Consider the following 115,343-nt stretch of genomic DNA (forward strand, 5'->3'; position numbering starts at 1 on the left):
GCTCGATAGTCATCGGCCTGACCCTGGGCTTCGTCGTCGCCTGGTGGCTGGGCCGTGTCGACATGGCCGCCCTGCCCCAGGTGCCGTTGATCAGCGTGCCGGTGCCGTTCAAATATGGTTTCTCGTTTGACTGGGTGGCGTTTGTGCCGGTGGCGGTGATTTTCCTGATTTCGCCGCTGGAAGCGGCGGGCGATCTGACAGCCAACTCGATGATTTCCCAGCAACCGGTCAAGGGCCCGCTGTACATCAAGCGGATCAAGTCCGGCCTGCTGGCCGACGGGCTCAACTCGGCCATGGCCGCCACGTTCAACAGCCTGCCAATGGTCACGTTCGCGCAGAACAACGGAGTGATTCAGCTGACCGGCGTGGCCAGCCGCTACGTGGCGTACTTTATCGCCGGCTTGCTGGTGCTGCTGGGGCTGTTCCCGATGATCGGCGCGGTGCTGCAATTGATGCCCAAGCCGGTGCTGGGCGGCGCCACCCTGATCATGTTCGGTACCGTGGCGGTGGCCGGCATCAAGATCCTTGCCGAAGCCGGCCTGCATCGGCGCAATGTGCTGATCGTGGCGATTTCCCTTGGCATGGGACTGGGTGTATCCGCCGTGCCCGAAGTGCTGCGCGACCTGCCCAAGGCATTGCACGACATCTTCGAATCACCGATCACCGTGGGCGCGTTTTGTGCAATCCTGCTGAACATCTTCCTGCCCGAAACGTTCATAGCGCTGGAAGATGATGAATTCGATCCGGAGTCTTCCACCCTCAAGGTGATGCAGGACCCGGACGTCACGAAATAGGAGCAGATTCACATGCGCAAGCTCATGGTTCTATCGTTACTGCTGTTGACCTTGAGCGCCTGCGCGCTGTTTCCCCATCGCGATCCGGTCAACATCACCGTGGTGGGCATCGAGCCACTGCAAAGCCAGGACCTGGAAGTGCGCTTCGCGGTGAAACTGCGGGTGCAGAACCCCAACGAAACGGCAATTGACTACAACGGCGTGGCGCTGGACCTGGAGGTCAACGGGCGGCCACTGGCGTCCGGGGTGAGTGATCAGGTCGGCAACATCCCACGTTTTTCCGAGAAGATTGTGACGGTTCCGGTCAGCGTTTCGGCGTTTTCCGTGTTACGTCAGACCCTGGGCCTGAGCCAGACCCAAAGCCTGAACAACCTGCCGTACGTGCTGCGCGGCAAACTGGCGGGGGGGTTGTTCGGCACCCTGCGCTTTGTGGACCGTGGCACGCTGAATCTGCCGAATACAGCGACCTGGTAGACAGGAAAATGATCCTGCCCCTGTGGCAAGCCCGCCCGCTCCTGAAGTAATCGCGCACAAAAAAACCGGCCTGTGTTTCAGCCGGTTTTTTTATTTCAACGGGTTCAGAACGCTGCGTCCTTCAAACCGTCCAGGTAACGCTCGGCATCCAGAGCCGCCATGCAACCGGCGCCGGCCGAGGTGATGGCCTGGCGGTAAACGTGGTCGGCCACGTCACCGGCGGCGAAAATGCCGTCGATGTTGGTGGCGGTGGCGTTGCCTTCGCGGCCGCCCTGCACCACCAGGTAACCGTCCTTGGCTTCCAGCACGCCTTCGAACAACGAGGTGTTCGGGGTGTGGCCAATGGCAATGAACACACCGTCGACGCTCAACTCGTCGAAGCTGCCGTCGTTGTTTTTCAGACGCGCACCGGTCACGCCCATGTTGTCGCCCAGGACTTCGTCCAGAGTGGCGTTGAGCTTGAGGATAATCTTGCCTTCAGCGACACGGGCGTGCAGCTTGTCGATCAGGATCTTCTCGGCGCGGAAGGTCTCGCGGCGGTGCACCAGGGTCACGGTGCTGGCGATATTGGCCAGGTACAGCGCCTCTTCCACGGCGGTGTTGCCACCACCGACCACGGCGACCGGCTTGTTGCGGTAAAAGAAACCGTCGCAGGTGGCGCAAGCGGACACGCCTTTGCCCATGAACGCTTCTTCCGACGGCAGGCCCAGGTAACGGGCACTGGCGCCTGTGGCGATGATCAGTGCGTCACAGGTGTACACGCCGCTGTCGCCGGTCAGGCTGTAAGGCTTTTTGGAGAAGTCGACCTTGTTGATGTGGTCGAAGACGATCTCGGTTTCAAAACGCTCGGCGTGCTCCTTCATGCGCTCCATCAACACCGGGCCGGTCAGGCCGTGCACGTCGCCCGGCCAGTTGTCGACTTCCGTGGTGGTGGTCAACTGACCGCCCGCCTGCATGCCGGTGATCAGCAGCGGCTTGAGGTTGGCCCGTGCAGCGTAGACGGCAGCGCTGTAACCGGCAGGGCCGGAACCGAGAATAATCACTCGTGAATGACGGGTAGCAGACATGACTCACTCCTATCAACCGCCCGGACTACGAGACGGCTGAAATAAAAAACAACCTGAACATAATGGGCGAGACGCACCGAGGAGATGAGACTCAGGAAAACCGGATTAACAATCCAGCTTATAGGGGGTCTCTACGCATCCGACACCCGTTAATCGGAGACCTCACTGCCAACGCGAGCGTTTCATCAATCACAAAATAGAACAAAATACTCTCACAATCTAATTTTATTAGATTGATATCCTATTAAATATCTATTTAACGAAAAAAACGCAAAAAACATGCTCGCCCGCGTCTGTATTATCTATCAACACCCCAAACCAAGACGCCATTACCATGCATGACGCCACCACTCGATACATTCACGCCGGCCGAAATCCTGACGCGTACTGCGGCTTGGTAAATACACCCATCTTTCGCGGTTCAACCGTACTCGCAAAAAGCTTCGAAGCATGGGAAGCGAGTAAAAAGGACGGCAACCCTTACGCCAATTACGGGCGCTTCGGCACACCGACCACGCGCGCTTTCGAGGAGGCTGTTGCAGAACTGGAAGGTGGCCATGCCACGCTGGTTTTTCCTTCGGGTCTGGCTGCCTGCGTTCATGCGCTGCTCGCCTTTGTAAAAGCGGGTGACCATGTTCTGATGACGGATAACATCTATGGCCCAACGCGGGCGTTCGTCAGCAATGTCCTGACGCGGTTCGGTGTCGAGGTGGAGTATTTCGCCCCCACTGTTGGCGCAGCCATTGCCAAACAACTGCGCCCGAATACGCGCGTAGTGTTTACTGAATCGCCCGGCTCACTGACCTTTGAAGTCTGCGACCTTCCGGCTATCAGCGAAGCCGCCCATGCAGTCGGGGCCTTCGTATTAATCGATAATACGTGGGCCTCGCCTTTGTATTTCAAGCCCTTTGATCATGGCGCAGACGTATCCATTCAGGCGGCCACCAAATACATTATCGGGCATTCCGATGCGTTACTTGGGACTGCCACGGCCAACGAGCGCGCATGGCCGCTGCTCAAGGCCGGAGCCCATGACTTCGGCCAGACAGCCAGCCCGGATGATCTATTCCTCGCGCTACGGGGACTGCGCACAATGCCCATACGCCTTGAGCGGCATTGGTCCACGGGGGTCGCGCTGGCGCAGAGCCTGGAGACACATCCCGCCATCGCTCGCGTCTTGCACCCTGCTCTGCCGAATGATCCTGGGCACGAACTGTGGAAACGTGATTTTCTCGGTGCCAGCGGGCTGTTTGGTATCGAGGTCAAGACAACGGACCCGGAGGTACTGGCCCGGCTGTTCGACAACCTGACGCTGTTCGGCATCGGTCTTTCCTGGGGAGGCTTCGAAAGCCTCGTAGTCCCCGTGGGGCATCCCTTGCGCAGTACTCCCACAGACAGCCAGGGCTATCTCATTCGTGTGCATGCTGGCCTTGAACACGTCACCGATTTGCTTGAAGACTTCCATCGTGCCCTGGACATCGCTTTCCCGAGTCCTTGCGTCGCCGTTGCTTGAAACTCTTTCTGCCTGACGACACCCCCCAGGGTGTCGCGGGATTTACTCTGAGGCCTCCAATGAAATTCGCCCTGCTCGAACACTTCGATAGCAACTACCTGCGCGACGCAAAGATGGATTGCATCGTTGTCGGCGTCCATATCCGTAAACTCAACGACGTTGCCTCCCGACTGGACGTTCTGTGTCATGGCCGTTTGCATGAGGCTCTTCACCTCAACGAACTGCCGGAGCCCCTTGGCAGCACCTTGTTGCTGCACAATGCAGACGCGCTGACGGCAAGGCGTATCTTGCTGGTACAACTTGGCGACAATGAAATGCCCGACGCGCGGCGCGTCAAAAAAGTCGTGGAGTCTGCCGCCAAAGCGTTAAAGGCTGCGCGCTGCCGCAAGGTCTTGTGGTGCCTGGCCGAACAGATGGGCACCCTTGATAGCCTGAACCAGTCAGTGCTCTCCCTTTACGAGTCCGAATACCGTTTCGACTGCCTCAAGAGCCAACCAGAACCTCACTGCGCAAAGCTGGAGGAAGTCGCACTGCTCATAGCCCCCACACAGCAGGAAATGGCCGGGCAGACCTTGGAACAGGCTATCGCAATTGGCCACGGCATAACCTTGTGCCGCGACCTCGGCAACCTGCCGCCGAACATTTGTACGCCGGAATATCTGGCACAAACAGCGCGCACATTCTCCACGTCGGCCAACGTCCATGTTGACGTGCTGGAACAGGAGCAAATTCAAGCCTTGGGCATGAATGCGTTTCTCTGCGTCGCGCGAGGATCAACGCAGGCGCCCAAGCTGATTATCGTCAAGTACAACGCCGGCCCCGCCGAACAAGCGCCCATCGTCCTGGTAGGCAAAGGCATCACCTTCGACTCCGGTGGTATCTCGATCAAACCGGGCGAAGCGATGGACGAAATGAAGTACGACATGTGCGGTGCTGCCTCAGTGCTCGGTACACTGAAAGCCATCATCGAAATGGAATTGCCGTTGACCGTCTATGGTGTGATTCCGACCTGCGAAAACATGCCTGCCGGGGACGCGCTCAAACCGGGGGATATCATTACCAGCATGCTCGGCAAGACCATTGAGGTGCTCAACACCGATGCGGAGGGCCGCCTGATTCTCTGCGATGCGCTAACCTACGTCGAACAATTCAAGCCCGCTGCAGTGATCGATATCGCTACCCTGACCGGCGCCTGCGTGGTCGCCCTTGGCCACGTGCACAGCGGGCTCTTTGCCCGGGAAGACGCATTGGCCGAGCAACTGTTGGCTGCCGCCAGCACCTCCTGCGACACCGTCTGGCGTATGCCTCTTGATACCGACTACCACGAGTCACTGAAATCCAACTTCGCCGACTTGCCCAATATCGGTGGGCGCGCAGGTGGCTGCATTACGGCCGCCTGCTTTCTCGAGAACTTCACCCGCAGCTATGCCTGGGCACATCTGGACATTGCCGGTACGGCCTGGAAGAGCGGGTCCGATAAAGGCGCCACAGGCCGCCCGGTCAGGCTATTGACTCAGTACCTGATTGATCGTTGCGCCCTGAACGCCTGACACAGCAGTCGCCGGCCTGGACTCCTCCAGGCCGGTGCAGACGTTAAACCCGGGCCTGATCCAGGCCGCTCAACGCCAGCAACGCACCGATTTCCGGTTCGCGTCCACGGAAGCGCTTGAACAGATCCATCGCAGGCTCTGCGCCACCCTGGGCGAGTACGGTCTCGCGGAACGCCTTACCCACTACCGGGTTAAACAATCCTTCTTCCACAAAGCGCGAAAATGCATCGGCGGCCAACACTTCGGCCCATTTGTAGCTGTAATAACCCGCCGCATAACCGCCCGCAAAAATATGCGAGAACGTATTGGCAAACCGGATATAAGCGGGTGGTGACAACACAGACACTTCCTGACTCACCGCTGCCATGAATACCGTCGGGTCAGGCACCTGCGAGCGGGCATGCAGTTCAAAATCGAAGAGCGCCAATTCAACCTGACGACACATCGCCAAACCGGCCTGGAAACTGCGCGACTCAACCAGCCGATTCAATAGCTCGTCCGGCAGCGGCTGACCATTATCCACATGACGACTTAAGCCACGCAGCACTTGCGGTTGCCAGCACCAATTCTCCATAAACTGGCTAGGCAGTTCGACGGCATCCCATGCCACGCCATTGACACCCGCAACACCCGACTGCTCGACCCGGGTCAACAAATGGTGAAGACCATGCCCGAACTCATGAAACAAGGTCACTACTTCGTTATGGGTCAACAAGGCAGGCTCCCCCTGCATGGCCGGAGCGAAATTGCAGACCAGATAGGCCATCGGCGCGTGCAACACGCCTTGTCTGTCTCGCCGACGGCTGCGACATCCATCCATCCACGCCCCTGCCCGCTTGTTCGGTCGCGCATAAAGGTCCAGGAAGAAACGTCCCACCACCACGTCCTGTTCAACGACTTCAAAAAAACACACTTCGGGGTGCCATGTATCGAAACCCGTCAGTTCGTTGATCTGAATGCCGTAGAGGCGCTCCACAAGTTCAAACATGCCCTTGAGCACGTGATCGACCGGAAAGTAACGTCGCAATGCCTCTTGGGACAGTGCGTAATATTGCTGCTGGTAGAGTTCGGAAAAATATCGGATGTCCCACATTTGCACATTCTCGACACCCCGTTCAACAGCGAAGGCATTGAGCTGTTGCAGCTCTTGCATCGCACCTGCACGACTGTGTTCAGCCAGGTCGCGCAAGAAGTCCACAACCTGGGGCACAAAGTCAGCCATCTTGCTCACCAGGCTGAGTTGCGCATAGTTCTCGTAGCCCAGCAGTTGAGCCAATTCCGCACGGCCCTCAAGGATCTGCTGCATGATCGGGCCATTATCGAACGCTCCGGCATTCGGCCCAACCTCCGAGGCTCGCGTGACGTTGTTGAAATACACCTCTTCTCGCAACGCTCGATCATCGGCATACGTGAGGATTGCCTGCACACAGGGCACCTCCAGCGTCAGCAGCCAGCCTTGCAGTCCCCGCTCTTTTGCGCAGTTGGCCATAAAGGACTTGGCCGCCACGGGTACGCCGGCCAGCGCTTGTTCATCTGTCAGCAAACGGCTCCATGCCTGGGTGGCATCCATGACATTGTTGCCAAACAGGCTGCCCAGTTCACTCAGGTTAAGGTTGAGTTCGAGAAAACGTTGTTGACCGGCCGCTGGCAAATGAACGCCTGACAGTTTGAAATCCCTCAGGGCGTGATCGATCACCGAGCGTTGCGCCACATCGAAATCAACATAATTACGGCTGTTCAACAAGGACTGAAAGCCCTTGTACAACGTCATGTTTTGACCCAGTTCCGTGCCGTACGCGGAAAGTTTTGCGAGCGCGGCCTCATAGGCTTCACGCAGTTGCGGTGTGTTGCATACGGCATTCAGATGACTGACCGGACTCCAGACTTCGTTCAGCGCGGCATGGAGCTCATCGAGCGAGAGTACGAAACCCTCCCAGCTGAGGTCTTTGTTGTTGGCTGCGGTCAACCGTGCAAGTAACTGGCGATTATCGGCCAGCACCTGATCGATTGCCGGGCCGACGTGCTCGGCTTTTATCAGTGAATAAGCCGGCAAGTCACCGGCAGATAGCAGCGGATTGGCAGTGTGCATCCAGTGTTCCTCTTGGGGGTAGAGATCAGGCATCAAGCGCCAAAGACAGGAAGGTGGCGACGCTCATCGTCGAACTGGAGAGTGTCCATTAACAATGAGGGGCTTCGTATTCAGGGGGAATCGCAAGTCCAGCAAGGCCGCAATTTCTTGCGGCGGCTGCCAACTCGCGAGGCGCAGTCAGAAGTTGTAAACGAAGGTCAGACGAGCATTGCGCTCTTCTCGAAGCGGGATAAAAGCCGATGTGCCAGAGCCATAATAAAGCGTGCGGTCGAATACGTTTTTGACACCCAGCGTCAGCGAGTATTCTTTCGCATGGTAGAAGACTGAAAGATCGGTGCTGGCACCCCCCGGTATTTCGTAGGAGTCCGATCCAATCCCTCCTATAGCATTGCTGAAAGCAACCATGCCGAGCCCTGCACCGAAGCCCTTGTAGCGCCCTTCCTGCAGTTCATAGGATGTCCATAGGGTGGCCGTGTCGCCGGGTTGGGAAGAGAACTCCGACGTATCCCCCTTGGCCAACTTCGGCACGACGTACTTCACGTGGGTATAACCCGCTGCGATGTTCCAACCGGGCACCAGTTCACCGGTCAGGGTGAAGTCATACCCTTTGCTTTCCTGTGACTGAATGCCAATATTTCTCCTGGTGATGGGATCAGTGAGCGGGACATTATCCTGCTGCAATTCAAAGTAAGCGGTGGTCAGTGTCAATGCATCGTCCAGGAAACTGAACTTCGCCCCCACTTCCTTCGATTCGCTGGTCAGCGGCGGCAGGAGCTGGAAGGTAGTAGTGTCATAACCACTCGATCCGTTAAATCCGTGAATGACGTTCGCATAGACCGTCATCTGCGGAGAAACATCGTAACTGATGCCAACATTGGGCACCCATTTTTCCGCTACGTCGGGAGGGCTCTGGGAAGCGGTACCGTCGCTCGAATAAACAGTCCCGTCGCTAATCCATTTGGCCTTCTTGGCCGCCAGCAGAACATGGGTGCGATCACCAACATCCATCTGATCCTGCAGGATCAGCCCACGTTGCTGAGTGCGTCTGTCGCTGGAACGATAGGTGGCCCCCCCTACCTTCGGGAGAAGGTCCAGGGAATCCGTATCATATATGTTCACTTGCGGGTAAGACCCGCGCTCTCCAGGAACGTCACGATCGTTCTGAACGGTTAAAATGTGTTGATAGTCGACGCCGACCAATACTTTGTGGGTGATAAAGCCCGTCTTGAACTTGCCTCGGATATCGTTCTGCAGGCTCCAGGATTTTGAGTTGTTGACCGCGGAAAAAGGCGACGCAAAGACCACGGAACCGTCCTGGTTAAATGCATTGAGCTGCCATAACCGTAAGGTGTCGGTGTTATCAACATACGTGGCCTTACTGTTGAAGGTCCAGTCATCAATCAAATCCTGGGAAAACTCGTAATAGCCGGTCTTGTTTTCGCTGCGAAAACCATCGTCTTTACGAAACACGCGGTAAGTGGGCAATTTTTGAATCTTACCGTTAAGCGCCATCGTAGAATACGGTGCCGCTTGTCTTTGTTTACCGTACTCAGCACCGAACGTCAGACGCGTGTGCTCACCCTCCCACGTCAAGGCAGGGGCAACGAAGACATCCCGCTTACCGTCAAAATCAGGAGAAGCATTGTCTGATTTCATATTCGACAGGTTCAAGCGGTAACTCAGCGAACGATCCTCATTCAGTGCCCCCCCCAGGTCCAACCCCTGCTTGAGCTCACCATAATCCGCCACTTCCAGGCTCAGCGTTCGCACATCATACTTAACAGGTGCCTTGCGTATGATGTTAATGGTTCCGCCCGGTGTGGAACTGCCAGACATGATTGAATCCGGCCCCTTGATGACTTCCACACGTTCAATACCTTGAATCGAACTGCCATTTACGCCGGCATTGGGCATGCCATTGGTGGAGGTCTTCTCGACGAGAAATCCACGAATCTTGTACTGAGCACCGCCTCGGTTGCTTACCGTTTGCTGAACACCTGGTGAGCTTTTGAGCGCATCGGACAGATTGGTTGCCTGGCGATCCTTGAGTAATTTTGCGCTCAGCACGTCAACCGACTGGGCGGTCTGTTTCAAAGGTGTATCAGTTCTCGAAACGCTGCTTGAGTTGGAGGGGTTGTAATAGAGCTGATCATCACTCAGCGCCGAGCCATTGACCGCGATTGAAGGCAACTGGGCATCGGTGGCGGTAATATTCGTTGGGGCAACATTCAACACCGCAGGCGCGCTCGTCACCGTCAGCGTACCATTTGCCGTCACGTCCAGAACCAGCTCTGTACCTTGCAGGCAGGCCGCGATGGCTTGCTCCGCTGTCATGTTGCCGCGCACTGCGCGCCCCTGGTAGGGAGCAACGAGCGTTGGCTCGAATGAAATCACGCGACCACTTTGCCGTGCGATATTCAACAGCATTGTATTAAGTGGCGCTGCCGGTATCTCATAGTGCTCGCGCGCCACGGTGGCTGCTGGATTTTCTTGCGCCAGCACCAGGGGGGGGATAGCACCCAGGGCGAATACCATGGCTATGCGTAAAGGCGTCAACGCGTAGCGACTATTGGATTTTTTCATCAGCATCCTCGACGGCAGAGCAGGTTTATGAGTTTTGTTACCTACTTTGTGCAACGAGAGAAAAAAAGTGACAGTGCCATTACTAAAAAGGCCACACCCCTACAATTTCGTGATGCCCTCAGCTAACCCAATCCCTTTCAGAAAGTCTGGAGGCTGACTCACCTGCCCTCCTTGCCTGCGGCATCAGCCCGGCACTGACAAGCCATGAAATACGGGTGTGCACTTGAATTGTGCGGGATGGATTGGCGCGCACTCAATTGAACCAGATATCCCGGAAAGCCCTGGAAAAGCCATTAAAAAATTCGAATTCAACGCGAATTATTAGAATGGCATTCGCCTTGCATTGTTTTCCCCATAGGCGCCGCCACGATCCATGTGCGCGGATTTTAGATAAAGAGTCAGCGTTTTCGAGAAAGACTAATCATGTCCAGTGCACTGATTGGCAAACCCGATTTACTCACCGAAATCTTCCGTCGCGATTATCGCTGGTTAGCTGAACGTCTACGCTATCGCCTGGGCTGCCGATTTAATGCCGAGGATGTCGCTTCAGAATCTTTTTTACAGCTCTCGACCCTCAGCACGCTGGAAGGCGTGCGCGAGCCGCGAGCGATGCTGACGACTATAGCCAATCGCGTCCTCTACGAAGTGTCGCGTCGCAAAGCGCTGGAGAAGGCGTACCTGCAGGCACTCGCGTCAGCTCCCGAACATGTGCATACTTCGCCCGAAGAGCAGCACCTGCTTCTGGAGTCGCTGCTGGCAATCGACAAAGCCTTGGACGGACTGTCGAGCAAGGCGCGACAAGCCTTCCTGTACAGCCAGCTCGATGGCATGACCTACGCACAAATCGCGGTTAAATTGGGTGTGTCGGCCAGTATGGTGCGTCAATACATGACTAAAGCCTTGACTCAATGCTACCTGGTTGCAGCGCAATCCTGAGTGCGGAGCATACGATGTCGAAACCGATTGCACCCGATACTGTCGCGCAGCAGGCAATCGAATGGATGGTGCACCTCCACTCGGGCGAGATGAGCGACGCGCAGCGTTCCGATTTCGAGCGCTGGCGAGCCGAACACCACAGCCACGAACTGGCATGCCGCCGAATCGAAAAGGCCTTGGGCCATGTCCCTCAGGTGGCAGCCGAGCCCTCGTTGCGTAAAACGTTGAACGGTACAGGCGGTCGTCGTCAGTTCCTGACAAATGCTTTGGCCATCGCGACGATCGTCTCTACCGGCGGCTGGTTTTACAACCGACATACCCCGCTGACCGGATTGCTGGCTGATTTGCATACGGCCACTGGAGAACGCACCACCACTCACCTGGCTGATGGCAGCGTGCTGACCCTGAATGCGCGCAGCAGCGTCGACGTCAAATTTGATGCACATCGTCGTCACCTCTATTTGACGAAGGGGCAAATTTACATTGATGCCCAGCCTGCACGCACCCCGCTGGTGATTACTACGGCCGATGGCGAGATCAGCATGCACAGCGGTGCATTCACCGTCTCCGTCAGATCCGACGGCACACGGGTTGCCGCCCTTTCGCAAGCCGCACAAATCAGCGCTCGCAACCTCAGTACCCAACTGCTTACAGGCCAAGGCGTACTGTTTAATAACCAGGGGATTTTTCCTCGTCAGATTGCGGTGAATTCAGAGAGCGCCTGGGTCAACGGATTCATCGAAGTCAATGATCAGCCCCTTGGAACCCTTATTGAGGCCTTCCGCGATTACCGCACAGGCATCGTCCGGGTATCACCGGAAGCTGCCAAGCTGCGGGTCAGCGGCGTTTTCCCGCTCGACAATACCGACTACGCCCTGGAAGCCCTTGCTCAGACGATGCCTGTCGTCATCACCCGAACCAGCGGATATTGGGTCAGCATTTCCAAATCCTGACCCTTCCCGCCTCCCACCTCAAAAAAATCTCGCACACTCGCTGTCACTTTTATCTTCTGGTTGCACAGACCTTATAGAGATAACCAGAGTGTGCCGCCGTGAAACCTGCTCAACGTATTCGCTTCGCCACCACAGCCCCACCTTTACGCTTGGCGCTCGCGCTCTTGTTGCTTTGCATCAGCCGCCAAGCCATGAGTTGCGAATTGGACGCGGCTTATCCCTTTCACATTGAAGCTCAAAGCTTGAGTGAAACCCTTCTGCTGATTGGCCGTGCGAGTGGTTGTACCGTCTCGTTCAAACCCGACAACACACGTGACTACCAAAGCCAACCCATCAACGGCCGCCTTAGCGTGCGCCAGGCCATGGGGCTGGCACTGATCGACAGCGACCTTGAAACGCTGCAAACCCGCAACGGTTCCCTGACCGTCCGTAAGCGCGGCGCCGCACCCCGTTATGTGGGGGAAGAATGAAGAGTAAGCCGACTATGACCAACTTGAACGTCCACCTCAAAGAGGGTGTAGACCCTCTGACCTGGAAGGCGGAACCCACGCTGCCCAAAGAACACAAGGGCTTCCCATATGGTCTGCTATTGGTTGCCGGCGTGGTGGTGATCGCGCATGTGGGCTTATTTGCTCTGATGGTGACCCAGACGAGCAACAAGGAAATCACCCTGACCACTGCACCGGCCGCCAGTGTTCGGGTGTCCATGGTCGCCCCACCTCCCCCTCCTGAAGTGCCGCCAGAGATCATACCCATACCGCCCGCGCCTCCAGTGCTGACCAGCGAGAAAGCCGAGCGCACGGTTGCACTGGAAAAGCCCAAGCCCGTTGATAAGCCCAAGCCAATACCAAAACCGAAGCCCGTGCCTAAAAAAGTCGAGCCTACTCCCGTTGTCGAGGCCAAGCCTGTAGAGCCGGTACCTGCCCCACCACGAGAAGCTCCCGTCAACAGCGAGAAGATGCTCGATCTGCCGGCGTCCGGCCCCAAGGATGTGCAAACCGTCGGCTGTCGCGTACCTGCGCCTGATTACCCACGCCAGGCTCGCCGTCAGAAGATTGAAGGCGATGTCCTGGTGCGTTTGCAAATTGACGCTCAAGGTCAAGTGCAGACGGCCAGTATCGCCCGTAGCAGCGGCAATCAAGATCTCGATGAGGCCGCACGCAAAGCCGTAATGGGCGCCTCATGCACGCCCTACATGGAAAGCGGCCGAGCTATCGCAGTGCGCGCAGTGCAACCCGTGTCATTCCGTTTGAATCAATAAAATCAGCCTGAGAGGTAACATCAAATGCAGGAATTAGGATTGGCTTATGCCTGGCAACAGGCCGACTACGTCTCCAAAACGATTGCGTTCGTCCTGACGATCATGTCCGTATTGTCCTGGAGCGTAATTCTCATCAAAGCAGTCCAATTGCTGCGCTTTGGGCGCATGAAAAAGCGTGCGCTGGGTTTCTGGAACGCCAGCGGATTTGTCGAAGGCGTAAAGAGCCTGGGTCGGAAAAAGCACAACCCCTTCCAGGAACTGGCCATCGCCGGGCACGCTGCCAACTCTCACCAGAACCAGCGAAGCTCCCAGTTGCATCAACGCTTTGATCTCAGTGACTGGCTCGCCCGCTGCCTGAAAGAGGTTCTGGACGACCATGTCACCAAGCTACAGGCAGGCTTGGCGATCCTTGCATCCATTGGTAGCACCGCACCGTTTGTTGGGCTCTTCGGCACGGTCTGGGGTATTTATCACGCGCTGAAAGTCATTGGCATGAGTGGTGATGCCTCGCTGGCCCAGGTAGCGGGGCCCGTGGGTGAGTCGCTGATCATGACGGCCTTCGGCCTGTTCGTCGCGATTCCCGCTGTGCTGGGTTACAACGCCATCGCCCGGCATAACAAAGGCGCGGTGCATCAGCTCAGTCGCTTTGCCCATGACCTGCATGCCTTCTTCCTGACCGGCGCACGGGTGTGCGTGGACGCAGCCGACGAGCAAGCCCAAGCCGATGGCAAGGTCACCGTGATGACGGCCAAACAGGGAGGCAGAGCCTGATGAGCATGTCTCAAGGTTCACAGTTCGACAGCGACGATGCCCTGCTGAACGACATCAACATGACCCCTTTGATTGATGTGATGCTCGTGCTGTTGATCATCTTCATCATCACCCTTCCGGTGATCAACAAGGCCGTCAAGGTCGACCTGCCCAAAGGTGAAGCCCAGACCATTGCGGTGCAAGACAAAAGCGTGGACGTCTCCATCACGGCAGACGGCAGCATCCTGTGGAACAAGGAGCCTGTGGATGACGCCCAGTTGGCGCAGAAAGTTGCGGTAACAGCGGTACAGGAATCGCCGCCTGTACTGCGCGTCTATGCCGACAAAGCGGTTCGCTACGAGCGAGTCGCGCAGTTGCTGTCCACTGCGCAAAAAGGCGGACTGTCGAAAATTGACTTTGTCACCGACGCCACTCCCCGTCACTGACTGCGCTAACGCCGCTAACGAGTAATGATCATGACCTCTTCGACGTCCGCAGTAGACGGACACATACTGCCTTTACCTGAATCAATGTCGGGGCATTCCATCGCTAAGCGGCCAAGCATAAGCCAGGTGCTTTTGCCTTTCTGGTTCTCGAGCGAAAAGTGGCTTGCGTTAGGACTGCTGAGCGTCATCCTCACCATCACATTCGCCGGTACCTTAGGGGCTGTCACCTTAAACGAATACCAGGGCAAGCTGACCGATGCTCTGGTGGCATTGGACTGGGAAGCGCTCAAGCCTCTATTCCTCTTCAGTCTGCTGTTGGGAGTGGTGACCGGAGTGCTGCCTAGCGGTAGCACTATCATTTCGGGATACCTGGAACTTCGCTGGAGGACCTGGATGACCCATGTCCACCTCGACAAATGGACATGTAACGCTCACTACTTCGCCTTGGAGCGTGACGGGCTGATCAGCAATGCTGATCAGCGAATCGCCGAAGATATTCGGCAGGCTGTAGAGATTACTATCAACCTGCTCACTTCAAGTACATACGTGGTTGTCAGTACTATCACCTACAGCATTGTGCTCTGGAACCTCGCCGGAGCACTTGAATTCGAGGTTTTCAATCATCAGTTCAGCATTACCGGCTACATGGTTTATGCCGTCTTCATTTATCAATTTTTACAGTTACTGATATCGCACTGGCTCGGGAAGAATCTGATCGGCCTGAACATGCATAAGCAAACGGTTGAAGCGGACTTCCGTCATCAAGGCATGCAGTTACGTGAGTACGCTGAACAAATTGCATTCTACGGCGGTGAAGAGCGTGAAAAGCGTTCCCTGGTTGAACGATTCGCCCGTATCCGCGCAAATACCATACGCATCCTCACGCGCACGTTTTCCGTGACGCTTGGCCAGACCTTTTATGCTTCTTCACTCACCCTGCTACCCACACTGCTTGCATTGCCGCTGCTGCTGACAAGCAAGATTTCTTATGGGCAAATGGTCTCCATCATTGGTGCATACCACATGCTTTCCAACACCGTTGCCTTTTTCCCTCAGGCTTATATCAATTTTACCCAATGGTTGGGCCTCACCAATCGCTTGCGCGATTTGCAGTGGGCCATCAACAAGGTCGAGCAACAACAGACTGAAATCAGCCACCTGAACAGCCTTGGCCCCTACCTGCATTGCGAAGCGTTGAGTCTGTTCACTCCGAAGGGCAAGGCGCTGGCACGGCTTGATAGCTGGACGGTGGAAAAAGGCGAGCGTTGGTTAATCAAAGGACGCTCCGGTAGTGGCAAGAGCACTCTCTTGCGCGCCTTGGCAGGCTTGTGGCCATACGGCGCAGGGCAGATCTGCCTCCCCCACGGCCGTCAGTCGCTTTTTCTTCCTCAGAAAAGCTACATCCCCACGGGCTTATTGAAGGATGCACTCTGTTATCCCCATACCAGCAGCGACTTTACTGATGATCAATGTCGCAAAGCACTCATCGATTGCTGCCTGCCTGCACTGAGCGACTCCCTTACGGTTCGAGAACGCTGGCAGCAAACCCTGTCCGGTGGCGAGCAACAGCGCCTGGCTATGGCGCGCGTGCTGTTGCAACGCCCGAGCTTCATTTTCCTTGACGAAGCCACCAGCGCGCTTGACCCGGAAACCGAACACAGCATCTACACCACCCTGATCGAGCAACTGCCCGACAGCACTCTGATCAGCGTTGCGCACCGTGAGTCTCTGGCTCGCTTTCACTCTCACACCCTCGATTTAACACTCTCACAATAAGGGCACATCATGTCTGACATCATCACCGTGACTGAAGAGAACCTCGACGCTGAGGTTTACGGCGCCAGCAAGGCAGTACTGCTCGACCTCTGGGCCCCCTGGTGTGCTCCTTGTCGCACGCTGGCACCGATTCTGGAAAAACTGTCTGCACTGGGTGGTGAAAGCCTCACCATTGCGAAAATGGACGTCGAGAAATACCCCGAGGCGATGGCTCGTTTTGGCGTGCGCGGCATTCCAGCATTGCTGCTATTTAAAGACGGCAAGGAGATAAGCCGAGAGGTCGGCACCAAGACGCTTACACAACTTAAAGACTGGATGGCCAACTCCGACATTAAGCTCAGCGAGCCGGCCGCAATCCCGACTGATACGGCAATGTTCGGGGCATTTTATGGTGACCCCCAACTTAAACAGTTTTTCTGCGACCGCTTGTTGGCCCATGCGCAGCAGGGAGAAATCATATCGGACAATAACGCCTATTGGATTGAAGGTTCTGGCACACCAGGCGCCGCATGGGTGCATTCGGCTGACCCGGTGATATTTGAGCGTTTGACCGGCCTTCCTGCTTCTTTCTCCATCGCTATGGACTTCACCAGGCCCATCAAAAGCGCTGAGCTTGAGCCGATCATGCAGGCACTCAAGCCGGGATCGGATCTGAACAATGTGCCGCTTCGTCTGACTCACTCGCTCTTGAGCGAAGCCCTGTTTGACTGGCAGAACCTGCTTTCGCAATCGGCGTTGATCACAAGCTTGCGCAACGAATGGTTGGGGCTCTGTGAGCGTTACCTGGCAGGGAACACCCTCTCAGAGCAAGATTGGAAGGACCTGGCCTTGCGCGCGAAGGCGCTGAACAACCACGCAGATCCAGCAGTTAGAAACACTGCCGAATTGATTTCGACGCTATCGCCGCCGCCAACAGCCAACAATGCCGATGGCTGGACCGTCGTTTTCAGGCTCGCAAGAACGGTGATGTATTCAATCGGCCAACACCTCAGCAACTGGACACTGCAAGACCGTCAAACCGAACAGCGTCGCTGGGATTGGTTTAATGAAAAACAATCACAGAGCGCTTCCGGTGAGCTCAGCCAGGAAGAAATTCATGCCTACCGCGAACAGTGGTTCAGTGAAAACGAAGCCTATCAGCTTAAAGAAGCAGTGTTCTTTGACAACGAGTTGCAAGGCCTGCACCCCGTTCTGGATTGCATGCGCGATCACCTGGCAACACTGATGCGCGGCGCCCCGCCATTCAACCCCAACTGAATTTAACGGAGGTGTCTTGTGACTGCAGCATTTTCTAACAGCCCCACTTACCTGGCGGAACTCGCCGAACAGATCCTCAAATTGGCACGCAGTCAAGGTGCAAGCCATGCACAGGTAAGCCTCTCGCAAAGCCGGGGCCTGTCGCTGTCAATGCGTCAGAGCCGAGTGCAGTCGCGCGTGCGGGAGACCCACAGCGGCTATTCGCTGACCGTGTTCATGGGCAAGCATCAAGGCTCTGTCAACTCCACTGACTTGAACCCGAACACCCTCTCCCAATCCGTTAAAGCGGCCTGTGCGATCGCCCGCTATACAGGCGAGGACGCCGCAGCCGGTCCAGCCCGTTCCGAACAGCTTTGCTCACCCGATAGCGATCTGAACCTGTTCCATCCATGGGACATCGATGAGGATCAGGCCGTAGGCCTGGCCCAACGCCTGGAAAGCGGACTGGAGAGTGCCGGTGGATCGGTACAAAGCGAAGGCGTTTGGGTCAACAGCCACCAGTCCTACTTCTTGCTCGCTACCAGTGAAGGCTTTAATCAAGGTGTTGCAAAATCGCAACATAGCCTGGGGGCCAGCGCACTGGCGCGTAATGACCAATACTCCGAACGCGACCACTGGTCCGAGTCTGCAACTGACGCCCGCAATCTACCCTCGGTGGAACAGATCGGCATGAACGCCGGACGGGGTGCCGCTGCCTACTTGAACCAAGGTGCGTTAAGCAGCCGCCGCTGCGCCGTATTGTTCGACCCACGCACTGCAACCAGCCTTATCGGGCATTTCATCCAGGCTATCAGCAGCCAGGCGTTGTACACCAACGCCACCTTCCTCAAGGACCAACTCGGCCAGCCTGTCATGTCCGACCATCTGCGTCTTTATGAGGATCCCTACCTGGCTGGCGGTAACGCCAGCAAGAACTTCGACAGCGACGGAATTGCTCCGCAACAGCGTTACCTGGTCGAGGACGGAGTGCTCAAGGGATATTTACTGTCCCTCTACGGTGCCAGACGACTGGGTATGGAACCTACCGGTAATGGTTTCGGTCCCGGCAACCTGCTGCTAAGCAGCCACTCGACTGGCGCCGACGACGACTTGCCGGCCATGCTGCGCAAATTGGGCACAGGTCTGCTCGTCACCAGCCTGGCCGGCAACGGTGTGCGCCTGATCTCCGGAGACTACTCCCGTGGTGCCCGAGGTTTCTGGGTCGAAAACGGAGAGATTCAGCATGCGGTCACCGGTATCACCATTGCCGCCAATCTGAAGGAGATGCTCAAAGGCATCGTTGCCGTTGGCAGCGACGTCGTTTGCCAAGGCCCATTCAGTACGGGTTCTATTTTGATCGAACAGATGCAAATTTCTGGTCAGTAGCCCTACAACGGAATACCTACTATGTCGTTAAATCAAGTGAATCATCTGGCACTGGCCAGCGACGTACTGCTGGCGCCCCATGGCCTGGATATCTCAGACCTGCACCGGGTATTCGATTCTGTGCATGAACATAGGGTCGACTATGCCGATCTCTATCTGCAGTCAACCCGCGAAGAGCGCTGGTCGATGGAAGACGGGGTCGTCAAGGCCGGCAGTTTTTCCGTCGACCAGGGTTTCGGCCTGCGTGCATTGAATGTCGATGAAACAGCCTTTGCTTATTCACAGCATATTGATCGTCAGCAACTGATGGAGGCTGCACGATCGGTTCGCACAGTCGCCACGCACGGCGACGGGCGTATTGAGTTGAAAGGCCAAGCAGTGCAGCGCTCTGGCTTTTATGGACACGAAGACCCATTGCAGGCCTGCGAAACAGCGGAAAAAATAGCCCTGCTGCAATCGATTGATCGCAAGGCCCGAGCACTGGACCCTCGCGTTTGCCGGGTAATCGCTCACCTTCAGTTGAGCCATTCGGTGGTCATGGTGATGCGTCACGATGGCCGATTGGCCGCAGATCTACGCCCCATGCTGGTGTTGCAAATGCGGGTTTTCGTCAGCCAGAACGGACGTCTTGAAAGTTCCGGGGGAAATATTGGCGGTCGAAGCGACTTCAGTTTGTACAGCGATGCCCGTGTGGATCAGGAACTTCGTCGGGTCGTCGACTCAGCGCTGATCAACCTGGAAGCAGAAGCCGCACCCGCCGGCAGCATGCCTGTGGTCATCGGGCCCGGCTGGCCCGGCATGTTGTTGCATGAAGCCATGGGGCACGGATTCGAGGGGGACTTCAATCGAATGGGTACCTCAATCTATTCCGGCAAAATCGGTCAGCGTGTTGCCGGCCCCGGGGTGAACATCGTCGATGACGCGACGTTACCCGGCAGACGCGGATCGCTGCATATCGACGATGAGGGCGAACCGGGCCAGTGCACCACACTCATCGAGGGCGGGGTTCTGGCGGGCTACATGCATGACAGCCTCAACGCACGGCTGATGAAGCAGCACAACACGGGTAATGGTCGCCGCGAATCCTATTCGCAGTTGCCCATGCCACGCATGACCAACACGTTCATGCTGGCCGGTGAACACAGCCCCGAAGAGATCATCAGCAGTGTGAAAAACGGGATCTACCTGGCGGACCTCGGCAGTGGTCAAGTGGATATTGTAAATGGCCAATTCACCTTCGAGAGTGAACTGGCTTACTTGATAGAAAATGGCAAAATCACCCGACCCGTCAAAGGCGTCACGCTGACTGGCTCAGGTCCGCAAACCCTGCAGATGATAAGCATGATTGGCAATGACCTGGCGCTGGACAACGGCGGCGCCACGTGCGGAAAGTCTGGCCAAAGCGTTCCGGTTTGCGTAGGTCAGCCGACTATCAAGGTTGATCAACTGGTTGTGGGCGGCACCGCTTGAAAAAAACCTGAAGGTTGGGCGACTCGGGTCGCCCCGCCTTCGGATACAGCGAATCAGGGCGCATAGCGAAGTGGCAAACTGGTCGAGTATTTAATCTGTTCCATCGAGAAACTTGAGCTGATATCCGACAGCCCTGGAACGCATATCAGTTGTTTATAGACTGAATCGTAGGCCGCCACGTCGGGTACCGCCACACGCAACAGGTAATCTGTATCTCCGGCCATACGATAGACTTCCACAACTTCCTCGATCGATGACACCGCACGATGAAAGCCATCGATCCAGTCCGCATTGTGCTGAGTGGTCTTGATGGAGACAAACACGATCACACCCACATTCAGTTTTTTGCCATCCAAAAGCGCCACCCGGGCACGGATAATGCCCGACTCTTCGAGTTTTTGAATGCGCCGCCAACAGGCCGTGTTTCCCAGGCCGATCTGCTCCGCGATATCACCTACCGGCCGCGTGCAGTCTTTCTGCAGAATGTCCAGTATTGCCCTATCAAGTTTATCCATGAGGTGTCATGCCTTGGCCTTAGATAACGGTAAACGTATGGATTCGACGCCCATCATTTTCCAACAAACAAGTGCCGAGCGCCATCAGACTTTACAATCTACGCAATGTGCCTGGCCCTAATAGCCTGTCCGCCTCCAAGCGGTCGCGGCATTGTCAACACCCTCCCCACGCGCCGACTGGACCGGCGAAACGTTGCAGGTTCAAAAACTATAACCAGCGCTATCAGCATTGAACACGCCGACAACTATCCTAATGAGGGTAATGGCTATGAGCCTTCGCCCGACCAGATACCTCCGCGAGCACTTATTAACGCCAAATCATTAACTCATGAACTTAAAGCGTACAACCAAACCATAGCCCTTCAAGACACTCGCTTGATTTGCCGCTATGGAACACTATACTAAATACACAAAAAACAAGGGATTATAAAAATGCCAACGCCCGGGAATTCTTTTAAACGTGGTCGCAAAACACTGGGTCTAACCCAAACGGAAGTGGCGGACGCTCTGGGAGTTTCGATAGATACTATTAAACACTGGGAGGCAGAAAAGGAGCCCATTCCAGAACGGATGTTAAAAAAAATCAATGACCTCATGCCGAGCAATATAAAATCTGCTGATCACGGGCCAATTACTTTAGTCATTGCTCCCCTCGGGTTTTATCGCACTTCAGCCACTGAAAAACATGCCGACATACGCCAAGAGTTTTATCTGAAAACCTCAGACGCTTTTACACAGGCTTCCTGGTATTTCCACGACCATCCATTGATACAAGCTTTCATTATCGACAGTAACCGCACTATTTGCAGCAGCATCGAGGCTATGGATAAAACAATAGGCCGAGCCGTTAGGGAAGTATATTTCGTGCACACAATTTCACCCTCTACCAATACCCCAATTCTCTCAACAGATGGTCCAGATGGGGTTATGCACGCGATGAGCTACCCAGACTTTTCTGAGGCTCTGGAGGAAGCAAAAAAACTAATCAGCGAAGGTTTTTGTATAGCGCTGAGTATTCCGAATGGAACTCGATTGTACAATGAAGGGATTATCAACTCCAAAAATGACCCTCTCCAGGGCGCACCCGCGCGCAGCTGAACCCGATGTTGCTCACGCTGCGCGAGGCAATTGCGGCGTGTTTTATTTAGCCGCAGCCATCAGCTTGTTGACTTCGCTGCGCACCATGCCGGAGAACTCCGGAGGCGACATGCCGTCAAGCTCGGCGCGTACCCATTCGGCCCATTTGCCCTTGCGCTTGGCGCGCTCACCGAACAACCGCGCGGCTTCGCCCTTGGCCTTGCCCAGGTTGCTTTGCCACAGGTCATAGAGACGGGACTTTTCGTCTTCCAGCTCGGCGCGTTCGGCGAGGGTCTTGTTGGCGAGATTGAAGCTCATGTTGAATTACCTGCTGTACAAATAGATGCCATCTTACACCGTAGGTCGAAATATCCTGATTCGGATTTTGCGCCAAACCGGTAGCCGGCAAAAAAACTGCAACTTTTGCCAGCGCCAGACACTCCATTGTTCACTGTCACATTCACCTGCAAGGAGTTACCCAATGGCCCGCAAAACCGCCGCCCAAGCCGTCGAAGAACAAATCAAGGATCAAGCGTTCAGTGAACTGACGGCGCTGATCGAAGAGTCCGACAAGCTGCTTAAAAGCAGCGCTGCCCTGGTGGGCGAAGAAGGCGAAACCCTGCGCGAGCAGGTTGCCATCAAACTCAAGCAGGCGCTGGATTCAGTCTCCAGCGTGCGCGAGCGCAGCAAGCCGGTGGTGGATGCCACCGAGACCTACATCGGTGGTCACCCGTGGCAGACCGTGGCGATTTCCGCAGGCTTCGGCCTGGTGGTCGGCCTGTTGCTGGGTCGTCGCAACTGATTGCCGGGGCTGCGCGCCCTGCGCAGCCCCTTTTACTCTCCCGCCAGTTCCCGCAACTGTTGAAGAGCCTTCGCGTCAATCTCGATGCCCGCCTCCAGCGACTTCGCCCGCGTGCGATGGCGCCGATCCCCCGGTAACCGCCGCAACCCCGCCGCATGCATCTGCCGCACCAGCTCCTGGCTGCGCTCGGCGAAGCTTTGCCCGGCGGTTTTGCTCGGGTCGATCACGATCAGCAATTGCCCGGTCCAGGGCGTGCGCGCGCCCGGGTGATCCGCCCAGTTGAATTCGAAGGAAAAATTGCCGCCCGTCAATGCCGCCGCCAGCAACTCGACCATCATCGACAACGCCGAGCCCTTGTGCCCGCCGAATGGCAATAGTGCGCCGCCTTCCAGCACCGCCCTGGGGTCCTGGGTAGGCTGGCCCAGGCTGTCGACGCCCATGCCCGGCGGCAAACGCTCGCCGTTGCGTGCGGCGATCTGCACATCGCCATGGGCGATGGCGCTGGTGGCAAGGTCAAACACGATCGGCGGCCCGTCGGCACGCGGTGCGGCAAACGCGATGGGGTTGGTACCGAACAACGGCCGGTCGGCGCCATGGGGCACCACGCAGGTCATGCTGTTGACCACACTCAGCGCCACCAGACCTTCCTCGGCGAAGGGCTCCACATCCGGCCACAGTGCGGCGAAGTGATGGGAGTTGTGGATCGCGAGCAAGGCAATTCCGGCGCTGCGGGCCTTGTCCACCAGCAGCGCTCGCGCTGCTTCAAGGGCCGGCTGGGCAAACCCGTTGCAGGCGTCTACCCGTAAAAAACCTGATGCCACATCTGTCACCCGTGGCACCGCGTGGCCATTGACCCAGCCACTGGCCAGGGTGCTCAGGTAACCGGGGATCCGGAAAATGCCATGGCTGTGGGCGCCGTCGCGCTCGGCGCTTGCACAGTTGTGAGCGAGGATGGCAGCCACCTCGGGTGACGTGCCGTGCTTGATGAACAGGGCGTGCAGCAACGCCACCAGGTCGTTGAAACCGATGAGCGCGCAAGGAAGGTCGACGATCGGGGACTGGGCAGACATCTGTAGCTCCGATTTTATAATTGGGAGAGGCAACAAGAATCCAGACCATCGATTAAACAACGCGGCCCGTGGCTGCTGTCAATGTCTGCCGCAGATATGTAACACCCTTGGCGCTGCGCCTGCCATTACGGTGCGGACTGATGACAGCCCAGCAGATGGAACACGCGCCATGGCCCACGTGAACCCGCCTTACTTTTTCGATGAGTTTCAACGACCCGTCAGTCGCAAGGCTCCCTCGGAGCGTGAACGTGCCCTGGGGTTTTCGATCAAGGACCTGGATTGGCTGCTGACCCTCTATTACGCCACGGACGCGGCGCGCCAGAACAAGGAAGCGCGCGGCTATCCGATGAAAGTGGAACGGTTGCTGGTCAATCTCAGCGACAAGCCCGCGATAGTGCTGGCCGGCACCTTCATCATGAGCCCGACACCTGACGACGCTAAAGCCGTGCTCTTTACGCCCTGTGGCGGCCTGGAGTTATTCGACAGCCGTGCCGACCTCCTCGAGGGCGTGGAGGAACGCTTGAAGCAACCCGGCCAGCGTGCAGAGCTGCTGCAGTTTTTGGCCATCGATGAGCGCGACGCCTTGTCGGGCAAGGATCCATTGACGGTGAGCACCGCCGCCATTCCCGGCGCGGTGATGGCGGACCAGCGCCAAGGCATTCTCGACGCGCAGCAAAAAAACGTCGCCGCCATGCTCGACCAGTTGCGCAAGCTCCCCACCCTGCGCTGGATGCTCGACACCCTGCTCAACATCATGGCTCGGCGTTACTTTCCCAGCCTCGACCAGAGCGACACGTGGGTGGATTTTCTCGGCAAGGTCGCCACCGATGAGGAACATCGCCTGGGTGCCTCCATGCCGCTGCGCGAGGCGCTGCTGCAGTTTTACGTCAGGCAGGGCTGGCCAAAGGACCAGACCCGCACGTTTACTAATCTCGGCCACGACGCCAGCCAACGTAGCGCACAGCAACGGGCCAAAGATCAGCAGGACTGGGACAGCCTGGTCGTGCAAACCAGCGGCACCCTGTCGACCTTGCTGCACAGCCTGCTGCAGACCTACTGGCATGAAGACTACCGGGAAGGTCAGTCACGCCTGCAGTTTTTCGCACGGGTGATCAGTGACAAGTTTCGCGTCGACTTGCTGTTCAAGCGCCAGGACCTGATCGTGAGCACTGAAGAAAGCCAGACGCTGCATGCGGTATTCCTCGCGGACCAGGCCGCGCGCAGGGCCTATCCAGGCACCTTGAAAATAGAAAAGGTTCAGGTTCATGCGCCTTACCAACATTACGTCGAACTGGCCAGCACCCTGCTGATCAGCAACTCCCACGCGTACCTCTATACCCAATCGCGGGGCTTGCAGGTGCTCAAGAACGTGGAGGAACTCAAGGACACGCTGCAGGCCATGCTCAAGGCGGCCGGGCATGAAGATGAACTGCTCAACTTCCTGTCGCTGGATGAGCGCAGTGTGTTTATCGACATGGATCAGGTGCAAGTTACCGGCAAGCCCGTCGCCGGCGATGTCTTCCAGGACATGATCAAGGACATTGCCGCCAAACAGTTCAGCAACCTGGAGCATGCGCTGGGCCTGTATCGACGTAGCGCCGGCGGCATCAACCTGGGCGCCCTGCTCGATACCGCTCTGGACATTCGCATCATGCTCGACAGCCGCCTGATGGAGCAGGACGCCGGCGGACACTGGAGCGTGCATCCGGTCACCAGTGGCAACGGACGACCGAGTACGGTACTGGCCGAAAAAGCCAGGCTGCGGCTCAAACGGATGGGTGCGGTACATGATGCGCTGGCCCTGGAGCGCAGCAAACAGGTGACGCTACGCGATCTGGCCGCCCATGCGCTGGATGCGGAACTGGCCAAGGGGCATACGAACCTCAAGGCCAACGACGTCTACCTCAATACCTATCCCACTTTGGCAGAAGAACGCGAGAGACGCGTGCCTGAACTCTCCCTGGGCATGGTGGAGCATTTTATTGCGCGCCTGGCCCGGCAGGCTGACGCGCTGACCGAGTCGGCGATGCGCGGGTTTTACGGCAAGCCTGAAGCACGCGTTGCACTGAAATGGTCCAACCTGACGGTCGCCAGCTTCAATACCGTCATCGACAAGGTGCTGAGCGGCTTCGTCGACAAGGACCTGCGCACGCTCCCCCATCTGCTGATCGACAATAACAAGGCACATCTGGCCCAGGGTCTGTTCGATGGCTTGAGCGGCGAAGCGCACCTCAGACGTCTGTCACGGACCCTGGGGCCCACTCACGTCGCCTTGCTGGACAGTGTGCTCAACAACGAGAGCATGACCCGGCTGACACGGCATGGCCTGAACGGGTTTATTCCGGACGCCTACGGCCTGAGCCTGAGCGACGGAACCCGCACCGATCCACTGGCCAGCTGCTTTGTACTGACCGAACGCGGCGGCATTGACCCCAAGCATTCCGGTGCGGCCATACTATGGACGCCGGGCCGTGGCTATGAAGGGTTCGTCTCGATCAAGACCTTGCGCGACACCCTGGAACAACGCGTGCAGGATGAGCGTGAGCGCTGGGCGCTGGTCGAGCATCTGCCGCCGTCGAGGCGTGTGCCCCACCAGCGGTTCATTCTCGGCCAATGGCAGCGTATCGATGATCATCTGATCAATAATCGCCAGTCCACCTACAGCCGCTTCGTGCTGGATGAGATCGATCACCTGCTGTCGATGGGTCTGGAAGCGCGACGCTTTCAGGACTGCATGGACGCGTTGATCCGCCGCGCACCGCCGTCGAACCTGGACCGAGCCATCAACATCGCCCGCGCCCTGGTCAACCAGCAGGCCTTGCCGGTATGGCTGGGCATGGCGGCGCCGGCAGATCAGCGTCTGCATGCCGAACTGCTCGAACAGTACCGCCTCAGCGCGCCGCACGAACGCGACTATCTGCACGGCATTACGCCCCTGCGCGAAAAGGTCAGGAGCACCCTGACAACCCTGCTTGCGGCGCGCTTTCCCGAGCACGCGACAGACCCGGAGCACGTGCTGATCACGCCACGCATCGAGCTGCAGGGCCACACCCAGACCCTGACGGACTTTGCCATGCGCCACCTGCCGCAGTTGCGCGCCGGCGATATCCGGCTGGCATCGCGCTCTGCCACCGGTCTGCCTGCCACGCTGGACGGGGCCGCTGTGGTGCAACTGGTGCGGCAGATGGATTTGAAGAGCCTCTACCAAACCTTGTTCGCCACCCACCTCAACGGCAAAACCGACGACACCCGCGAACGCCGCCGACGCTTCTGCCGACAGTTGCCCTGGCAACTGCTGCAGTACGCCCACGAACAAAAACTCAACGAACGCCTGTCGAATGCTGCCTGGCGCCTGATCCAGCAAGCCTTCGATATGCCTGATGCCGTGGCCCGTGCCGCCGTCAGCGGTGCGAAGGCCCTGGTTCGGCCGCTGGAGCTGATCGCCACCGAGGGTGCCTCGGTGGTGGCGGCCCTGGGCTGCTACCTGATCGGTGCCGAGGCAGCCGACCCCTTGGTGCTGTACGCGCCCTACAGCCCTCGGCATGTAGTGAAAGAGTACAAGAATGAAAGCGAACTGCTGAATGAGTTCACGTCTCCCGGCGCGCTGCAGGAGTGGGTAATCGGCCAGATGCTACCCGCTCACCAGACGACCTATCGCAATCTGTTACGTCGGCCGAACTCGGAAATTCGTCTGGCCGCGTCGCCTGTCAACGGTAACCTGCTGCATCGATTGTTCGACGACAACCGCGAGATGCTCAACCGGATGCTGAACTGCCAATTTACCGCGTCGGGGCAACGGCAGTGGGATGCTTTCACCAGCCTGCTGACCAAGGATATCCCCAAAAGCCTGGAATTTATGGCAGGCAAGCTCGCCTACCCGCTGGTGGTGTGGCGCAGTTACACGTTGTTTGAGGCTTCAGCCCAGGACCTGCAAGAGCATCGCTGGGCCCGGGCACTCAAGACTTTTATTGCCGGCGTGGCCCAACTGGCCTCGCTGCGCGATGAACTGGACACGCTGTTGCCGGACATGCCTGCGGCCAAACAACCGTCGGCGCTGGAACAATGGCCAGCAGCCTCCCCACCCAAAGCGATGACTCTGGATACTTATAAAGTGACGGCCCCTGCGCGCACGCGTTTGAAGACGTTCGAGTGCCAGGACGTCGCGCTGGACTCCCTGAAAATGAATGCGCAGACCCACACCTACAAAGAGAAGTACGGAGCGCGCGATTTTGTACCCGCCGCTGGCAAGGTGTACGCCGTGAGCAAAGCCGGTGAGCACTGGCGACTGGGTGCTACCGAGGATCGCGGGCCCTGGATACAACGCAATAGCCAGGGCATATGGGTGCTTGATCTGAACCGACACACCCCCCGCTATGGCAAGGTCCTGTCCCGCCTCGCCGATCGCTACTACCCTCCTACTGTCGAGCAGCATGGCATCAATGTGGAGGCCATTGGCATGCGCGCAATCAGCGCCGTGTCGAGTTGGAAGGCGCGCTGTATCAACGAAGCATTGAATGTCGCCACGTACTACGCCGTGACCTGCAAACGCAACATTCTGCACTTCGCCCCCTCACGAGATCCGTTGAGCCGATCCGGCTTGTTTTTTGGCGACATGTTCGGCGTCGGCACCCTCAGCCCCGACCAGCTGGGGCGGATCGAGCGCCGGATTGACGAAGTGCTCAATGAGCTGGTCAACCCCAGCCTGATCACACCCGACTCGATGCGTTTTGTCAGTGGCTCCGACCGTTACAACCCTGCGGATGCTTGCGCGTTCATCCTGCCTGGCGACGCAGAACGCAGGATTTACTTGATGGACCGCTTTTTCGACCCGCTGCTGGACGTCTATCAGAACCGTCTCAACGCGCCGTTCGACATTGCCGCCCATGCACGCGCGGCCACCCTGATCCACGAGATAACCCACATAACCTCCGACACTGAAGACCTGGCCTACCTTGACTCGATGCGACCGTTTCCGGACTTGATCAACGTCAACATCAAAGGCGCCACGCAGCTCAAGACCACGCTGACGGACTTGCGTGAAACCGCGCTGTCGACGCTGACGCCGGCCTCGATGCTGTTCAGGACGTGGGACGAATTCAGCCAGAAGTGGGAAGATTTCGGCAAAAGCAGTTCAAGTACTTCACTCAAGGACAAGGTGCTGAGTACCACCGGTGCCCGGACGTTGCAGGATGCGCGGTCAGTGTTCATGAGTAACGTGGACAAGCGCATCGACACCATCCTGGCCAATGCAGACTCCATTACCTACTTGATCACTCACTTGGGCAGAGAGTTGGATGCGGGAGCCTGAGCAGGCTCCCGGCGGGATTGATCAGTCTTTCTGGTCACGCAGGACGTTACCCGAAGCGCCGTCGATACGGGCTTCATACACGACGCCGTCAGACTTGCGGCCTTTGACTTCCCAGTAGCCGTTGTCGTCGGCTTCGGCTGCATAGACTTCAACATAGCCGGCCTTGGTCTTGGCCACTTCGATGGCTTTTTCAATCGGGATCCAGCCGGCGCCCGGCTTGTCGGCCAGCGCAGCGCCTGCGCTCAGCAGGGCGGAGGTTGCACACAGCGCGATGAGGGTTTTCTTCAGCATATTGGTTACTCCATCGTGGGAAAAACAGACTCAGGTCCTGAGATTTTTAGGTGCGCGCCAACGAGAATAAGTTCCAATTGATGTGCATTCGCCATGATGCTGTTCTCGCTGTCCGCTCGGGGAGGTTAGAATGTGGGAAATCAGGATGAGTCAATGAGCGAAAATTCCGTTTCAGAAGCCGAATATGACGCCATCACCGACGCCGCGGCGCATTGGTGCATGCGCTTGCATGCGGCCGATTGCGCCGACGCCGAGCGCGACGCGTTCCAGCGCTGGCATGACGCTCATCCACTGCATGCCTTTGAATACGCGGCCATGCTGGAGATTTGGGACGTTGCCGAGCACCTGCCCCGCCCTGCCCCCCAGCCTGTCGTAATGCCGTTGAAGCCGCGCAACCGGTTGCGCACCTATGCGATCGCTGCTGCAGTTTGTCTGGTGGCCCTGCCTCTGGCCGCCTTCACTGGCTGGGAAGCCGGCTGGCTGCCCAACGCCTATGAACGCTTCGAAACAACCGATGACGCACGCGTAGTCACTCTGGGCGACGGCAGTCAGGTGGAGATGAACCTGGGCACGCAGCTGGTCTATGCCAATTACAAGCATCAGCGTCGACTGACCCTGTACAGAGGCGAGGCATTTTTCAAGGTCAGCCACGACCGCGATCATCCTTTTATCGTGCGGGCCGGCGACGGTCGGGTGCGCGTAACGGGCACTCAGTTCAACGTGTGGAAGTATGAAGACCAGGTACGGGTGATGCTGCTCGAAGGTTCGGTGCAGATTTCCAGCGATACGGTGCACGGCAGCGTGCCACTGACCCCGGGAATGCAGGCCAGCTACCAGCACGGCGATGCAACCCCCAGGGTCCGCGCGATCAACCCCGATGACTCGGCGCTGGCCTGGCGCCAGGGCAAGCTGGTGCTCGACAATCTGGCTCTGGCCGATGCGCTGCCCCTGATCAACCGCTACCTGAGCAAGCCAGTGATGCTGGCTGACACGCCCACCGGGGCGATTCGCATTGGTGGCATCTACAACATCAATGAGGTCAACAACCTCATCCCCTCCCTGCCCAAGGTGCTGCCGGTCTACCTGACCCAGAACCAGGATGGCAATCCCGTACTCAATTCCATTCCGCGAAAAGCACCCAAGGGCTGAGCCTTTTGCGCCGCCACCGCGGGCCCGCCTGGGCCCGCTGTGTCCATTTTTGAAACACCTCACCGCCTGCAACCGCCCGTCCTCAGCGGATCCACTGTGTCGTCATGCGTGGTGTTTCATTTCTGAGACAGCCCGCAGGCGGGATCGGGTCTGCGTCATCACCTGCGTCCTGTATCAAGCCTGAAACAGCATGGCCATCACTTTGCCCACAAAAAGCGCCAACCGTTTGAATATAAAGATTAAATAAAAAGCGGCACGCCTTCTGCTCTACGTCTGTCAGCGCTGTTTAGGGTCAGCGCCACGACTAAGGACTGCCACCGTGGACACACACAATCCTGGCTCACTGAGCCTCCTGCTGATCGGCTGCGCACTGAGTGCCGTCGTGAGCCTGCCAGTGCTGGCGGCGAATGACGGAGTGATCGTGATCGAGCGTCAGGTGCAACCTTATGCCATTGGCCGTGCACGCGGCATTGACCCCTATCCCATCACCGCCAATGCCAACCCGACCGGGCAACTCCGCGCCGTCTCCCACGAACTCAGCGACCACGACATCGCCGGTATCAGCAGCGGTTCCAGCGTTACCCGCAGCGTGATGCCCAACGGCGACTTGAACGGTTTGAACGCCATCGGTGCCGGCAACAGCCTGGGCGCCGCCAGCGCAGCAGGCCAGGGCGGCGGCAGTGGTGGCATCTCCGGGACGGTCAACGGCGCAGTCTCACGCGGCGTCGCACCGCTGAACAACCTGGGCGGCATGATCGGCGGAGCGATGAAATGAATCATCTCTGGATGCTCCTGGCCGTGATGAGCTGCTCGGCAGCCCTGGCCGACACGACCGGCAACAACGCCAGCATCGATAACTCGGGCAAGCAATACAACGGCGTGGTCGCGATCAACCAGGCCGCCGGCGACCAGCAACAGCTGAGCAATAACCTCGCCATCGCCGTGGGCCATAACGCCCAGGCCACGCTTTCCGTCACGCAAAAAATCAGCGGCGCCGCCGCCGACCGCTCCCTGAGTGCCAGCGCCGCGATTCAGGGCAACGCTTTCAGCCATGGCAACGGTGCACTGAGCGTCAATCAGTCGGCCGGGGCCCAGAACCAGATGATCAATGCCGTGCGCGTCAGCTTTACCAGTGGCCCGCAAAGCATCGACGACAGCGTCATGTCGCAACAGACCGTTGCGCTTGCAACAGACTCGGGTTTGACCTCTACCACTGGCAGCCGCCAGGTCGTTACCAGCGATCAGGCCTTCACCGGCAGCCGTGGAGTGGTACAGGTCAACCAGAGCGCCGGGGTGGGGAACCGAGTGGCTAACACCCTGAACGTGCGACTCAACTGATGGAGCTGAGTCGCCTGCTGGACCGTATCAACACTTAAACCACTAATTAGAAGCAAGGGGATACACCATGAAAACCACCACAGCTCTCAAACCACTGGCTTTCGCTCTCGCTGCGCTCATGGCTGTTGCAGCTCAGGCAGGCGGTTACCACGCGCCTACCACCGCTGCCGCAACCACCGTTGACGGCCAGAACAACAAGGGCAACACCGTACTCAACGACAAAACCGAAAACAACGCGTCGACCACTGACTCGTACAACCACATCAGCGGCGTGGCCAACGGCAACGTGCTGAGCGGTGACAACAACCAGGGCAAGAACGACGTAGCCATCGTTTCCGGCGATGCTGACTTCGTGTTCGCCAGCACCGGCACCGCGCAATCCAACGGCGGCAACCTGGCCATCAACGGCGGCTCGCAAAACAATGCCTCGCTCAACAGCAGCGGCAACAACGCTTCCGGCGTGATTCAGTTGAACGCAGCCACCGGCACCTCCAACCAGGGCAGCAACAGCGTTGCCATCGCCTCCGGCAATGGCGACAGCGGCGCAGCCGTTGTGTCCGGCGTGCAGGATGTGTCGGGCAACCTGACCGTGAACCTGAGCAGCGGCCATGGCTGGGGCGCCAAATCGGTGGTCACCAACAACGCGAGCGTGAACAATTCGCTGAACTACAGCTCCGGCGTATCGAACTCCAACGTGCTGTCGGGCAGCAACAACCAGGGTCAGAACAACGTAGCAATCACTCGCTTCTGATGCAGATCGGGCCTTGGCAACAAGGCCCCTTTTATTCCAGCGTCCAACAGGTCACCTGATCATGCGCCGCGTTGTTTTTTTCCTTCTGCTCACACTCACCGGCCCGACCTGGGCGGGGCAAATGGCAGTCGTCATGCCCAACGGTGCGGTGGTGTACAAAAAGGTCGAGAGCATCCGCGAGCGCAAGTTCGCCAACCTGGTGGAACAGAAAACCGATTTCAGCTGCGGCGCCGCCGCGCTGGCGACCATCCTGCGCCAGGCCTATTGGATGGACGTGGATGAAGACCACATCATCAAGGGCATGCTGGTCAACGCCGATCAGGATCTGGTGCGCACCCAGGGTTTCTCGATGCTCGACATGAAGCGCTACCTGGAAAGCATCAACATGCGCGCCAAGGGCTATCGCATCGCCCCTGACGTGTTGATGACCGTAAAGGTGCCGGTGGTGGTCCTGCTGGAAATTCGCGGCTACAAGCATTTTGTGGTGCTGCAGCGGGCCGACAACGACTGGGTGTACATCGGCGATCCGGTGCTGGGCAACAAACGCTACGCCAGGGAAGATTTCGTCAAGGGCTGGAATGGCATCGTGTTCGCCGTGATCGGTGAAGGCTACGACAAGACCAACGCCCTGCTCACCCCACGCGTGCCGCTGACCGCCAGGAACCAGTTCAACGCGTTCAGCCCGGTACGTGACAGCGAATTGATGGAATTCGGTTTTATCCAGAGCGACTTCTTCTAGAAGCGCAATAAGGGGCAGGACGCTCCAGGAGCACACGATGAACACTTTCCGTTGGTTGACGGTCATCTGCCTGGCCGCCTCTGCACCGGTGCATGCATCCTCGGCGTTCAAGCCGATCGAACTCAAGGATGCCGAAATGGCCGACCTGCGCGGGCGCTATGTGATGCCAGGGCGCATTGTCAGCTTTGGCATCGTCATGAGCAGCACCTGGACCAACGCCGCCGGTGCCACGGTGACCGGCAGCGCGACCATGCAGGTCAATGCGTCCACCGTCACCCCGCAATTTTATGTGCAGATATCCGGCAACGACGGCACGGGCGTGAGCAGGCAACCTGAAGGCACCGGCACAGTCGTCGGTGGCGCGGGCCTGGGCAGCGGCCAGGGCGTGGTGCAAAGCGTGCGCGCGGCCGGGGATGGCAACGCTGCCACCAACGGCGTGGATATCAATGTGAGCAAAAACGGCCTGGCCCCGGCCAACTACGCGCAATCCGGACAGGCGCTGCTGGCAGGCCAGCCGATTACCGGTGGCACGGCGGCAGGCCAGGTCACGGTGAGCGCCAATAATGGCGGGCTGCAAATGGCCCTCCAGGCCAGCAACAACCAGGGCAATGTCGTGCAGCAGATCGGCGCCGGCAATGTGGTGCAAGGCACCGTCATTCAAGGCAACGGCAATGCGGTCAGCAACCTGACCCAACTCAATGTGGTCATGGGCAACAACGGTTTCAACAACGTCACGCAGAACCTCAATCTGGATCAACTCAAGGGCCTTCGCCCCTCCGGTTATTGAACTACGCTGAGCCTTCGACACTTTCGCAGCAAAAATGGGACGGCTTATTTCATGCATCGATCTGTATCGTTACGTGCCGTGGTTTGTTTGAGTACGCTCCTGCCCGCCTCCGTGCTGTATGCCGCACCGGACGCTGATATCGAAACGCTGAAGCAGGAACTGCTGGAACTCAAGCAACGCTATGAGGTGCAGCAAAAAGCACTGGCCGTACTGGAACAACGTGTAAGGCAAGTAGAAGATCAACCCGCCACACCCGCCCCCAAACGCCTGGCCAAATCCCCTGCCGACTTCCAGAAAGGCGGCACCACCGTGGCCGGCCATACGCCAGGCGTGGGTGCAGCAGCGGCCTCCGGCGGCGCGGGCGGCGGCAGTTCCTACGGGCAGAACCTCAAGGACGACTCGGCCCCGGCGCAAAGTGTGAGCAACCTGTACAACGAAGCCAGTGGCTTTTTCGGCAACGGCAGGTTCAGCCTGGAAACCGGCATCACCTACGCGCGCTACGATGCACGCCAATTGTCCCTCAACGGCTTCCTCGCGCTGGACTCGATCTTCCTCGGCAATATCAACCTGGACCGCATCAAGTCCGACAGTTGGACCCTGGACCTGACCGGGCGCTATAACCTGGACAACCGCTGGCAGTTCGACCTGAACGTGCCGGTGGTGTACCGCGAATCCACCTACCAGTCAGGCGGCGCCGGCGGCAGCTCCACCGCCATGTCGGAAGGCTCGGTGACCCGAGACCCGACTATCGGCGACGTCAATGCCGGCGTCTCGTACAAGTTCCTCGACGAAAGCGCGCACCTGCCCGATGCGGTGGTGTCGGTGCGGGTCAAGGCCCCCACCGGGGCAGACCCGTACGGCATCAAGCTGATCCCGAAACCGGGCAACGACAACCTCGCCATCCCGGAAAGCCTGCCCACCGGCAACGGCGTGTGGTCGGTGACGCCGGGCCTCTCGCTGGTCAAGACCTTCGACCCGGCGGTGCTGTTCGGTTCGCTGTCCTACACCCACAACTTCGAGGACTCGTTCAGCGACATCAGCCCCAACGTCAACCAGAAAGTCCCCGGCAAGATCCAGCTGGGCGACAGCTTCCAGTTCGGCGTGGGCGTGGCATTTGCGCTGAACGAGAAGATGAGCATGTCGTTCTCGGTGTCCGACGTGATACAGCGCAAAAGCAAGGTCAAGCAAAGCGGGCAGGATTGGCAGTCGGTGGTGTCCAGCGATGCCAACGCCGGCTATTTCAACGTGGGCATGACCATTGCGGCCTCGGACAACCTGACCATCGTGCCGAACCTCGCAATAGGGATGACGGACGATGCGCCGGACTTTACGTTCAGCCTGAAATTTCCGTATTACTTCTGACTGTACAACGCCTCCTTGGGTGCGGGCTTTTGTGGTGAATGGGTTGTTGTGGCGAGCGGGCTTGCCACAAAAGCCCGCTCGCCACAACAACCCATTCACCAGCGACAAGCCCGCTAGCCTCAGGGTGTCGTGCTAGCGGATCTGGTGCTTGTGCAGCAACCGGTAGAACGTGGGACGGGAAACGCCCAGCACACGGGCCGCGATGCTCAGGTTGTCGCTGTGCCGGTTGAGCACGTCGCACAACGCCTGGCGTTCGGCGCGGTGCTTGTAGTCTTCCAGTGTGGCCATGGGGGGCGACACGGCCCGCTTGCCCAGCAAGCCCAGGTCGGTGGCCTCGATCTGGCGCCCTTCGGCCAGCACCAGACCGCGGCGTACGCGGTTGGCCAGTTCGCGCACGTTTCCCGGCCAGGGATGCTGCCCCATGGCAACCAGTGCGTCTTCGCTGAAGCTGCGCGGACGGCGGCCGGTTTCCTGGCTGTAAAAGCGCGAAAAGTGGTTGGCCAGCATGGCGACGTCACCATGCCGCTCGCGCAGTGGCGCGGTTGCCACTTGCAGCACATTCAGGCGGTAATACAGGTCTTCGCGAAAAGTGCCCTTGGCCACCGCGGCTTCAAGGTCGACGTGGGTCGCCGCCAGCACCCGCACATCCACCGGGATCGGCTGACTGCCCCCGACGCGCTCGACCTGTTTTTCCTGGAGAAAGCGCAGCAGGTTCGCTTGCAGTTCCATCGGCAGGTCGCCGATCTCATCGAGAAACAGGGTGCCGCCATTCGCCGCTTCGATGCGTCCGATCTTGCGCTGATGGGCGCCGGTAAATGCTCCTTTTTCATGGCCGAACAGTTCGGACTGGATCAGGTGTTCGGGGATGGCACCGCAGTTGATCGCCACGAATGGCCTGGCGTGGCGCTGGGATTGGCGGTGCAGGGTCTTGGCGACCAGTTCCTTGCCGGTGCCGCTGTCACCGCGAATCAGCACCGGAGACTCGGTGGGCGCCAACTTCGACAGCAACTTGCGCAGCTCGCGGATTGCTCGACTGTCACCGAGCAATTCGTGCTCGGGTCCATCCACTGGCGTGTAGCCCTTGCCGCGCAGACGCGCCATACCGAACGCACGGCCGAGGATGACCTGCACCCGCGAGACATCGAACGGCAGTGTATGGAAGTCGAAGAACCACTCGCAGACAAAATCGCCGACGTTCTGCAGACGCAGTACGTCCTGGTCGAGCACGGCAATCCATTCGGTGCCGCTGCGACTGATCAGTTCCTTGACGGCCTCGGGGCGCTCCAGGTGATAAGGCTGCAAACGCAGCAAGCCGATATCACAGGAACGGTCGCCCACCGCTTCCAGTGCGCAACTGTCCACGTCCCAGCCGGCGGTGCGCAAGCCGGGCAGCAGGCCGTGACAATCATCACAGGGGTCAACCACAAGCAAGCGTCGCGGGACGGGTGTAACAATCATGACTATTCCTTGGCGTCAAAATTGTTAAAGTTATTTATAAACAAGTATTTGGGACGCCTGGCTCACACACTATCAATTTATTGACGAGCACCATGTAACATTTCGCTATAAGTGCGGGCAAAAAGCCACCCTCTCCATCCGCAGATCAAGCGTTGAAAATTAATTGCGTCAGTATGTGACCCGTACCCGGGCATCGTGCATCAGTACAAGTAACCCACCGCACGGTCAGCCCAACCGCCGGTGCTGACTTGAATGGGCATACAGAGAGAAGACCCACATGAACGCCCCGCTCCGCATCAACGAAGCTCTTTTGATCGCAGACCGTGCCTTCCAGCCCTTTCAGTGCGTGGCCTGGCACGACGGCGTTGGCGCCCTCAGCCTGAGCGTCATCGACCGCACCAACACCCGCATCGGCAGCAAGCAGCTGTCATCGAGCGCTTATACCGATCCTGCGCAACTGGAAAATCTGCTGTTGCAGGCCCGCGCTGAGCTCGACGAACATGGTTACCAGTTGCAATCCTGGGCGATGCCCAAGTAAGGCGATGAACCTGACGGGCGATCACTGTAAACAGTGATCGCCCGTTGCGCTTTTCAGGGCAGTGAGCGCGGCGCGAGAATAAAGCGTTCGAACGCCTCCGCCGCGCCATCATCCAGATTGCTGCCGGTGACGACAGTGGCCTGGTGCTTGACGGTTTCTTCGGCCTGGCCCATGGCAATCGACAACCCCGCCACATGAAACATCGCCGGGTCATTGCCGCCGTCGCCGATGGCAGCGGTCTGCTCAAGCGGCACCCCCAGGTGCGCCGCCAGGGTCTTCAAGGCTTCGCCCTTATTGGCCAGCATCGCCGTCACGTCCAGATAAACCGGTTGCGAACGTGACACCTGGGCCAGGCCTTCTACCTTGGGATGCAACTGCGCTTCCAGCTCCACCAGCAAGCGGGTGTTGTGGCTGGCCGCGACAATCTTGTCGACCCGATCCAGATACGGCTCGAAACTCTCCACCACGATCGGGCCATAGCCCAGCCCCGCAGCCTCGCGCGGCTCCATCGGCCCCGGCGGATCGCGTCGCAACCAGTCACCGTCGGCGAACACCCAGACTTCCACGTCGGGCTCGGCCGAGAACAGCGCCAGGGCGATCAGCGCCGCCTCCGCCGGCAAGTGGTGGGCCACCAGGATGCTGCCATCGGGGTTGATCAGGGTGCCACCGTTGAAGCCTGCCACCGGCACATCGATGCCAAAGGTCTCGATCAGGTGATGCATGGCCTTGGGCGGTCGGCCGCTGGCCAGGCTGAAAAACACCCCGGCCTCGCGCAACGCCCGCACCGCATCGGCAGTGCGCTGGCTGAGGCGGTGGTCCGGATGCAACAAGGTGCCGTCCACGTCACTCAGGATAAAACGGATGGGATGGATCGCCGCGTCACTCATCCGAGGCGGTGCCAGGTGCGACCGTCGCGCGCCAGCAGTGCATCGGAAGCGGCCGGGCCGTCCTCGCCCGCCTTGTAGGCCTGGATCCCGCCGTCCTGCTGCCACGCGTCGAGAAACGGCTGCACCGCACGCCAGCCGTTTTCAATGTTGTCGGCCCGCTGGAACAAGGTCTGGTCGCCGGTCATGCAGTCGTAGATCAGGGTTTCGTAGCCGGTCGACGGCTGCATCTCGAAGAAGTCCTTGTAGGCGAAGCCCAGCTGGATGTTGGCCATGTCCAGGGTCGGCCCGGGCTTTTTCGCCAGCAGGTCGAACCACATGCCCTCGTTGGGCTGGATCTGGATTTTCAGGTAGGTGGGTTTGAGCTCGTCCACGTCGGTGTCGCGAAACTGCGCGTAGGGCGCAGGCTTGAAACAGATCACGATTTCGGTGTCACGCACGCTCATGCGCTTGCCGGTGCGCAGGTAGAACGGCACGCCCACCCAGCGCCAGTTGTCGATCATCACCTTGAGGGCGACAAACGTCTCGGTGCTACTGTCGGGCGCCACGTTGTCTTCTTCGCGATAGCCGGGCAACGACTTTCCGCCGATTTCGCCGGCGGTGTATTGCCCGCGCACCGAATTGGCCCGCGCATCTTCCAGCGACCAGGGCCGCACGGCACCGATCACCTTGGCCTTTTCGCCCCGCACCGCGTCGGCACCGAAGGCCGCCGGCGGTTCCATGGCGACCATCGCCAGCAACTGGAACAGGTGATTGGGCACCATGTCGCGCAGGGTGCCGGTTTTCTCGAAGAAATTACCCCGGGTTTCCACGCCGACGGTCTCGGCGGCGGTGATCTGCACGTGGTCGATGTAATGGTTGTTCCAGAACGCTTCGAACAGCACGTTGGAGAAACGGCTGATCAGAATGTTCTGCACCGTCTCCTTGCCCAGGTAATGGTCGATGCGATAGATCTGCTTCTCGCTCATCACCTTGAGCAGGCACGCGTTCAGCGCTTCGGCGGTGGCCAGGTCGGAGCCGAACGGCTTCTCGATGACCACGCGGCGGAAGCTCTCGTCGGTTTCCGTCAACAAGCCGGCACTGCCCAGGCGCTGCACCACTTCACTGAAAAAGCGCGGTGCAGTGGCCAGGTAGAACACCGCGTTGCCGGTGCCGCTGTCTGCGATCTTCTTGCCGATGTCGGCGTAGGTGCTGTCGTCGAGGAAGTCGCCCTCGACGTAGCTGATGCCTTTGGCCAACTGCGCCCACAGCTCGGGGTCGAGGGCTTGCCCGGCATTGCCCTTGACCTTGCTCGCGGCTTCGGTGCGAATGAAGTCCTCAAGCTTCCTGGCGAAGTCGGCGTCGCTGATGGCGTTGTGATCAACGCCGACAATGCGCAGGCCATCGCCCAGCAAGCCGTCACGGCTGAGGTTGTACAGCGCCGGCATGAGCAGGCGTTTGACCAGGTCGCCATGGGCACCGAACAGGAACAACGTGGTGGGCGGTGCGGGCTCGGCCTCTGGTTTTTTGCCGTTGGCGGTCATTTTTTGGGAGTCTCCACGTGACCGCCAAAGCCGAAGCGCATGGCAGAGAGCATTTTGTCACCGTAGGTGCTCTGCTGACGCGAGCGGAAGCGTGCGAACAGCGAGGTGGACAGCACCGGAACCGGCACGGCCTGCTCCATGGCGGCTTCGATGGTCCAGCGGCCCTCGCCACTGTCGGCGACGGAACCGGAGTAGCCATCGAGTTTCGGGTCGGTGGCCAGCGCGTCGGCGGTCAGGTCCAGCAACCACGACGACACCACGCTACCCCGGCGCCAGACTTCGGCAATGTCAGCCACATTGAGGTCAAAACGCTGGTCCTGGGGCAGGTTGTCCGAGTTTTTGGTCTTGAGGATGTCAAAGCCTTCGGCGAACGCTTGCATCATTCCGTACTCGATGCCGTTGTGGATCATCTTGACGAAATGCCCGGCGCCCGCAGGTCCGGCGTGGATGTAGCCGTGCTCGGCACGCGGATCGGCGCTGGCGGAACGGTCCCTGGTACGCGGGATGCTGCCAACGCCCGGCGCCAGGCTCTTGAAGATCGGGTCGAGGCGCTGCACGGTCTCGACGTCGCCGCCGATCATCATGCAATAGCCGCGCTCCAGGCCCCAGACGCCGCCGGAGGTACCGACGTCCACATAGTGCAGGCCCTTTTCTGCCAGGGCCTTGCCGCGGCGTACGTCGTCCTTGTAGTGGGTGTTGCCGCCGTCGATGATCACGTCACCCTCTTCCAGCAGCTCGCTCAACGCGTTGATGGTGTCTTCGGTCGGGTCGCCTGCCGGCAACATGACCCACACGGCGCGAGGCTTCTGCAGCCCGGCCACCAGGGCTTTCAGGTCGGCGACGCCAGTGGCGCCCTCCTCGCTCAAGCCTTTGACGAATGCTTCGTTACGGTCGTAAACAACGGTGGTATGCCCATTGAGCATCAGGCGCCGCGCAATGTTACCGCCCATGCGGCCTAGTCCAATAATCCCCAGTTGCATGTGCTGATGCTCCTAACTGCTAAAAAATGTGTGACATAGTTTATAGCGCAATGAGGCTAATGAGGGTTAGTCCAGAGCGGATAGCGGGAGTTTCATGCTAAAAAGTTGCCATCGTTTCACCATCACGGCAGCGAAAGTCACACGACCACCAAAAATAAAAAAGTTCCCTTGGTGTGAAAAAGAATTCAGAATTGCTTCCGACTGATGCCGAGAACTCCCATTCTGCGTTCCGGCACCGCGATCTACCGGCTATTTGCGAGGCAAGCAATGAGCACAGCACAGATGTCCCGTCCGCCACAGACTCTTTACGTCAGCATCCGTCGCGATGAATTGCGCCAGTTGAAGGACGAACGCGATCAACTGCAGCAGGAAGTCCTGCGCCTGCGCTCGCACCTGCAAGGCCAGCTCGAACAGACCTCCGGCGCCCGCCCCGCGCTGTGCTGAACCTCGCTGTAAGATAATGCTTACAGATCGCTGACAAAGTTTTCACACTCTTTCCACGATACTCCCCGCCCGAAGGGCTGCCCCATGCAAGGGCGGCCTCTGTTGGCGCGCGTTCCTGTGCGCCGGCTGAAAATAATTGGGTTGGAGTGTTGGATGGCGATGTTCAAGCGCAGCACTGCGTCTGCGAAAGGCTTTGATTGGGCCGGCTTCGGTTGGCTGTTCCTGTTCTTCTGGTACTTCTCGGGTATTACCCAACTGCTGATCCAGCTGACCGGCACTTCCGGTTTCAGCGGGTTTCGCCAAGCCTTCTTCATGAGCGCGCTGTGGCTGGCGCCGATGCTGCTGTTCCCGCGTCGCACGCGCTTGCTGGCAGCCTTGATCGGCGTAGTGCTGTGGGCATGCTCCATGGCCAGCCTGGGCTATTTCTTCATTTACCAGCAGGAATTTTCCCAGAGCGTCATCTTCATCATGTTCGAGTCGAACATCTCTGAAGCCGGCGAATACGCGACCCAATATTTCGCCTGGTGGATCGTGCTGGCGTTTATCGCCCATACCGCCTTCGCCGTGTTTTTGTGGACGCGCCTGCGTCCGGTGTATCTGCCGCGCGGGCAGTCGATGCTGGCAGCCGCCGCGATCGTGCTGGCCGTGGTCGGTTACCCGCTGGTCAAGCAGATCGCCACCAGCGACAACATGGAACAGGCCATTGACCGTTTTGAAACCCGCATCGAGCCGGCCGTGCCTTGGCAGATGATCGTGGCTTACCGTCGCTACACCGAACAGCTGGACAACATGCAGGGCATGCTAACCAGCGCCAGCCAGATCCCGCCTCTGAAGAATCTCAAGGACAACAACGCCGGCCAACCGTCGACCCTGGTGCTGGTCATCGGCGAGTCAACCAACCGCCAGCGCATGAGCCTCTACGGTTATCCGCGCAACACCACGCCGGAACTCGACAAATTGCGCGATCAACTGGCGGTGTTCGACAACGTCATCACCCCGCGCCCCTACACCATCGAGGCGCTGCAACAGGTGCTGACCTTCGCCGACGAAGAAAACCCCGACCTGTACCTCAAGACCCCGTCGATTGTCAGCGTGATGAAACAGGCCGGTTACAAGACTTACTGGATCACCAACCAGCAGACCATGACCAAGCGCAACACCATGCTAACGACCTTTTCCGAACAGGCCGACGAGCAGGTGTACCTCAACAATAATCGCAACCAGAACGCCCGCCAGTACGACGGCGACGTGCTGGCGCCCTTCGCCAAGGCCCTGGCCGACGGCGCCGAGCGCAAGTTTATCGTGGTGCACCTGTTGGGCACGCACATGAGCTACCAGTACCGCTACCCGCCGAGCTTCGACAAGTTCACCGACCGCCAGGGCGTGCCCAAGGGCGTCAGCGATGCGCAGTTGCCCACCTACAACAGCTACGACAACGCGGTGTTGTACAACGATTTCGTGGTGTCGAGCCTGATCAAGGACTACGCCAAGAGCGATCCCAACGGCTTTTTGCTGTACCTCTCGGACCACGGCGAAGACGTGTTCGATTCTGCCGGCCACAGCACCCTGGGCCGCAACGAAGCCAAGCCGACCGCGCCGATGTACACCATCCCCTTCATGGCCTACGCGTCGCCCAAATGGCGCGAAAGCCATGACTGGAATTTTGCCGGCGACCTGCAACGCCCTTACAGCAGCTCGCAGTTAATTCACACCTGGGCCGATCTGGCCGGGCTGAGCTTCGACGAATGGGACCGCAGCCGAAGCCTGGTGAGTGACAGCTTCAAGCCGCGTCCGCTAATGATCGGCAATCCTTACGAGACCAAACAGAAGGGCTTGATCGACTTCAGCCTGATCAAGCCGAAGAAGATCGAACCGAACGAGGTGGTACTTAAGTAGCCCCCCCTGAAACAAGAAGATAACAATCATTCTTGTTTAAGCCTAAAGTTGCGCGACTCCTTTCGTCTTTGAGCCAAGGCCTTTTTTATCGAAAAGGCTACAAAGAAAAAAGGAGTCTGCCGCAATGCTTTCGCCCTTCACCCGTTCCATCACCCTCACCCTCGGCCTCTTCGGCGGCGTGTTCAGCCCTGAGCTTCTGGCTGAAACCGATCCCGAGCACACGTCTTCCACGGCACTTGAACTGGCCGCCACCAGCGTCACCGCCGAAGGCCTGGATACCAACACCGAACACACCGGGGCCTACACCACCGGCGCCATGAGCACCGCCACACGCCTGAACCTGTCCATCAAGGAAACCCCGCAATCGGTCTCGGTGGTCACCCGCCAGCAAATGGACGACTTCAACCTCAACACCCTGACCGAAGCCTTGCGCCAGACCACCGGCGTCGTGGTGCAGCACAACGACTCGGACAGGGCTTCGTACTCGGCCCGCGGCTACGGCATTACCAACTTCCAGGTCGACGGGATGCTCAATACCTTCGGCTTCATGAAGTCCGACGCCGACACCATCATTTACGACCGTATCGAAGTGGTACGCGGTGCCACCGGCCTGACCACCGGCGCGGGCGACCCGTCGGCCACGGTCAATATGGTGCGCAAGCGGCCGACCGGCCAATGGCAGGCTAAAACCGGGCTCAGCGCCGGCAGCTATGACAACTACCACAGCTACGTCGATGTGGGCGGCCCGCTGGCGTTTGATGGCAGGCTGCGCGGGCGTGGCGTGCTGGCCTACCGCGACAGTCAATCGCACCGTGACAACTACAGGCTTCAGCGCGTGGTGGGTTACGGCATTCTCGAAGGTGACCTGAGTGACGACACCGTGCTGGCGGTGGGCTATGACTACCAGGACAAACAGGTGCAAGGCACCTCCTGGGGCACGGTGCCTTATTGGAACAGCCAGGGCGGCAAGGCCGGGCTGTCACGCGCCACCAATATGGCTGCGCACTGGAGTTCCTGGCCGCTGACCGACAAAACCCTGTTCGCCACCCTCGATCACAAACTGGGCGCAGACTGGCGCCTGAAAGCCGCCTACACCCATCGTCAAAGCGATACCGACGGCAAGGTGTATTACGGCGGCACGGGGTTCCCGAATGCGGACCGCAGCGGCATGGGCGCCTGGGCCAGCCGCATGGTCGGCACCTCCAGGATGGACGTGTTCGACTTCAACCTTTCCGGCGCCTATTCATTACTGGGGCGCCAGCATGAACTGATGATGGGCTACGGCCAATCCCAGCAAAGGGACGCTTCTCCGCATCAGCGCAATGTGCTGCCAGATGGCTACCGCACCATCGAGGACTGGAAACACATGGGCGGCATCGGCAAGTTTGCCGATATCACCACCGGGCTCAAGGGTGAACACAGCCGCAAGGAGCAGAAAGCGGGCTACCTGGCCACGCGCCTGAGCCTTACCGACCGCACGCACGCGGTACTGGGCAGCCGCTATGGCAGCTGGGAAATCGAAAGTTCCCAGCCCCAATACGATAATGACAACCAGTGGATCAAGTCCGATAAAAACCATCAGGTCCACAATGATATGTGGACGCCCTACGCCGGGCTGCTCTACGACCTGACCCCGGCGTACACCGTTTACGCAAGCTACACCGACATCTTCAAACCGCAGGACCGACGTGATGCCGGCAGAAAATACCTGGAGCCCGTGGTCGGCAGCAATTATGAGGTGGGCCTCAAGGGCAGCCTGCTCAATGAGCGTCTGAACCTGGCCACCGCCTATTTCTGGAGCACCCAGGACAACGTCGCGGAGCTCGACGACTCGGTGGCGCCGGACCCAAGGACGGGAGAGTCGTTCTACAAATCAGGGGGCAAGGGCAACAAGGTGCGCGGGTTTGAAGTGGAGCTGGCCGGCGAAGTGATGCCCGACTGGAATGTCACTGCAGGCTACACCTACACCCACTCCGTGAACGGCAAGGACCAACGCAACAACGTTGAACAGCCGTTGAACCTGCTGCGGTTGTCGAGTGCCTACCGCCTGCCGGGCGCATGGCGTCAGTTGACGGTGGGCGGCGCGTTCAACTGGCAGAGCGAGACCTGGGCCTGGAGCAACCGGCCGACCGGCGAGCGCGACGCCACGGGCAATGCCGTCACTGCACGAGCGAAGATCACTCAGCAGGCTTACTCGGTGGTGAACCTGATGTCTCGCTACCAGTTCAACGAGCAAGTTTCAGCGTCGCTTAACGTCAATAATCTATTCGATAAAAAGTACTATGAGCGCGTTGGTTTTTATAATGGCGTGTATTGGGGCGACCCACGCTCGATCACGTTGGCGATGGACTGGAAGCTATAAAAGCTTCTCCCCCACAGTTAACAACTTTATTAAGCGCTGAAGGTTTCTCGCGTTAATTTCCACTTAATTGGATCGCGTCACAATCGCCCCATCACTTCGCTCAGGGACCGAACGGACAACGATCACTCTTAATGGGAATACCGCAATGAAACTTTCGACCTTGGTGCTCGCCGGCCTGATGACCCTGACCTCCGCCGCCGCTTTTGCAGAGGGCGGCTCGGAGCGTTCGAAGCAGTTCTATAAGGACTTCACCTTCATGCAGCAAAAGATCCACGGCACTAACGAACAAACCGCTTCCGCTGAAGGCAAGACATTAAAAGCAGAGACCGACGAACAACAGCAGCCAAACAGTTAATTTAACGCTTAGTTAATCTGCACCCCGCTGCCCCTGTGCTTTTTTGACAACCGGCTTATTGGGCGCCATTTAATGGCGCCTTTTTTTGCCGGTTATTTATTAAAGCGGTTTATTCCAGAACAGCATGCGGCCATTGTCCGGATCGAACACCGAATCATTGAACCCGAACTTTCGATAGGCCGACTGCGCCACATCATTGCCTTCCAGCACTTCCAGAGTGATCTTGCAGCAGCCACGCTGGCGAGCGATTTCCTCAACCTTTTGCAGCATCTTCTGGCTCAACCCCAGACCGCGAAACCCTTCCATCACCGCCACATCGTGCACGTTGACCAGCGGGCGGCAGGCAAAGGTGGAAAAACCTTCAAAGCAATTAACCAGACCGGCAGGCTCGCCGCCCACAAACGCCAGCACGCTGAAAGCATGAGGGCGCTTGGCCAGTTCGGCCGGCAGTTGCTGAACAAGGTCGGCGGGCAGGCTGTGCCCTCCGCCCATGGGGTGTTCAGCGTAATGGTTGAGCACCAGGGCAATCGCGTCGGCGTGCACCGGATTGGTGTAACTGGCTTGCAGCACCAGGATGTCAGGGGTGTCCATCAGCGTCCTCAATCACGACAGCAAGGGAATCGGCTCCCTTTGAGGGCACCGATTGTAAGCGCGGAGTCAGCAGCGGATGAAGGAGATTTACTACAAAGGCGTGTACGAAAAAGCGAAGCTTGCGCAGCGAAAAATCTTTCATAGACCAAAACGTTGCCATTGCATCTCCCGCAGTCGACTCAGGGTCCGTCGAAACGAAAACGCCAGATAACCCTGGGTATAGAGACTTTCCAGCGGCACCTTCGCCTCAATGAACAGCGGCACCTTGCGGTCATAGCACTCATCCACCAGCGCGATAAAGCGACGCACGCTATCGTCGTGCACCGACAACTGCGGCAGTTCACGATCCCCCGCTACCACGCGCGTGGCAGCGTCTTCAGTGCCTCGGGCAATGCGCCCCGGACGCTGTTGTGCACTGAGGTTGGGCACCTCACCCAGCAGAATCGCGTTGAAACGATCGCACAAGAGCATGAAGTCCATCGCGGCCAGGGGTTGCTCGCACAAGTCGGTATAGCGGCACCACAGCACCGTGTCACTGGCCCGCACCGTCATGATCGAACGATGCCCCACGCTGATCGCCCCGGCGCCGGGCGTTTGCCCGTCGCTCAATGTCTCGAACACCGCCACCAGCGCATCAGACTGATTGACCCAATAGCGCTGCACATCCACACCCGGGTGCAAACGGTGGTCCTCGCCACCGTCCACGGCCACCCCCTGCATATGCTGCTCAATCGCCGCGATGCCCGGCAGGAAACGCTCACGGTTGAAGCCACCGGCGTACAACTGGTCAGGCGGCTGGTTGGAAGTACACACCACTACCACGCCGTGCTCGAACATCGCCTGAAACAGACGGCCGAGAATGATCGCATCGCCAATGTCATTGACGAACAACTCATCGAAACACAGCACCCGCACGGCCTGGCCGAGTTCACGGGCCAGCGCCTGCAAGGGATCCTGGATGCCGGTGAGCTGGAACGAGCGCTGATGCACCCAGGCCATGAAGTGATGGAAGTGTTGACGCCGCGCAGGCACCCGCAGGCTTTGGTAAAACTGGTCCATCAGCCAGGTCTTGCCACGGCCCACCGGCCCCCAGAGGTAGACGCCGATGATCGGCGCGCGGCCCTGGTGCAAGGCATCATGGCAGGCGTGCAGCGCCTCGACCGCCCGGCGCTGGGCGTCGTCGGGGACGAAGCCCTGCTGGGCAATGGCGTGCTGGTAGGCCGCAAGGGGCGAGTCGAACGTCATGGATACCTGCCCCCTCCCACACTCGGAGTTTGCCTGCGCTATATCGATATTTACGCCAGGCTCTTGCTGACCACCTCAAACACATCACTGGACAGCTCACCGCAACCACGAATGCGCTCCAGCTCGGCCTTCATCAGCGCCTGGCGCGCAGCGTCGTATTTGCGCCAGCGCGTCAACGGCGCCAGCTGGCGCGAGGCGATCTGCGGGTTCAGCGTGTTCAGCTCGATTACCAGGTCCGCCAGGAAGCGGTAGCCCGAGCCATCGGCGGCATGGAAGTTAACGAGGTTCTGCCCGGCAAACGCACCGATCAAGGCGCGTACCTTGTTCGGGTTCCTGATGGTGAACGCCGGGTGCTGCATCAGCGCCTTGACCCGTGCCAGCCCGCCCGGCAGGGTGCTGCCGGCCTGTACGCTGAACCACTGGTCCATGACCAGCGGGTTGTCCTTGAAGTTCTCGGCAAACACCGCCAACGCCTGGGCCTTCTCCGCCTCGAAGGGCGAGTTCACCAGCACCGCCAGCGCGGTCAGGCGCTCGGTCATGTTGTCGCTGGTGTCGAATTGATCCAGGGCGGCCGCCAGCACCTGCGGCTTGCCGCTGAGCATCAGGTACGACAGCGCGATGTTCTGCAACGCGCGACGGGCAAAGTGCTCGGCCGCCGCGACATACGGGGTCTGCCTGGACAACTCGCGATTGGCCTGATAACGCAGCCACAGGCTTTCGAACAGGTTATCCGCCAGTTGCCTGCGCGCGAACTCGCGGGCGGCGTGGATCGCATCCACATCGGCCACGTCGCTGATTTCCGCCAGGTACGCTTCGCCGGGCAGCGAGAGCATTTCGGCGACCATTGCCTGGTCCAGGCTTTCATCACTCAATACCGAGCGCAGCGCGTCGATCAGGCGTTGATCCAGCTTCAGCGGCTGGCCCGCCTGATGCTGGCCGATCAGTTCCTGCAAGACCTGCACCGACAGTTGCTGGCCGGCATCCCAACGGTTGAAGCCGTCGCTGTCGTGCTGCATCAGGAACATCAACTGGTCGCGGCTGTACGGGAAGCTCAGTTTCACCGGTGCCGAGAACCCACGCAGCAGCGAAGGCAGCGGCTGTTCAGGGATATCGACAAAGGTGAAGGTCTGCTCGGCTTCGGTCACCGAAATCACCCGCGACGTGGCGCCGGCAGTTGCTTCGCCCGCCAGGCGCAACGGAATGCCTGCGCCCTTCGCGTCCAGCAGGCCCAGTTCCACCGGGATCACGAACGGCAGTTTTTCGACCTTGTCCGGCGTTGCCGGGCAGCTCTGGCGGAACGTCAGGCTGTAGGTATTGGCCGCCGCATCAAAAGCTTCGCTCACCGCCAGACGGGGCGTACCGGCCTGGCTGTACCAGCGCTTGAACTGGCTGAGATCGGCGCCGTTGGCGTCTTCCATGGCCTTGACGAAATCGTCGCAGGTCACCGCCTGACCATCGTGTCGATCAAAATACAGGTCACTGCCTTTGCGGAAACCTTCGGCGCCGAGCAGGGTGTGAATCATGCCGACCACTTCCGAGCCTTTTTCGTACACGGTGAGGGTGTAGAAGTTGGAGATCTCGATAAAGCTGTCCGGACGCACCGCGTGGGCCATGGGGCCTGCGTCTTCGGCGAACTGGTGAGTTCGCAGGTAGGCCACATCCTGGATGCGCTTGACCGTGGCCGAGTTCATGTCGGCGGAGAAGCCCGAATCACGGAACACGGTGAAACCTTCCTTGAGCGACAGCTGGAACCAGTCGCGGCAGGTGACGCGGTTGCCCGACCAGTTGTGGAAATATTCGTGGGCGACAATCCCCTCGACGCGCTGATGTGCGGCGTCGGTGGCGGTTTCAGCACGGGCCAGCACGGCGCTGGAGTTAAAGATGTTGAGGCCCTTGTTCTCCATGGCGCCCATGTTGAAATCGTTGACCGCGACGATCATGAAGATATCGAGGTCGTACTCGCGGCCGTAGGTTTCTTCGTCCCAGCGCATGGATTTTTTCAGACTGGTCATGGCGTGCTGGCACTTGTCGATATTTTCCGGCTCGACGTAGATGCGCAGCGCCACTTCGCGCCGGGTCATGGTGGTGAAGCTGTCCTCGACGCACCACAGGTCACCGGCCACCAGCGCGAACAGGTAGGCGGGCTTTTTGAACGGGTCTTCCCAAGTCGCCCAGTGCCGGCCGTCTTCGCCAGGGCCACTGGCAATCGGGTTGCCGTTGGACAGCAGCACCGGGTAACGGTGTTGCTCGGCGATCACCGTGGTGGTGAAGGTGCTCATCACGTCCGGGCGGTCGAGGTAATAGGTGATCTTGCGAAAGCCTTCGGCCTCGCACTGGGTGCAGAACATGCTGCCTGACTTGTACAGGCCTTCCAGCGCGGTGTTGGTTTCCGGGTGAATCTTGACCGTGGTGTCGAGGGTGAACGCCTCACCCGTTGGCTGCACGGTCAAGTGGCTGTCAGTCAACTGGTAGTCAGCGGCGGTCAGTTCCTGATCGGCCAGGTTCACGCTCAGCAGTTCCAGCAGTTGCCCGTCCAGCACCAGCGGCGGCAAGCCGGCGCCCCGCTCGGGGTTGCGGCGCATCACCAGTTGCGCGTGGACCAGGCTGTGGTCCTCGAACAACTCGAAGGTCAGGTGCGTCTCGTCGATCAGGTAGTCCGGCGCCTGATAGTCCTTCAGGTAAATCATCTTCGGTTGTTCGGTGCGCATGCTGGCAATCCTTCTACTGATGCACGGCGAGCTGGTAGGCCGTGTATTTACGAATATTGATAACGCCGGTATCGAAGATCAGGTATTGGCCCTTGATCCCCAGCAGCGTACCTTCGGCAATCGGGTTCTTGTCCAGGTTGAAACTGACGATCTTGGTCGGATACTGCTCGACCGGGTAGCGAATAGTGATCGGCTCTACGTCGGCAATGGTTTGGATGGCCTGCAGGCCAAAGCGTTCCTGCAACGTCACCAAGCCTTCGGCGCAGCTGGCGAACAACTCATCGCGCACTTGCTTGAGGTCGACGGTCTGCGCATCGCCCTTGAGCAGCGCACGCCAGTTGGTCTTGTCGGCCACCTGACTGCGGAACAGGTCTTCGACGAAACCCGATTGCTGACGCGTGGCCACGCGCATGATCGGCAGCGCCTGGCTGGCCCCCTGGTCGAGCCAGCGGGTGGGCAACTGGGTCGCGCGGGTGATGCCGACCTTGATCCCCGACGAATTGGCCAGGTACACCACGTGGTCGGTCATGCAGAAGGTTTCGCCCCACAGCGGATCACGGCAGGTGCCGGCGTCGTAATGACAGCGCTCCGGGCTCATGATGCAGAGGTCACACTGGGCCAGCCTGGTCATGCACGGGTAGCAATAGCCCTGGCTGAAACTGGTCTTGGTCTTGCGCCCGCAATGGCTGCAATGGATGGCGCCGAGGAACTCCAGGCGAATGTGGGTGCCGATCAACGGGTTGACCGGCACCTCGGTCTCGCCCAGGCGAAACCTGTACTGAACGGTCGGCTCACCGAGTTGCGCCGACATTTTGCTGACGGCACCGCGACCAATTTCAATCAATGGATCGCATCCGACTTGAACAGAATATTGGGCACCGTCTCGGACTTGGACGCGCATTCCTGAGGGCCCATGTAACCGGTGCGCTGGTCTTCGGGCAGGTTCTGGATCTCCCAGGCGATCATCGCCTGCAGCGACAGTTCGCGCTGCTCGGCGGTGAGCTTGCGCCCATCGGACCATTTGCCGATTTCCACGGCAAGCTTGAGGCTCTCGTAGATATCCGGGGTGATGTTTTCGATCATTTCAGCAAAAGAGGACATGGGACTCTTCCTTATCAAATAGACGCTTTGCGGCGGTTGTAGAGGCCACCCAGCAAACCGGTGAGGCAACCGATGACCAGCCCGCCCACATGGGCCGCGTTGGCGATTTCGCCGAAGCCGATCATCGAGACCAGGCCCGACAGGCACAGCACCAGCCATATCAGCATCATCGCCAGCACGCCACGGGGCAGGCGATACGCCGGGTTGGGCGAGAGCAGTTGAAAGATCCAGCAATGCCCGAGCAGGCCATACAGCACGCCGGACAAGCCACCGAACAGGCCGGGGCCGCCGTACGCGTATTGGGCGTAGTTGGAAACGAAGCTGAACAACAGGGTCAGGCCCAGCAGGTTGATGCTGCCCTGACGCACTTCGATGCGCCGCCCCAGCTCCCAATACCACATGCCGTTCATGGCCAGATGCAGGATGCCGAAGTGAATCAGCATCGGCGTGACCAGCCGCCACCACTGCCCCTCGGCCAGCATCTGGGCGAACGGGGTGAACTGGATGTACTCGCCCATGACCCGAAACGGCAGGAAGGTCAGCCAACCGACAGCTTGCAGATTTTCACCGAGCAAAGTCACCGCGCCAACGATCAGGCTCGCCAGCAGCACCAGCGCGGTGACCGGGCTGTGGCGCACTTGCTGCACAAAGCCTGGACGCGCGGTCGGCGCCTGCTCGGGAATATCCAGTTGCTGGTCCGGGTCACCGGCGGGAAAGCGCTGATACAGCACGCGAACGTCGTCGCTGATGCTCTCGGGCGCCCACAACACCTGCTCGCCAGCCTCTTCACTGACGTGATGGGGCACTTGCATGCGTTGCAGCAGCTTGACGAAACCACCCAGGTCGACGCTCAAGGGCAAGCGCAATACAGCCACGGTACTCATTCAATGACCTCCGGCCGCTCAACATCAACCCATACGAATTTAGCCGGATCCAGTTGGGTTTCCTGGTCCAGACGGTACGCCACTAGCTTGCCGTACAACACCGCGCTGTAGTCCAGGCAGGCCAGGTTCGGGCGGATGGGGGCCGGTTTGCCGCTGCGCCAGTAATGGCCGACGAACAGCAAGGGTTCATCGACGCCATAGCGCAGCAGTGAGTTTTTTTCGCTCGAGGACAGCGGCGTGCGCGCCACCGGCTCGGGCAGTGCGTCCGGCTGGAAGACCACGTCGCCGTAGGTCTTGGGGTCGTCCTCCCAGAACTTGGTGCGAAAGAACGAGCGGGTCAGGCCGTCACCGCCGGTCAGCGTGAGGCCGTGGGGCAGGCGCATGTCGGTGCCGCGCAGCAGGCGGTCGAAGGCGTTGCAGGCAAAACTGCCGGGCACGGCGGCGGCCTGCAGAAATGCCCGGTCGATGCAGCCGTCGGGGAAGCGGGCGCGCAGTGGCTGGATGAAACTTTCATCCCAGCACGCGTGCACCACGCGAAAACGCCCGGCGTCGACGAACAGCGGCATCTCGTAGAACCAGCCCAGAAAATCCTGCCAGTCACCCGGGTGCTGCTCGAACTGCGTCAGGGTTTCGTGGATCAGCCGCGCATGCCGGGGGTTGTGCTCGCGCACGAACTGCTTGCCACTGCCCGGCGGCGCCGGTGTGGTCCAGCCCAGCGCGTTGAACTCATGGTTGCCCATGATGCACAGCGCCTGACCGGTCACCGCCATGTCGTGGACGATATGCAGCGCCTCGCGAATGCGCGGGCCACGGTCGATGATATCGCCGAGGAACACCGCCATGCGCGACGCGTGGCGCCAGGTGCCGCCCTGTTTGTGGTAACCCAGGCGATCGAGCAAGTGCTCAAGGGTATGAGCGCAACCGTGCACGTCACCAATCAGGTCGTAGCTACGCGCGGGATCGAGCATCAGTCGCCTCCACCCCCCAAGCGGCTGCCCCAGCCCAGCTTGGTGCGGCACACTTCATAGTAGTTGTGGTCCAGCGGGTGAATCAGGCGCAGCTTCTGCGCCTTCTTGCTCACGGTGATGGTGTCACCGGGCGCGCAGGTGAAATGGTTCTGCCCGTCGCAGGAGACTTGCGGGTAGATCTGCATGTCTTTGGACACCACGATTTTCAGCTCGCTGTTGCCGTCGACCACAATCGGCCGACTGGACAACATATGGGGGTACATCGGCACGATCACAATGGCATCGAGCTTGGGATGCATGATCGGGCCACCGGCCGACAGTGCGTAGGCGGTGGAGCCGGTCGGCGTGGCGACAATCAGGCCGTCGGCCTTCTGGCTACACACGAACTGGCCGTCGATATACAGCTCGAACTCGATCATCCGCGTGGATTTACCAGGGTGCAGCACCACATCGTTGAGCGCATCGCCCTGGCCAATGGCCTCGCCGTGGCGGCGCACTTCGGCCTGCAGCAGGAAGCGGTTTTCCACCAGATAATGGCCGTCGAGCACCTTGGCCACTTCGACTTCCAGCTCATCGGGACGGATATCGGTGAGAAACCCCAGGCTGCCGCGGTTGATCCCCAGCACTGGCACGTTATGCCGCGCCAGAGCACGTGCGGCGCCCAGCAGGCTGCCATCGCCGCCGACCACAATCACCATGTCACACACTTCACCGAGCATCTTGCGCGAGGACGTCTGCAGGCCGTGGCCGGGGAGAATCTCGGCGATGGTGTCTTCGAGGATCACGTGCAGGTGGCGTTCGAGCAGGAATTTTTTCAGCCGGCGGACGGTGTCCAGCACCTGGGTACTGCCCAGGCGACCGATAATGCCGATATTGCGAAATTGCTCCATGGGGCTCCTGCGGGTTCCGGGTGCGGCGAAAAACCACGATTATGGGTGAAAGGCCGCGTCAGGCAAAACCCTTTGTCAGCGCAAAGCCTTGATGACAATGGTTCTCACGCACCTGCGCCCTTCTTAAAAGGCTATGCTCGGAGCATGACTGTGTTCCCCGACCTGCTCACCTTGCCCCGCCAATTGCGTCACCCTGAGGTGCGTGACCTCGCGTGGGTGATCCTGGCGCCACCAATGCTCGCGCAAACGCCGTGGCCGCAACGCCACCCGCTGGCCGGCAGCGACTGGGTGCAGGCGCCCTGCCGGCTGGAGCACTGGCTGCGCCAGTTGGACGAGGACAGCCGCGCCTTGCAGCACTGGCTCAGCCTGGCACGCACGCGGCGCCTGGGCCTGTATTACGAGCGCCTGTGGCAATTTGCCGTGCAGCACGCACCGGGCGTGCAGTTGCTGGCCGCCAACCTGCCGATTCGCCGGGCCGGGCATACGCTGGGCGAGCTGGACATGCTGCTGCGCGACCGCGATGGCGTGCACCACCTGGAACTGGCGATCAAGCTGTACCTCGGGCCGCAGGCCGGTGATGGCCAGGCCACCGAGCAATGGCTGGGCCCCGGCTGCCATGACCGGCTCGACCGCAAGCTGGCGCACCTGGCCGAGCATCAACTGCCGATCTCCGCCCGCCCGGAAAGCCGCGAGGTGCTGGCCGCGCTGGATGTTCACCAGTTCGACGCGCACCTGTGGCTCGGTGGTTACCTGCTGTATCCGTGGCCGGGTCTGGCCGAATCGCCGCTGGGCGCCCATCCGCAGCATTTGCGCGGCAGTTGGTTGCACCAGCGTGACTGGCAGGACTTTGTCGCCACGCGCCCGCCGGGCCGCTGGCAACCGCTGCCCCGTCACGCCTGGCTGGCGCCGGCGCATTACCCGGCCGATGAGGTGTGGAGCGAGGCGCAAATGCACGCGTGGCTGACGGCGCTGGACCCGATGGCGCCGGCGCAACTGCTGGTGCGGCTGGTGCAGCAGGGTGAAGACTGGGAGGAAGCCGAACGCCTGTTCCTGGTCGCCGACCTGTGGCCGAATGTGCCGGGCAATCCCTAAGCCGGCTGCGGCTTGACCTTCAAATGCCGCGCGTACCAGGGCCGCCGGGGCACCCGCTTGAACAGGCCCTGCAAGCCCTCGTCTTCTGCACTGAAGGTGATGCGCAGCGCCAGCTTCATGGTCTCCGGGTCCATTTCCATCGACTTGCCCCTTTGCAACCCCGGCGTGGTGCTGCAGCCGTGGGTGTCCGGGCCCAGCCACGGATCGCCCACTTCCACCCAGCGCCCCGGAGCAAACCAGGCCACGCCATTGACCTGCATGCGGCTGACTTCGCCCGGATTGAAACGCTCGTGGGCGCGGAACCAGTCTTCAATGCGATCATCGATCCAACCGTGAAAATGCCAGAACACGGGATTTACATGGGATGAAAACGGATCCCCGAGAAAATCGTTTTGCGCCACATACCAGCGCGCGGCGAAGTCCGAAGGGTCGCGGGCGAATGGCACCGGCGCGCCATTGGAGGGGTCGCGCGGCACCGAGGCCCAGCGCATGTGCAGCCAATCGTGCAGACCCAGCTCCATTTCCGAGCCCAACTGACCGAGGGTCAAGCGCGCCAGGTAGCGCGGGTCGCGGTATTGGGATTCCCACACCTGGAAGTTGCTGTGGTAGGTCTCGGCGGCTTTGATATCACTGACCCACTGGGTGTAGTCGCTGTCGTCCGGCGCCGACCAGGTGGGCGGCAGGGAGAAGCCATCGTGGTTGTCGAAGTAACGCAAAAAGCCCAGGCGATCGCGCTCCAGCGCCGGCTGGGGTGCGGGAAAGTGCGGCCATGACGGCAGGTCCTGCATGGAGCGTGCGGTGCCGAGCATGTGGCGGTGCATGAAGAAGAAATCAATGCCCGAGCCGTTGCGGTCCTTGCGCTTGCCCCGGGCATCACGCTCCTGCCCGCGCGGGCCGGGTTGCCAGCCAATGCCGCGCAGGGCGTCGCGTTTTTCTTCGGAGAGCTTGTGCCACTGGTCGCGGGTGGCGTGCCAGAGCTGGTGAAACAGGCGGTGTTCGGGGGCGATCAACCAGGCCAGCAGGGTCGGGTTGAGTCCGATGCGCTGGCGGGCTTCGGGAAACCGCTGTTTATGGGCGATGAAGCGGTTGTCGCGCTCGGTCAGCGCCAGAGGACGGTCGAGGTCGAGGATCTGCCCGCTGAGGGTGCTGCTGCCGGCGTTGGCGAAGTCGGCCCAGACCTCGTCGAGGGTCATTTTGAATTCATAGGCGGGCGCGCCACCGGCCGAGTCACGGTCGATCAGCCGCCAGTAGAGCAACGTGCCTTCACCCGTCAGGTCGCCCAGTACGCGGTAGCGCGGTTCGCCCTCGGCACGCAGGTTGGCGGAGGTGTCCAGGTAGCCGCGCAGGCCACGGCCACGCGGCGCGATATCCAGCAGCAGCTCGAGGCCGTGCAGCGGCAGGCCCTTGAGCCCGGCATCCTGGCCTGCCAGGCGCAGGCTCCACACACCGCGCAACGTATTGGCCAGGTGCTGCCCGGCGGTATCGGCCAACGCCACCGTGGCTTCGCCGGGGGTGATGGGCAATTCTTCTTCCCGCGTCAGCTCGCGATGGGCGTAAAAGGCCGCCGGCACAGCCGCACCGGTCAGCGCCAGGCCTGCGATGAACCCACGTCGAGAGATCGTCATTGTCTACCTTAGGAAACGGCTTAATCAGAGCTAGAACGTTTGCAGCCCGGCGAAATTTACCGCCCCGCCCTGCCCGCCTAAATTTCCGCTGTCATGGCTCGTCCTTCCCAGATAGCAAAGGCCTCAACTGACTGAGATGGCAATGACAAAACCACGTTCGAAAAAGGCGCTGTATCTTGGCTTGCCGCTGGCCCTGGCCATTGGCGCCGGGGCCGGGTTTCTGGTCTGGGATCACTGGTTCAAGGGCAATGCCGGCTACCCGCTGGAGGTGATCAGGCAGGCCAACGACATGCAGGACCGCCTGTTGTCGTTCGACAGCCACATCACCGTGCCCATGGATTTCGGCACCGCCGGCAATGAGGCCGACAAGGATGGCAGCGGCCAGTTCGACCTGGCCAAGGCGGCCCGCGGACGTCTCTCCGGCGCGGCGCTGACGGTTTTCGGCTGGCCGGAAATCTGGAACGGCGACAACGCGCCGCACAGGCCCACCGACGGTTTTGTCGAAGAGGCCCGCCACGAGCAGGAGGTGCGCTACCAAATCATCACCGGCATGGTGCGCGACTTTCCCAATCAGGTCGGCATCGCCTACACCCCGGATGATTTCCGGCGCCTACACGGCGAGGGCAAATTCGCGATCTTCATCAGCATGCTCAACGCCTACCCGCTGGGAGATGACCTGAACCAACTGGACCTGTGGGCCGCGCGCGGCATGCGCATGTTCGGCTTCAGCTATATCGGCAACAACGCGTGGTCGGACTCGTCGCGCCCGCTGCCGTTTTTCAATGACTCCACCGACGCTCTGGGCGGGCTGTCGCCGATCGGCCAGCAAGCGGTGCAGCGCCTGAACGACCTGGGGGTGATCATCGATGTGTCGCAGATGTCGACCCAGGCGCTGGAGCAGGTCGCGCAATTGAGCCGCACGCCGATGGTGGCCTCGCACTCGGCGCCGCGCGCGTCAGTGGACATCCCGCGCAACCTCAGCGACAAAGAGCTGCAACTGATCAAACAAAGCGGCGGCGTGGTGCAGGTGGTGGGTTTCCCCGCCTACCTACGCCCGCTGAGCCAGCCCACCCAGGACAAACTCAACGTCCTGCGCGCGCGCTTCGACCTGCCACCCCTGCCCAACCTGGCCATGGCGCTGATGCCGGGCGACGCCATCATCGCCGCCTGGCCCGAGCAGAAGTTCGGCCAGTACGCCCAGGGGCTGTACGGCATCCTCGAAGAAGAACCCAAGGCCAGCCTCAAGGACTGGGGGGATGCCGTCGACTACACCGTGCGCAAGATCGGCATCGATCACGTGGGGATTGCGTCGGACTTCAACGACGGCGGCGGTATCGAGGGCTGGAACCATGTGGGCGAGGTCCGCAACGTCACCGCCGAGCTGATCCAGCGCGGCTATTCCGAAGCCGATATCGCCAAGCTGTGGGGAGGCAACTTCCTGCGGGTGTGGGACCAGGTGCAAAAAGCCGCCAAGCCGTTGGCCAACCGTTAACCCACCACGAAGCAAGCCCATGACCGACCGCCGCACCTTTCTCAAGCAGGCTGGCCTGCTCGCTGCCAGCCTGCCCCTGGGCGCTTCGCTGATGCCGCCGGCGCTGGCCGCCACGGCAACCGATCCCTGGACGGGGTTGAAGCAGTTGTTCAATCAGGACCCGAGCTACCTGCACTTCTCCAACTTTCTGGTGACCTCGCACCCCAGGCCGGTGCGCGACGCCATCGAGCGCTATCGCCTGCAGATCGACCGCAACCCCGGCCTGGCAATGGACTGGGATCTGCAGGAAACGTGGAAGCGTGAAGGCCAGGTACGCGACTGGGCCGGCCGCTATTTAAAGGCCACGCCGGCGCAGATCGCCCTCACCGGCAGCACCTCCGAAGGCCTGGCGATGATCTATGGCGGCATCAAGGTGCGGCCGGACCAGGAAATCCTCACCACCGTCCATGAGCATTACGCCACCCAGAGCGTGCTGGATTTTCGCACGCTCAAGGAGGGCACGCAGGTGCGCCGCATCGAGCTGTTCAAGCGCGCCAGCCAGGTATCGGTGGATGAAGTGCTTGGCAATATCCACCGGGCCATTCGCCCCAACACCCGCGTGCTCGGCATGACCTGGGTGCAGTCCGGCAGCGGCGTGAAGCTGCCCATCGGTGAAATCGGCACGCTGGTGAACGAGCACAACCGCAACCGCGACGATCAGGACCGGATACTTTACGTGGTCGACGGCGTGCATGGTTTCGGCGTCGAGAACCTCGACTTTCCCGACATGCACTGCGATTTCTTCATCGCCGGCACCCACAAGTGGATGTTCGGCCCGCGCGGCACCGGCCTGGTCTGCGCGCGCGACAGCGAGAACAACTACGTCACGCCCATGGTGGCGACCTTCTCCGAAGACACCAATTTCGCCACCCGCATGACGCCCGGTGGCTATCACGCCTTCGAGCATCGCTGGGCGGCGGATGAAGCCTTCAAGCTGCATCTGCAACTGGGCAAGGCGCAGGTGCAGGCGCGTATTCATGAACTCAACACCGAGCTGAAAACCCGCCTGCTTGCCCATCCGCGGATCGAGCTGGTGACGCCAGGCAGCCCGGCGCTGTCGGCCGGTTTCACCTTCTTCCGGGTCAAGGGCCAGGACAGCGACGCGGTGGCGGCGTACCTGATGAAAAACCGTGTGGTGGTCGATGCGGTGGAGCGGGATGCCGGCCCAGTGGTGCGCACGTCTCCCGGCCTGCTCAACTCCACCGATGAAATCCAGCGTTTCATGCGCCTGCTGAGTCAGCGGGTGTGATGCCCTTTTCCCTTTGAACGAGATGCCCACATGACTCCATTCCGACTCAAACCCCTGACGGCACTGGCGTTGACCGCCGCGTGCGGCGCGCTGTTGCCCAGCCTGGCCTGGGCCGATGCGCCGCAACCGGGCAAAGTGTTCAAGGACTGCAAGGACTGCCCGGAAATGGTGGTACTGCCGGCCGGCACCTTCACCATGGGCACCCCGGACGATGAAGTCGGCCGCGAGCCCGACGAGGGCCCGATGCATGAAGTGACGTTTGCCAAACCCTTCGCCATGAGCCGCTTTCAGGTGACCGCCGGCGAATGGGACAGCTACGTGCGCCAGAGCGGTGTGAAGATCGCCGACGGCGATACCCGCCCCGGCCGCGAATGCATCGCCAGCAAACCGCGCTACCCCCAGGGCCCGCGTCAGCCGGCGGTGTGCATGGACATGGACGACATCAGGCAGTACGTGAGCTGGCTGTCGAAAAAAACCGGCCAGCGTTACCACCTGGTCAGCGAGTCGCAACGCGAATACGCCGCCCGCGCCGGTTCCACCGGCCCCTTCCCCTTCCCGTTCGACGAAGGCAAGGGCTATAGCATCGCCAGGCACGCCAACACCTATGGCCCGGCGGATGGCTACAGCTATTCGTCGCCGGTGGGCAGCTACCCGCCGAACGCGTTTGGCATGTATGACATGCATGGCAATGTGTATGAGCGGGTTGCCGATTGCGAACATCCCAACTATATCGGCGCGCCCACCGATGGCAGCGCGTGGGTAGAGCCGAACTGTGAGGGGTATCAGATCAGGGGCAATGACTGGGGCGAGGCACCGGTATTTTCGCGGTCGGGCAATCGGAACAATATCTACCCGCAGACGCGGGGGGACTGGATTGGGTTCAGGGTTGTGCGGGAGCTTTGATCCATAAAGATCCAACTGTGGGGGCAACTGACTTGATGCCCCTAATCCAGGCATCTTTTTCAAAGGCTGCCCCCTCTCTGTGGCGAGCGGGCTTGCCCCGCGTTGGGCTGCGCAGCAGCCCCAAAACCATGCGCTGTGCAGTGTCAGGTGCACCGCGCCTGCCTTGATTGGGGGCGCTTCGCACCCCAACGCGGGGCAAGCCCGCGCGCCACAGAGCGCTCAGTTTGCTGCGCTCTTGCTTTCAATCCGCCCGCTGAGCGAGCAACGCCAATCCCTCACGCAACGCCGGAAATAAACTGTTATTAAAGTTGTTCCACCGCAACTCAAGAATAGTGTCGTCAGGCGAAATCTGCGTCTTGAGCACGTCATGCAACACTTCTCCCGAATCGATCCCGTTGTCCACGTAATGAAACGACGCCCCGGTGAGATAAAGCGGTTCACACGGCCTGGTTTCCCGGGTAGCCCAATCCACCACTGCCTCCCCACGCGCCCCATACAACGCATTCCACGTCGCATAGGCGCCGCGACGCTCATACGGCGATTCACCACGGGTGATGCCCGGATGAATATTCATGATCCGCCGCGCAAACGGCGCGCCCGGACGCACCAGTTCATCGAGGATCACCAGCAGGCCATCGAGCACCACGATATCGGCCTTCAACTCCACCAGCGTGTCATGCAGGCGGCGCTCGAAGTCCTGCTTGCCGGCGATGTGCTCGGCGCTGCCCCGGGGTAAACGGCGGTAGGTGGATGGCACGCTCAGCAGCAAGTCATTGACCCGCTTGCCCTGCACCCGCAGGTCCGCCGGGTACAACCACTGGCGGCCCGGCTCGCAGGCAAAGCCGTAATCGGCAACCAGTGCCTGATCCCGCTGGTTGTGCTGGTCATCGTCATACACCACGCCCACCAGGTCATAGGCCTGGCCCAGTGGTGTGTCGTTGAGCGCCCCCACCAGAAACTCCAGCACCGACGTCATGTAGCGCTCGTGGTCCTTGTAGGCCACCGGCTGCCCGGCCTTGTCGGCGGCGGCATTGCGCAGGGACCACACATACACCAGGTTTTTCTTTGTCATGTTTTTGCTCTCGCTGAAGGAACCGCGCACGGCGTCGCTACGCGTGCGCCTGCAGAACAAGAACGAACCAGCCTGCGGGCAATTTATCCGCCGTCGCCCAACGCCTGGCACACCGGCCTAAATAGTCGCCCCGGCGCTTCGTTTGTCATGGGTAAGGGTCTGTGTGCCCAGCCCCCTCTTTTTTGACTTTCCGGGAAGTATTTATGACCGATGCCAAACGCGGCGCCTTCAACGGCCTGCTCGCACTGATCAGGCCCTTTCGCACCATCGTGACGGTGTCCGTTGCGCTGGGCATGGTCGGCGGCCTCGCCATCACCCTGTTGCTGGCCACCATCAACAACGCCCTGCATTCGGCGGACGGCATGACCCAGGGCGTGGTCATGACCTTTGCCGCGCTGTGCGTGGTGGCACTGGTCAGCTCGATCATTTCCGACATCGGCACCAACTACGTGGGGCAACGCATCATTGCGGCGCTGCGCAAGGACCTGGGCGAGAAAGTCCTGTCAGCGCCCATCGGCCAGATCGAGCGCTATCGCTCCCATCGCCTGATCCCGGTGCTGACCCATGACGTCGACACCATCAGCGATTTCTCCTTTGCGTTTACCCCGCTGGCCATCGCCGCCACGGTCACGCTCGGCTGCCTGGGCTACCTGGCGTACCTGTCGGTGCCGATGTTCCTGATGATGGTGGTGGCGATCATCATCGGCAGCACCGTGCAATTCATTGCCGGCGGCAAGGGCATCCAGGGCTTCGACCTGGCTCGCGGGCATGAGGATGAGCTGCAGCGTTACTACAACGCCATTGCCTCCGGCGCCAAGGAACTGCGCATGCACCGTCCACGGCGCTTTCGCATGAACACCCACCGCATCCAGGAAACCGCCGACCTGATCAGCGATATCCAGGTGCGGTCGGTGAATATCTACATTCTCGCCAAGACCTTCGGTTCGATGCTGTTCTTTGTGGTCATCGGCCTGGCCCTGGCGATGCAGGCGTACCGGCCCAACCCGGACCCGACCGTGATCACCGGCTTTGTACTCGTGCTGCTGTACATGAAAGGCCCGCTGGAACACCTGTTGGGCTACCTGCCGGTGGTGGGCAAGGCGAAGATTGCCTTCGGCCGTATCAGCGAGCTGTCGGAGCGCTTCTCGTCGCCGGAACCGCACCTGTTGATGGACGACAGCGAAGCACCGAAACCTGTGGTCAACAGCCTCGAACTCAAGGGCGTGAGCTACAGCCCGCCGGCGGTCGAAGGCAGCGAGCCGTTCCACCTGGGCCCGATCAACCTGAGCATCAAGCAAGGCGACATCGTGTTCATCGTCGGCGAAAACGGCAGCGGCAAGACCACCCTGATCAAGCTGCTGCTGGGTCTGTACCCGCCCCAGGCCGGCGAAATCCGCCTCAACGGCGAAGCGGTGACCGCCGCCGAACGCGACGACTATCGCCAGTTGTTCACCACGGTGTTCTCCGACTACTACCTGTTTGACGACCTGGTGCAAGGCAGCGCCGCGCAGTCACTGGACAGCGCCAGCAAGTACCTGGAACGCCTGGAGATCGCACACAAGGTCAGCGTCAAGGACGGCGTGTTCAGCACCACCGACCTCTCCACCGGGCAGCGCAAACGCCTGGCGCTGGTAAACGCCTGGCTCGAAGAACGCCCGGTGCTGGTGTTCGACGAATGGGCCGCCGACCAGGACCCGGCCTTTCGCCGCATCTTCTACACCGAGCTGCTGCCGGACCTCAAACGCCTGGGCAAAACCATCATCGTGATCAGCCACGACGACCGCTATTTCGACATCGCCGACCAGTTGGTGCGCCTGCGCGCCGGCCAGGTGGTGCATGAGATGGCACTGGCGTGAAATTTATTTTCCGGTTTCCCCAAGTAGGAACGTCTCACTAGTGGTAATGAGAATTGACCTCAACAAACACTTAGAATTGCCCACTTAAAAACATAGAAGAGAAAACATCCATGCCAGCACGACTCGGTCTCAGCCCCCTGAGCAAAGCGCTATCCATGCGCCGGGCCCTGAACATCAACCTTCTTCCGAGTGCCCTTGTGCTTGCGGTGTCGCTGCCGATTGCGGGCTATGTACAGGCCCAGGAGATCGAGTTGAATATTCCCGCACAGCCGCTGGGGAGCGCGCTGCAGGAATTCGGCCGGCAGACCAATGTGCAGGTGTTGTATAGCCCGGGGGATGTGCAGGGCAAGAACAGTAATGCGGTCAAAGGCAAGCTGGACCCGCAACTGGCAATCGGCACCCTGCTGGCAGGCACCGCGACCACCCACAGCCTCAGCGGCAACTCGCTGACCGTCACCGCCGCGGGGGCGGCGACCGGTCTGGAGCTGAGCCCCACCCAGGTCACCGGCAACATGCTCGGCAACGTCACCGAAAACACCGGGTCCTACACACCGGGTACTCTCGCGACCTCCACACGCCTGGTCCTGACGCCAAAGGAAACGCCGCAGTCGGTAACCGTCGTCACCCGTCAACACATGGACGATTTCGGCCTGAACAACGTGGATGACGTAATGCGCCACACGCCGGGCATTACGGTTTCCGCCTTCGATACCGAGCGCAGCAACTACTACGCCCGGGGTTTCTCCATCAATAACTTCCAGTACGACGGGATCCCGTCCACCTCGCGCAACGTCGCCTACTCGGCAGGCAACACCCTGAGCGACATGGCGATCTACGACCGGGTCGAAGTGCTCAAGGGCGCCACCGGCCTGCTGACCGGCGCAGGTTCGCTGGGTGCAACCATCAACCTGGTGCGTAAAAAACCCACAGCCCAATTCCAGGGCCATGCCTCCCTGGGCGCCGGATCCTGGGACAACTACCGCAGCGAGCTGGACGTCAGCGGGCCGCTGACCGAAACCGGCAATGTGCGTGGACGCGCCGTCGCCGCCTACCAGGACAAGCACTCGTTCATGGACCGCTATGAGCGCAAGAGCCCGACCTACTACGGCATCATGGAGTTCGATCTGTCGCCCGATACCATGCTGACGGTGGGCGGCGATTATCAGGACAGCCTGCCCAAAGGCTCTTCGTGGTCCGGCAGCTTCCCGCTGATCGACGCCCAGGGCAATCGCAACAACGTGAAGCGCTCGTTCAACAACGCCGCCGACTGGAGCAGTTGGGAGCAGTACACCCGCACCGCCTTCGCCATGGTCGAGCACGACCTCGGTGGCGGCTGGGTCACCAAGCTGCAACTGGACCACAAGATCAACGGTTACCACGCGCTGATGGGTTCGATTCAGGGCGACACTCCGGCTCTGGACGGCACCTCGCAGCTCACCTCGGGCAAATACACCGGTGAAACCGTCAGTGACTCGGGCGACCTGTATGTAAGCGGTCCCTTCAGCCTGGGTGGCCGCGAGCATGAGCTGGTATTCGGTGGCTCCATCAGCGCCTCGGAGTGGAAGGGCAACGGTTACTGGAACCTTGCGCCCAATCTGGTCGACTTCAACAACTGGCACGGTAACGCCCGCGAACCGGACTGGGGTCAGTCGCAATCGAAAATCGACGACACCGTACGCCAGACCGGCATGTACATGACCACCCGCCTGAACCTCGCCGACGACCTCAAACTGTTGCTTGGCGGCCGCGTGGTCAACTACACAGTGACCGGCAATAACCCGACCTACCGGGAGTCGGGACGTTTTGTGCCTTACGTCGGCGCGGTATACGACCTGAACGATACCTACTCGGTCTATGCCAGCTATACCGATATTTTCATGCCGCAGGAAAGCTACAACCGCGACAGGAACGACAAACTGCTTGAGCCGGACGAAGGCCAGAACTGGGAACTGGGCATCAAGGCAGACTTCCTGGATGGCCGTGTGAACGCCAGCGCCGCCTACTTCGAGATCCATGAAGACAACCGTTCCGTGTCGGACGACGACTACAACAACTTGAAGCCTACGCCGTCGAACTATGCGTTCAAGGGCACTCAGGCCGTGACCAAGGGTTACGAGCTGGAAATGTCCGGCGAAATCGCTCCGGGCTGGCAACTCCAGGGCGGTTACACCCACAAGATCGTGCGTGACGACAAGGACGTGAAAATTTCCACGTTCGAACCGGAAGATCAGGTCAGTCTCTACACCACCTACAAGCTCAAGGGCAATCTGGACAAGTTGACCGTCGGCGGTGGCGCCCGCTGGCAGAGCGTTGGCTGGCAGGACATCTACAACAGCCCCCGTGGCGGCTACGAGGAATTCTCTCAGAAGGCCTACTGGCTGGTGGACGCGATGGCGCGTTATCAATTCACCAAAAACGTGTCGGCTACGCTGAACATCAACAACGTCTTCGACAAGTCCTACTACACCAACATCGGCTTCTATAACTCCGCCGCTTATGGCGAACCCCGCAACTTCATGCTCAGCACGCGCTGGGACTTCTAAGGCGTCTGAATCCCCGGACAAGGGGTTGAATTAAAACGCCCCGAGCCTTCAAGGCCCGGGGCGTTTTTGTGTGTGCCGCCACGCCCCATCCACGACCTGGCGCTGTCACGCAGCAAACTGGAGCCTCTGTGGCGAGCGGGCTTGCCCCGCGTTGGGGTGCGAAGCCCAACGCAGGACAAGCCTGCTCACCACAGGGAATCTGCGCTTAACTGGACGGAGTCAGGCCCCCCTGCAACATCAGGCCATCGCGGCGGCGAAGCTGCGAACGAACTCGGCGTTATCGATCAACCGATCATGGCTGGTCTCGATCAGCACCGAGCGTTCTATCGCTGATTGCCCGGTGACGTCCAGCATGCTTGCCTCAATCAACTGGCGATGCACCCCGGTACGGCTCAAGGCCGCCCACCAGCAACTGATCGGTGCCTTGATTGCCTTGAAGTCGGCATCGTGCAGGCGCTGGCCGAGAATGCGGTCAACGTCCCAGGAAATCTGCGCCTCGTGCCCACTGAGCAACTCATCCTTGAGTTCACGGAAGCGCTCACCCAGGGTCTGCTCTGCCCAGCGGCTGAATTCGGCCCACTGCTCGCCTTCCTCGGCGCCTGCCCGTTGCAGTGCTGACCATTGGGCATGAATGTGCCGCGATGACTCGGGAAACATCACCTCCAGCAACTCCACGCGCCGATCATTCGCAGAAAATTCCCGCTCGTCGACCATGACCGCTGTCTCCCAGAACGGCTTGACCCACTGCGGCGGCGAGGCGTCGATCCAACCGACACAGTCCACTTGCCGTCCCGCCTGCTCCAGGCCATAGGCAACCTCCATCGCCAGGTTGCCCCCCAGGGACCAACCGGCCAGGCGGAATGGGCCCTCGGGCTGGGCCTTCAACAATTGCGCCGTGTAATCCTCAACCATCACCGCCCAGGCAGGCACCTCGCTGCCCTCCTCGGCCAAGGCACGACACATCACCCCCATCACCGGCCGTTGCTCACGCAAGGCAAGGGCAATCGCCTTGTAGCAATGCACCGAACCGTAGCTGGGATGGAACAGGTACAGCGGTGTACCCTGAGTCTGGCTGTTGAGCCTCACGATCAACGACCGCCCGGCACTTCCCTCAAGGCATGCCGCCTGCCCTGCGACCGTCGGGTTGAGCATCAACTGACTCACCGACAACTCCACGCCGAGCGCCTTGCGAATGCGCTCCTTGAGCATCAACACCAACAACGAATGACCGCCCGACTCAAAGAAATTGTCTTCGATGCCGACCTGCTCAACCTCCAGAACCTCGCGCCACAGCGCCGCCAGCGTTTGCTCAAGCGGATTGCGCGCCGCCACGAAACGTCGCTCATGCACACTGGCGTCCGGCGCAGGCAAGGCCTTGCGGTCCAGCTTGCCATTGGGGCTCAGCGGCATCCGCTCCAGCAGCACCCATTGCGCAGGCACCATGTAGTCCGGCAGATGCGCCAGCAAGTGAGCGCCCAAGGCATCACGCCACGCTTGGGTCGAGTCCTGCAGCACCAGATAGCCCACCAGGTACTTTCCTTCATGGACCTGCACCGAAGCCTCGCGCACCTGTGGATGCTCGAGCAGGCGTGCTTCAATCTCACCCAGCTCGATGCGCAAACCGCGCAGTTTTACCTGATGGTCAAGACGCCCGATGTACTCGATCACGCCATCCATGCGCTGGCGCACCCGGTCGCCCGTACGGTACAACCGCTCGCCTGGCTGGAACGGGCATGGCACGAAGCGTTCGGCGGTAAGGCCAGGGCGCCGATGATAACTGCGCGCCAGCCCGACCCCGCCCAGGTATAACTCGCCGGCGACACCGGCGGCGACCGGCTGCAACTGCGCATCCAGCACATGCGTGCGCAGATTGGCGATTGGCCGGCCAATCGGCACGCTGTCGCGCTGCTCATCCACGCATGTCCAATGGGTCACATCGATGGCAGCCTCCGTCGGACCATACAGGTTGAACAGGCCGGCGTTCGGCAGTTTGGCGAACACCTGCTGCTGGGCGTCCACAGGCAACGCTTCGCCACTGCAGATGATGCGCTGCAAACCCTGGCAACGGGCGGCCTGCGGATCCTGGAGGAATGCCTGCAGCATCGAAGGCACGAAATGCAGGGTGGTCACCTGTTGCCGATTGATCAGCTCCACCAGGCGTGACGGGTCGCGATGATCGCCAGGGGCGGCGACCACCAGTCGAGCGCCGGTCATCAAGGGCCAGAAAAACTCCCATACCGAAACGTCGAAGCTGAACGGTGTCTTTTGCAGCACCGTATCGTCGGCGTCGAGCGCGTACGCCTGCTGCATCCACAGCAAACGGTTGGTCAGCGCGCAGTGGCGGTTGCCCGCGCCCTTCGGCTGGCCAGTGGAGCCAGAGGTGTAAATGACGTAGGCAAGGTTTTCAGCCTCCACGGCCACGTCAGGATTGGTTTCGGCATAACCGCTCAGCCAGCGATCACCCTGCTCCACCAGCAGGCAGTGCTCGGGATCACTGATCGGCAGGGCCTGCATCAGGTGCGCCTGGGTCAACAGCAGATGCACCTGGCTGTCCTCCAGCATGTAGGCCAGGCGGTCGCGCGGGTAGTCAGGGTCAAGCGGCACATAAGCGCCACCGGCCTTGAGCACGGCCAGAAGCGCCACCACCATTTCGATGGAACGCTCCATCGCCACACCCACCAGCACGTCCGGCCCGACACCCTGCTGTATCAGACGATGCGCCAGACGGTTGGCGCGAGCATTCATCTGCGCATAGCTCAGCGACGCTTCGGCAAACACCAAAGCCTGGGCATCCGGTGTACGGCTGACCTGCGCTTCGATCAACTGCTGCACGCTGTGCTGCAACGGATAATCCTGCGCCGTGTCGTTCCATTGTTCGATCATCACCCGCTCTTCCACGGACTCCAGCAGCGTCAACTGACTGACCCGCTGGTTTGGATCACCCAGCATGGCCTGCAACAGGTTCTGCCAATGACGCGCCATGCGCTTGGGCGTGGCGGCGTCGAACAGGTCGGTGGCGTAGGTCAGGGTCGCGCCCAGCCCATCGCCGGTTTCCTGGGTGTCGAGGCTCAGGTCGAATTGCGCGGTCTGTGTCCCCCAATCCAGCCCTTCAATGGTCAGGTCCGGCAGTTGCTGACCAGTGCTGGCCAGCCGCGCCTGGCTCTGGTGATTGAACATCACCTGGAACAGCGGGTTATGGCTCAGGCTGCGTTCAGGCTGCAGCGCCTCCACCAGTTGTTCGAACGGCAGGTCCTGATGGCTCTGCGCATCCAGCGCCCGGCGCTTGGCCTGCTGCAACAATTGGGTGACCGTCAGTTGGGCATCGATGTCGCCCTTGAGCACCTGCGTATTGACGAAAAAACCCACCAGACGCTCGGTCTCAACTCGATTTCGATTGGCGATCGGCACGCCGACACGAATGTCCTGTTGGCCGCTGTAACGGTGCAGCAAGCTCTGAAACGAGGCGAGCAAGACGATGAACAGCGTGACGTTTTCGCGCTGGGCCAGGGCCTTGAGCCCTGCCACCAACGCCGGGTCAAGGTTGATCTCCAGGCTGGCGCCACGGAAGCTCTGTACCGCGGGGCGCGGCCGATCAATCGGTAGCTCCAGAACTGGCTGTTCGCCACCCAGCAACGCCTGCCAGTAACCCAGTTGGCGATCACGCTCACCGGCGGCCATCCAGTCACGCTGCCACTGCGCATAGTCGGCGTACTGAATCGGCAACGCCGGCAGTTGCAGATCCTCGCCCTGGCAGTAAGCGGCGTATAACTGCACCAGCTCATCCACCATCACTTGCATCGACCAGCCATCGGACACGATGTGATGTTGCACCAGCACCAATACATGGTCGTCTTCGGCCAGGCGCAATAACGTCACGCGCAGCAACGGCCCCTGTTGCAGGTCGAACGGTCGCGCAATCTCGGCCTCGACCAGACGTTGCAAATCAGCTTCAGTGGCCCGCGCCTGCACAATGTCCACTGCGCCCACTTCACGCACCACTTGCACGGCACGGCCTGCGTCCTGATAAACCTGAGTGCGCAGGCTTTCATGCCGGGCCACCAGTGTTGCGAAGCTGCGCTGCAACGCCAGCGGGTCCAGCCAGCCACGCAGGCGCAATGTGCTGGGCAGGTGGTAGGCGGCACTGTGCGGGTCCAATTGCCAGAGGAACCATTGCCGTTCCTGGGCATACGAGAGCGCCAACGGCTGTTGACGGCTGACCGGCAGGATCGGCGGCGCGCTCGCCAACGATGCTTGCGGGTCGCTCAACGCCTCGACAAATCCCTGCAGGCGCGGTTGCTCAAACAGGGTTCTGAGGGGCACCTCTGTACACAGCAAATGACGCAGGCGCGAGATCACCTGCATCGCCAGCAGCGAGTGGCCACCGGACTCGAAGAAATGATCGGCCAGGCCGACTTGCTCCACGCCCAGCACCTCGGCCCAGATGGCCGCCACCTGCCGCTCCAGCTCACTCTGCGGCGCCACATACACCTGCTGCATCAGACTCACATCCGGCACGGGCAGGCCCTTGCGGTCGAGCTTGCCGTTGGGGGTCAGCGGCATGCGCTCGAGGAACATCAGGTGGGTGGGCACCATGTAGTCGGGCAAGCGGGTTTTCAGGGCGCTGCGCAAGGCTTCGCGCGCGCTCGATTGGGCGATGGCGTCCGTGAGCAGCGCCGTGTCCAGCGGTACCACGTACGCCACCAGTTGCTTGCCGGTCGGGCCTTCCTGGGCCACCACCACGGTTTCGCCGACACTGGGCTGCTCACGCAGACGCGCTTCGATTTCGCCCAGTTCGATACGGAAACCACGGATTTTAACCTGATGGTCAACCCGGCCCAGGTAGTCCACCACCCCGTCCGGGCGGCCCCGGGTCAGGTCGCCGCTGCGATAGACGCGACTGCCGGGCTGGCCGAACGGGTCCGGCACAAAGCGTTCGGCGGTGAGGGCCGGGCGCTCCAGGTAACCGCGCGCCACGCCCTCGCCGCCCAGGTACAACTCACCGGCCACGCCGATGGGTTGCAGGTTGAGTTGCGCGTCCAGCACGTAGCCGCTGCGGTTGCCCAGCAGCGTGCCGATGGGTGCGTACACGGCGCCGCACGGATCGCCCCGGCGCGCTTTCCACAGCAAGGGGGTGACCACGGTTTCGGTGGGGCCGTAACCGTTGAACAGGTAGGTGGGTTTCAGCGCGCGCCAGGCCAGGTCGTAACTGGCCTGGGCCACGGCATCGCCGCCGAAGCAGTAGACCCGCACGGCCGGTGGATTGCCGTCGCGTTCGGCATGCTCGGCCAGCTGTTGCAGGTACACCGGCGGGAACACCGCCATGGTCACGTTGTGGCGATGCATTTGCTGATAGGTGTATTCAGGCAACCACAGGCTGTCGTCACGGATCAGCACGCTGGCACCATTGATCAGCGGGTGCATCCAGCCCTCGTGGGAGCCGTCGAAGGCGAACGACATGAAGTGCAGTTCGCAGTCGGCCGGGCCGGTTTCATAGCGCTCGCCGGTGGCGATGATGTGCGCCACCAGCGGGCCGTGCGCCACCGCCACGCCCTTGGGCATGCCGGTGGAGCCGGAGGTGTAGATCACGTAGGCCAGGTTGTCGCCGTGCAGTGCGACATCCGGTGCGGTGAGGTTGTCGTCGGACCAGACGTGCAACTGGTCCACCGCCAGGGCTTGCAGCCCTTCGGGAATCGGCAGGCGCTGCTGCACCGCCGAGTGCGTCAGCAGCAACCGCGAACGGCTGTCCTGCAGCATGTACAGCAGACGATCACGCGGGTATTCGATGTCCAGCGGCACATACGCGCCGCCGGCCTTCATCACCGCGAGGAACGCCACCATGATCTCGGCGCTACGCGGCATGGCAATCGCCACCCGCACTTCCGGGCCGACCCCACGGGCGATCAGCGCCTGGGCCAGGCGATTGGCGCGGCGGTCGAGTTCGCCATAGGTAAGCTGTTCGTCGCCGAACTTCACCGCCACCGCATGGGGTGTTTCCTGCGCACGGTCGGCGACCAGTTGGTGCACCAGACGCCGGGACGAAAAGCCGGCGGCGCTGCGGTCCCACAGTTCAAGGATCTGCCGCTGTTCAGCAGCGTCCAGCAGGTTCAACTGGCCGAGGGCTTGCCGCGGGTTGGCGACCATGCCCCGCAGCACGTTCTGCCAGTGCCGGGCCATGCGGTGCACGGTGCCGGCGTCGAACAGGTCCGTGGCATAGCCGAGGGTGGCCCAGATGCCTTCGGCGGATTCCTGGATATCCAGGTCCAGATCGAAATGCGCGGTCTTGCTTTCCCACGCGAGGCCTTCCACCAACAGCGTCGGCAGTTGCTGCTGGACCTGGGCCTGGCCGACGTCGGTTTGGTGGTTGAACATCACCTGGAACAGCGGGTTATGGCTCAGGCTGCGTTCCGGTTGCAACGCCTCCACCAGTTGTTCGAACGGCAGGTCCTGATGGGCCTGGGCCTCCAGCGCACGCTGGTGGGTCTGCTGCACCAGTTGCTCGACGCTCATCTGCCCGTGAAGGTCAGCCTTGAGCACCTGGGTGTTGACGAAGAAGCCGATCAGGCGCTCGGTCTCGCTGCGGTTGCGGTTGGCAATCGGCACGCCGACGCGGATTTCTTCCTGGCCACTGTAGCGATGCAGCAAGGTCTGGAAGGACGCCAACAGCAGCATGAACAGGGTCACGCCCTGCTGCCGGGCCAGGGCCTTGAGGCCCTCGCTCAGTTCGGGCGCCAGCTCGAACGCCAGCCGCGCGCCTTGATGGCTTTGCACCGCCGGGCGTGGACGGTCGAACGGCAACTCCAGCACGCTGTGCTCGCCGCCGAGCATCTCGCGCCAGTAGGCCAGCTGACGCTCCTTCTCGCCCGCCTCCATCCAGTTGCGCTGCCACAGCGCATAGTCGGCGTACTGGATCGGCAACGCCGGTAACTGCACGTCCTCGCCCTGGCTGTAAGCGGCATAGAGCTGCACCAGTTCCTCGACCATCAGTTGCATCGACCAGCCATCGGAGACGATGTGATGCTGCACCAGCACCAGCACATGCTCATCGGCGGCCAGGCGCAGCAACGCCACACGCAGCAACGGGCCTTGCTGCAGGTCGAAGGGCTCGGCGATCAGCGCTTCGACGCGCGCCTGGAGTCGGGTTTCGTCGACCTCGGCCAGCGTGATCGGCAGCGCCAGGTGAGGCTCGATCACTTGAACCGTGCGGTCCGGGTCCTGGCGCAAGCGCGTGCGCAGGCTTTCGTGGCGGGCCAGCAGGGTGTCGAAACTGCGTTGCAAGGCCGCCGTGTCCAACTGCCCTTTCAGGCGCAAGGCGCTGGGGATATGGTACGCCGCGCTTGACGGCTCCAATTGCCACAGAAACCACTGGCGCTCCTGCGCGTAGGACAGCGGCAAGGGCTGCTCGCGCCCTGCCGGCAGCAACGGCGGCGCCGTGGAGAGCGCAGTGTCCGGGGTGTGCAAGGCGGCGACAAACGCGTCCAGCCGAGGGTGTTCGAACAGCGCCTTGAGCGGCACTTCCAGGCCGAGGGTGTGGCGAATCCGCGACACCACTTGCATCGCAAGCAGCGAATGCCCGCCCAGCTCGAAGAAGTGCTGGTTCAGGCCCACACGCTCGGCGCCGAGAATAGCGGCCCAGATCGCCGCCACCTGCTGCTGCAGCGGCGTGACCGGCTCCAGCCAGTCCGGTTGCACCGCGCTCGCGTCGGGTTTGGGCAACGCCTGGCGGTCCAGCTTGCCGTTGGGGTTGAGCGGCATGCGGTCGAGGAAGATCAGGTGCGCCGGCACCATGTAATCGGGCAGGTGTTCGCGCAACGTTGCCATCAGCGCCGCGCCGGCCTCGCTGCGCGCGGCTTCGTCCAGCGGCTGCGCGGGCACCAGATAGGCCAGCAGTTGATTGTCAGCCGCCAGCAGCAACGCTTCGCGCACGCTCTGTTGGGCCAGCAGCAGGGTTTCGATCTCACCCAGCTCGATGCGAAAACCGCGCACCTTCACCTGATGGTCGACCCGCCCGACATACTCGACAATCCCGTCGGCGCGGTAGCGCGCCAGGTCGCCGGTGCGGTAAAGGCGCGCGCCAGCATCGCTGAACGGGTTGGCGACAAAGCGCTCGGCCGTCAGAGCCGGCCGCTTCAGATAGGCACTGGCCAGGCCCAGGGCGCCGGCAATGTAGAGTTCGCCCACGGCGCCGGGAGGCAGCAGGTTGAGGTCGCGGTCGAGCACGTACAGCCCGCGCCCGGGCAACGCGCGGCCAATGGGGCTGGCGGTCACACCGTTGATGACGCCGGGGTCGGTGCAGTCCAGCACACTCGAGACCACCGTGGCTTCGGTGGGCCCGTAGGTATTGAGCAGGCGCACATGGCCCAGCCCCGCCCGTTGCCACAGCTGCGGGCCATCGAGCGGCATGGCCTCACCGCCGATATGGATCTGGCGCAACGCACCATAAGAGCGGGCGCCCGCTTGCAGGCAATCCTGCAGGAACAGTTTCCAATAGGCCGTGGGCAAGTCGGCCAGGGTGATGCCCTGCTCGATGATCTGCCGGTACAACTGCGCGCCATCCCACAACTGCGGGCCACGCAAGACCACGGTGGCACCGAGGGTCAGCGCCGGGTAAAGCTGTTCGACAAAACCGTCGAAGTTCAGCGTGGCGAACTGCAACACGCGATCCTGCGGCACCAGCCGTGAGTAATCGGCGGCGATGCCGGCGAATTCGCTCAAGGCCCCATGGCTGATGGCAACGCCCTTGGGTTTGCCGGTGGAGCCGGAGGTGTAGATCACATAGGCCAGGCTCTGCGGCTCGACATCGGTGGCCGGGTTGTCAGCGCAATTCAATGCCAACTGCGCCTGGATCAGGTCGATGTCCACGGCAGTTACCCGCTCGGGCAGCGGCAGCCGCTCAAGCAGGCCGGACTGGGTCAGCACGAGGCTCACACCGCTGTCCTCCAGCATGTGCAGCAGGCGTTCACGTGGATACTCGGGGTCCAAAGGCACGTAGGCCGCGCCGGTCTTGAGCACCGCCAGCAGGCTCACCACCATCGCAAAGGAGCGCTCCACGGCAATGCCCACCAGCCCCTGCGGGCCGACGCCCCGGGCCATCAGCACGTGGGCCAGGCGGTTGGCCTGCTGGTTCAATTCTCCGTAACTCAGCGCCTGGTCATCCAGGGCAAGGGCCTGGCGTTCAGGCTGGCGCTCGGCCTGGGCTTCGAACAACCGGTGCACCGCCTGCACGGCAACGCCGCCAGCCGGGGCATTCCAGTCCTCAAGCATCACGCGCTGCTGCGCCTCGCCCAGCATAGGCAATTGGGCAAGCACGCTGCGCGGGGCCTCGACCACCGCCTGCAACAGGTGCTGCCAGTGTTGCGCCAAGCGTTCGATGGTCGTGTCGTCGAACAGATCGGTGGCGTAGGTGAATGCCGCCCACAGCCCGTCGGCCGATTCGTGGGTGTCCAGGCTCAGGTCGAAATGGGTGGTCTGGCTGTCCCAGTCCAACTCCACCACACGCAGGCCCGGCAGCTGCCGGGTTTCCTGCCCGCCCTGAGCGTCGGTCTGGTGGTTGAACATCACCTGAAACAGCGGGTTCTGACTCAGGCTGCGCTCGGGCTGTAACGCCACCACCAGTTGCTCGAACGGCAGGTCCTGATGGGCCTGGGCCTCCAGCGCGCGCGTCTTGGTCTGCTGCAGCAGTTGCGCAAACGTCATCTGGCCGTCGAGGTCGGCCTTGAGCACCTGGGTGTTGACGAAGAACCCAATCAATCGTTCGGTTTCAAGGCGGTTGCGGTTGGCCACCGGCACCCCGACGCGGATATCCGACTGCCCGCTGTAGCGATACAACAGGGTCTGGAAGGAAGCGAGCAACAACATGAATGGCGTAACGCCCTCCTGCTGCGCCAGCCGCTTGAGGCCGGCGACCAGCGTCGTCGGCAAATGCACCTGCAAGCTGGCCCCGCGATGGCTTTGCTGCGCCGGCCGTGGACGGTCCAATGGCAGCTCCAGCACCGGCTGCTCGCCTGCCAGCAGGTTCTGCCAATAGGCCAACTGGCGCGCCTTTTCCCCGGCTTCCATCCAGCGACGCTGCCACAGGGCGTAGTCGGCGTACTGGATCGGCAGCTCGGGCAGTTGCGGCGTGTGCCCCTGACTGTAAGCGGCGTACAGGTGCACGAGTTCTTCCACCATCAGTTGCATCGACCAGCCATCGGACACGATGTGGTGCTGCACCATCACCAGCACATGTTCATCCTCGGCCAGTTGCAGCAGGCTCACGCGCAACAGCGGCGCCTGGTGCAGATCGAACGGCAGGGCCACCTGCGCTTGCACCTGCGCCATCAGTTGCGACTCGTCGACACGCGCCTGGCGGATCTCGACCCGCGCCTCGGGCAGCACGTGTTGCCACAGTTGCTCACCGTCTTCGACCAGTTGCGTGCGCAGGCTGTCGTGACGGGCCAGCAGCGTGTCGAAACTGCGCTGCAACGCCGCCAGGTCCAGTTGCCCGTGCAGGCGCAGGGCGCCGGGAATATGGTAGGCGGCGCTGTGGGGGTCGAGCTGCCAGAGAAACCACTGGCGTTCCTGAGCGAAGGACAACGGCAGGCTGTGGCCGTCCTCGCGGATCGAGGCAATCGGCAATTGCGCGAAGCTCATGCCACGGCTGTGCAGACGTTGGTAGAACTGCTGGCGCTGTTCCAGCGGCAGGCGAAGAAAGCGCGAAACCAGGTCGATATTAGGGTTGGAAAGCATGGGTCAAATCGCCTCTAGTTCGCTCAAAAAGTCACGAAGGTCATCAAAATCTTCCACGCTACCGGCGCGCAAGGTGGCTGCGGCCTGCACGTAGGCCTGCAGCGATTCGGTCTGGAACAGCTCCATCAACGGCACCTCCAGGCCCAGTTCAGCCTGGACCCGCGAGGTGATCTGGATCGCCAGCAGGGAATGCCCACCCACTTCAAAGAAGTTGTCGTTCAGGCCCACCTGCGGCAGGTGCAAAATGTCAGCCCAGATGGCGGCGATCTGCTGTTCCAGTTCGCTGACCGGCGCCACGTAGCGCTGTTGCATCTGGCTGGCGTCCGGCACCGGCAGGGCCTTGCGGTCGAGCTTGCCGTTGGGGGTCAGCGGCATCTGCGCCAGGAACACCAGGTGCGCCGGCACCATGTAATCCGGCAGGCGCATCTTCAGGGCGCGGCGCAGGGTGTCGCGCCACTCGGCCTGGTCGGCCACAGCCTCTGCCGCCACTACGTAGGCCACCAGTTGCTTGCCGGTCGGGCCGTCCTGGGCGACCACCACGGTTTCACCGACGTTGTCCTGCTCGCGCAGGCACGCTTCGATTTCGCCCAGTTCGATACGGAAACCGCGGACTTTCACCTGGTGGTCGACACGACCGAGGTAGTCCACCACGCCATCGGGACGCCCACGGGTCAGGTCGCCGCTGCGATAGACGCGACTGCCCGGCTTGCCGAACGGGTCCGGCACAAAGCGTTCGGCGGTCAATGCCGGGCGCTCCAGGTAACCACGGGCCACGCCCTCCCCGCCCAGGTACAACTCACCGGCCACGCCGATGGGTTGCAGGTTCAACTGCGCATCCAGCACATAGCCGCTGCGGTTGCCGAGCAAGGTGCCGATGGGGGCGTACACGGCGCCGCACGGGTCGCCCTGGCGCGCTTTCCACAGCAGCGGTGTGACCACGGTTTCGGTGGGGCCGTAACCGTTGAACAGATAGGTAGGCTTGAGCGCGCGCCAGGCCAGGTCATAACTGGCCTGCGCCACGGCATCACCGCCAAAGCAATAAACCCGCACCGCCGGTGGGTTGCCGTCGCGTTCGGCGTGTTCGGCCAGTTGTTGCAGGTACACCGGCGGGAACACAGCCATGGTCACGTTGTGGCGATGCATTTGCTGATAGGTGTATTCAGGCAACCACAGGCTGTCGTCGCGGATCAGCACGCTGGCGCCGTTGATCAGCGGGTGCATCCAGCCCTCATGGGAGCCGTCGAAGGCAAACGACATGAAGTGCAGTTCGCAATCGGCCGGGCCGGTTTCGTAGCGCTCGCCAGTGGCGATGATATGCGCCACCAACGGGCCGTGGGACACCGCGACGCCCTTGGGCATGCCGGTGGAACCCGAGGTGTAGATCACGTAGGCGAGGTTGTCGCCATGCAGCGCGACAACCGGTGGCGTGCCGCTGTAACCGGCCCAGTCCTCGGTGCGGTCGATGGCCAGCGTCGCGAGCCCTTGCGGAATCGGCAGTTGCTGCAACGCGCAGGTATGCGTCAGCAGCAGCTGTGCGCGGCTGTCCTGCAGCATGTACAGCAAGCGATCACGCGGGTACTCGATATCCAGCGGCACATACACGCCGCCGGCCTTCATCACCGCGAGGAACGCCACCATGATCTCGGCACTGCGCGGCATGGCAATCGCCACCCGCACTTCCGGGCCGACGCCCTGGGCGATCAAGGCATGGGCCAGGCGATTGGCCTGGCTGTCGAGTTCGCCGTAGGTCAGGGTTTGCGCGGCGAACTTTACCGCCACCGCCTGCGGGGTTTCGCGGGCGCGGTCGGCGAACAGTTCATGCACCAGCCGCTCAGCCGCGAAGCCGGAGTCGGTTCGATCCCATAGCTGAAGAATATGCCGTTGCTCATCCGCATCCAGCAGGTTGAGCGCACCGATATTCTGCTGCCGATCGGCGACCATCGCCCGCAACAGGTTCTGCCAGTGGCCGGCCATGCGCTCGATGGTCGCCGGCGCGAACAGGTCGGTGGCGTAATTCAGGGACGCACGCAACGCGTGGTGGCTTTCCTCCACGTCCAGCGCCAGATCAAACTGGGCAATGTCTTCGTCCCAGCTCAACACCTCGATATTCAACTCGTCCAGGCGTTGCAAATGGCTGTCGACGGAGGTCTGACGATGGTTGAACAACACTTGGAACAGCGGGCTCAGACTCAGGCTGCGCTCGGGCTGCAAAGCCTCCACCAGTTGCTCGAACGGCAGGTCCTGATGAGCCTGGGCCTCCAGCGCGCGCTGGCGGGTTTGCTGCAACAACTGCTCGACGCTCATCTGCCCGTGGATATCGGCCTTGAGTACCTGGGTGTTGACGAAAAAGCCGATCAGCCCTTCGGTTTCCAGGCGATTGCGGTTGGCAATCGGCACGCCGACGCGCACGTCTTCCTGGCCGCTGTAGCGGTGCAGCAAGGCCTGATAAGACGCCAGCAGCAGCATCGGCAAGGTCACTTCACAGCGCTGGGCCAGGCGGCGTAAATCAGCCAACAGCGGCGCCGGCAACTCGATGCCCAGGCGTGCGCCACGGTGGCTTTGCACGGCCGGGCGCAGGTAGTCGAACGGCAACTCCAGCACCGGTTGCGGGCCGCCCAACTGCTCGCGCCAGTACGCCAATTGACGCGCCTTCTCACCGGCCTGCATCCAGTTGCGTTGCCACACGGCGTAGTCGGCGTACTGGATTGGCAGTGCCGGCAACGCCGGCATGCGGCCGTGGCTGAACGCGGCGTACATCTGCACCAGTTCCTCGACCATCAATTGCATCGACCAGCCATCGGAGACGATGTGGTGCTGCACCAGCACCAGCACATGCTCGTGGGCCGCCAGACGCAGCAGACGGACGCGCAGTACGGGCCCGCGCAGCAGATCGAACGGCTGCCCGATGATCTGCGCAATGTCGGCTTTCAAGCGGGCTTCATCGCTGTCGCTCACCTCGACTTCGATCAGCCCCGATGCCTCGATGACCTGCACCGTCGCGCCACCCTCCTGGCGCACGTGCGTGCGCAGGCTTTCATGGCGCGCCAGCAAGGTGTCGACACTGCGTTGCAGCGCGGCCAGGTCCAGCGGGCCACGCAAACGCAGGGCGCTGGGGATGTGGTACGCGGCGCTTTCGGGGTCCAGTTGCCAGAGGAACCACTGGCGTTCCTGGGCGTAGGACAATGGCAACGGCTGGCTGCGGTCAACCGCCACCAGCGGCGGTGCAACCACCGCCTCCTCGCCCAGTGCCCGCACGAAATCACCCAGCAACGGTTGTTCGAACAGGCGCTTGAGCGGCACTTCCAGCGCCAGCGCCTGGCGCACGCGGGACACCACGCGTGTGGCCAGTAACGAATGGCCGCCCAGCTCGAAGAAGTGATCGTCGAGGCCGACCTGCGGCACACCCAATACGTCGGCCCAGATTGCCGCGACTTGCTGCTCGCGCACGCTGACCGGCGGCACGTGGCCTTTGCTCGGCAGCGCGGCGTCAACCTTGGGCAATGCCTTGCGGTCGAGTTTGCCGTTGGGGGTCAGCGGCAGGCTGTCGAGAAACATCACCTGCGCGGGCACCATGTAGTCCGGCAAGTGTTCACGCAGGGCGGCTTTATAGGACGCCTGGGGTTGCGGTTCGGCGGTCACCAGATACGCGATCAGGCGATCATTATCGGCCAGCACCACCGCCTCGCGCACACCGGCAAGCTTGCGCAGGCAGGCTTCGATTTCGCCCAGCTCGATACGGAACCCGCGCACTTTCACCTGGTGGTCGACCCGACCGATATACGCCACCACCCCATCGGCGCGGTAGCGCGCCAGGTCGCCGGTGCGGTACAGGCGCTCGCCCGGCGCACCGTAGGGGTTGGGCACAAAACGCTCGGCCGTGAGTGCCGGCCGCGCGTGGTAACCGCGCGCCAGGCCGACGCCGCCGATCAGCAGTTCGCCTGCCGCACCGACCGGGCTTGGCGTCAGCCCTGCGTTGAGGATGAACAACGTGGTATTGGCCACCGGCCTGCCGACAAAAGGCTGCGCGGTGGTCAGGCGATGGGCCGCCGACCAGATGGTGGTTTCGGTGGGGCCATAGAGGTTCCACACCGGGCCTTGCAGATCGAGCATGCGCTGGGCCAGGTCGGCCGGCAGCGCTTCACCGCCGCACAGGCGCTTGATGCCGCTCAACCATTGGGCGCGCGGGCTTTCCAGCAGCATGCGCCAGCTGGACGGTGTGGCTTGCAGCACGGTGGCGGCCTGATCGCGGGCCAGGTCGATGATCGCTTCGGGGTCAAGCGCCATTTCCTGTCCGCTCAACAGCACCGTCGCACCGACCGTCAACGGCACGTACAGCTCCAGGGCAAAGATGTCGAACGAGAAGGTGGTCAGCGACAGCATCCGTGCCTCGCGTCCGATCTCCAGGGTAGCGGCCATGCCGCTGGCAAAACTGCACAGCGCCTGATGCGGCACCATCACGCCCTTGGGCTTGCCGGTGGAACCGGAGGTGTAGATCACGTAGGCCAGGTGCTGCGGCGCCACCTCGACCTGCGGGTTGTGCTCGGCAGTCTCGGCGGAGTCAATCGTCAGCACCTGCACACCGTCGGGCAGCGTCAGGCGCCCGACCAGCTGCGGCTGGGTCAACAGCACCCGGGCGCGGCTGTCGTCGAGCATGAACGCCAGACGGTCAGCGGGGAATTGCGGGTCCAGCGGCACATAGGCGCCACCGGCCTTGAGCACCGCCAGCAGGCCGACCACCATCGCAAGCGAGCGCTCGACATGCACGGCCACCAGCACGTCAGGGCCCACGCCCGCCGCGACCAGGCGATGGGCCAGGCCGTTGGCGCGGCGATTGAGTTCGCCGTAGCTCAAGGCGTCGCCGTTGAATTGCACGGCGCTCGCCTCCGGCTGCGCCAGCGCGTGCGCCTCGAACAGCTGATGCACGCAGCGCTCGCGCGGGTAGTCGACCTGCGTGCGGTTCCAGTCTTCGAGCATTTGCCGGCACTGCGGCGCGCTGAGCAGGGTCAGCTCATCCAGGGCCTGGGACGCATCGCGCACCACCGCATGCAGCAGGGTGTGCCAGTGCTCGGCCATGCGCTCCACGGTCGCGGGCAGGAACAGGTCGGTGGCGTAGGTCAGCGAAGCCCACAGGCCATCGGCGGACTCTTCGGTTTCAAGGTTCAGGTCAAACTGGGTGGTGTGCGCCGCCCAGTCCACCGGTTGCAGGTCCAGCCCGGCCACTTGCAGCGGGGCGGTGCGCAGGGTGTCCTGATGATTGAACATCACCTGGAACAGCGGGTTATGGCTGAGGCTGCGCGCCGGTTGCAGCGCTTCCACCAACTGCTCGAACGGCAAGTCCTGATGGGCCTGGGCTTGCAGGGCGCGTTGCTTGACCTGAGCGAGCAACTGGTCGAAGGGCATCTGCCCGTGCAGGTTGGCCTGGAGCACCTGGGTGTTGACGAAAAAGCCGACCAGGCGCTCGGTTTCCAGGCGGTTGCGGTTGGCAATCGGCACCCCGACGCGCACCTCGGACTGCCCGCTGTAGCGATGCAGCAAGGTCTGGAACGACGCCAGCAGCAGCATGAAGAGGGTCACGTCCTGGCGCTGGGCGAGTGCCTTGAGTTCGGTCACCAGCGCGGCGTCCAGATGAATCTGCCGCCGCGCACCGCGGTGGCTTTGCACCGCCGGGCGCGGGTGGTCCAGCGGCAGTTCCAGCAGCGAATGCTCGCTGCCCAGCCGGGCGCGCCAGTAATCGAGCTGGCGCTGCTGCTCGCCGGCGGCCATCCAGTCGCGCTGCCACTGCGCATAGTCGGCGTACTGGATCGGCAACGCCGGCAGTGGCGCGTGGCCCTGATACAGCGCCACCAGTTCGTCCACCATCACGTGCATCGACCAGCCGTCGGAGATGATGTGATGCTGGGTGATCACCAGCACCTGGTGCCCGGCGTCGATTTCCAGCAGTTTCACCCGCATCAACGGACCGTTGCGCAGGTCGAAGGGACGCTGGATTTCCTGCGCTACGGCCTGCTCGATGGCCAGGGCGTCGATGGCTTGGCGTTCGATCGGCAGGGCGAGGGACGCGTGAATCATCTGCCAGGTACGCTCGCCCTCCTCCACAAAGGTCGTGCGCAGTGGCTCGTGGCGTTGAACCAGGCACTGCAGGGCGCGCTCCAGGGCCGCCGTGTCCAGTTGGCCGCGCAGGTGCAGCGCGGTGGGCACATGGTAGGCGGCGCTCGTGGGGTCCAGTTGCCAGAGGAACCACTGGCGCTCCTGGGCGAAAGACAGGGCCAGTGGTTGGTCTCGGCCAATGGCCGTCAGCGCCGGCGCCGTATCGGCCTGCACGCCGGCGCAGGCCAGGGCGAAGGCTTCCAGGGTCGGCTGTTCGAACAGCGCCCGCAACGGCACCTCCAGCGCCAGTTCATGGCGCACCCGCGAGACCACCTGGGTGGCGAGCAATGAATGGCCGCCGCGCTCGAAAAAGTGGTCATCAAGGCCCACCTGCTCAACCTGCAACACCCTCTGCCAGATCACCGCCAACTGTTGTTGCAGCGGGCTTTGCGGGGCACGGTAAGCCTGCCGCGTCAGGTTCAGGTCCGGAGCCGGCAGTGCGCGGCGATCCAGCTTGCCGTTGATGTTGAGCGGCAAGGCGTCGAGGACCACCCACTGCGCGGGCACCATGTAGTCCGGCAATGACCGGCGCAGGATCGCCGCCAGCGCCTGGGTGTCCAGGCTGTGGGCCGGGGCCGCCACGACGTAGGCCACCAGTTGCGCACCGGTCGCGCCCGGCAGGGCCAGCACGGCCGCCTCACGCAGCTGCGGCAAGGCTTGCAGGCCGGCCTCGATTTCGCCCATCTCGATACGGAATCCGCGAATCTTCACTTGATGGTCGATGCGCCCCACGTATTCCAGCGCACCGGCCTCGGTGTAACGGGCCAGGTCGCCGCTGCGGTAGAGTCGCGCGCCGGGGACACTGGAAAACGGGTCCGGCAGGAAGCGCTCGGCGGTCAGCGCCGCACGCTCGAAATAGCCCTGGGCCAGGCCGGCGTGTGCGCCGATGCACAACTCGCCGACGCCGTCGGTGGCCAGCAGCTCGAAACCGCTGTCGAGCACATACAGCGCACGGCCCGCAATCGCGCGGCCAATGGGCACGCCAAACGCGTCGCCGGCATCGGCCAACTGGCAGTCATGCACGCTGGACACCACCGTGGCCTCGGTCGGCCCGTAAGTATTGAGCAAGCGCACCGTGCCCAGCCCGGCCGCATGCCAGGCGCGCACGCCTTCCACGGCCATGGCTTCACCGCCCACGTGCACCTGACGCAGGTTGCCCAGGGAGCGCCGATCCACGGCACATTCCGTGGCGAGCAAATACCAGTAGGCGGCCGGCAAGTCGGCCAGGGTCACGCCCTGCTCGACGATTTCCCGGGCCAGTTGCCCGGCATCCCACAGTTCATCGCCGCGCATGATCAGCGCCGCGCCCGCGCACAGCGGCGGGTAGCACTGCTCGACAAAGCCGTCGAAGCTGAACGTGGCAAATTGCAGCACGCGGTCTTCTGCGCTCAGTTGGCTGTAGCTGTGGGCGCTGTCGCAGAACTGACCGAGGGCGGCGTGATCGATGGCCACGCCCTTGGGCTGGCCGGTGGAGCCGGAGGTGTAGATCACGTAGGCGAGGTCTGCGGCCTGCGCGTGGTTGGGCGGATTGCTTGACGGATAATCGGCCAGTTCTTCACCGCCGCCGCTGAATGCCAGGCGCGTCAGTCCTGGGGGCAGCGGCAACTCGGCGAGCAGCCCGGTTTCGCTGAGCAACAGGTCCAGGCGACTGTCCGCCAGCATGTAGGCCAGACGGTCGGCCGGATAGCTCGGGTCCAGCGGTACATAAGCGGCGCCGCTTTTGAGCACCGCCAGCAGGCTGACAATCAGTTGCGGGCCGCGCCGCGACGCCAATCCCACTCGTTGCCCCGGACCCACGCCCAGTGCCAGCAAGCGGTGCGCCAGGCGGTTGGCCCGCGCATTGAGCGCGGCATAGTCCAGGCGCTCGCTGCCCGCCTGCACCGCCAGGGCGGACGGCGTCGCCAGGGCCTGGGCGGCGATGCGCTCATGTACCCGCAGAGGGCGCGGCGCTGCATCGGGCTGCTGGCTGAGGGCGAGCACCTCGCGCTGCGCGCTGGCGTCCAGCAGTTGCAGGTTGCCCAGGCAGCTGTCGGCATTCGCCATCATTTGCGCCAGCAGATGCTGCAGATTGGCGCTCAATCGCGTCACCTGCGCAGCACTGAAGCGCGTGCGGTCATAGCTGAATTCCAGACGCAGGCGCTCGCCCAGTTCGATGCCAAGCGTCAGCGGGTAGCTGGTGCGCTCGTGGTTGTGCAGTGCCCCGAAGGTCAGGCCGGCAGGGGCGCCCTGCTTGAGTGCTTCGGCGACCGGGAAGTTTTCGAACACCAGCAGCGTGTCGAACAGCGCCGCGCCCTGCTGGCCGGCCCAGCCCTGGATGTTGTAGAGCGGCACCTGTTCGTGGTCACGCAGGCTGAGGTTGAGCGCTTGCAACTCGCCCAGCCACGCGCCTGTCGACTGGGCCGGCGAGGCGGCGCTGATGATCGGCAGGGTGTTGATGAACAGGCCCAGTTGCTGCTCGATGCCCGGCAGCGGCGCGGACCGCCCGGCGACCGTGGCGCCAAACACCACGCAGTCCTGGCCGGTGTAGCGTTGCAGCAACAGGCTCCAGGCGCCTTGCAGCACGGTGTTGAGGGTCACTTTATGCTGGCGGGCGAACGTGCCGAGGGCGGCGCTGAACTCGCTGTCCAGCGCCACTGGATGGTCGGCCATGCCCACGCCGTCAACCGGCGCACGCAGCGCATCCGCCAGCAGGGTCGGTGCCTGCACGGGGGCCAGGGCGGTTTTCCAGAACGCTTCGCCGGATGCCTGCTGTTGCAGCCAGCCGAGGTAATCGCGGAACTGCCCCACCGGCGCGGGCACGGCGTGGCCGGCGTAATGGGCGATGACTTCGCCGAGCAACTGCGCGTTGCTCCAGCCGTCCATCAGGATGTGGTGACTGGTAAAAACAAGGTGCCAGGCAGCCCCGGCGCCGCGCACCAGCAGCAGACGGAACAGCGGCGCACAGTCGAGCTGGAAGCCCTGCTCGCGCTCGGCATCGGCCAGCGCATCGACGTCGGCGCCTGGGTCTTCAATCACCTGCAACTGCAGGTCGACCTGGCGCTGGATCAGTTGATGGGCACTGTCCAGGCCCAGCCAGTGGAAGCTGCTGCGCAGGATATCGTGACGGTCCAGCGCGGCCTGCCAGGCACGCCCGAACTTCAGCAGGTCCAGGCCTTCGATATCCACGCGCAGCTGGTTGATGTAGGCCTGCGCCTCGGGTTCGTAGAGGGTGTGGAACAGCATGCCCTGTTGCATCGGCGACAACGGATACAGGTCGGCGATGGCCGGCCCCGGCACCGGCAGCGCATCCAGTTGCTGCTGGGTGAGGCGCGCCAGCGGGAAGTCCGACGGCGTGACTTGCCCGGCAGGCGTGGCACAGCAATGGGCGATCAAAGCCTTGAGTTCGACGGCGTATTCATCCGCCAGGCGCTGGATGGTTGCCGCGTCGAACATCTCGCGACTGAAGCCCCATTGCAACGCCAGTTCACCGCCGTACACCTGTCCTTCCACCGTCAACCAGTTGGCCAGCGGCGCCTCGGGGTCCTGGGCCTGGCCGCTGCCCTGGGTGGCCGGAACGAACAGCGCCGACTCATCGAACTGGCGATCGAACTGACCCAGGTAGTTGAAGGTGATGCGCGGCGCGGCCAGATTCGACAAGGCAGCGCCAGCGTCGGGCGTGCCCAGGTAGCGCAACAGGCCGTAACCGATGCCTTTATCGGGCACGGCACGCAATTGCTCCTTGACCGCCTTGATCGCGCCGGACAACTCACCGCCCGCCTCCAGCCGCAGCGCAAACAGGCTGGTGAACCAGCCGACCGTACGGCTCAGGTCGAGGCTGTCGAACAGGTCTTCGCGGCCATGGCCTTCCAGTTGAATCAACGCGGCCGGTTGCGCGCTCCAGCGGCTGATGACGCGCGCCAGTGCGGTCAGCAACAGGTCGTTGACCTGGGTGCGGTAGGCCGCCGGGGCGTCTTGCAGAAGTTGGCGCGTGTGTTCGGCGTCAAGGCGCACTTCGATCCTGCTGCCCAGACGGTTCTGCAGACCGCCCTCGGGGTGGTCGCAAGGCAGTTCGGTGTCGACGGTTTGCGCCTGCCAGTACGGCAGTTGCGCGTTGAGGGTTTGCGCGTGGTCGTGCAGATGCTGCGCCCAGTGCTGATAGGCGCTGGTCTTCGCCGGCAGCGCGGCATCACGGCAGGCCTGTTGCAGGTCTTCCAGCAGGATGCGCCAGGACACGGCGTCCACCACCAGGTGGTGGATCACCAGCAGCAAACGCTGAGTGCCATCGGCCATGTTCACCAGCGCTGCGCGCAGCAGCGGGCCTTGCGCCAGGTCGAGACTGCGCTGGGCCTCATCGCACAACGCGGCCAGTTCAGCATCGCTGTCGGCACGGGACTGCCACAGCGCCGCTTCGGCCACCGGTGCGGCGTGGCTTTGCGTCCAGCCGTCGGCCTGCGACACAAAGCGCAGGCGCAAGGCGTCGTGATGGTTGATCAACTGCGTCAGCGCGGCTTCAAGGCGAGCAGGCGCGAGGGTTTCACGTGGGGTCAGCAGCAGGGACTGGTTCCAGTGATGACGCGCCGGGATCGCCTGGGCGAAAAAGTGCTGCTGCACCGGGGTCAGGCGCACCTCGCCTTGCACCGGCCCCTGGTCGATCAGGCTGGCCTGCTCGACACTTGCCACCAGCGCCAGGCTGCGCACGTTCTGGTACTGGAACAGGTCGCGCGGGCTGAGACGAATCCCCGCCTGACGTGCGCGACTGACTACCTGGATGGAGATGATCGAGTCGCCGCCCAGTTCGAAGAAGTTGTCGTCCAGGCCGACCTGCTCTACACCGAGCACATCGGCCCAGATCGCCGCCAGGGTCTTTTGCAGGGCATTTTGCGCCGGGACAAAGGCTTGCTGCGGCGCTGCGTCCGGCGCAGGCAACGCCCTGCGGTCGAGCTTGCCATTGGCGGTCACCGGCAGCTTGCTCAGGTGCACGAAGTGGGTGGGCACCATGTACTCGGGCAGGCTGCCGAGCAGCCAGGTGTTGAGAGCGGTCGGCGCTTCGCCTTCCGGCACCAGCCACGCCACCAGTTGTTTGCCGCCATGCACCAGCACCACCGCTTCACGCACCTGCGGATGCTGCATGAGGCGGGTTTCGATTTCGCCCAGCTCGATGCGCAGGCCGCGCAGCTTGACCTGATGGTCGAGGCGACCGAGGTAGTCGATCACGCCATCGACACGCTGGCGCACGCGGTCGCCGGTGCGGTACAGGCGCTCGCCCGTGATGAACGGGCTGGGCACAAAACGCTCGGCCGTCAACGCCGGGCGCCGATGGTAGCTGCGCGCCAGGCCGATACCACCCAGGTACAGCTCACCGGACACGCCGGCAGGCACCGGGTTGAGCTGCGCGTCGAGCACGTAGGTGGCGAGGTTGGCAATCGGGCGGCCGATGGGCACGCTGTCGGCGCCCTCGTCGACGCAGGTCCAGTGGGTCACGTCGATGGCGGCTTCGGTGGGGCCGTACAGGTTGTACAACGCTGTCGCCGGCAGCCTGGCGAACACCTGCTGCTGCGCATCCAGCGCCAGGGCTTCGCCGCTGCACACGATGCGCTTGAGGCTGGCGCAGGCCTGCACGCCGGGCTCATGAATAAACGCCTGCAGCATCGACGGTACGAAATGCAGGGTGGTAATGGCGTGCCGGCCGATGGTCTCGATCAGCCGCGCCGGCTCGCGGTGTTCGCCAGGTGCGGCGACCACCAGGCGTGCGCCGGTCATCAGCGGCCAGAAGAATTCCCACACCGAGACGTCGAAGCTGAATGGGGTTTTCTGCAGGACGGCGTCACTGGCGTCCAGCCGATAGGCCTGTTGCATCCAGCACAAGCGGTTGACCAGTGCACGATGGCTGTTGCCGGCGCCCTTGGGCTTGCCGGTGGAACCGGAGGTGTAGATCACGTAGGCGAGGTTCAGCGCATCGACGTCGACCTGGGGCGCGCGCGGACTGAAGGCGTCGAACCCGCTCAGCGCAGGGTCGAGCACCATGGCCTGCAGGCCGTCCATTGGCAGCAACGTCAGCAGGGCCTCCTGAGTGAGCAGCAGCGCGACGCCGCTGTCTTCGATCATGTAGGCCAGGCGCTCGCGCGGGTACTCCGGGTCCAGCGGCACGTAGGCGCCACCGGCCTTGAGGATCGCCAGCAGGCCCACCACCATTTCGACGGAGCGCTCGACGCAGATGCCCACCAGCACGTCAGGGCCGACACCGCGCTCGCACAGGGCATTGGCCAATTGGTTGGCGCGGGTGTCGAGTTCGCTATAGGTCAAGGTGCTGGCGCCAAACACCAGCGCGGGTGCGTGCGGGGTACGTTGCACCTGTTCGGCGATCAACTGATGCAGGGCGCGTTCGCCGGGGTAATGTTCGGCGGTCTGGTTCCAGGTCTGCACCAGCACCTTTTGCTCGCTTTCGTCGAGCATCCGCAACTCGCCGACACGCTGTTCGCCGTCGCTGCACATGGCCTGCAACAGGCTGATCCAGTGACGCGCCATGCGCTCGATGGTCGACGCGTCGAACAGGTCGTTGGCGTAGGTCAGCGCGGCATGCAGGGTGCCGGACTTTTCCCAGGTATCCAGGCTCAGGTCGAACTGGGTGGTGCGGCCCTGCCACTCCACCTCGGACAGCGCGAGGCCCGAGGCGGTGCTCACCGACGTCATATCGGCCACCACCGGCTGGTGGTTGTACATCACCTGGAACAGCGGCGTGTGGCTGAGGCTGCGCTCCACCTTGAGCGCTTCCACCAGGCGCTCGAACGGCAGTTCCTGATGCGCCTGGGCGCCGAGCGCATGTTCCTTGATGCCTTGCAGCAACTCGCCGATGCGCGTCTGCCCGGTCAGCTCGGTGCGCAGCACCTGGGTGTTGACGAAAAAGCCGATCAGCCCTTCGACCTCGCTGCGATTGCGGTTGGCAATCGGCACGCCGATGCGAATATCGCCCTGGCCCGTGTAGCGATGCAGCAGCACATTGAACGCACCAAGCAGCAGCATGAACAGGGTGACGTTGTGTGTTTGTGCACAGCGACGCAGTTGGGCGGCCAGCGCGGGATCAATCGCGAAGTTGTGGCGCGTGCCCCGGTAACTCGGCATCGCCGGGCGTGGGCGATCGGTGGGCAACTCCAGCACCGGGTGTTCATCGCCCAGGCGCGCCTGCCAGTAATCGAGCTGACGGGCCTGCTCTCCGGCCTCCAGCCAGCGGCGCTGCCACAGGGCGTAGTCGCTGTACTGGATCGGCAGCGCCGGCAGTTGCGGCGTCTCGTTGCGTTCATGGGCGTCGTAGAAACGGATGAACTCGTCGATCAGCACGTTCATCGACCAGCCATCGGAGACGATGTGGTGCAGGGTCAACAGCAGGACATGCTCGCGGTCGTCGAGCTTGAGCAATTGCACGCGCAGCAGCGGGCCGGTTTCCAGATTGAATGGCAGCAGTGCTTGTGCGGTGGCCGCCGCCGCGATTGCCTGTTCGCGCGCGGCGGGCGCCAGGCTGCCGAGGTCCGACTGTTCAATCACCAACGACGGCTCGACGGCGACCTGCAGCAGGCGCTCGTCGGCCTGACGCTGGAACACCGTGCGCAGGGTTTCGTGGCGCGCGATCAGGCTGGCGAAGGCCTGCTCCATGGCGGCCACACTCAGCGCGCCCTTGAGCCGCACCGCACCGGGCAGGTTGTAGGCGCCGCTGGTCGGGTCCAGCTGCCAGAGAAACCACATGCGCTGCTGCGCATGGGACAGCGCCTGGCGGTCCTGCGCCTCCACGCCTGCCGGGATCGGAAACCGGGAAAAATCCACCCCTTCCTTCTGCAATGCCTGCAGGAACAGCTGGCGTTTTTCCAGGGGCAACCCGATAAACCGGCGAGCAAGTTTCAAGGAGTCTTCAGCATTCATTTCAAAGGATCCGGAGCAATAGGCAGGAAGCACAAAGGCACGTCGTCCCTATAAAACGAACCGCGAAGGGAAAAATTAGCGGGGGGAAAGGCGCGAAGCGAGCTGTCACGAGGGGTTACATCAAATCCGGGAACGTGGCAGTAACCCGAGCTAGCATTGACGCACACCACTTTTTGCAACTACATTTAGTTACAGGCAAGGATCGCCGTGTCCAAAAATGAAAAGCTGCTGGCCAAACTGCTCAACGAGCACATGGCCTTTACCTGGCCCGAGCTCGTCACGCTATTGCGTCGTCTCGGTTACACACAACTGGAAGGGGCTGGAAGTCGCGTCAAGTTCGACATCGGCGACCCGACGGCAATGATCACCTTGCACAAGCCTCACCCCGGCAACGAACTGAAGCATTACATTCGGCGCCAGATCATCGAACAATTGAAATCAGGAGACCTGATTCAGTGAACAACCAACTGAAACACAACGGCTACATCGGCTCTATCGAAGCCAGCCTCGAAGACAACTGCCTGTTCGGCAAAGTCCTGTTCATCAAGGCGCTGGTGAGCTACGAAGGCAAGACAGTCGCCGAGCTGGACGCGGCGTTCCAGGAGGCGGTGGACGATTACCTCGCCACCTGCCAGGCGCTTGGGCAAACACCGGAAAAACCCTGCAAGGGGTCGTTCAATGTGCGGGTCGGGCATGACCTGCATCTGGCGGCAGCCCTTGAAGCCACCCGCAAGAACGTCACGCTCAACGACCTGACCCGGCAGGCGTTGAACGAATTTCTGCAACAGCACGGCAAGGCGCCCTGCCCGGCTATTGGTTGACCGGCCTGGCCGCCAGCCGGCGCTGGCGGCCCCCCTGTCAGATCAAACGCTTGATCTGCTTGTGGCGCCACACCAGGCGGTAGTAGGCGATCTGCAGGGCCAGCATCGTCAGGTAGGTCACCGGAAACGCCATCCACACGCCTTCGAGGCCGAAGTGCGCATTGAGCAGGTACGCCACCGGCAGCTCGACAAACAACACACAGACAATCGAGATCACCACCGGCATCAGCACCACGCCGCTGGCGCGCATGATGCCGCCGATCACCGCCTGGAAGCCGAACACGAGGATGCTCCACAGCATGATGTGCAACAGGTGTTCGGCATTGACCCGTGCGGTGTCGTCGGTGATGAACAGCCCCAGCAACCAGTGTGACAGGCCATAACCCAGCACGATCAAGCCGCCGGTCAGGCAGGTGTTGATCAACAGCCCGGCGCGCAGGATCGGGCCGATGCGCTCCACGCGCCCCGCGCCAATCGCCTGAGCGCCAAGGATCGAGGCGGTGATGGCAATCGACAATGCCGGGAATTGCACATAGTTGACGATCTGCGTCACCGCGCCATAGGCCGCCGTGGCCTGGGAACCGTGACCGTTGACCAGGGCCAGAATCACCAGCTCCGACAACGACAGCACCACCATCTGCAGCCCGGTCGGCAGGCCGATGCGCAGCACCTTGCCGAGGATTGCCCGGTCCAGGCGCAACGCCGCGAGCAGTTGGCGATCTGGCGCCATCACGTGCTTTTTATGGCGCAGACGCAGGATCAAAAACAGCATCGCCAGCGTGTTGCCCACCAGCCCCGCATATACCGCGCTCTGGATGCCCATGGGCGGCAGGCCGATCCAGCCGCGAATCAACGCAGGGGTCAGCAGCAGCCCCGTCAGGGTCGAGACCATCAGTGCCAGCAATGGCGACACCGTATCGCTGACTCCGCGCAGCAACTGGGTATAAAGGATGAATACCAGCAGCAGCGGCATGATCAACATCATGACCTGCGCGTAACCCACCGCGTCGTCGAGCACGTCCAGCGGTGTGCCCAGCGCCTGCAGTGCCGGTCGTGCAAACAGGCTGCCCAACACGGCCGCGATGACACCCACCAGCGCGCCGAGAGTCAGCGTGGCACCGGTAATGACCTTGACCATGCCCGTCTCGCCCGCACCCCACGCCTGGCCGATCAATACCGAAGCGCCCGCCCCCAGACCAATCACCAGGGCAATGAAGAAGAACACGATGGGAAACATCCCCGACACCGCCGCCAGCGCCTGGGTGCCGAGCATCTGCCCGACATAAATGCCGTTGAGCGTGCCGGAAAAGCTTTGCAGGAAGTTGGACAGCACCATCGGTGCGAGAAAGAACAGGTAGGTTTGCCACAGCGGGCGTTGCACAAGGTTTTGCATGAAAAAAGGTGCCTCGAAGAACTAACGCATCCGAAGGTTATACCGTATGTGGATCCATTGCTCCCACGCTTGATCGATTTGCTCAATGAGAGGTAAGCGAATTACTGATTGGACGCGCCCGCTGCGGATGAGTAGATTTCACGCCTGGGATAGCTATTAGCCATCACCCCTCTCCCTCTGGAATCGAGCCTCACATGAAAAAACCTGTCTCGCTGGCGATGCGTATCGGCCTGGGCTTTGCTTCCACCCTGTCATTGCTGGTGCTGATCACCGCCGTGGGTATCCAGCGCGTGGGCTTTATCGACAGCACGCTCAAGGACGTCGCCGAAAAAGCCGCCGTGGCCCAACGCTACGCCATCAATTTCCGGGGCAGCGTGCATAACCGCGCGATCGCCATTCGCGATGCGGTGCTGGTCACGGATGAGCGCGCGCTCGCCCGGCACCTGGCCGAGATCGACCAGCTCAAGCACGACTACGAGGACGCCGCCGTGCCGCTTGACCGCCTGTTCGGCAACGGCGGCGCCAGCGCCGAGGAAGCCCGGCTGCTGAGCGATATCAAGGCCATCGAGACACAGACGCTTGCGTCCTCGGAGCGCGTCATCAACCTGCGCCGCAATAACGACATCGCCGGCGCACAGGCATTATTGCTGGCCCAAAGTTCTGACCTTTATTCCGAGTGGCTCAAACGCGTCAACGCGTTGATCGATTTTGAAGAAGCGCGGATCCGGCACCAGCTTGACTCGGTGCAGAGCGCGGCGAGCAACTTCGCGGTATTGATGCTGCTGGCCAGCGCCGTGGCGATTGTCCTGAGCGTGCTGGTGTCGTTGCTGATCATCCGCAAGGTCAAGGCTACCCTGGGCGCGGAGCCGGAAGAAGTGGCCGAGGCAATCCGTCGCCTGGCCCAGGGTGACTTGAACCAGAGCATCGACACCCGTCACCCCGACAGCGTCATGGGCATTCTCAAAAACGCGCTGATTCGCCTGGGCGACACCATCACCGAAGTGCGCGCATCGGCCCAGGCCTTGCGTGACTCATCGGTGACCCTGTTGTCCGCGGCCGGCGAAAACCGCCAGCAGATCAGGCTGCAAACCAGCGAAGCCCAGCATGTGGCCGCCGCCATTACGCAAATGGCCGCATCGGTCAATGAAGTGTCGGGCTACGCCTCGGCAGCCGCCGAGGCCACCCTGCTGGCCGATGCCGAAGTCAACAGCGGCCATCGCCTGGTGGGCGAAGTGAGCGTGGCGATTGAAGAACTGGCGGAAATTCTCGAACAGGCCACCACCCGCGTCACTCAGGTGTCCAGCGACAGCGAAAGCATCGAAACAGTGATTGAGGTGATCAACTCGATTGCCGCGCAGACCAACCTGCTCGCCCTGAACGCCGCGATTGAAGCCGCACGCGCCGGGGAGCATGGCCGAGGCTTTGCGGTGGTCGCCGACGAAGTGCGCTCGCTCGCGACACGCACCCAGGAGTCCACCCAGGAGATCCGCGACATGATCGGTAAACTGCAAAATGGCACCCAGGACGCCGCCGATATCATGCAACGCAGCCGCGCCCTGGCCCAGGCAACCGTCGGCCAGACCCGCGATTCGCAAGTGTCATTGGGCAAGATCAGCCAGGAAGTCGGCGCGATCAACACCATGAATGCGCAGATCGCCAGCGCCTCGGTGCAGCAGAGCGCCGCCGCCGAAGAAGTTGCGCAGAACGTCACGCGTATCCACAGCTCCACCGTGCAATCGGCCGCTGGCTCCGAAGTGGTGGAAAACGCCAATCAGGAACTGGCGGAGCTGGCGGACCGGTTGAGCACCAAGGTAGCGTTCTTCAACGTGGCGGTCCGTTAACCGCCACAGGTCTGCGACGGTCGGCAGGCGACTCGGGCGAGGCAGTCGCGGGCAGGCCGGTCAATTGAGCGACACGCAGGACGGGGGAGCAATGGGAGCTACTGCTGCCTGGCCCTGCGGGTTTTGGCCTTGAGGTTGTCTGAAAACCTTTTGTACATGGCTCTGGCGAGCGCTCGTTGAGCGCGCATTTCGCGGCATGCATGGCGCATCTCTCGATGCCAGTCCGTATTGAGCAGAAGCAATCCCAGCAGTGAAAACACGACACCCGAAGAGAACGCCAGGCGGTGGGTGCAGTCGTCCAGTGTCGGCAGGATCGACATCAGGCAAACAGCAAAATAGCCCGCCAGCCAGCCCGCCGCCCAGTTGTGCCCGCGTGCAATCAAGACATTGAGAAGCACCACGGCAGCCGTCAACAAGAGCAGGGACCACCTGGACACTTCCGCCTTGAGGACCGGATCGAGCTTGCGTAGATAAGCCGCTTCGTTAAGCACGATCGCCGAGGCGCCGGAAAGGACAGCCATGAACAGCGTGCTCACGAACACAGGAAAGTAGCGAATGAGAACGCTGGCCGTCGAATCATTCATGTGCTTGGCAAAGCCGTTGCCACACCGGCCAACATGATTGCAGCACGGCTGTACAGCACGCTCGCGGACGAGCAGTGGCTGCTGGGAAAACCTTCCCTGAATACGCTGAACGTCACTCCTTTACTCCTAGACTAACCAAGAGCACAGAGGGTAAAGAATCAGTTCTACACAAGCATGTAGGAAAAGTTCCTTTTTGCCGGAGGGCACTTCCCGTTATCGTTCTTTTGGCCGCCTGATCAATCGTATAAATCGGAAAGTGCGAGCGTCGCGGTCAGTTCTTCGCGGGTCCGGGTGATGACGGCGCCTGCCGTGAGCAACTGATTGACGGCATCAAGGCCGCCCTCCGGCGTGATGGCGCGACAGGCCGGCAGGTGCAGCACCACCGCCAGACCCGCCTTGAGCAGTTGCAGGGCGGTGGTCTTGACGCAATAGTCCAGGGCCAGGCCGCCGACGATCACTCGCAGCACGCCACGGGTCTTGAGGTACTCGATGACGCCCGTGGAGAGCTTGTCGTGCAGGTCGTGGTAACAGGCGCCATAGGGGTGCAGCTCGGGCTCGACGCCTTTCCAGACGAAGTAATCGTAGTCATAGGGCGCGGGCAATTCATCCAGCAGGGTGAAGCCCTCGGTGCCAGGCACACAGTGGTTGACCCAGGTGACATCGGCGTGCGCCAGGCCAGTGGGCTGCAGCATGTCGCTGTGCCGGGACACCACCCAGGGTGCATGGGGGGTGTGCACGTCCTTGCTGCCAATACGATGACCGGCGAGGCTCGCCATATAGTTAAGCTCGGCGCCGATCTGGTCACCACCGGCCACCGGCAATTCCTCGGGGCACAGCGGCGTGAAGCTTTTCTGGGCATCGACGTCGAATGAGGCGATGGCGATTTTTGCGAGGGGCATGGCGGTTCTCCCGTGGCCAGGCAATAAGATTACAGAGGGTCTGTTTCTTTGATCACAGTTTTGCCGATTGAACGCCTGCCGGTCAGGTAAGATAGCGCCGTTTGGCACAGCCTGCCCGTTGTGCCCGCCAACCCAAGTCGACTGCCCATGCCCTTCGAACTCAGCGTAGACCTCACCACCCTGGCCATCCTCGCCGTGGTTGCCTTTATCGCCGGCTTTATCGACGCCATCGCCGGCGGTGGCGGCTTGCTCACAACCCCTGCCCTGCTCACGGCCGGCATGCCGCCGCACCTGGTGCTGGGCACCAACAAGCTGAGCTCGACCTTCGGCTCGGCCACCGCCAGTTTCACCTTCTACCGGCGCAAGCTGTTCCATCCGCGCCAGTGGGTGCACGCCATTGTCGGCACCTTGATCGGTGCACTGACCGGCGCCGTGGTCGCCCACTACCTGCCTGCCGAAACCCTGAACAAGATGCTCCCGGTAATCGTCTTCGCCTGCGGTGTGTACCTGCTGTTCGGCGGCACGCCCAAGGCGCCGCTGGACGCCGAGGCACCGATCAGGAAGAAATGGCAAGCCACCCAGGGCTTCGGCCTGGGCTTTTACGACGGCGTGGCCGGGCCCGGCACCGGCGCGTTCTGGACCGTGAGCACGATGCTGCTGCATCCCATCGACCTGGTGAAAGCCAGCGGCGTGGCGCGCAGCATGAACTTCGTCAGCAACGCGGCGGCGCTGACGGTGTTCATCATCAATGGGTCGGTGGACTGGATCGTGGGCCTGGCCATGGGCCTGTCGGTGATGTGCGGGGCCTTCTTTGGCGCACGCAGCGCAATCAGCGGCGGCGCCAGGTTCATTCGCCCGGTGTTCATCACCGTGGTGCTCGGCCTGACCGTGCGACTAGCCTGGCAGCACTGGTTCAGCGTGGCCTAGGCGACGGGCCAGGTACAGGTCGATCAGATAGCGCGCGATCGAGCGCGATGCCGGCAACGGTGGCAACGCGTGAATATTGAACCACTGCGCGTCCTCTATCTCGTCGGCCTGGGGCACGATCTCGCCGCCGGCGTATTCGGCATGGAAGCCCAGCATCATCGAGTGCGGAAACGGCCAGCATTGGCTGCCCCTGTACTGAATGTTCTTCACCTCCAACTGTACTTCTTCACGCACCTCGCGAATCAGGCACTCCTCGGCCGACTCCCCCGGCTCGGCAAACCCCGCCAACGTGCTGTACACCCCCGTGACAAAGCGTGGTGAACGCGCCAACAGTATTTCGTCGCCGCGGGTCACCAGCACGATCATGCTCGGCGAAATGCGCGGGTAGCTGCGCAGGTCGCAGGGCTGGCAGAACATTGCGCGCTCGCGCGGCAGCTGGACCATGGCCTGGCCGCAACTGCCGCAGAAACGGTGCTCACGCGCCCAGGTGCCAATTTGGGCCGCATAACCCAGCACCTTGTACAGGGTGTGATCGCCCTGCAGCATGAAGCCGCGCAGGCCCTGCCAACTGCAGCCCGGCACCTGCGCGGCGCTGTCGAGCTCCAGCAGATACACCGGTTCCCCGTCGAGGTGGCCGATACCGTGCTCGGCGAACACCGACAGCGCCTGGCGCTTGAGCCAGTCACGCGGAAACAGCGGGCCATTGGCATCCTGCAAAAAGCCCTCGCGGCTGCGTGCGACGGCCCAGCCGCCGGGGGTGTCGTTGTCCAGCAGCGTGGTGGTAATCCAGCCTGGGGTCATGTCAGTCAATCCACAAAGTCGGGTTTCTGTTTACTCATGTGAGCCGCGATGGCCACGCGCAAATCGTTGGATTGCAACATAGCCGCGTTCCAGGTGGCAACGTATTCCAGACCGTCATTGATGCTGTGATCACGCATGTAGCTGATCATGGCCTTGGTGCCGGTGACGGCAATCGGCGATTTGGCGGCGATTTCGCGGGCAATCTCCAGGACTCCGGCCAGCAGGCTGGCGTGATCGGAATACACACGGTTCACCAGGCCGATGCTGCGCGCTTCTTCGGCGCCGAACTGACGGCCGGTGTAGGCCAGTTCGCGCAGCATGCCGTCACCGACAATGCGCGGCAGGCGTTGCAGGGTGCCGACATCGGCGGCCATGCCAATGTCGACTTCCTTGATGGAGAACTGCGCATCCTCGGCGGCATAACGCATGTCGCAGGCACTGATCAGGTCGATGGCGCCGCCGATGCAGTAGCCCTGGATCGCCGCCAGCACCGGCTTGCGGCAGTTGTCGACCGCGTTGAACGAGGCTTGCAGCTCGAGGATCTTGCGCCGCAGCAGGCGCGCGTTGCGGCCCACATCCTTGCCCAGGTCATTGGCCACCTGGGCCAGCAGCATCAAGTCGATACCCGACGAGAAATGCTTGCCGGCACCGCTGAGCACCACGGCGCGCACGGCGTCGGTGTCTTCAACCCATTGGAATATCTCGACAATTTCACGCCAGAACGCCGCGTTCATCGCGTTGATCTTTTCCGGACGGTTGATCTGCACATGGGCAACGTTGCCGCTGAGCTCGACAACGAAGGCTTGGTATTCGGACATGGCAGTGATCCCTGACTGACGATTGATAAGGGCCAGACTATAACAAGCCTGCGCAAGGGCGCATCGGCCAAAAGGCGGACTCGCACTTATCGGCGCCATGGGCACGGGTGTGCCTGGAAAACGCTGGATAAAACCCCGCGCACCCGCCATCCTTCGCGCTTTAAGCCGCCCGCGCGCGGCGTTTCACGCTCAAAGGACATGCCCATGCACAGCCAACCCCTCGCCCTGATCGATTTCGACTTCATCGACGAAACCCTGCTCAAATACGGCGACGACCATTCGGTACTCAACCTGGCCGAACTCGACGGTTACTTCACCGCGCTGGTGTCGAGCCCGGCCCGGGTTGACGTCGGCGAGTGGTTTCCGGCCATCTGGGGCGGGCACAATCCGGCCTGGGAAAGCGCGGATGAGGCCCAGCGTTTCCTCGAACTGTGCGTACGCCACATGAATACCCTCGCAGGCCAACTGGCTAACAACGCCCAAGGGTTCAAGGCCCGTTTCGATGACACCGAGCATCAGGGCCACACCCTGACCCTTGCCGAAGAGTGGTGCTTTGGCTATATCCGTGGCGCGGCCATCGCCACCTGGCCTGACCTGCCGCCCGAGCAGGCCGCACACCTGGAAAAAATCGCCCTGTGCGCCGAGCAGGACAACTTCGAGCTGCCGGCCGACCTTGATGTACGGGCGCACCAGCAGCGCGTCAGCGAGATCGAACCGGCCGCGCGAGCCCTGCATGATTACTGGCTGGCCTTGCGCTAAGCCTCGACAAGCACCGCTGCTTTGGCCGATTATTCGAGTCCGCCCGTCAGCCACTCCGTGCCACCTTGCCTTGATCAGGAGCCTTGCACCTTGAGTTCGCAGAAAACCGTGACCGTTACCCCACCCAATTCCCCCCTGAACGGCAAGGTAGCGCCCCCCGGCTCCAAATCCATCACCAACCGCGCCCTGTTGCTGGCCGCCCTGGCCAACGGCACCAGTCGCCTGACCGGCGCGCTGAAAAGCGATGACACCCGGCATATGTCGGTGGCCTTGCGCGCGATGGGCGTGACCATCGACGAGCCGGATGACACCACCTTTGTGGTCACCGGGTCCGGCAGGCTGCAACGGTCGGCACACCCCTTATTTCTCGGCAATGCCGGCACGGCGATGCGCTTTCTCACCGCCGCCGTGGCCACCGTGCAAGGCAGCGTCGTGCTGGACGGCGACGCCTACATGCAAAAACGTCCGATCGGCCCGCTGCTGACCGCCCTCGGCCAGAACGGCATCCAGGTCGACAGCCCCACCGGCTGCCCGCCCGTGACCGTACACGGTGCGGGCAAGGTGCGGGCCAAGCGCTTCGAGATCGACGGCGGTTTGTCCAGCCAGTATGTCTCGGCCCTGCTGATGCTGGCGGCGTGCGGCGAAGCACCGATTGAAGTGGCACTGACCGGCAAGGACATCGGCGCCCGTGGTTACGTGGACCTGACCCTGGACTGCATGCGCGCATTCGGCGCGCAGGTGGAGGCGGTCGATGACACCACCTGGCGCGTCGCCGCCACCGGCTATCACGCCCACGACTACCTGATCGAGCCGGATGCGTCCGCCGCCACCTACCTGTGGGCGGCCGAAGTGTTGACCGGCGGCCATATCGATATTGGCGTGGCTCCGCAGGATTTCACCCAGCCGGACGCCAAGGCCCAGGCGGTGATCGCGCAGTTCCCGAACATGCCGGCCACCGTGGTGGGTTCGCAGATGCAGGACGCGATCCCGACCCTCGCGGTATTGGCCGCTTTCAACAACACCCCGGTGCGCTTCACCGAGTTGGCCAACCTGCGCGTGAAGGAATGTGACCGCGTGCAGGCCCTGCACGACGGCCTCAACGAAATCCGCCCGGGCCTGGCGACCATCGAGGGCGACGACTTGCTGGTAGCCGCCGATCCGGCACTGGCCGGTACGTCCTGCAATGCGCTGATCGACACCCACGCCGACCACCGCATCGCCATGTGCTTCGCGCTGGCGGGGCTGAAGGTCGCGGGCATTCGCATCCAGGACCCGGACTGCGTGGCCAAGACCTATCCTGACTACTGGAAGGCCCTGGGCAGCCTCGGCGTTGCGCTGACCTACTGACTCGGCGTCGCCGCAATGGGGAGGGATGCACATGACGATTCGCCAACCCTGCCCGCCCGGCGCCTGTATTTGCGCACGTGAAGAACTGCTGCAGGCACCGGGTGCCGACCTGCGCGTGCTTGGCCTGACGCGCCAGGAAGAAAAAAAGCTCCTTGCCCGGCTGGAAGATCTCAAGAGTTTGCAGGACCTGGAGCACATGCAGCAGCGGATGTATGAGCTGCTCGGGATTCGGGTGCACGTCGCGCCGGGGCATACCGAGGTCAGGAGCATGCGGGGGATTCAGATTGTCATCGATGAGCTGCCGGGGATGTGCCGCAAGACGCGGCAGGCAATTCCGGCGGCGATTCGGCGGGGATTGGAGAAACGGCCGGAAATTGCTTATCGGTTGCTCGATGCTTATGACCTGTTTGGCCAGGGGTAAGGAGGTAGGTGTATATCCATTGCTGCGGTAACGGCCAACTTAGGGTTCCGCCCTTTTGGCGGGTTACTGTAAAAAAGAGCCGAAGCAGATTAAAAGCAGGTTCTCCCCCTGCATCCGCTCGCCACAAGAATGTGGATTCTTGAATTTTTGTCTGCAAAATCAACACGTTATTTTTTGATAAGAGCGGGTCTGCCGGCGATGCGCCGTGACGGGTATGTACCCCATCACTCCTTGGGAAAAGTCACCCCGTCCCACCCCCCACCCAGCGCCGCGATCAACTGAACGCTCGCCACCAACCGTGTTTGCAGCAACGTCAACACCGTCCGCTCATTACTCAGCGCGGTCGCCTGCACCGTCACCACATCCAGATACGCAATCAACCCCGCCTTGTATTGATTCTGCGTCAACCGCAGCGACTCACGCGCGGCGTCCAGCGCTTCGTTGCTGACCACCGCCTCGTCTTCCAGCACCTTGAGCTGCACCATGTAGTTTTCCACTTCACGGAAACCATCCAGCACCGTCTGGCGATACTTGGCCACGGTCTCGTCGTAGGACGCCACGGTGCGATCAACCTCGGCCGAACGCTGCCCGCCGTCGAACAGGGTCATCGCAAGCTTGGGCCCCACCGACCAGAAGCGGTTCGGCAGGCTGATCCAGTCGGCATAGGTACTGCTGGTATACCCGCCCGCCAGACTCAGGCTCAAGTCCGGGTAGTAGGCGGCCTTGGCCACGCCGATATTGGCGTTGGCGGCGATCACCGAGCGTTCGGCCGAGGCGATGTCCGGGCGGCGTTCGAGCAGTTGCGAGGGCAGGCTCACGGGGATTTGCGGCAACGCTGGAATGTCCTTGCTCACTGCCAGGTTGAAGTTGGCCGGGGCCTCGCCGATCAGCACGGCGATGGCGTTTTCCAGTTGCGCGCGCTGCCAGATCAGGTCGATCAAGCTGGCCTGGGTGGTTTTGAGTTGGGTTTGTGCCTGGGCGACCGCGTCCTTGCCGGAAATGCCGGCGCGGTATTGGTTTTCGGTCATCTGCAACGAGCGCTGATAGGTATCCAGCGTGGCTTGCAGCAGGCGCGTCTGTTCATCCATCACGCGCACTTGCAGGTAGCTCTGCACCAGCTCCGATTGTTGGCTCAGGCGCATCGCGGCAAGGTCCGCGGCGCTGGCTTCGGCGCTGGCTTCGTTGGCTTCCAGGCCACGGCGCAGCTTGCCCCACACGTCTGCCTCCCAGCTCACGCCCAACTGCGCGTTCAGGGTGTCGCGGATACCGCTGCTGGAACTGCTCAGACTTGCGCTGCTGCTGCCGGTGCCCTGGCTCGCGCGGGTCTTGCCGACACTCAGGTCGACGCTGGGGTAAAACGCGCCACGGGCGCTGCGCACCAGCGACTGGGCCTGACGGAAACGTGCTTCAGCCTGGGCCACGGTCTGGTTGGAGGTGTTGAGGCGCAGCACCAGGTCATTCAACTGGCGGTCGCCGTACAACTCCCACCAGGCGCCACGGGCCAGGGCGTCGCTTGGCGTGGCCTGGCGCCAGCCCTGGGCTTCCTTGAACTGGGCCGGCTCGATCACCTCCGGGCGTTTGTAATCGGGGCCAATGGCACACGCGCTGAGCAACAGGCCACACAGCAAAAGGCTCGCCACGCGAGCCCCACGGAACATGGCGCATTGGGCAAACGTTGAATCGGTCATAGCGCAGAGTCCAGGGCAGCATCGGTGCGCACGCCACGCCAGGCGTTGAAACGGTGGCGTGCGCGGTCGAGATAGAGGTAGACCACCGGGGTGGTGTAAAGGGTCAGGACCTGGCTGAATACCAGGCCGCCGATGATGGTCAGGCCCAGCGGGTGGCGCATTTCCGCACCGTCGCCAGTGCCCAGCAACAAGGGCAAGGCACCGAGGATGGCCGCCAGGGTGGTCATCAGAATCGGCCGCAGCCGCAGCAGGCAGGCGCTGCGAATCGACTCCAGCGGACCCAGGCCGTCGTTGCGCTCCAGCTGCAACGCCAGGTCGATCATCAAAATCGCGTTCTTCTTCACCACGCCGATCAGCAGGAACAACCCGAGCAGGGAGATCAGGCTGAACTCGCCTCCTGTGAGATAGATGGCAAGCATGGCGCCGACCCCGGCCGATGGCAGCGTCGAGAGAATCGTCAGCGGGTGAATGTAGCTCTCATACAGAATGCCCAGCACCAGGTACACCGCCACCAGCGCGCCGAGGATCATGAACGGCTGCCCCTTCTGCGTGGCGGCAAAGGCATCGGCGGTGCCGGCCATCTTGGCGATCACGTCCTCGGGCAAGCCGACCTTGGCAATCGCCCGCTCAATCGCAGCCGTACCCTGCTCCACCGTGACCCCGGGGGCCATGTCAAAGGCGATGTTTTCCGACGCGAACTGGCCTTCGTGGCTGACCCGATCATTGGCCAGGCTGTTTTCGTAATGGGCAATGGTCGACAACGGCACCCGTGCGCCATCGGCGGTGATCACCTGCATCTGGTTGAGGGTGATCGGGTCCTGGGCATATTTGGGGTTGACCTCCATCACCACCTGATACTGGTTGAGGCTGTCATAGATGGTGGAAATCTGCCGCTGGCTGTAGGCGTTGTTGAGCACCGCCGTGACCATGTCCATGTCGATGCCCAGGCGTTTGGCCTGATCACGGTCGACAATCAGCGTGACCTGCGCAGCCCCCCGGCCCTCACGGGCATCGATGGCGGTCAGCTCGGGCAACGCCCGCATGGCGGCAACCACTTTCGGGTACCACAGGCGCAACGCGGCAAGATCGCCACTTTGCAGGATGTAGGAATATTGCGCGCTGGTCTGGTCGCGACCGCCGCCAAATTGCAGGTCCTGGTCGGCCATCAGGAACAGGCGTCCGCCCGGCACCAGCGGCACGTCCTTGCGCAGGCGCTCGATCACCGCCTGGGCGGACACCTTGCGCTCGGCAATCGGCTTGAGGCGCACCAGCATCACCGCGTTGTTGGTGCCGTTGTTGCCGCCGATAAAGCCGGCCACGCTGAGCACCGCCGGGTCGTTGAGCACCGCCTTGCGGAAGGTCTCCATCTTCGGCTGCATCACGCTGAACGACAGGCCGTCATCACCGCGCACGAAGCCGATCAACTGGCCGGTGTCCTGCTGGGGCATGAAGGTCTTGGGCACCACCACGTACAGCGCGACGTTTACGCCGATGGTCAGCAGCAGGCTGAGCAGGGTAAGACGCCGATGGCGCAGCACCCAGTCCAGGCTGCTGGCGTAACCGGCCACCATGCGGTCGTTGACCTTCTGGCTCCAGCGCTGCAGCCCGGTCATGCGGCCCTTGACCTGGGGTTTGAGCCAGCGTGCGCAGAGCATCGGGGTCAGGGTCAGCGAGACGATCAGCGACACAATGATCGCCGCCGACAGGGTGATCGAAAACTCACGAAACAGGCTGGTGACGATGCCGCCCATGAACAGGATGGAAAGGAACACCGCCACCAGCGACACGTTCATCGACAGCAGGGTAAAGCCCACTTCCTCGGCGCCCAGGTACGCCGCCTTCATCGGCGGTACCCCTTCGTCGATATGCCGGGAGATGTTCTCCAGCACCACGATGGCATCGTCCACCACCAGGCCGGTGGCGAGGATCAACGCCATCAGCGAAAAATTGTTCAGCGAGAACCCGTACAGGTACATCACTGCAAAGGTGCCCACCAGCGACACCGGCACCGCCAGGGTCGGGATCAGCGACGCGCGGAAATTGCCGAGAAACAGGTACACCACCAGAATCACCAGGCCTACCGCGATCAGCAGGGTCATCTCGGCTTCATGCAGGGTGGCGGTAATCACCGGCGAGCGATCCATGGCCAGGCTGAGCTTGACGCTGGACGGCAACACCGCCTGCAACGCCGGCAACTGCGCCTTGATCTGCCTGACCGTCTCGATGATGTTGGCGCCGGACTGGCGGTTGATCACCAGCAGCACCGCCGAATCGTTGTTGAAGAAGCCACTGTTGTAGCGGTCTTCGACGCCATCGGTGATCTTCGCCACGTCCGACAGGCGCAGGGCCGCGCCATTCTGGTAGCGAATCAGCAGCGGCTCGTAGTCCTTGGCTTTTTCCAGCTGGTCGTTGGCCTGGATCTGCCAGTTGCGCTGGCTGTCTTCCAGCGAGCCCTTGGGCCGGCGCTGGTTGGCATTGGCAATGGTGTTGCGCACATCGTCCAGGGCCACGCCGTACTGGTCGAGGGCCTTGGGTTGCAGTTCGATGCGCACCGCCGGCAGCGAACTGCCGCCGATCTGCACTTCGCCCACACCGGGCACCTGAGACAGGCTTTGCGAGAGGATGGTCGAGGCCAGATCGTAAAGCTGGCCCTTCTGCAACACGTCCGAGGTCAGCGACAGCACCATGACCGGCGCCTGGGACGGGTTGATCTTCTTGTAGGTGGGCATGCTGCGCATGCCGCTGGGCAGCAGGTTGCGCGACGCATTGATGGCAGCCTGCACTTCCCTTGCCGCGCCGTTGATATCGCGGTCGGCGTCGAACGCCAGGATCACCCGGGTGGACCCCTGACTGGACGAACTGCTCATGGTGGTGATGCCGGCAATCGAGCCGAAGGAGCGCTCCAGCGGCGTGGCCACGGTGGACGCCATCACTTCGGGGCTGGCTCCGGGCAGGCTGGCCGACACCACGATCACCGGGAAGTCGATCTGCGGCAAGGGCGACACCGGCAGCAGGTTGAAGCTGACACCGCCCAGCAACATGATCGCCAGGCTCAGCAGCAGCGTGGCGACCGGCCGGCGAATGAAAGGTCCGGACAGGTTCATGGCTCAACCGGCTCCAGGCGTTGCGGCTCTTTGCGCCAACGCCGTCCCAGACGATCGAAGTACAGGTAGATCACCGGCGTGGTGAACAGCGTCAACACCTGGCTCACCAGCAGGCCGCCGACCATCACCAGGCCCAGGGGCTGGCGCAACTCGGCGCCGGAACCGCTGGCGAGCATCAGCGGCACCGCACCGAACAGCGCGGCCAGGGTGGTCATCAGGATCGGCCGGAAACGCAACAGCGCCGCCTGATAAATCGCCGTCTGCGGGTCAAGGCCCTGGTTGCGTTCGGCGTCGAGGGCGAAGTCGATCATCATGATCGCGTTCTTCTTCACGATACCGATCAGCAAAATGATGCCGATGATCGCGATCATGCCCAGGTCATTGCCGCTGAGCAGCAAGGCGAGCAGCGCCCCCACTGCTGCCGAAGGCAGGGTCGAGAGAATGGTGATCGGGTGGATATAGCTCTCGTACAACACGCCAAGCACGATGTACATGGTGACCACCGCCGCCAGGATCAGCAGCAGGGTGCTCGACAGCGATGCCTCGAACGCCTGGGCCGCGCCCTGGAACCGGGTCTGCACGCCCACCGGCATGCCGATGTCCTTCTGCGTCTGGTTGATCAGCTCCACGCCTTTGCCCAACGCGACGCCAGGCGCCAGGTTGAACGACATCATCACCGCCGGGAACTGGCCGATGTGCGCAATCGCCAACTGCGCCTGGCGCTGTTCCACACGGGCCAGGCTCGACAGCCGCACCTGGCCGCCATCGGTGGTTTTCACGTGGATCTGGTTCAGCGCCTCCGGCCCAAGGGTTTCGCCGGACTGGGCCTGCAACACCACACGGTACTGACTGGCCTGGGTGTAGATGGTCGAGATCTGCCGCTGGCCGAAGGCGTCATACAGTGCGTCGGTAATGGTCGACACGCTGACACCCAGGCGCGAGGCCGCATCGCGGTCGATCACCAGATACACCTGCAGGCCCTTGTCCTGCAGGTCGCTGGCGACGTCGGTCAACTCCGGCAACTGGCTGAGCGCCTGCACCAGCTTGCCGCTCCACAGCGCCAGCAGCTCGGCGTCCGGGGACGACATGCTGAACTGGTATTGGGTGCGGCTGACGCGATCTTCGATGGTCAGGTCCTGCACGGGCTGCATGAACAGGCGAATGCCCACCAGCGTGTCGATCTGTGGTTGCAGGCGCGCGATCACCTCGGTCGCACTCAGGTCACGTACGGCGTGGGGCTTGAGGTTGATCAGCAAACGGCCACTGTTGAGCGTGGCGTTGTCACCGTCCACCCCGATATAGGACGACAGGCTTTCCACAGAGGGGTCGGCCAGGATGATTTTGGCCAGTTCCTGTTGGCGCTGGCTCATGGCGGCAAACGAAATCGACTGCGGCGCCTCTGAGACACCCTGGATCACCCCGGTGTCCTGCACCGGGAAAAAGCCCTTGGGCACCACCAGGTACAGCACCACGGTGAGGCCCAGAGTCGCGATGGCCACCAGCAGGGTCAGCGGCTGGTGCCTGAGCACCCATTGCAGCATGCGCGCGTAACCGTTGATCAGCCAGTCGATCCAGGCGCCGCTGGCCTTGTAGAAACGGCTTTGCTCCGCCTCCTCGGGCTCGCGCTTGAGCAAGCGTGCGCACATCATTGGCGTGAGAGTGAGCGAGACCACCAGGGAAATCAGGATTGCCACCGCCAGGGTGATGGCGAACTCGCGAAACAGCCGCCCCACCACGTCCGCCATGAACAGCAGCGGAATCAACACGGCGATCAGCGACAGGGTCAGGGAAATCAGGGTGAAGCCGATCTGCCGCGCGCCCTTGAGCGCCGCCGCCATGGGCGTCTCCCCTTCCTCGATATAGCGCGCGATGTTTTCCAGCATCACGATAGCGTCGTCCACGACGAAGCCGGTGGCGATGGTCAGGGCCATCAGCGTCAGGTTGTTGATGGAGAACCCGGCCAGGTACATCACGCCAAAGGTGCCGATCAGCGACAGCGGCACGGCAATCGACGGAATTATGGTCGCACTGACCCTGCGCAGAAACAGGAACGTGACCATCACCACCAGAGCGATGGCAATCAGCAATTCATGTTGCACGTCGGTGACGGACGCGCGGATGGTCTGGGTGCGGTCGGTGAGCACCGCCACATCCAGGCCGGCCGGCAGGTTGTCGGTAATGCTCGGCAGCAGCGCCTTGATGCGGTCGACCACCTCGATTACGTTGGCGCCCGGTTGGCGCTGGATATTGAGCAGCACGGCCTGGTTTTCATTGGCCCAGGCGGCAAGGCGTTCGTTTTCGGCGCCGTCGACGATCTGTGCCACATCCTTGAGGCGCAACGGCGCGCCATTGTTGTAGGCGAGGATCAACTCGGCGTATTGCTGGGGCGAGACCAGTTGATCGTTGGCGTCGAGCATCGACACCCGCGTGGGGCCGTCGAAGTTGCCCTTGGGCTGGTTGACGTTGGACGCGGCGATCAGGGTGCGCACATCCGACAGGTTCAGGCCGTTGGCCGCCAGGGCCTCGGGGTTGACCTTGATGCGCACGGCCTGGCGCTGGCCGCCAGCGATGCTGACCATGCCGACGCCGCTGATCTGCGCAATCTTTTGCGCCATGCGGGTGTCGACCAGGTCGTTGAGCTTGGGCAGCAGCATGGTCCTGGAGGTGATCGCCAAGGTCAGCACGGGAGTGTCCGCCGGGTTGACCTTGTTGTACACCGGCGGCGCCGGCAGGTCCTTGGGCAACAGGTTGGTGGCGGCGTTGATCGCGGCCTGCACCTGTTGCTCGGCGACATCCATGTTGATATCGAGGTTGAAGCGCAGGGTCAGCACCGAGGCGCCGCCGGAGCTGGTGGACGCCATCTGCGTAAGGCCGGGCATTTGCCCGAACTGGCGCTCAAGCGGTGCGGTGACCGCGCTGGTCATCACGTCGGGGCTGGCGCCGGGGTACAGGGTCATCACCCGGATCGTCGGGTAATCCACCTGGGGCAAGGCCGATACCGGCAGCAGCCGGTACGCGATGATGCCGGCCAGGACGATGGCCAGCATGCTCAGCGTGGTGGCGACCGGGCGAAGAATAAACAGCCGCGACAGGTTCATGAACCGACCTTTTGCGCCTTGCCGGCGTTAACGCCGCTCTCGGTTTTGGCCGCCGGTTTGCCTTGCAGGTGTTCGGTGGGGGTGGTGGGCACTTCGGCGCTGTCGTTGACCACTTCGATTTCGCTGCCATCCTTGAGCCGGTCGGTGCCTTCCATGACCACGCGGTCGCCGGCTTTCAGGCCCTCTTTGATCACCGTGTTGTCGCCGTCGGTATCGCCGACCACCAGCGGCTGGACCTTGACCTTTTTGTCGCCATCGAGCACGTAGACGAAGGTCCCGTTGTTGCCGAACTGGATCGCGGCGGACGGCGCCAACACCACGTCGCGCAGGGTGTCGGCCAGCAGGTGCACGTTGACGAACTGGTTGGGAAACAGTGCCTGATCCCTGTTATCGAAGCGCGCCTTGAATTTCAGGGTACCGGTGGTGACGTCGATCTGGTTGTCCAGGCTTTGCAGTACGCCAACCGCCTGTTTCTTCATGTCGCCACGGTCCCAGGCCTCCACCGGCAGCTTGTTGCCTGCGTGGTAGCGGGTCAGCACGGTATCCAGGGTATTTTCCGGCAGGGTGAAGGCCACACTGATCGGCTGGGTCTGGGTGATCACCGCCAGGGCGGTGGTGTCGTTGGCCGCAACGAGGTTGCCGACGTCGAGCTGGCGCAGACCGACACGCCCGGCAATTGGTGCGCGGATTTTGGTGAATTCGAGGTTGAGCTTTGCATCATCCACCGCGCCCTGATTGGTCTTGACCGTGCCCTGGTATTGCAGGACCAGCGCTTCGGCGGTGTCCAGGGTCTGTTTGGCGATGCTGTCCTGTTTATACAGGTCGCGATAGCGCTGCACGTCAACCTGGGCGTTTTTCAACTGCGCCTGGTTCTGCAGCAGTGTGCCCTGAGCCTGCAGCAACGCATTCTGGTAGCTGCGCGGGTCAATTTCCGCCAACAGGTCGCCGGCCTTGACCATCTGCCCCTCTTCAAAGGCGATCTTGACCAGCTCCCCACCGACCCGGCTGCGCACATTGATGGTGTTGAGCGCGGTGACCGTACCCAACGCCTTGTAGTACACCGGGAACTCCCCCAGCACCGCCGGCGCCACACGCACCGGCACCGGCCCGGTGGACCCGCCGAAGCCCGGGCGCGCCATGCCGGTTTTGCCGGTGTGCCCGGCCGCTGCGTCCTTGTGGGCGCTATTGGCGGGCCAGAATTTCCAGCACAGGCCAGCGATGACCAGCAGCACAAGCAGACCGAACAGCCAGCGGCGGGAGTTGCGTGGGGAGGATTGCATGGAGTGATCAACCATTGGGCGCGAGAGCTTCTTCTTTGGGAGGCTGAAAGATAAGCACTGGGGCGGCTTAAGAAAAGCGCCTTTACCGGCTATTTACCTTGGGCTTACACGTTTTAACGGCTGCAGCTTAGTCCATTCGCTAGTTCGCTAAGCTGCTGACGCTCAAATAAAAACGGCCTGGACGAGGCCAGACCGCAAACATGTATCCGATGTGTTACTGCGAGGTGCAGTAATGTGCCGAAACAGTTACTTACTTCAAAACAGCCAGGGCGGCTTCGTAGTTTGGCTCCTGGCCAATTTCCGCAACCAGTTCGCTGTGCAACACTTTGTCGTTTTCATCCAGTACCACCACGGCACGAGCGGTCAGGCTGCGCAGTGGGCCGTCGGTGATATCGACACCGTAGTCCTGGGAGAAGGCAGCGCTGCGGAAATCCGACAGGCTTTTCACGTTTTCCAGGCCTTCGGAACCGCAGAAACGCGCCTGGGCGAACGGCAGGTCGGAGGAAATGCACAGCACCACGGTGTTGCTCAGGTCGTTGGCCTGGGCATTGAACTTGCGCACCGAGGTGGCGCAGGTCGGGGTATCGACGCTTGGGAAGATATTCAACACTTTGCGCTTGCCGGCGAAGGAAGCCAGGGTGGCATCCGACAGGTCGCCGGCGGTCAGGGTGAAGTCGGGCGCCTGGGAACCGGCTTGTGGCAGTTCGCCTTCAACCTGGACCGGGTTACCTTTGAGAGTGACTTGAGCCATGAACGAAATCCTTATGCGGGTTTGATGAAACAAATTCGAGAGGCCGAAGTTAACCACAAAGTGCCGCCGCTACCTACCCCGCAGGCAAATTGTCATCACACCGGGTTGTGGTTTAATTGCACGCTTTTTGCCCACCCCTTTTCAGGAACCCGCCCTTGATAAATCAGCCCTCCACCCAAGTTCTGGTTATTGGTTACGTCTGGCCGGAGCCTCGTTCCTCGGCGGCGGGCGGGCATATGATGCAGATTCTTGAGACGTTTCTCACGCAAGGTTGGGACATTACCTTTAGCAGCCCGGCCGCACTCGGCGAGCATAAGGCCGACCTGTCGACGCTGGGCATCGCCGAATGCGCCATCGAACTCAATAACAGCAGTTTCGATGACTTTATCCGCGAACTGGCCCCGGATATCGTGCTGTTCGACCGTTTCATGATGGAAGAGCAATTCGGCTGGCGCGTGGAGAAGTGCTGCCCCGACGCCCTGCGCGTGCTGGAGACCTCCGACCTGCAAAGCCTGCGGGATGCACGTCACCAGCGCTTCAAGGACCATGTGAAGACCCACCCTGACAGCGATGACTTCGCTGCGCTGTTTGCCCCTGATTTGGGGGACGAGTTCCAACGCATGGCCGACACGGACCTCGCCAAACGCGAAATCGCCGCCATTTACCGCTGCGATATCAGCCTGATGATCTCCGACCTGGAAATCCGCCTGCTCACCGAACAATTCAACGTGCCCGCCGCCCTGCTCCACTGGTGCCCGCTGATGATGCAGCCGCCCACCGCCGCGTTCGCGCCCTTTGAAGACCGCGCGCACTTTCTCAGCATCGGCAACTTTCGCCACGCGCCCAACTGGGATGCGGTGCTGTGGATGAAGAACAGCCTGTGGCCGTTGATCCGCCAGCAACTGCCTGGCGCCCAGTTGCATGTCTACGGCGCTTACACCCCGCCCAAGGCCACCGCCCTGCACAACCCGGCGCAGGGTTTTCATGTGATGAACTGGGCTGAAGATGCCTTGCAGGTGATGAGCGCCGCGCGCATCTGCCTGGCGCCGCTGCGCTTCGGCGCGGGCATCAAGGGCAAACTGGCCGACGCCATGCTGTGCGGCACGCCCAACGTCACCACCCCCATCGGTGCCGAAGCCATGGGCGATGAACAGCCCTGGCCCGGCATGATCGAACACGGAGCCCAGGCGCTCGCCGCCGCCGCCGTCGCCCTTTATCAGGACCGTGAGCGCTGGACCCAGGCCCAGGAACAGGGTCGCCAGTTGCTCGCCCGACGCTATGACCAGCGCATCCTCGGCCCAGCCCTGGTGCAATGCCTGGAAAACTGCCGCATCCACCTCGCCAGCCACCGCCGGAACAACTTCACCGGCAGCATGCTGCGTCACCATGCCCACAAGAGCACGCAGTACATGTCCCAGTGGATCGAGGCAAAAAACCGCACGGTATAAAGTCGGCGCTGGCGAGGTCGGGCGCGAGGAGGCATTATCCTGGGCAGCGACCATAAAAAAGCGACGGCACCATGACCCGAGCAACGCGCATCAACGACCCTTCCTACGAGCTGATGGACGATCACAACGGTCTGTCCATCATCTATCGCCAGCACGGTTTCCCCTGCCCGCTGGTGCGCTGGCATTTCCACAAGGAATACGAACTGCACCTGATCATTGCCAGCTCGGGCAAGGTGTTTATCGGCGACTATATCGGCAACTTCTACCCGGAAAGCCTGTTCCTCACCGGACCCAACCTGCCCCACAACTGGATCAGCCAGGTGGGGGAAGACGAAGTGGTGCCCAAGCGCGACATGCTGGTGAATTTCACCGACGACCTGCTTGAGGGTGGCAGCCAGATATTCACCGAACTCAAGACCCTGGCCCCCTTGCTGGAGCGCGCGCACTACGGCATCGAATTTCGTTGCAAAAAGACCATCGCCCAGGCCATGCGCTTGATGCAATGCATCGAGAACGACCAGGGCATGGCGCGCCTGGGGCATTTCTTCATCCTGATGGAGGTGTTGAGCGCGTGTGAGGATTATCAGTTGCTGTCGGGCGTGACCACGCCCCAACTGGCCGACGAACACAGCGTCGACCGCACCAACCGCGCGGTGGACTACATCTTTGCCCACTACGCGCGCGAATTGCCGCTGGAGGAAGTTGCGGACTACCTGGGGATGAAACCCACGTATTTCTCGCGGGTGTTCAAGCAGGCGACCGGTCGTACCTTTGTCGAGTTCGTCAACCGTTTGCGTATCAGCAAGTCATGCGAGTTGCTGGCCGACGGCGACAAGGCGGTGACGGATGTGTGTTTCGAGTCGGGGTTCAATAACATTTCCAACTTCAACCGGCGTTTTCAGCAGCTCAAGGGCATGACGCCGTCTCACTATAGGCGGTTGGCGGTGCAGCGGTTGACCGAGCAGAACCTCGCCTGCCATTGATCGTACCCACCTCCGTGCAGGCACGATCAAAAAATGGCTACATTGCCTGTCACACATGCCTAGTGAACGCCATTAGTCCTCCAGCCACTCAGCAACACATCACCGCTCTCCTTAGCAGGTGATATTTTTCTGACAGCCGGTTCAAGGATAGGCAATGATCATTAGCGCGCAAAAACTTCCTGCCCTCAACATACAACACCCTCATCCGGCTGCAAGCGCTCCAAGGGTGCCGCTTACCGACGTTGCCACGCTCAGCGCCGCGAACATGCGCCCTGCCTTGCGAGCGCGCAGAGACCTGCAAGGTTCAATGCCTGCTTCCAACCCACGCCAAGAGAAAATCAACCAATTCGCCGACGCCCTGGTTGAGCGTGGTGACCGCCAACTGGCCGCCGATATTGCCAATGGCCTGATCCGCGTCAAGCTGGAGAAAAACGCATCTGTTGAATCCGAGCAGATAGCAATCCCAAATGACTCCACTTTCCGTCAGCGCTGGAGCGAACTTGCGAATGCACTGCACTCGGAGCCGTTCAAATCGTTTGCGCAGGCCAATGATATTGACCTCAATACCATCATGATAGATAACGTAGGGAGGTTGATTGCGCTCAAAAATGACACGTCCTATGACATCTACTCACGGACGGATGACGATTGGGCGCATGCTTCGGTGGACGTTCTGGCGGCAGTGGAAAAACTATCCATTTGGGACCTGACCACCTTCTCTGACAAGGATGTCGTGTCCCTCAGAAACCTGATCGCGTTTTACGATTTGCCTCGATCCACTACCGGTGATGACGTGCTGCCTATCATCGAAAAACTGTTGAAAGGCACTTTCCCGGCGCCGGACAAATCCAACAAACATTACACACAGCTTGTTGCCAAGCGCGACCAGGAAAAAAAAGAGGCCCGCCAGGCGATCGCAGACTTACCGCCGCATCAACTGAACCAGCGCCTGGCCGAGTTCGCCCCGTTAACGGCCTCAGAAAGAGTAAAATGCGCTGACAAAGAGCTGGCGGCGCTATGCAGTCAGGCATTGATTAAGCTGTTGCCGGAACCGCGTAGCACAAACATGGGGCTGTCGGCCTCTGAGATTATCCTCAACGAAATTCCGGAATATTCGACATTTAACCAGACGCGCGCGCACCTTTTAAAAGCGCTGAGCAGCGACGTTTTTACAAACTTTTTACAAAAGAACAATATCACTGCTTCCAGCATCAGGTTCCTTCCAGACAGCGGGGAATTGACAGGCAAAGTTGAAGGCCAGGACAAGACCTTCACCTTGAACGATGTTTCGGATTGGCCTGATATCTGGGAAGAAATCAAGAATGCCGTCCAGCAAATGGCAGGAGGCTCTGGCGCTGCCGTTAAATATCCGGCCGCATCTGCGTCATTGGACGAAGTGATGCGGTTTTACAACGAGCCGGTCCCTGAACGACAAGGTTCAACACAA

78 protein-coding genes and 1 pseudogene (2 of these 79 cut by a window edge) are annotated in these 115,343 nt (G+C 61.5%); 46 read left to right on the forward strand and 33 right to left on the reverse strand.

Going from position 1 to position 115,343, the window contains the following annotated elements; translation table 11 throughout:
* Positions 1–794: the 3' portion of a nucleobase:cation symporter-2 family protein gene (locus tag TU79_RS18285; RefSeq protein ID WP_057009303.1), read on the forward strand. It extends 634 nt beyond the left edge of the window; only the last 794 of its 1,428 coding nucleotides appear in the window; its start codon lies off the left edge, out of view; its stop codon occupies positions 792–794.
* Between the two features lie 12 nt (positions 795–806).
* Positions 807–1,268: an LEA/WHy family protein gene (locus TU79_RS18290; protein WP_057009304.1), complete on the forward strand. Its 462-nt coding sequence runs from the start codon at positions 807–809 to the stop codon at positions 1,266–1,268.
* A 104-nt stretch (positions 1,269–1,372) separates the two neighbouring features.
* On the opposite strand, the gene trxB is transcribed toward TU79_RS18290, so the two are convergent.
* Positions 1,373–2,335: a thioredoxin-disulfide reductase gene (trxB, locus tag TU79_RS18295; RefSeq protein ID WP_057009305.1), complete on the reverse strand. Its 963-nt coding sequence runs from the start codon at positions 2,333–2,335 to the stop codon at positions 1,373–1,375.
* 334 nt (positions 2,336–2,669) lie between these two features.
* On the opposite strand from trxB, the gene metC reads away from it, so the two are divergent.
* Positions 2,670–3,848 carry a cystathionine beta-lyase gene (gene metC, locus TU79_RS18300; RefSeq protein WP_057009306.1) on the forward strand — a complete coding sequence of 393 codons (1,179 nt, stop codon included), beginning with the start codon at positions 2,670–2,672 and terminating at the stop codon, positions 3,846–3,848.
* A 59-nt stretch (positions 3,849–3,907) separates the two neighbouring features.
* A complete protein-coding gene (locus TU79_RS18305; protein ID WP_057009307.1) occupies positions 3,908–5,398 on the forward strand; it encodes a leucyl aminopeptidase in 1,491 nt (496 codons plus the stop codon).
* Between the two features lie 43 nt (positions 5,399–5,441).
* Here the strand turns inward: TU79_RS18305 and TU79_RS18310 are convergent, their stop codons facing one another.
* Together TU79_RS18310 and TU79_RS18315 are read right to left on the reverse strand one after the other, a co-directional pair.
* Complete coding sequence (locus TU79_RS18310) at positions 5,442–7,487, reverse strand: M3 family metallopeptidase (RefSeq protein WP_057009308.1); 2,046 nt, start codon at positions 7,485–7,487, stop codon at positions 5,442–5,444.
* Between the two features lie 177 nt (positions 7,488–7,664).
* Positions 7,665–10,070 carry a TonB-dependent siderophore receptor gene (locus TU79_RS18315; RefSeq protein ID WP_057009309.1) on the reverse strand — a complete coding sequence of 802 codons (2,406 nt, stop codon included), beginning with the start codon at positions 10,068–10,070 and terminating at the stop codon, positions 7,665–7,667.
* Positions 10,071–10,493: 423 nt separating this feature from the next.
* On the opposite strand from TU79_RS18315, the gene TU79_RS18320 reads away from it, so the two are divergent.
* From TU79_RS18320 to tldD, 10 genes are all read left to right on the forward strand, one after another.
* A complete protein-coding gene (locus TU79_RS18320) occupies positions 10,494–11,006 on the forward strand; it encodes a sigma-70 family RNA polymerase sigma factor (RefSeq protein ID WP_057009310.1) in 513 nt (170 codons plus the stop codon).
* Positions 11,007–11,020: 14 nt separating this feature from the next.
* Positions 11,021–11,959: a FecR domain-containing protein gene (locus tag TU79_RS18325; protein WP_057009311.1), complete on the forward strand. Its 939-nt coding sequence runs from the start codon at positions 11,021–11,023 to the stop codon at positions 11,957–11,959.
* Positions 11,960–12,057: 98 nt separating this feature from the next.
* A complete protein-coding gene (locus tag TU79_RS18330) occupies positions 12,058–12,429 on the forward strand; it encodes an STN domain-containing protein (protein ID WP_139136759.1) in 372 nt (123 codons plus the stop codon).
* Positions 12,430–12,443: 14 nt separating this feature from the next.
* Positions 12,444–13,220 (forward strand): energy transducer TonB, encoded by a 777-nt coding sequence (locus TU79_RS18335; protein ID WP_162276082.1) that lies wholly within the window; start codon positions 12,444–12,446, stop codon positions 13,218–13,220.
* A gap of 39 nt (positions 13,221–13,259) precedes the next feature.
* Positions 13,260–13,991 carry a MotA/TolQ/ExbB proton channel family protein gene (locus TU79_RS18340; RefSeq protein WP_231986836.1) on the forward strand — a complete coding sequence of 244 codons (732 nt, stop codon included), beginning with the start codon at positions 13,260–13,262 and terminating at the stop codon, positions 13,989–13,991.
* Positions 13,991–14,416 carry an ExbD/TolR family protein gene (locus TU79_RS18345; RefSeq protein WP_197675627.1) on the forward strand — a complete coding sequence of 142 codons (426 nt, stop codon included), beginning with the start codon at positions 13,991–13,993 and terminating at the stop codon, positions 14,414–14,416. The genes TU79_RS18340 and TU79_RS18345 overlap by 1 nt, the downstream gene beginning before the upstream one ends.
* Before the next feature lie 30 nt (positions 14,417–14,446).
* Positions 14,447–16,192, forward strand: coding sequence for an ABC transporter ATP-binding protein/permease (locus TU79_RS18350; protein WP_197675628.1), 1,746 nt, complete (start codon positions 14,447–14,449; stop codon positions 16,190–16,192).
* 9 nt (positions 16,193–16,201) lie between these two features.
* Complete coding sequence (locus TU79_RS18355; RefSeq protein ID WP_057009315.1) at positions 16,202–17,449, forward strand: thioredoxin family protein; 1,248 nt, start codon at positions 16,202–16,204, stop codon at positions 17,447–17,449.
* Between the two features lie 18 nt (positions 17,450–17,467).
* Positions 17,468–18,814 (forward strand): TldD/PmbA family protein, encoded by a 1,347-nt coding sequence (locus TU79_RS18360; RefSeq protein WP_057009316.1) that lies wholly within the window; start codon positions 17,468–17,470, stop codon positions 18,812–18,814.
* Between the two features lie 21 nt (positions 18,815–18,835).
* Positions 18,836–20,284, forward strand: coding sequence for a metalloprotease TldD (tldD, locus tag TU79_RS18365; protein ID WP_057009317.1), 1,449 nt, complete (start codon positions 18,836–18,838; stop codon positions 20,282–20,284).
* A 53-nt stretch (positions 20,285–20,337) separates the two neighbouring features.
* Here the strand turns inward: tldD and TU79_RS18370 are convergent, their stop codons facing one another.
* Positions 20,338–20,799, reverse strand: a complete 462-nt coding sequence (locus tag TU79_RS18370; protein ID WP_057009318.1) for an Lrp/AsnC family transcriptional regulator — start codon at positions 20,797–20,799, stop codon at positions 20,338–20,340.
* 432 nt (positions 20,800–21,231) lie between these two features.
* Here TU79_RS18370 and TU79_RS18375 point away from each other — a divergent pair, with 432 nt between their 5' ends.
* A complete protein-coding gene (locus TU79_RS18375) occupies positions 21,232–21,897 on the forward strand; it encodes a helix-turn-helix domain-containing protein (protein ID WP_082638572.1) in 666 nt (221 codons plus the stop codon).
* Positions 21,898–21,939: 42 nt separating this feature from the next.
* Here the strand turns inward: TU79_RS18375 and TU79_RS18380 are convergent, their stop codons facing one another.
* Positions 21,940–22,194, reverse strand: coding sequence for a hypothetical protein (locus TU79_RS18380; RefSeq protein WP_057009320.1), 255 nt, complete (start codon positions 22,192–22,194; stop codon positions 21,940–21,942).
* 163 nt (positions 22,195–22,357) lie between these two features.
* On the opposite strand from TU79_RS18380, the gene TU79_RS18385 reads away from it, so the two are divergent.
* A complete protein-coding gene (locus TU79_RS18385) occupies positions 22,358–22,678 on the forward strand; it encodes an ElaB/YgaM/YqjD family protein (RefSeq protein ID WP_017738628.1) in 321 nt (106 codons plus the stop codon).
* 32 nt (positions 22,679–22,710) lie between these two features.
* Here the strand turns inward: TU79_RS18385 and TU79_RS18390 are convergent, their stop codons facing one another.
* On the reverse strand, positions 22,711–23,748 hold the full coding sequence (locus TU79_RS18390; RefSeq protein ID WP_057009321.1) for an Ldh family oxidoreductase: 1,038 nt from the start codon (positions 23,746–23,748) through the stop codon (positions 22,711–22,713).
* A 169-nt stretch (positions 23,749–23,917) separates the two neighbouring features.
* Between TU79_RS18390 and TU79_RS18395 the strand changes: the two genes are divergently transcribed.
* Positions 23,918–29,056 carry a dermonecrotic toxin domain-containing protein gene (locus tag TU79_RS18395; RefSeq protein WP_057009322.1) on the forward strand — a complete coding sequence of 1,713 codons (5,139 nt, stop codon included), beginning with the start codon at positions 23,918–23,920 and terminating at the stop codon, positions 29,054–29,056.
* Positions 29,057–29,077: 21 nt separating this feature from the next.
* On the opposite strand, the gene TU79_RS18400 is transcribed toward TU79_RS18395, so the two are convergent.
* A complete protein-coding gene (locus tag TU79_RS18400) occupies positions 29,078–29,347 on the reverse strand; it encodes a PepSY domain-containing protein (protein ID WP_003236351.1) in 270 nt (89 codons plus the stop codon).
* Between the two features lie 153 nt (positions 29,348–29,500).
* On the opposite strand from TU79_RS18400, the gene TU79_RS18405 reads away from it, so the two are divergent.
* From TU79_RS18405 to TU79_RS18435, 7 genes are all read left to right on the forward strand, one after another.
* A complete protein-coding gene (locus TU79_RS18405) occupies positions 29,501–30,496 on the forward strand; it encodes a FecR family protein (RefSeq protein WP_057009323.1) in 996 nt (331 codons plus the stop codon).
* Between the two features lie 319 nt (positions 30,497–30,815).
* The gene (locus TU79_RS18410) at positions 30,816–31,271 is read left to right on the forward strand and encodes a hypothetical protein (protein ID WP_057009324.1); all 456 of its coding nucleotides are present in this window, start codon (positions 30,816–30,818) and stop codon (positions 31,269–31,271) included.
* A complete protein-coding gene (locus tag TU79_RS18415; RefSeq protein ID WP_057009325.1) occupies positions 31,268–31,834 on the forward strand; it encodes a hypothetical protein in 567 nt (188 codons plus the stop codon). The genes TU79_RS18410 and TU79_RS18415 overlap by 4 nt, the downstream gene beginning before the upstream one ends.
* 67 nt (positions 31,835–31,901) lie before the next feature.
* On the forward strand, positions 31,902–32,585 hold the full coding sequence (locus TU79_RS18420) for a hypothetical protein (protein ID WP_057009326.1): 684 nt from the start codon (positions 31,902–31,904) through the stop codon (positions 32,583–32,585).
* Between the two features lie 61 nt (positions 32,586–32,646).
* The gene (locus tag TU79_RS18425; RefSeq protein ID WP_057009327.1) at positions 32,647–33,324 is read left to right on the forward strand and encodes a C39 family peptidase; all 678 of its coding nucleotides are present in this window, start codon (positions 32,647–32,649) and stop codon (positions 33,322–33,324) included.
* A 37-nt stretch (positions 33,325–33,361) separates the two neighbouring features.
* Positions 33,362–34,111, forward strand: coding sequence for a hypothetical protein (locus tag TU79_RS18430; protein WP_057009328.1), 750 nt, complete (start codon positions 33,362–33,364; stop codon positions 34,109–34,111).
* A 51-nt stretch (positions 34,112–34,162) separates the two neighbouring features.
* Complete coding sequence (locus TU79_RS18435; protein ID WP_057009329.1) at positions 34,163–35,473, forward strand: hypothetical protein; 1,311 nt, start codon at positions 34,163–34,165, stop codon at positions 35,471–35,473.
* A gap of 132 nt (positions 35,474–35,605) precedes the next feature.
* Here TU79_RS18435 and TU79_RS18440 read toward each other — a convergent pair whose 3' ends face one another.
* Positions 35,606–36,931, reverse strand: a complete 1,326-nt coding sequence (locus TU79_RS18440) for a sigma-54 dependent transcriptional regulator (RefSeq protein ID WP_057009330.1) — start codon at positions 36,929–36,931, stop codon at positions 35,606–35,608.
* Between the two features lie 277 nt (positions 36,932–37,208).
* Here TU79_RS18440 and TU79_RS18445 point away from each other — a divergent pair, with 277 nt between their 5' ends.
* On the forward strand, positions 37,209–37,469 hold the full coding sequence (locus TU79_RS18445; RefSeq protein ID WP_057009331.1) for a hypothetical protein: 261 nt from the start codon (positions 37,209–37,211) through the stop codon (positions 37,467–37,469).
* A 53-nt stretch (positions 37,470–37,522) separates the two neighbouring features.
* On the opposite strand, the gene TU79_RS18450 is transcribed toward TU79_RS18445, so the two are convergent.
* Genes TU79_RS18450 through gnd form a run of 3 tightly spaced genes read right to left on the reverse strand, consistent with a single transcriptional unit; the run spans position 37,523 to position 40,856 of the window.
* Positions 37,523–38,356 carry a Cof-type HAD-IIB family hydrolase gene (locus TU79_RS18450; protein WP_057009332.1) on the reverse strand — a complete coding sequence of 278 codons (834 nt, stop codon included), beginning with the start codon at positions 38,354–38,356 and terminating at the stop codon, positions 37,523–37,525.
* Complete coding sequence (gene zwf / locus TU79_RS18455) at positions 38,353–39,876, reverse strand: glucose-6-phosphate dehydrogenase (RefSeq protein WP_057009333.1); 1,524 nt, start codon at positions 39,874–39,876, stop codon at positions 38,353–38,355. Before zwf ends, TU79_RS18450 begins: the two co-directional genes overlap by 4 nt.
* A complete protein-coding gene (gnd, locus tag TU79_RS18460) occupies positions 39,873–40,856 on the reverse strand; it encodes a phosphogluconate dehydrogenase (NAD(+)-dependent, decarboxylating) (RefSeq protein ID WP_057009334.1) in 984 nt (327 codons plus the stop codon). Before gnd ends, zwf begins: the two co-directional genes overlap by 4 nt.
* A 267-nt stretch (positions 40,857–41,123) precedes the next feature.
* Here gnd and TU79_RS26335 point away from each other — a divergent pair, with 267 nt between their 5' ends.
* The 4 genes from TU79_RS26335 to TU79_RS18475 all read left to right on the forward strand — a co-directional run bounded on the left by TU79_RS26335 (position 41,124) and on the right by TU79_RS18475 (position 45,913).
* Positions 41,124–41,300, forward strand: a complete 177-nt coding sequence (locus TU79_RS26335; protein WP_269325510.1) for a DUF6026 family protein — start codon at positions 41,124–41,126, stop codon at positions 41,298–41,300.
* A gap of 153 nt (positions 41,301–41,453) precedes the next feature.
* Positions 41,454–43,196: a phosphoethanolamine transferase CptA gene (locus TU79_RS18465; RefSeq protein ID WP_057009335.1), complete on the forward strand. Its 1,743-nt coding sequence runs from the start codon at positions 41,454–41,456 to the stop codon at positions 43,194–43,196.
* A 124-nt stretch (positions 43,197–43,320) separates the two neighbouring features.
* On the forward strand, positions 43,321–45,558 hold the full coding sequence (locus tag TU79_RS18470; RefSeq protein ID WP_057009336.1) for a TonB-dependent siderophore receptor: 2,238 nt from the start codon (positions 43,321–43,323) through the stop codon (positions 45,556–45,558).
* A gap of 145 nt (positions 45,559–45,703) precedes the next feature.
* Positions 45,704–45,913, forward strand: coding sequence for a hypothetical protein (locus TU79_RS18475; protein ID WP_057009337.1), 210 nt, complete (start codon positions 45,704–45,706; stop codon positions 45,911–45,913).
* Positions 45,914–46,012: 99 nt separating this feature from the next.
* Here the strand turns inward: TU79_RS18475 and TU79_RS18480 are convergent, their stop codons facing one another.
* From TU79_RS18480 to TU79_RS18515, 8 genes are all read right to left on the reverse strand, one after another.
* Positions 46,013–46,504, reverse strand: a complete 492-nt coding sequence (locus tag TU79_RS18480) for a GNAT family N-acetyltransferase (protein ID WP_057009338.1) — start codon at positions 46,502–46,504, stop codon at positions 46,013–46,015.
* Between the two features lie 138 nt (positions 46,505–46,642).
* Entirely contained in the window at positions 46,643–47,749 is a 1,107-nt protein-coding gene (zapE, locus tag TU79_RS18485; RefSeq protein WP_057009339.1) for a cell division protein ZapE, read from the reverse strand.
* A gap of 50 nt (positions 47,750–47,799) precedes the next feature.
* Positions 47,800–50,457 (reverse strand): aminopeptidase N, encoded by a 2,658-nt coding sequence (gene pepN, locus TU79_RS18490; RefSeq protein WP_057009340.1) that lies wholly within the window; start codon positions 50,455–50,457, stop codon positions 47,800–47,802.
* Between the two features lie 13 nt (positions 50,458–50,470).
* Positions 50,471–51,301: a DUF2797 domain-containing protein gene (locus TU79_RS18495; protein WP_057009341.1), complete on the reverse strand. Its 831-nt coding sequence runs from the start codon at positions 51,299–51,301 to the stop codon at positions 50,471–50,473.
* A complete protein-coding gene (locus tag TU79_RS18500) occupies positions 51,298–51,558 on the reverse strand; it encodes a YeaC family protein (protein WP_057009342.1) in 261 nt (86 codons plus the stop codon). The genes TU79_RS18495 and TU79_RS18500 overlap by 4 nt, the downstream gene beginning before the upstream one ends.
* Before the next feature lie 14 nt (positions 51,559–51,572).
* The gene (locus TU79_RS18505; protein ID WP_057009343.1) at positions 51,573–52,442 is read right to left on the reverse strand and encodes a rhomboid family intramembrane serine protease; all 870 of its coding nucleotides are present in this window, start codon (positions 52,440–52,442) and stop codon (positions 51,573–51,575) included.
* The gene (locus TU79_RS18510; protein ID WP_057009344.1) at positions 52,439–53,410 is read right to left on the reverse strand and encodes a metallophosphoesterase; all 972 of its coding nucleotides are present in this window, start codon (positions 53,408–53,410) and stop codon (positions 52,439–52,441) included. Before TU79_RS18510 ends, TU79_RS18505 begins: the two co-directional genes overlap by 4 nt.
* On the reverse strand, positions 53,410–54,300 hold the full coding sequence (locus TU79_RS18515; RefSeq protein WP_003217892.1) for an NAD(+) kinase: 891 nt from the start codon (positions 54,298–54,300) through the stop codon (positions 53,410–53,412). The genes TU79_RS18510 and TU79_RS18515 overlap by 1 nt, the downstream gene beginning before the upstream one ends.
* Here TU79_RS18515 and TU79_RS18520 point away from each other — a divergent pair.
* Complete coding sequence (locus TU79_RS18520; protein ID WP_414896173.1) at positions 54,292–55,392, forward strand: DUF1853 family protein; 1,101 nt, start codon at positions 54,292–54,294, stop codon at positions 55,390–55,392. The genes TU79_RS18515 and TU79_RS18520 overlap by 9 nt on opposite strands.
* Here the strand turns inward: TU79_RS18520 and pvdP are convergent.
* Positions 55,389–57,017: a pyoverdine maturation tyrosinase PvdP gene (gene pvdP, locus TU79_RS18525; protein ID WP_057009346.1), complete on the reverse strand. Its 1,629-nt coding sequence runs from the start codon at positions 57,015–57,017 to the stop codon at positions 55,389–55,391. The genes TU79_RS18520 and pvdP overlap by 4 nt on opposite strands.
* 142 nt (positions 57,018–57,159) lie before the next feature.
* Between pvdP and pvdM the strand changes: the two genes are divergently transcribed.
* From pvdM to pvdO, 3 genes are read left to right on the forward strand one after another with little or no spacing between them, the layout of a single operon-like run.
* Complete coding sequence (gene pvdM / locus TU79_RS18530) at positions 57,160–58,509, forward strand: pyoverdine-tailoring dipeptidase-like protein PvdM (protein WP_057009347.1); 1,350 nt, start codon at positions 57,160–57,162, stop codon at positions 58,507–58,509.
* A 19-nt stretch (positions 58,510–58,528) separates the two neighbouring features.
* Positions 58,529–59,797 carry a pyoverdine-tailoring periplasmic protein PvdN gene (pvdN, locus tag TU79_RS18535; protein ID WP_057009348.1) on the forward strand — a complete coding sequence of 423 codons (1,269 nt, stop codon included), beginning with the start codon at positions 58,529–58,531 and terminating at the stop codon, positions 59,795–59,797.
* Between the two features lie 30 nt (positions 59,798–59,827).
* Entirely contained in the window at positions 59,828–60,700 is an 873-nt protein-coding gene (gene pvdO, locus TU79_RS18540) for a dihydropyoverdine dehydrogenase (protein WP_057009349.1), read from the forward strand.
* 241 nt (positions 60,701–60,941) lie between these two features.
* Here the strand turns inward: pvdO and TU79_RS18545 are convergent, their stop codons facing one another.
* Entirely contained in the window at positions 60,942–61,772 is an 831-nt protein-coding gene (locus tag TU79_RS18545) for a formyltransferase family protein (protein ID WP_057009384.1), read from the reverse strand.
* Between the two features lie 203 nt (positions 61,773–61,975).
* Here TU79_RS18545 and TU79_RS18550 point away from each other — a divergent pair, with 203 nt between their 5' ends.
* Together TU79_RS18550 and TU79_RS18555 are read left to right on the forward strand one after the other, a co-directional pair.
* Positions 61,976–63,628 (forward strand): cyclic peptide export ABC transporter, encoded by a 1,653-nt coding sequence (locus tag TU79_RS18550; protein WP_057009350.1) that lies wholly within the window; start codon positions 61,976–61,978, stop codon positions 63,626–63,628.
* A gap of 155 nt (positions 63,629–63,783) precedes the next feature.
* A complete protein-coding gene (locus tag TU79_RS18555) occupies positions 63,784–66,171 on the forward strand; it encodes a TonB-dependent siderophore receptor (protein ID WP_057009351.1) in 2,388 nt (795 codons plus the stop codon).
* 237 nt (positions 66,172–66,408) lie between these two features.
* Here TU79_RS18555 and TU79_RS18560 read toward each other — a convergent pair whose 3' ends face one another.
* Complete coding sequence (locus tag TU79_RS18560; RefSeq protein WP_057009352.1) at positions 66,409–76,896, reverse strand: amino acid adenylation domain-containing protein; 10,488 nt, start codon at positions 76,894–76,896, stop codon at positions 66,409–66,411.
* Positions 76,897–76,899: 3 nt separating this feature from the next.
* Positions 76,900–90,933: a non-ribosomal peptide synthase/polyketide synthase gene (locus tag TU79_RS18565; RefSeq protein ID WP_057009353.1), complete on the reverse strand. Its 14,034-nt coding sequence runs from the start codon at positions 90,931–90,933 to the stop codon at positions 76,900–76,902.
* Positions 90,934–91,140: 207 nt separating this feature from the next.
* On the opposite strand from TU79_RS18565, the gene TU79_RS18570 reads away from it, so the two are divergent.
* A complete protein-coding gene (locus TU79_RS18570; RefSeq protein ID WP_015372254.1) occupies positions 91,141–91,392 on the forward strand; it encodes a type II toxin-antitoxin system HicA family toxin in 252 nt (83 codons plus the stop codon).
* Positions 91,389–91,754: a type II toxin-antitoxin system HicB family antitoxin gene (locus TU79_RS18575; protein ID WP_057009354.1), complete on the forward strand. Its 366-nt coding sequence runs from the start codon at positions 91,389–91,391 to the stop codon at positions 91,752–91,754. Before TU79_RS18570 ends, TU79_RS18575 begins: the two co-directional genes overlap by 4 nt.
* Positions 91,755–91,791: 37 nt before the next feature.
* Here TU79_RS18575 and TU79_RS18580 read toward each other — a convergent pair whose 3' ends face one another.
* Positions 91,792–93,147, reverse strand: coding sequence for an MATE family efflux transporter (locus TU79_RS18580; protein WP_057009355.1), 1,356 nt, complete (start codon positions 93,145–93,147; stop codon positions 91,792–91,794).
* Positions 93,148–93,365: 218 nt separating this feature from the next.
* Between TU79_RS18580 and TU79_RS27005 the strand changes: the two are divergent.
* Both TU79_RS27005 and TU79_RS27010 read left to right on the forward strand, forming a co-directional pair.
* A pseudogene (locus tag TU79_RS27005) lies at positions 93,366–93,848 on the forward strand (MCP four helix bundle domain-containing protein); the annotation flags it as partial.
* Between the two features lie 426 nt (positions 93,849–94,274).
* On the forward strand, positions 94,275–94,988 hold the full coding sequence (locus TU79_RS27010; RefSeq protein ID WP_414896200.1) for a methyl-accepting chemotaxis protein: 714 nt from the start codon (positions 94,275–94,277) through the stop codon (positions 94,986–94,988).
* Positions 94,989–95,086: 98 nt separating this feature from the next.
* Here the strand turns inward: TU79_RS27010 and TU79_RS18590 are convergent, their stop codons facing one another.
* Together TU79_RS18590 and TU79_RS18595 are read right to left on the reverse strand one after the other, a co-directional pair.
* On the reverse strand, positions 95,087–95,572 hold the full coding sequence (locus tag TU79_RS18590) for a hypothetical protein (protein WP_057009357.1): 486 nt from the start codon (positions 95,570–95,572) through the stop codon (positions 95,087–95,089).
* A gap of 236 nt (positions 95,573–95,808) precedes the next feature.
* Positions 95,809–96,471: an isochorismatase family protein gene (locus TU79_RS18595; protein WP_057009358.1), complete on the reverse strand. Its 663-nt coding sequence runs from the start codon at positions 96,469–96,471 to the stop codon at positions 95,809–95,811.
* Between the two features lie 147 nt (positions 96,472–96,618).
* On the opposite strand from TU79_RS18595, the gene TU79_RS18600 reads away from it, so the two are divergent.
* Positions 96,619–97,398 (forward strand): TSUP family transporter, encoded by a 780-nt coding sequence (locus tag TU79_RS18600; protein ID WP_057009359.1) that lies wholly within the window; start codon positions 96,619–96,621, stop codon positions 97,396–97,398.
* Here TU79_RS18600 and nudC read toward each other — a convergent pair.
* Both nudC and TU79_RS18610 read right to left on the reverse strand, forming a co-directional pair.
* Positions 97,366–98,199: an NAD(+) diphosphatase gene (gene nudC / locus TU79_RS18605; protein ID WP_057009360.1), complete on the reverse strand. Its 834-nt coding sequence runs from the start codon at positions 98,197–98,199 to the stop codon at positions 97,366–97,368. The genes TU79_RS18600 and nudC overlap by 33 nt on opposite strands.
* Positions 98,200–98,204: 5 nt before the next feature.
* Positions 98,205–99,017, reverse strand: coding sequence for a crotonase/enoyl-CoA hydratase family protein (locus TU79_RS18610; RefSeq protein WP_057009361.1), 813 nt, complete (start codon positions 99,015–99,017; stop codon positions 98,205–98,207).
* Between the two features lie 204 nt (positions 99,018–99,221).
* Here TU79_RS18610 and TU79_RS18615 point away from each other — a divergent pair, with 204 nt between their 5' ends.
* The 3 genes from TU79_RS18615 (at position 99,222) to TU79_RS18625 (ending at position 101,544) form a co-directional block, all read left to right on the forward strand.
* Positions 99,222–99,776 carry a UPF0149 family protein gene (locus TU79_RS18615; protein ID WP_057009362.1) on the forward strand — a complete coding sequence of 185 codons (555 nt, stop codon included), beginning with the start codon at positions 99,222–99,224 and terminating at the stop codon, positions 99,774–99,776.
* A 90-nt stretch (positions 99,777–99,866) separates the two neighbouring features.
* Complete coding sequence (locus TU79_RS18620) at positions 99,867–101,123, forward strand: 3-phosphoshikimate 1-carboxyvinyltransferase (protein ID WP_057009363.1); 1,257 nt, start codon at positions 99,867–99,869, stop codon at positions 101,121–101,123.
* Positions 101,124–101,154: 31 nt separating this feature from the next.
* Positions 101,155–101,544: a hypothetical protein gene (locus TU79_RS18625; RefSeq protein ID WP_057009364.1), complete on the forward strand. Its 390-nt coding sequence runs from the start codon at positions 101,155–101,157 to the stop codon at positions 101,542–101,544.
* A 224-nt stretch (positions 101,545–101,768) separates the two neighbouring features.
* Here the strand turns inward: TU79_RS18625 and TU79_RS18630 are convergent, their stop codons facing one another.
* The 5 genes from TU79_RS18630 to tpx form a co-directional block, all read right to left on the reverse strand.
* Positions 101,769–103,232, reverse strand: coding sequence for an efflux transporter outer membrane subunit (locus tag TU79_RS18630; RefSeq protein WP_057009365.1), 1,464 nt, complete (start codon positions 103,230–103,232; stop codon positions 101,769–101,771).
* A complete protein-coding gene (locus tag TU79_RS18635; RefSeq protein ID WP_057009366.1) occupies positions 103,229–106,336 on the reverse strand; it encodes an efflux RND transporter permease subunit in 3,108 nt (1,035 codons plus the stop codon). The genes TU79_RS18630 and TU79_RS18635 overlap by 4 nt, the downstream gene beginning before the upstream one ends.
* The gene (locus TU79_RS18640; protein ID WP_057009367.1) at positions 106,333–109,434 is read right to left on the reverse strand and encodes an MdtB/MuxB family multidrug efflux RND transporter permease subunit; all 3,102 of its coding nucleotides are present in this window, start codon (positions 109,432–109,434) and stop codon (positions 106,333–106,335) included. Before TU79_RS18640 ends, TU79_RS18635 begins: the two co-directional genes overlap by 4 nt.
* Positions 109,431–110,729: an MdtA/MuxA family multidrug efflux RND transporter periplasmic adaptor subunit gene (locus TU79_RS18645; RefSeq protein ID WP_057009368.1), complete on the reverse strand. Its 1,299-nt coding sequence runs from the start codon at positions 110,727–110,729 to the stop codon at positions 109,431–109,433. Before TU79_RS18645 ends, TU79_RS18640 begins: the two co-directional genes overlap by 4 nt.
* 235 nt (positions 110,730–110,964) lie before the next feature.
* A complete protein-coding gene (gene tpx / locus TU79_RS18650) occupies positions 110,965–111,465 on the reverse strand; it encodes a thiol peroxidase (protein ID WP_057009369.1) in 501 nt (166 codons plus the stop codon).
* 158 nt (positions 111,466–111,623) lie between these two features.
* Between tpx and TU79_RS18655 the strand changes: the two genes are divergently transcribed.
* The 3 genes from TU79_RS18655 to TU79_RS18665 all read left to right on the forward strand — a co-directional run.
* Entirely contained in the window at positions 111,624–112,913 is a 1,290-nt protein-coding gene (locus tag TU79_RS18655; protein WP_057009385.1) for a glycosyltransferase, read from the forward strand.
* Positions 112,914–112,984: 71 nt separating this feature from the next.
* Positions 112,985–113,896, forward strand: coding sequence for an AraC family transcriptional regulator (locus tag TU79_RS18660; RefSeq protein ID WP_057009370.1), 912 nt, complete (start codon positions 112,985–112,987; stop codon positions 113,894–113,896).
* Positions 113,897–114,050: 154 nt separating this feature from the next.
* On the forward strand, positions 114,051–115,343 hold the start of the coding sequence (locus TU79_RS18665; RefSeq protein ID WP_231986838.1) for a hypothetical protein. 4,764 nt of this gene lie beyond the right edge of the window; 1,293 of the gene's 6,057 nt are visible here — the first part of the coding sequence; it begins with the start codon at positions 114,051–114,053; its stop codon lies beyond the right edge, outside the window.

It is taken from the genome of Pseudomonas trivialis, assembly GCF_001439805.1.
Classification (GTDB): Bacteria; Pseudomonadota; Gammaproteobacteria; order Pseudomonadales; family Pseudomonadaceae; genus Aquipseudomonas; species Aquipseudomonas trivialis.

What these genes read in the sequence shown, in the direction of transcription:
- TU79_RS18290 (WP_057009304.1), top strand. Translation starts at nt 807, where the DNA reads ATGCGCAAGCTCATGGTTCTATCGTTACTGCTGTTGACCTTGAGCGCC.
- trxB (WP_057009305.1), bottom strand. Translation starts at nt 2,335, where the DNA reads ATGTCTGCTACCCGTCATTCACGAGTGATTATTCTCGGTTCCGGCCCT.
- metC (WP_057009306.1), top strand. Translation starts at nt 2,670, where the DNA reads ATGCATGACGCCACCACTCGATACATTCACGCCGGCCGAAATCCTGAC.
- TU79_RS18305 (WP_057009307.1), top strand. Translation starts at nt 3,908, where the DNA reads ATGAAATTCGCCCTGCTCGAACACTTCGATAGCAACTACCTGCGCGAC.
- TU79_RS18310 (WP_057009308.1), bottom strand. Translation starts at nt 7,487, where the DNA reads ATGCACACTGCCAATCCGCTGCTATCTGCCGGTGACTTGCCGGCTTAT.
- TU79_RS18315 (WP_057009309.1), bottom strand. Translation starts at nt 10,070, where the DNA reads ATGAAAAAATCCAATAGTCGCTACGCGTTGACGCCTTTACGCATAGCC.
- TU79_RS18320 (WP_057009310.1), top strand. Translation starts at nt 10,494, where the DNA reads ATGTCCAGTGCACTGATTGGCAAACCCGATTTACTCACCGAAATCTTC.
- TU79_RS18325 (WP_057009311.1), top strand. Translation starts at nt 11,021, where the DNA reads ATGTCGAAACCGATTGCACCCGATACTGTCGCGCAGCAGGCAATCGAA.
- TU79_RS18335 (WP_162276082.1), top strand. Translation starts at nt 12,444, where the DNA reads ATGACCAACTTGAACGTCCACCTCAAAGAGGGTGTAGACCCTCTGACC.
- TU79_RS18345 (WP_197675627.1), top strand. Translation starts at nt 13,991, where the DNA reads ATGAGCATGTCTCAAGGTTCACAGTTCGACAGCGACGATGCCCTGCTG.
- TU79_RS18350 (WP_197675628.1), top strand. Translation starts at nt 14,447, where the DNA reads ATGACCTCTTCGACGTCCGCAGTAGACGGACACATACTGCCTTTACCT.
- TU79_RS18355 (WP_057009315.1), top strand. Translation starts at nt 16,202, where the DNA reads ATGTCTGACATCATCACCGTGACTGAAGAGAACCTCGACGCTGAGGTT.
- tldD (WP_057009317.1), top strand. Translation starts at nt 18,836, where the DNA reads ATGTCGTTAAATCAAGTGAATCATCTGGCACTGGCCAGCGACGTACTG.
- TU79_RS18370 (WP_057009318.1), bottom strand. Translation starts at nt 20,799, where the DNA reads ATGGATAAACTTGATAGGGCAATACTGGACATTCTGCAGAAAGACTGC.
- TU79_RS18375 (WP_082638572.1), top strand. Translation starts at nt 21,232, where the DNA reads ATGCCAACGCCCGGGAATTCTTTTAAACGTGGTCGCAAAACACTGGGT.
- TU79_RS18380 (WP_057009320.1), bottom strand. Translation starts at nt 22,194, where the DNA reads ATGAGCTTCAATCTCGCCAACAAGACCCTCGCCGAACGCGCCGAGCTG.
- TU79_RS18385 (WP_017738628.1), top strand. Translation starts at nt 22,358, where the DNA reads ATGGCCCGCAAAACCGCCGCCCAAGCCGTCGAAGAACAAATCAAGGAT.
- TU79_RS18390 (WP_057009321.1), bottom strand. Translation starts at nt 23,748, where the DNA reads ATGTCTGCCCAGTCCCCGATCGTCGACCTTCCTTGCGCGCTCATCGGT.
- TU79_RS18395 (WP_057009322.1), top strand. Translation starts at nt 23,918, where the DNA reads ATGGCCCACGTGAACCCGCCTTACTTTTTCGATGAGTTTCAACGACCC.
- TU79_RS18400 (WP_003236351.1), bottom strand. Translation starts at nt 29,347, where the DNA reads ATGCTGAAGAAAACCCTCATCGCGCTGTGTGCAACCTCCGCCCTGCTG.
- TU79_RS18405 (WP_057009323.1), top strand. Translation starts at nt 29,501, where the DNA reads ATGAGCGAAAATTCCGTTTCAGAAGCCGAATATGACGCCATCACCGAC.
- TU79_RS18415 (WP_057009325.1), top strand. Translation starts at nt 31,268, where the DNA reads ATGAATCATCTCTGGATGCTCCTGGCCGTGATGAGCTGCTCGGCAGCC.
- TU79_RS18420 (WP_057009326.1), top strand. Translation starts at nt 31,902, where the DNA reads ATGAAAACCACCACAGCTCTCAAACCACTGGCTTTCGCTCTCGCTGCG.
- TU79_RS18425 (WP_057009327.1), top strand. Translation starts at nt 32,647, where the DNA reads ATGCGCCGCGTTGTTTTTTTCCTTCTGCTCACACTCACCGGCCCGACC.
- TU79_RS18430 (WP_057009328.1), top strand. Translation starts at nt 33,362, where the DNA reads ATGAACACTTTCCGTTGGTTGACGGTCATCTGCCTGGCCGCCTCTGCA.
- TU79_RS18435 (WP_057009329.1), top strand. Translation starts at nt 34,163, where the DNA reads ATGCATCGATCTGTATCGTTACGTGCCGTGGTTTGTTTGAGTACGCTC.
- TU79_RS18440 (WP_057009330.1), bottom strand. Translation starts at nt 36,931, where the DNA reads ATGATTGTTACACCCGTCCCGCGACGCTTGCTTGTGGTTGACCCCTGT.
- TU79_RS18445 (WP_057009331.1), top strand. Translation starts at nt 37,209, where the DNA reads ATGAACGCCCCGCTCCGCATCAACGAAGCTCTTTTGATCGCAGACCGT.
- TU79_RS18450 (WP_057009332.1), bottom strand. Translation starts at nt 38,356, where the DNA reads ATGAGTGACGCGGCGATCCATCCCATCCGTTTTATCCTGAGTGACGTG.
- zwf (WP_057009333.1), bottom strand. Translation starts at nt 39,876, where the DNA reads ATGACCGCCAACGGCAAAAAACCAGAGGCCGAGCCCGCACCGCCCACC.
- gnd (WP_057009334.1), bottom strand. Translation starts at nt 40,856, where the DNA reads ATGCAACTGGGGATTATTGGACTAGGCCGCATGGGCGGTAACATTGCG.
- TU79_RS26335 (WP_269325510.1), top strand. Translation starts at nt 41,124, where the DNA reads ATGAGCACAGCACAGATGTCCCGTCCGCCACAGACTCTTTACGTCAGC.
- TU79_RS18465 (WP_057009335.1), top strand. Translation starts at nt 41,454, where the DNA reads ATGGCGATGTTCAAGCGCAGCACTGCGTCTGCGAAAGGCTTTGATTGG.
- TU79_RS18470 (WP_057009336.1), top strand. Translation starts at nt 43,321, where the DNA reads ATGCTTTCGCCCTTCACCCGTTCCATCACCCTCACCCTCGGCCTCTTC.
- TU79_RS18475 (WP_057009337.1), top strand. Translation starts at nt 45,704, where the DNA reads ATGAAACTTTCGACCTTGGTGCTCGCCGGCCTGATGACCCTGACCTCC.
- TU79_RS18480 (WP_057009338.1), bottom strand. Translation starts at nt 46,504, where the DNA reads ATGGACACCCCTGACATCCTGGTGCTGCAAGCCAGTTACACCAATCCG.
- zapE (WP_057009339.1), bottom strand. Translation starts at nt 47,749, where the DNA reads ATGACGTTCGACTCGCCCCTTGCGGCCTACCAGCACGCCATTGCCCAG.
- pepN (WP_057009340.1), bottom strand. Translation starts at nt 50,457, where the DNA reads ATGCGCACCGAACAACCGAAGATGATTTACCTGAAGGACTATCAGGCG.
- TU79_RS18500 (WP_057009342.1), bottom strand. Translation starts at nt 51,558, where the DNA reads ATGTCCTCTTTTGCTGAAATGATCGAAAACATCACCCCGGATATCTAC.
- TU79_RS18505 (WP_057009343.1), bottom strand. Translation starts at nt 52,442, where the DNA reads ATGAGTACCGTGGCTGTATTGCGCTTGCCCTTGAGCGTCGACCTGGGT.
- TU79_RS18510 (WP_057009344.1), bottom strand. Translation starts at nt 53,410, where the DNA reads ATGCTCGATCCCGCGCGTAGCTACGACCTGATTGGTGACGTGCACGGT.
- TU79_RS18515 (WP_003217892.1), bottom strand. Translation starts at nt 54,300, where the DNA reads ATGGAGCAATTTCGCAATATCGGCATTATCGGTCGCCTGGGCAGTACC.
- pvdP (WP_057009346.1), bottom strand. Translation starts at nt 57,017, where the DNA reads ATGACGATCTCTCGACGTGGGTTCATCGCAGGCCTGGCGCTGACCGGT.
- pvdM (WP_057009347.1), top strand. Translation starts at nt 57,160, where the DNA reads ATGACAAAACCACGTTCGAAAAAGGCGCTGTATCTTGGCTTGCCGCTG.
- pvdN (WP_057009348.1), top strand. Translation starts at nt 58,529, where the DNA reads ATGACCGACCGCCGCACCTTTCTCAAGCAGGCTGGCCTGCTCGCTGCC.
- pvdO (WP_057009349.1), top strand. Translation starts at nt 59,828, where the DNA reads ATGACTCCATTCCGACTCAAACCCCTGACGGCACTGGCGTTGACCGCC.
- TU79_RS18545 (WP_057009384.1), bottom strand. Translation starts at nt 61,772, where the DNA reads ATGACAAAGAAAAACCTGGTGTATGTGTGGTCCCTGCGCAATGCCGCC.
- TU79_RS18550 (WP_057009350.1), top strand. Translation starts at nt 61,976, where the DNA reads ATGACCGATGCCAAACGCGGCGCCTTCAACGGCCTGCTCGCACTGATC.
- TU79_RS18555 (WP_057009351.1), top strand. Translation starts at nt 63,784, where the DNA reads ATGCGCCGGGCCCTGAACATCAACCTTCTTCCGAGTGCCCTTGTGCTT.
- TU79_RS18560 (WP_057009352.1), bottom strand. Translation starts at nt 76,896, where the DNA reads ATGCTTTCCAACCCTAATATCGACCTGGTTTCGCGCTTTCTTCGCCTG.
- TU79_RS18565 (WP_057009353.1), bottom strand. Translation starts at nt 90,933, where the DNA reads ATGAATGCTGAAGACTCCTTGAAACTTGCTCGCCGGTTTATCGGGTTG.
- TU79_RS18580 (WP_057009355.1), bottom strand. Translation starts at nt 93,147, where the DNA reads ATGCAAAACCTTGTGCAACGCCCGCTGTGGCAAACCTACCTGTTCTTT.
- TU79_RS27010 (WP_414896200.1), top strand. Translation starts at nt 94,275, where the DNA reads ATGGCCGCATCGGTCAATGAAGTGTCGGGCTACGCCTCGGCAGCCGCC.
- TU79_RS18590 (WP_057009357.1), bottom strand. Translation starts at nt 95,572, where the DNA reads ATGAATGATTCGACGGCCAGCGTTCTCATTCGCTACTTTCCTGTGTTC.
- TU79_RS18595 (WP_057009358.1), bottom strand. Translation starts at nt 96,471, where the DNA reads ATGCCCCTCGCAAAAATCGCCATCGCCTCATTCGACGTCGATGCCCAG.
- TU79_RS18600 (WP_057009359.1), top strand. Translation starts at nt 96,619, where the DNA reads ATGCCCTTCGAACTCAGCGTAGACCTCACCACCCTGGCCATCCTCGCC.
- nudC (WP_057009360.1), bottom strand. Translation starts at nt 98,199, where the DNA reads ATGACCCCAGGCTGGATTACCACCACGCTGCTGGACAACGACACCCCC.
- TU79_RS18610 (WP_057009361.1), bottom strand. Translation starts at nt 99,017, where the DNA reads ATGTCCGAATACCAAGCCTTCGTTGTCGAGCTCAGCGGCAACGTTGCC.
- TU79_RS18615 (WP_057009362.1), top strand. Translation starts at nt 99,222, where the DNA reads ATGCACAGCCAACCCCTCGCCCTGATCGATTTCGACTTCATCGACGAA.
- TU79_RS18625 (WP_057009364.1), top strand. Translation starts at nt 101,155, where the DNA reads ATGACGATTCGCCAACCCTGCCCGCCCGGCGCCTGTATTTGCGCACGT.
- TU79_RS18630 (WP_057009365.1), bottom strand. Translation starts at nt 103,232, where the DNA reads ATGACCGATTCAACGTTTGCCCAATGCGCCATGTTCCGTGGGGCTCGC.
- TU79_RS18635 (WP_057009366.1), bottom strand. Translation starts at nt 106,336, where the DNA reads ATGAACCTGTCCGGACCTTTCATTCGCCGGCCGGTCGCCACGCTGCTG.
- TU79_RS18640 (WP_057009367.1), bottom strand. Translation starts at nt 109,434, where the DNA reads ATGAACCTGTCGCGGCTGTTTATTCTTCGCCCGGTCGCCACCACGCTG.
- TU79_RS18645 (WP_057009368.1), bottom strand. Translation starts at nt 110,729, where the DNA reads ATGGTTGATCACTCCATGCAATCCTCCCCACGCAACTCCCGCCGCTGG.
- tpx (WP_057009369.1), bottom strand. Translation starts at nt 111,465, where the DNA reads ATGGCTCAAGTCACTCTCAAAGGTAACCCGGTCCAGGTTGAAGGCGAA.
- TU79_RS18660 (WP_057009370.1), top strand. Translation starts at nt 112,985, where the DNA reads ATGACCCGAGCAACGCGCATCAACGACCCTTCCTACGAGCTGATGGAC.